General features: G+C 71.5%; 101 protein-coding genes, 3 pseudogenes and 1 riboswitch (2 of these 105 running past the window's edge). Of the genes and pseudogenes, 72 read left to right on the top strand and 32 right to left on the bottom strand.

Annotation, left to right across the window (positions count from 1 at the left end; all coding sequences use genetic code 11):
• Positions 1-808 carry the 5' portion of a TIM barrel protein gene (locus ACIHFB_RS18045; RefSeq protein WP_400127293.1) on the bottom strand. 32 nt of this gene lie to the left of the window's left edge, so the window shows 808 of its 840 coding nt (coding positions 1-808); it begins with the start codon at positions 806-808; the stop codon falls past the left edge of the window.
• 494 nt (positions 809-1,302) lie between these two features.
• Here ACIHFB_RS18045 and ACIHFB_RS18040 point away from each other — a divergent pair, with 494 nt between their 5' ends.
• The 21 genes and pseudogenes from ACIHFB_RS18040 (at position 1,303) to ACIHFB_RS17940 (ending at position 22,229) form a co-directional block, all read left to right on the top strand.
• A complete protein-coding gene (locus ACIHFB_RS18040; RefSeq protein WP_400127292.1) occupies positions 1,303-2,430 on the top strand; it encodes a sugar ABC transporter substrate-binding protein in 1,128 nt (375 codons plus the stop codon).
• Entirely contained in the window at positions 2,427-3,209 is a 783-nt protein-coding gene (locus tag ACIHFB_RS18035) for an ATP-binding cassette domain-containing protein (RefSeq protein WP_365274154.1), read from the top strand. The genes ACIHFB_RS18040 and ACIHFB_RS18035 overlap by 4 nt, the downstream gene beginning before the upstream one ends.
• Positions 3,206-4,456 (top strand): inner-membrane translocator, encoded by a 1,251-nt coding sequence (locus ACIHFB_RS18030; RefSeq protein ID WP_365274151.1) that lies wholly within the window; start codon positions 3,206-3,208, stop codon positions 4,454-4,456. Before ACIHFB_RS18035 ends, ACIHFB_RS18030 begins: the two co-directional genes overlap by 4 nt.
• A gap of 40 nt (positions 4,457-4,496) precedes the next feature.
• Positions 4,497-5,561: pseudogene (locus tag ACIHFB_RS18025) on the top strand (LacI family DNA-binding transcriptional regulator); the annotation flags it as partial.
• Between the two features lie 50 nt (positions 5,562-5,611).
• The gene (locus ACIHFB_RS18020; protein ID WP_365274145.1) at positions 5,612-6,616 is read left to right on the top strand and encodes a sugar phosphate isomerase/epimerase family protein; all 1,005 of its coding nucleotides are present in this window, start codon (positions 5,612-5,614) and stop codon (positions 6,614-6,616) included.
• A gap of 43 nt (positions 6,617-6,659) precedes the next feature.
• Positions 6,660-8,093: an aldehyde dehydrogenase family protein gene (locus ACIHFB_RS18015; protein WP_365274142.1), complete on the top strand. Its 1,434-nt coding sequence runs from the start codon at positions 6,660-6,662 to the stop codon at positions 8,091-8,093.
• Between the two features lie 68 nt (positions 8,094-8,161).
• Positions 8,162-10,129: a 3D-(3,5/4)-trihydroxycyclohexane-1,2-dione acylhydrolase (decyclizing) gene (gene iolD, locus ACIHFB_RS18010; RefSeq protein ID WP_365274139.1), complete on the top strand. Its 1,968-nt coding sequence runs from the start codon at positions 8,162-8,164 to the stop codon at positions 10,127-10,129.
• Positions 10,126-10,290: a hypothetical protein gene (locus tag ACIHFB_RS18005; protein ID WP_365274136.1), complete on the top strand. Its 165-nt coding sequence runs from the start codon at positions 10,126-10,128 to the stop codon at positions 10,288-10,290. The genes iolD and ACIHFB_RS18005 overlap by 4 nt, the downstream gene beginning before the upstream one ends.
• Positions 10,287-11,066: an aldolase/citrate lyase family protein gene (locus ACIHFB_RS18000; protein ID WP_365274133.1), complete on the top strand. Its 780-nt coding sequence runs from the start codon at positions 10,287-10,289 to the stop codon at positions 11,064-11,066. Before ACIHFB_RS18005 ends, ACIHFB_RS18000 begins: the two co-directional genes overlap by 4 nt.
• A gap of 24 nt (positions 11,067-11,090) precedes the next feature.
• Positions 11,091-12,350, top strand: coding sequence for a Gfo/Idh/MocA family oxidoreductase (locus ACIHFB_RS17995; protein WP_365274130.1), 1,260 nt, complete (start codon positions 11,091-11,093; stop codon positions 12,348-12,350).
• Positions 12,343-13,302: an NAD(P)-dependent oxidoreductase gene (locus ACIHFB_RS17990; protein WP_365274127.1), complete on the top strand. Its 960-nt coding sequence runs from the start codon at positions 12,343-12,345 to the stop codon at positions 13,300-13,302. The genes ACIHFB_RS17995 and ACIHFB_RS17990 overlap by 8 nt, the downstream gene beginning before the upstream one ends.
• Positions 13,299-14,075, top strand: a complete 777-nt coding sequence (locus ACIHFB_RS17985; RefSeq protein ID WP_365274124.1) for an SDR family oxidoreductase — start codon at positions 13,299-13,301, stop codon at positions 14,073-14,075. The genes ACIHFB_RS17990 and ACIHFB_RS17985 overlap by 4 nt, the downstream gene beginning before the upstream one ends.
• Before the next feature lie 34 nt (positions 14,076-14,109).
• Entirely contained in the window at positions 14,110-15,111 is a 1,002-nt protein-coding gene (locus tag ACIHFB_RS17980) for a Gfo/Idh/MocA family oxidoreductase (protein ID WP_365274121.1), read from the top strand.
• 128 nt (positions 15,112-15,239) lie between these two features.
• Positions 15,240-16,331 (top strand): substrate-binding domain-containing protein, encoded by a 1,092-nt coding sequence (locus ACIHFB_RS17975; protein WP_365275109.1) that lies wholly within the window; start codon positions 15,240-15,242, stop codon positions 16,329-16,331.
• Between the two features lie 164 nt (positions 16,332-16,495).
• Entirely contained in the window at positions 16,496-16,747 is a 252-nt protein-coding gene (locus tag ACIHFB_RS17970; protein ID WP_365274118.1) for a thiamine-binding protein, read from the top strand.
• A gap of 47 nt (positions 16,748-16,794) precedes the next feature.
• Positions 16,795-17,106, top strand: a complete 312-nt coding sequence (locus ACIHFB_RS17965; RefSeq protein ID WP_365275106.1) for a helix-turn-helix domain-containing protein — start codon at positions 16,795-16,797, stop codon at positions 17,104-17,106.
• Between the two features lie 132 nt (positions 17,107-17,238).
• Complete coding sequence (gene uraD / locus ACIHFB_RS17960; RefSeq protein ID WP_365274115.1) at positions 17,239-17,751, top strand: 2-oxo-4-hydroxy-4-carboxy-5-ureidoimidazoline decarboxylase; 513 nt, start codon at positions 17,239-17,241, stop codon at positions 17,749-17,751.
• Between the two features lie 2 nt (positions 17,752-17,753).
• Positions 17,754-18,164: a hydroxyisourate hydrolase gene (uraH, locus tag ACIHFB_RS17955; RefSeq protein WP_365274112.1), complete on the top strand. Its 411-nt coding sequence runs from the start codon at positions 17,754-17,756 to the stop codon at positions 18,162-18,164.
• A gap of 5 nt (positions 18,165-18,169) precedes the next feature.
• Positions 18,170-19,117: a factor-independent urate hydroxylase gene (gene pucL, locus ACIHFB_RS17950; protein ID WP_365274109.1), complete on the top strand. Its 948-nt coding sequence runs from the start codon at positions 18,170-18,172 to the stop codon at positions 19,115-19,117.
• Between the two features lie 110 nt (positions 19,118-19,227).
• Complete coding sequence (locus ACIHFB_RS17945) at positions 19,228-20,607, top strand: 8-oxoguanine deaminase (protein ID WP_365274106.1); 1,380 nt, start codon at positions 19,228-19,230, stop codon at positions 20,605-20,607.
• Between the two features lie 257 nt (positions 20,608-20,864).
• Positions 20,865-22,229 (top strand): nucleobase:cation symporter-2 family protein, encoded by a 1,365-nt coding sequence (locus ACIHFB_RS17940; protein ID WP_365274103.1) that lies wholly within the window; start codon positions 20,865-20,867, stop codon positions 22,227-22,229.
• Positions 22,230-22,250: 21 nt separating this feature from the next.
• On the opposite strand, the pseudogene ACIHFB_RS17935 reads toward ACIHFB_RS17940, so the two are convergent.
• A pseudogene (locus ACIHFB_RS17935) lies at positions 22,251-23,666 on the bottom strand (MFS transporter); the annotation flags it as partial.
• 121 nt (positions 23,667-23,787) lie between these two features.
• On the opposite strand from ACIHFB_RS17935, the gene ACIHFB_RS17930 reads away from it, so the two are divergent.
• Together ACIHFB_RS17930 and ACIHFB_RS17925 are read left to right on the top strand one after the other, a co-directional pair.
• Positions 23,788-24,177, top strand: a complete 390-nt coding sequence (locus ACIHFB_RS17930; protein ID WP_365274101.1) for a helix-turn-helix domain-containing protein — start codon at positions 23,788-23,790, stop codon at positions 24,175-24,177.
• Positions 24,178-24,332: 155 nt separating this feature from the next.
• The gene (locus tag ACIHFB_RS17925) at positions 24,333-26,042 is read left to right on the top strand and encodes a heme peroxidase family protein (protein ID WP_400127291.1); all 1,710 of its coding nucleotides are present in this window, start codon (positions 24,333-24,335) and stop codon (positions 26,040-26,042) included.
• A gap of 76 nt (positions 26,043-26,118) precedes the next feature.
• Here the strand turns inward: ACIHFB_RS17925 and ACIHFB_RS17920 are convergent, their stop codons facing one another.
• The 5 genes from ACIHFB_RS17920 to ACIHFB_RS17900 all read right to left on the bottom strand — a co-directional run bounded on the left by ACIHFB_RS17920 (position 26,119) and on the right by ACIHFB_RS17900 (position 29,724).
• The gene (locus tag ACIHFB_RS17920; RefSeq protein ID WP_365274095.1) at positions 26,119-26,541 is read right to left on the bottom strand and encodes an acyl-CoA thioesterase; all 423 of its coding nucleotides are present in this window, start codon (positions 26,539-26,541) and stop codon (positions 26,119-26,121) included.
• Positions 26,542-26,605: 64 nt separating this feature from the next.
• Positions 26,606-27,280: a hypothetical protein gene (locus tag ACIHFB_RS17915; RefSeq protein ID WP_400127290.1), complete on the bottom strand. Its 675-nt coding sequence runs from the start codon at positions 27,278-27,280 to the stop codon at positions 26,606-26,608.
• Between the two features lie 68 nt (positions 27,281-27,348).
• Positions 27,349-27,957, bottom strand: coding sequence for a histidine phosphatase family protein (locus ACIHFB_RS17910; protein WP_400127289.1), 609 nt, complete (start codon positions 27,955-27,957; stop codon positions 27,349-27,351).
• A gap of 3 nt (positions 27,958-27,960) precedes the next feature.
• Positions 27,961-28,494, bottom strand: a complete 534-nt coding sequence (locus tag ACIHFB_RS17905; protein ID WP_365274086.1) for an HAD domain-containing protein — start codon at positions 28,492-28,494, stop codon at positions 27,961-27,963.
• A gap of 21 nt (positions 28,495-28,515) precedes the next feature.
• A complete protein-coding gene (locus ACIHFB_RS17900; RefSeq protein ID WP_365274083.1) occupies positions 28,516-29,724 on the bottom strand; it encodes a pyridoxal phosphate-dependent aminotransferase in 1,209 nt (402 codons plus the stop codon).
• Positions 29,725-29,805: 81 nt separating this feature from the next.
• Between ACIHFB_RS17900 and ACIHFB_RS17895 the strand changes: the two genes are divergently transcribed.
• A complete protein-coding gene (locus ACIHFB_RS17895; RefSeq protein WP_400127288.1) occupies positions 29,806-30,432 on the top strand; it encodes a winged helix-turn-helix transcriptional regulator in 627 nt (208 codons plus the stop codon).
• A gap of 69 nt (positions 30,433-30,501) precedes the next feature.
• On the opposite strand, the gene ACIHFB_RS17890 is transcribed toward ACIHFB_RS17895, so the two are convergent.
• The 3 genes from ACIHFB_RS17890 to ACIHFB_RS17880 are packed head-to-tail and all read right to left on the bottom strand — an operon-like array spanning position 30,502 to position 34,089.
• The gene (locus ACIHFB_RS17890) at positions 30,502-31,287 is read right to left on the bottom strand and encodes a hypothetical protein (protein WP_400127287.1); all 786 of its coding nucleotides are present in this window, start codon (positions 31,285-31,287) and stop codon (positions 30,502-30,504) included.
• Positions 31,287-32,555 (bottom strand): VWA domain-containing protein, encoded by a 1,269-nt coding sequence (locus ACIHFB_RS17885; protein WP_400127286.1) that lies wholly within the window; start codon positions 32,553-32,555, stop codon positions 31,287-31,289. The genes ACIHFB_RS17890 and ACIHFB_RS17885 overlap by 1 nt, the downstream gene beginning before the upstream one ends.
• 16 nt (positions 32,556-32,571) lie before the next feature.
• Entirely contained in the window at positions 32,572-34,089 is a 1,518-nt protein-coding gene (locus tag ACIHFB_RS17880; protein WP_400127285.1) for an IucA/IucC family protein, read from the bottom strand.
• Between the two features lie 113 nt (positions 34,090-34,202).
• Here ACIHFB_RS17880 and ACIHFB_RS17875 point away from each other — a divergent pair, with 113 nt between their 5' ends.
• Genes ACIHFB_RS17875 through ACIHFB_RS17855 form a run of 5 tightly spaced genes read left to right on the top strand, consistent with a single transcriptional unit; the run spans position 34,203 to position 39,109 of the window.
• Positions 34,203-35,687 carry an IucA/IucC family protein gene (locus ACIHFB_RS17875; RefSeq protein ID WP_400127556.1) on the top strand — a complete coding sequence of 495 codons (1,485 nt, stop codon included), beginning with the start codon at positions 34,203-34,205 and terminating at the stop codon, positions 35,685-35,687.
• A gap of 52 nt (positions 35,688-35,739) precedes the next feature.
• Positions 35,740-36,192, top strand: coding sequence for a MarR family transcriptional regulator (locus ACIHFB_RS17870; RefSeq protein WP_365274068.1), 453 nt, complete (start codon positions 35,740-35,742; stop codon positions 36,190-36,192).
• Positions 36,189-37,910: an MFS transporter gene (locus tag ACIHFB_RS17865; RefSeq protein ID WP_365274065.1), complete on the top strand. Its 1,722-nt coding sequence runs from the start codon at positions 36,189-36,191 to the stop codon at positions 37,908-37,910. Before ACIHFB_RS17870 ends, ACIHFB_RS17865 begins: the two co-directional genes overlap by 4 nt.
• Before the next feature lie 9 nt (positions 37,911-37,919).
• Positions 37,920-38,834: a HipA family kinase gene (locus tag ACIHFB_RS17860; RefSeq protein ID WP_400127284.1), complete on the top strand. Its 915-nt coding sequence runs from the start codon at positions 37,920-37,922 to the stop codon at positions 38,832-38,834.
• Entirely contained in the window at positions 38,831-39,109 is a 279-nt protein-coding gene (locus ACIHFB_RS17855; RefSeq protein WP_210584727.1) for a SelT/SelW/SelH family protein, read from the top strand. The genes ACIHFB_RS17860 and ACIHFB_RS17855 overlap by 4 nt, the downstream gene beginning before the upstream one ends.
• 1 nt (position 39,110) lies before the next feature.
• Here the strand turns inward: ACIHFB_RS17855 and aceB are convergent, their stop codons facing one another.
• Positions 39,111-40,736 carry a malate synthase A gene (aceB, locus tag ACIHFB_RS17850; protein WP_400127283.1) on the bottom strand — a complete coding sequence of 542 codons (1,626 nt, stop codon included), beginning with the start codon at positions 40,734-40,736 and terminating at the stop codon, positions 39,111-39,113.
• Between the two features lie 196 nt (positions 40,737-40,932).
• Positions 40,933-41,532, bottom strand: coding sequence for an NTP transferase domain-containing protein (locus ACIHFB_RS17845; protein ID WP_400127282.1), 600 nt, complete (start codon positions 41,530-41,532; stop codon positions 40,933-40,935).
• A 218-nt stretch (positions 41,533-41,750) separates the two neighbouring features.
• On the opposite strand from ACIHFB_RS17845, the gene ACIHFB_RS17840 reads away from it, so the two are divergent.
• Positions 41,751-42,044, top strand: a complete 294-nt coding sequence (locus ACIHFB_RS17840; protein WP_365274052.1) for a DUF5955 family protein — start codon at positions 41,751-41,753, stop codon at positions 42,042-42,044.
• Between the two features lie 25 nt (positions 42,045-42,069).
• On the opposite strand, the gene ACIHFB_RS17835 is transcribed toward ACIHFB_RS17840, so the two are convergent.
• Positions 42,070-42,867, bottom strand: coding sequence for an IclR family transcriptional regulator (locus ACIHFB_RS17835; protein WP_365274049.1), 798 nt, complete (start codon positions 42,865-42,867; stop codon positions 42,070-42,072).
• A gap of 273 nt (positions 42,868-43,140) precedes the next feature.
• On the opposite strand from ACIHFB_RS17835, the gene allB reads away from it, so the two are divergent.
• The gene (gene allB / locus ACIHFB_RS17830; RefSeq protein WP_400127281.1) at positions 43,141-44,478 is read left to right on the top strand and encodes an allantoinase AllB; all 1,338 of its coding nucleotides are present in this window, start codon (positions 43,141-43,143) and stop codon (positions 44,476-44,478) included.
• 45 nt (positions 44,479-44,523) lie between these two features.
• Positions 44,524-45,654 (top strand): allantoicase, encoded by a 1,131-nt coding sequence (gene alc, locus ACIHFB_RS17825; protein ID WP_365274043.1) that lies wholly within the window; start codon positions 44,524-44,526, stop codon positions 45,652-45,654.
• Between the two features lie 53 nt (positions 45,655-45,707).
• Here alc and ACIHFB_RS17820 read toward each other — a convergent pair whose 3' ends face one another.
• Entirely contained in the window at positions 45,708-46,451 is a 744-nt protein-coding gene (locus tag ACIHFB_RS17820) for an SDR family oxidoreductase (RefSeq protein ID WP_365274040.1), read from the bottom strand.
• Between the two features lie 112 nt (positions 46,452-46,563).
• Here ACIHFB_RS17820 and ACIHFB_RS17815 point away from each other — a divergent pair, with 112 nt between their 5' ends.
• From ACIHFB_RS17815 to ACIHFB_RS17805, 3 genes are all read left to right on the top strand, one after another.
• Positions 46,564-47,373: an AIM24 family protein gene (locus ACIHFB_RS17815; protein ID WP_365274037.1), complete on the top strand. Its 810-nt coding sequence runs from the start codon at positions 46,564-46,566 to the stop codon at positions 47,371-47,373.
• 74 nt (positions 47,374-47,447) lie between these two features.
• On the top strand, positions 47,448-48,074 hold the full coding sequence (locus ACIHFB_RS17810) for a dihydrofolate reductase family protein (protein ID WP_365274034.1): 627 nt from the start codon (positions 47,448-47,450) through the stop codon (positions 48,072-48,074).
• Positions 48,075-48,205: 131 nt separating this feature from the next.
• Positions 48,206-48,604, top strand: coding sequence for a ribonuclease domain-containing protein (locus tag ACIHFB_RS17805; protein ID WP_365274031.1), 399 nt, complete (start codon positions 48,206-48,208; stop codon positions 48,602-48,604).
• A gap of 60 nt (positions 48,605-48,664) precedes the next feature.
• Here the strand turns inward: ACIHFB_RS17805 and ACIHFB_RS17800 are convergent, their stop codons facing one another.
• Positions 48,665-48,865: a hypothetical protein gene (locus ACIHFB_RS17800; protein ID WP_365274029.1), complete on the bottom strand. Its 201-nt coding sequence runs from the start codon at positions 48,863-48,865 to the stop codon at positions 48,665-48,667.
• A gap of 170 nt (positions 48,866-49,035) precedes the next feature.
• Between ACIHFB_RS17800 and ACIHFB_RS17795 the strand changes: the two genes are divergently transcribed.
• Positions 49,036-50,304 carry a sensor histidine kinase gene (locus ACIHFB_RS17795; protein ID WP_400127280.1) on the top strand — a complete coding sequence of 423 codons (1,269 nt, stop codon included), beginning with the start codon at positions 49,036-49,038 and terminating at the stop codon, positions 50,302-50,304.
• Here the strand turns inward: ACIHFB_RS17795 and ACIHFB_RS17790 are convergent.
• On the bottom strand, positions 50,201-51,514 hold the full coding sequence (locus ACIHFB_RS17790; protein WP_400127555.1) for a hypothetical protein: 1,314 nt from the start codon (positions 51,512-51,514) through the stop codon (positions 50,201-50,203). The genes ACIHFB_RS17795 and ACIHFB_RS17790 overlap by 104 nt on opposite strands.
• A gap of 390 nt (positions 51,515-51,904) precedes the next feature.
• Here ACIHFB_RS17790 and ACIHFB_RS17785 point away from each other — a divergent pair, with 390 nt between their 5' ends.
• Together ACIHFB_RS17785 and ACIHFB_RS17780 are read left to right on the top strand one after the other, a co-directional pair.
• Positions 51,905-52,585: a response regulator transcription factor gene (locus tag ACIHFB_RS17785; protein ID WP_365274018.1), complete on the top strand. Its 681-nt coding sequence runs from the start codon at positions 51,905-51,907 to the stop codon at positions 52,583-52,585.
• A 54-nt stretch (positions 52,586-52,639) separates the two neighbouring features.
• Complete coding sequence (locus tag ACIHFB_RS17780) at positions 52,640-53,818, top strand: cytochrome P450 (protein WP_365274015.1); 1,179 nt, start codon at positions 52,640-52,642, stop codon at positions 53,816-53,818.
• Between the two features lie 79 nt (positions 53,819-53,897).
• On the opposite strand, the gene ACIHFB_RS17775 is transcribed toward ACIHFB_RS17780, so the two are convergent.
• Positions 53,898-54,920 carry a Gfo/Idh/MocA family oxidoreductase gene (locus ACIHFB_RS17775; protein WP_365274012.1) on the bottom strand — a complete coding sequence of 341 codons (1,023 nt, stop codon included), beginning with the start codon at positions 54,918-54,920 and terminating at the stop codon, positions 53,898-53,900.
• Between the two features lie 129 nt (positions 54,921-55,049).
• On the opposite strand from ACIHFB_RS17775, the gene ACIHFB_RS17770 reads away from it, so the two are divergent.
• From ACIHFB_RS17770 to ACIHFB_RS17730, 9 genes are all read left to right on the top strand, one after another.
• Positions 55,050-55,787 carry a GntR family transcriptional regulator gene (locus ACIHFB_RS17770; RefSeq protein WP_365275100.1) on the top strand — a complete coding sequence of 246 codons (738 nt, stop codon included), beginning with the start codon at positions 55,050-55,052 and terminating at the stop codon, positions 55,785-55,787.
• 182 nt (positions 55,788-55,969) lie between these two features.
• Positions 55,970-57,154: an ROK family glucokinase gene (locus ACIHFB_RS17765; RefSeq protein ID WP_365274009.1), complete on the top strand. Its 1,185-nt coding sequence runs from the start codon at positions 55,970-55,972 to the stop codon at positions 57,152-57,154.
• Positions 57,151-57,732 carry a sugar kinase gene (locus ACIHFB_RS17760; protein WP_365274006.1) on the top strand — a complete coding sequence of 194 codons (582 nt, stop codon included), beginning with the start codon at positions 57,151-57,153 and terminating at the stop codon, positions 57,730-57,732. Before ACIHFB_RS17765 ends, ACIHFB_RS17760 begins: the two co-directional genes overlap by 4 nt.
• Positions 57,733-57,835: 103 nt before the next feature.
• On the top strand, positions 57,836-60,670 hold the full coding sequence (locus ACIHFB_RS17755; RefSeq protein WP_365274003.1) for a DEAD/DEAH box helicase: 2,835 nt from the start codon (positions 57,836-57,838) through the stop codon (positions 60,668-60,670).
• Positions 60,667-62,931, top strand: a complete 2,265-nt coding sequence (locus ACIHFB_RS17750; protein ID WP_400127279.1) for an SWIM zinc finger family protein — start codon at positions 60,667-60,669, stop codon at positions 62,929-62,931. The genes ACIHFB_RS17755 and ACIHFB_RS17750 overlap by 4 nt, the downstream gene beginning before the upstream one ends.
• Before the next feature lie 121 nt (positions 62,932-63,052).
• Positions 63,053-64,036 (top strand): hypothetical protein, encoded by a 984-nt coding sequence (locus tag ACIHFB_RS17745; protein ID WP_400127278.1) that lies wholly within the window; start codon positions 63,053-63,055, stop codon positions 64,034-64,036.
• Between the two features lie 137 nt (positions 64,037-64,173).
• Positions 64,174-65,469 carry a 4-carboxymuconolactone decarboxylase gene (gene pcaC, locus ACIHFB_RS17740; protein ID WP_400127277.1) on the top strand — a complete coding sequence of 432 codons (1,296 nt, stop codon included), beginning with the start codon at positions 64,174-64,176 and terminating at the stop codon, positions 65,467-65,469.
• An 82-nt stretch (positions 65,470-65,551) separates the two neighbouring features.
• Positions 65,552-66,187: an MBL fold metallo-hydrolase gene (locus tag ACIHFB_RS17735; RefSeq protein WP_400127276.1), complete on the top strand. Its 636-nt coding sequence runs from the start codon at positions 65,552-65,554 to the stop codon at positions 66,185-66,187.
• 45 nt (positions 66,188-66,232) lie between these two features.
• Entirely contained in the window at positions 66,233-67,012 is a 780-nt protein-coding gene (locus ACIHFB_RS17730) for an exodeoxyribonuclease III (RefSeq protein WP_365273992.1), read from the top strand.
• An 87-nt stretch (positions 67,013-67,099) separates the two neighbouring features.
• Here the strand turns inward: ACIHFB_RS17730 and ACIHFB_RS17725 are convergent, their stop codons facing one another.
• A complete protein-coding gene (locus ACIHFB_RS17725) occupies positions 67,100-68,878 on the bottom strand; it encodes an SGNH/GDSL hydrolase family protein (protein WP_400127275.1) in 1,779 nt (592 codons plus the stop codon).
• Between the two features lie 202 nt (positions 68,879-69,080).
• Between ACIHFB_RS17725 and ACIHFB_RS17720 the strand changes: the two genes are divergently transcribed.
• A complete protein-coding gene (locus ACIHFB_RS17720; RefSeq protein ID WP_365273986.1) occupies positions 69,081-69,488 on the top strand; it encodes a DUF6278 family protein in 408 nt (135 codons plus the stop codon).
• A gap of 124 nt (positions 69,489-69,612) precedes the next feature.
• Complete coding sequence (locus tag ACIHFB_RS17715) at positions 69,613-70,356, top strand: amino acid ABC transporter ATP-binding protein (RefSeq protein ID WP_400127274.1); 744 nt, start codon at positions 69,613-69,615, stop codon at positions 70,354-70,356.
• Positions 70,357-70,552: 196 nt separating this feature from the next.
• Here ACIHFB_RS17715 and ACIHFB_RS17710 read toward each other — a convergent pair whose 3' ends face one another.
• Positions 70,553-71,311: a hypothetical protein gene (locus ACIHFB_RS17710; protein ID WP_365273980.1), complete on the bottom strand. Its 759-nt coding sequence runs from the start codon at positions 71,309-71,311 to the stop codon at positions 70,553-70,555.
• 105 nt (positions 71,312-71,416) lie between these two features.
• Here ACIHFB_RS17710 and ggt point away from each other — a divergent pair, with 105 nt between their 5' ends.
• Entirely contained in the window at positions 71,417-73,219 is a 1,803-nt protein-coding gene (ggt, locus tag ACIHFB_RS17705; protein ID WP_400127273.1) for a gamma-glutamyltransferase, read from the top strand.
• Between the two features lie 30 nt (positions 73,220-73,249).
• On the opposite strand, the gene ACIHFB_RS17700 is transcribed toward ggt, so the two are convergent.
• Positions 73,250-75,784, bottom strand: a complete 2,535-nt coding sequence (locus ACIHFB_RS17700; protein ID WP_365273974.1) for an ATP-dependent Clp protease ATP-binding subunit — start codon at positions 75,782-75,784, stop codon at positions 73,250-73,252.
• 395 nt (positions 75,785-76,179) lie between these two features.
• On the opposite strand from ACIHFB_RS17700, the gene ACIHFB_RS17695 reads away from it, so the two are divergent.
• The 8 genes from ACIHFB_RS17695 to ACIHFB_RS17660 all read left to right on the top strand — a co-directional run bounded on the left by ACIHFB_RS17695 (position 76,180) and on the right by ACIHFB_RS17660 (position 87,456).
• On the top strand, positions 76,180-78,375 hold the full coding sequence (locus ACIHFB_RS17695) for a hypothetical protein (RefSeq protein ID WP_400127272.1): 2,196 nt from the start codon (positions 76,180-76,182) through the stop codon (positions 78,373-78,375).
• Between the two features lie 179 nt (positions 78,376-78,554).
• Positions 78,555-79,397, top strand: coding sequence for a nitrilase-related carbon-nitrogen hydrolase (locus ACIHFB_RS17690; protein ID WP_400127271.1), 843 nt, complete (start codon positions 78,555-78,557; stop codon positions 79,395-79,397).
• Positions 79,394-80,680 carry an aspartate aminotransferase family protein gene (locus ACIHFB_RS17685; protein ID WP_365273965.1) on the top strand — a complete coding sequence of 429 codons (1,287 nt, stop codon included), beginning with the start codon at positions 79,394-79,396 and terminating at the stop codon, positions 80,678-80,680. Before ACIHFB_RS17690 ends, ACIHFB_RS17685 begins: the two co-directional genes overlap by 4 nt.
• Positions 80,681-80,706: 26 nt before the next feature.
• Positions 80,707-82,275 carry a PucR family transcriptional regulator gene (locus tag ACIHFB_RS17680; RefSeq protein WP_400127270.1) on the top strand — a complete coding sequence of 523 codons (1,569 nt, stop codon included), beginning with the start codon at positions 80,707-80,709 and terminating at the stop codon, positions 82,273-82,275.
• A 155-nt stretch (positions 82,276-82,430) separates the two neighbouring features.
• Positions 82,431-83,273, top strand: coding sequence for a nitrilase-related carbon-nitrogen hydrolase (locus ACIHFB_RS17675; protein ID WP_365273959.1), 843 nt, complete (start codon positions 82,431-82,433; stop codon positions 83,271-83,273).
• Positions 83,274-83,361: 88 nt separating this feature from the next.
• Positions 83,362-84,765 carry a dihydropyrimidinase gene (gene hydA, locus ACIHFB_RS17670; protein WP_400127269.1) on the top strand — a complete coding sequence of 468 codons (1,404 nt, stop codon included), beginning with the start codon at positions 83,362-83,364 and terminating at the stop codon, positions 84,763-84,765.
• A gap of 11 nt (positions 84,766-84,776) precedes the next feature.
• Positions 84,777-85,796 carry a TIGR03842 family LLM class F420-dependent oxidoreductase gene (locus tag ACIHFB_RS17665; protein ID WP_400127268.1) on the top strand — a complete coding sequence of 340 codons (1,020 nt, stop codon included), beginning with the start codon at positions 84,777-84,779 and terminating at the stop codon, positions 85,794-85,796.
• A 133-nt stretch (positions 85,797-85,929) separates the two neighbouring features.
• Entirely contained in the window at positions 85,930-87,456 is a 1,527-nt protein-coding gene (locus ACIHFB_RS17660; protein WP_365273950.1) for an NCS1 family nucleobase:cation symporter-1, read from the top strand.
• 17 nt (positions 87,457-87,473) lie between these two features.
• On the opposite strand, the gene ACIHFB_RS17655 is transcribed toward ACIHFB_RS17660, so the two are convergent.
• Positions 87,474-88,136 (bottom strand): hypothetical protein, encoded by a 663-nt coding sequence (locus tag ACIHFB_RS17655; protein ID WP_365273947.1) that lies wholly within the window; start codon positions 88,134-88,136, stop codon positions 87,474-87,476.
• A 142-nt stretch (positions 88,137-88,278) separates the two neighbouring features.
• Here ACIHFB_RS17655 and ACIHFB_RS17650 point away from each other — a divergent pair.
• The 7 genes and pseudogenes from ACIHFB_RS17650 to ACIHFB_RS17620 all read left to right on the top strand — a co-directional run.
• Positions 88,279-88,590 (top strand): annotated as a pseudogene (locus tag ACIHFB_RS17650) (CHAT domain-containing protein); the annotation flags it as partial.
• 92 nt (positions 88,591-88,682) lie between these two features.
• Positions 88,683-88,931: a hypothetical protein gene (locus ACIHFB_RS17645; RefSeq protein WP_365275137.1), complete on the top strand. Its 249-nt coding sequence runs from the start codon at positions 88,683-88,685 to the stop codon at positions 88,929-88,931.
• The gene (locus ACIHFB_RS17640; protein ID WP_365273944.1) at positions 88,931-89,896 is read left to right on the top strand and encodes a hypothetical protein; all 966 of its coding nucleotides are present in this window, start codon (positions 88,931-88,933) and stop codon (positions 89,894-89,896) included. Before ACIHFB_RS17645 ends, ACIHFB_RS17640 begins: the two co-directional genes overlap by 1 nt.
• Before the next feature lie 46 nt (positions 89,897-89,942).
• Positions 89,943-91,769 carry a gamma-glutamyltransferase family protein gene (locus ACIHFB_RS17635; RefSeq protein WP_400127267.1) on the top strand — a complete coding sequence of 609 codons (1,827 nt, stop codon included), beginning with the start codon at positions 89,943-89,945 and terminating at the stop codon, positions 91,767-91,769.
• Between the two features lie 86 nt (positions 91,770-91,855).
• Positions 91,856-92,713, top strand: a complete 858-nt coding sequence (locus ACIHFB_RS17630; protein ID WP_365273938.1) for an inositol monophosphatase family protein — start codon at positions 91,856-91,858, stop codon at positions 92,711-92,713.
• Positions 92,714-92,846: 133 nt separating this feature from the next.
• Positions 92,847-94,256, top strand: coding sequence for an NAD(P)/FAD-dependent oxidoreductase (locus tag ACIHFB_RS17625; RefSeq protein ID WP_365273935.1), 1,410 nt, complete (start codon positions 92,847-92,849; stop codon positions 94,254-94,256).
• Complete coding sequence (locus ACIHFB_RS17620; protein ID WP_365273932.1) at positions 94,253-94,762, top strand: O-acetyl-ADP-ribose deacetylase; 510 nt, start codon at positions 94,253-94,255, stop codon at positions 94,760-94,762. Before ACIHFB_RS17625 ends, ACIHFB_RS17620 begins: the two co-directional genes overlap by 4 nt.
• 15 nt (positions 94,763-94,777) lie before the next feature.
• On the opposite strand, the gene dmpG is transcribed toward ACIHFB_RS17620, so the two are convergent.
• The 3 genes from dmpG to mhpD are packed head-to-tail and all read right to left on the bottom strand — an operon-like array spanning position 94,778 to position 97,523.
• Positions 94,778-95,785 (bottom strand): 4-hydroxy-2-oxovalerate aldolase, encoded by a 1,008-nt coding sequence (gene dmpG / locus ACIHFB_RS17615; RefSeq protein WP_365273929.1) that lies wholly within the window; start codon positions 95,783-95,785, stop codon positions 94,778-94,780.
• On the bottom strand, positions 95,782-96,714 hold the full coding sequence (locus ACIHFB_RS17610; protein ID WP_365273926.1) for an acetaldehyde dehydrogenase (acetylating): 933 nt from the start codon (positions 96,712-96,714) through the stop codon (positions 95,782-95,784). The genes dmpG and ACIHFB_RS17610 overlap by 4 nt, the downstream gene beginning before the upstream one ends.
• Entirely contained in the window at positions 96,711-97,523 is an 813-nt protein-coding gene (mhpD, locus tag ACIHFB_RS17605; RefSeq protein ID WP_365273923.1) for a 2-keto-4-pentenoate hydratase, read from the bottom strand. Before mhpD ends, ACIHFB_RS17610 begins: the two co-directional genes overlap by 4 nt.
• Positions 97,524-97,627: 104 nt before the next feature.
• Between mhpD and ACIHFB_RS17600 the strand changes: the two genes are divergently transcribed.
• Complete coding sequence (locus tag ACIHFB_RS17600) at positions 97,628-98,350, top strand: IclR family transcriptional regulator (protein ID WP_365275094.1); 723 nt, start codon at positions 97,628-97,630, stop codon at positions 98,348-98,350.
• Between the two features lie 183 nt (positions 98,351-98,533).
• On the opposite strand, the gene meaB is transcribed toward ACIHFB_RS17600, so the two are convergent.
• From meaB to ACIHFB_RS17560, 8 genes are all read right to left on the bottom strand, one after another.
• Entirely contained in the window at positions 98,534-99,508 is a 975-nt protein-coding gene (meaB, locus tag ACIHFB_RS17595; protein ID WP_400127266.1) for a methylmalonyl Co-A mutase-associated GTPase MeaB, read from the bottom strand.
• The gene (gene scpA / locus ACIHFB_RS17590) at positions 99,505-101,667 is read right to left on the bottom strand and encodes a methylmalonyl-CoA mutase (RefSeq protein WP_365273917.1); all 2,163 of its coding nucleotides are present in this window, start codon (positions 101,665-101,667) and stop codon (positions 99,505-99,507) included. The genes meaB and scpA overlap by 4 nt, the downstream gene beginning before the upstream one ends.
• Positions 101,667-103,478 carry a methylmalonyl-CoA mutase family protein gene (locus ACIHFB_RS17585; protein ID WP_400127265.1) on the bottom strand — a complete coding sequence of 604 codons (1,812 nt, stop codon included), beginning with the start codon at positions 103,476-103,478 and terminating at the stop codon, positions 101,667-101,669. Before ACIHFB_RS17585 ends, scpA begins: the two co-directional genes overlap by 1 nt.
• An 83-nt stretch (positions 103,479-103,561) precedes the next feature.
• Positions 103,562-104,401: an energy-coupling factor ABC transporter ATP-binding protein gene (locus tag ACIHFB_RS17580; RefSeq protein WP_400127264.1), complete on the bottom strand. Its 840-nt coding sequence runs from the start codon at positions 104,399-104,401 to the stop codon at positions 103,562-103,564.
• On the bottom strand, positions 104,398-105,147 hold the full coding sequence (cbiQ, locus tag ACIHFB_RS17575) for a cobalt ECF transporter T component CbiQ (protein ID WP_365273908.1): 750 nt from the start codon (positions 105,145-105,147) through the stop codon (positions 104,398-104,400). The genes ACIHFB_RS17580 and cbiQ overlap by 4 nt, the downstream gene beginning before the upstream one ends.
• Complete coding sequence (locus ACIHFB_RS17570; protein ID WP_365273905.1) at positions 105,148-105,495, bottom strand: energy-coupling factor ABC transporter substrate-binding protein; 348 nt, start codon at positions 105,493-105,495, stop codon at positions 105,148-105,150.
• Positions 105,492-106,184, bottom strand: a complete 693-nt coding sequence (locus ACIHFB_RS17565; protein WP_400127263.1) for an energy-coupling factor ABC transporter permease — start codon at positions 106,182-106,184, stop codon at positions 105,492-105,494. The genes ACIHFB_RS17570 and ACIHFB_RS17565 overlap by 4 nt, the downstream gene beginning before the upstream one ends.
• 29 nt (positions 106,185-106,213) lie before the next feature.
• Positions 106,214-106,463, bottom strand: a riboswitch (cobalamin riboswitch).
• Between the two features lie 59 nt (positions 106,464-106,522).
• Positions 106,523-108,016, bottom strand: coding sequence for an alpha/beta hydrolase (locus ACIHFB_RS17560; RefSeq protein WP_400127262.1), 1,494 nt, complete (start codon positions 108,014-108,016; stop codon positions 106,523-106,525).
• 146 nt (positions 108,017-108,162) lie between these two features.
• Here ACIHFB_RS17560 and ACIHFB_RS17555 point away from each other — a divergent pair, with 146 nt between their 5' ends.
• The 6 genes in view from ACIHFB_RS17555 to ACIHFB_RS17530 are tightly spaced (each overlapping or abutting the next) and all read left to right on the top strand, a layout consistent with a single transcriptional unit that may run on beyond the window.
• On the top strand, positions 108,163-109,419 hold the full coding sequence (locus tag ACIHFB_RS17555) for an ATP-grasp domain-containing protein (RefSeq protein ID WP_400127261.1): 1,257 nt from the start codon (positions 108,163-108,165) through the stop codon (positions 109,417-109,419).
• Positions 109,416-110,453, top strand: coding sequence for a Rossmann-like domain-containing protein (locus tag ACIHFB_RS17550; RefSeq protein WP_400127260.1), 1,038 nt, complete (start codon positions 109,416-109,418; stop codon positions 110,451-110,453). The genes ACIHFB_RS17555 and ACIHFB_RS17550 overlap by 4 nt, the downstream gene beginning before the upstream one ends.
• Positions 110,450-111,529, top strand: a complete 1,080-nt coding sequence (locus ACIHFB_RS17545) for a PLP-dependent cysteine synthase family protein (protein WP_400127259.1) — start codon at positions 110,450-110,452, stop codon at positions 111,527-111,529. The genes ACIHFB_RS17550 and ACIHFB_RS17545 overlap by 4 nt, the downstream gene beginning before the upstream one ends.
• Positions 111,526-112,566: a mandelate racemase/muconate lactonizing enzyme family protein gene (locus ACIHFB_RS17540; protein WP_400127258.1), complete on the top strand. Its 1,041-nt coding sequence runs from the start codon at positions 111,526-111,528 to the stop codon at positions 112,564-112,566. Before ACIHFB_RS17545 ends, ACIHFB_RS17540 begins: the two co-directional genes overlap by 4 nt.
• Positions 112,550-113,776 carry an MFS transporter gene (locus ACIHFB_RS17535; protein ID WP_365273888.1) on the top strand — a complete coding sequence of 409 codons (1,227 nt, stop codon included), beginning with the start codon at positions 112,550-112,552 and terminating at the stop codon, positions 113,774-113,776. Before ACIHFB_RS17540 ends, ACIHFB_RS17535 begins: the two co-directional genes overlap by 17 nt.
• Positions 113,773-113,819: the start of a class I SAM-dependent methyltransferase gene (locus ACIHFB_RS17530; RefSeq protein WP_365273885.1), read on the top strand. Its footprint extends 751 nt past the window's final position; the window shows 47 of its 798 coding nt (coding positions 1-47); its start codon is at positions 113,773-113,775; the stop codon falls past the right edge of the window. Before ACIHFB_RS17535 ends, ACIHFB_RS17530 begins: the two co-directional genes overlap by 4 nt.

Here is a 113,819-nt window from a genome sequence, read left to right as displayed (position 1 = left end):
TCGGGCGGTCGCCCGGCTTGTATTCCAGGCCGACCCAGCCGTCGTAACCCGCCTTGTTCAGCTGGTCGAGGAGGTCTTCGAGGGGCAGCGAGCCCGTACCCGGCGCTCCGCGGCCCGGGTTGTCGGCGATCTGCACATGGCCGGTCTTCGACGTGTACTGCTCGATCACCGACGGCAGGTCCTCGCCGTTCATGGACAGGTGGTACAGGTCCATGAGGAACTTCGCATTGCCGAGTCCCGTCGCCTCGTTGACCTTGTCGACGATCCCGACGGCGGCGGGCGCGCTCACCAGCGGGTACAGCGGCGACTCGGGCCGGTTCAGCGCCTCGATCAGCAGGATCGCGCCGATCCGCTCGGCCGCCCGCGCCGCGAGGACGAGGTTCTCCAGGGCGAGCGCGTCCTGCTCGGCCGGGTCCACGCCCTCGACGCGGTTGCCGTACAGGGCGTTGAGCGCCGTGCAGCCCAGCGACCGGGCGAAGTCGGCCGCCACGTCGATGTTGGCGCGGAACTTCTCCGACTCCTCGCCGGGGAGCGACAGGGCGCCCCGGTCCGGGCCGGGCAACTGTCCGGCGTAGAAGTTCAGGCCCGTGAGCTGGACGCCCGCGTCCTCGATCGCCTGCTTGAGGGCGTCGAGCTCGGACTGCTCGGGGGTGGGAGAGTCGACCCAGGGCCACCACAGCTCGACCGCGGTGAAGCCGGCCGCGGCGGCGGCCGCGGGGCGCTCCAGGAGCGGGAGTTCCGTGAAGAGGATCGACAGGTTGACGTTGAAGCGCTGGTCTGCGGCTGTGCTCAATTTAAAACCTGGCATCAGGGTCGGCGCTCCCTTCCATGTCGAGTGATTCCGTATTGTGGAAGTTTGTTTCTGCTTAATGGAAGATTGCCGCCCTGGGTCGCCGCTTGTCAAGAGGGGTCGGCGGAAGTCGGTGTCGCGGAGAGCGGCGGGCGCGCCCGGGCCGGTGGTCGCGGGTCATCGATGCCGAAGCGGTGGGTCGTCGAGCGGACCTGCGGTCATGATCGATCTCGGCGCCGAGGGGGCATGGCCCCTGCGCGCCCCCCGTAGGTGTCCGAATCGAAACATCCGCCCCGCGGTCTCCGGGGCGGGAGCGGCCAAAGGCGCTACCGGTCGGTAAGCGCCAGCTGTCGTGCGCTTCTTCTGATACGGGGCCCGCTGCCGCCGTGCGCCGTTGTGCAAACGATATCTCGGGGCCCGCATCTTCTTTGGCTCAAAGTGTTGACCCGGAAGAAACCTGGGTGCAAAGGTTTGCGCACTCTGAGGGCCGGATTCACTAGGGAGTGTCTTCCATGCGCCTTATGCCCTGTTCGCGAAGATTCGCCGTACGCCTGGCCGCCCTGCCCGCGGCGGCCCTCCTGGTCGCCGCCTGCGGCTCCGGCGGGGGCAGTGGCTCGGCCGGTGGAGACGGCAAGACCGTCTACATGCTGTTGCCCAACACCACGACCGTGCGCTTCACCACTCAGGACGGCCCCGACTTCAAGGCCGCGATGCAGAAGGCCATGCCGGACGCCAAGGTCGTCATCCAGAACGCCGAGAACGACCCGCAGAAGCAGGTCCAGCAGGTCGAGACCGCCATCTCCGGCGGAGCGGCCGCGATCGTGCTGATCGCCGCCGACCCCTACATAGCCGGCGGCGCGCTCCAGAAGGCGTCCGTCGCCAAGGTCCCCGTGCTGCTCTACGACCACGACGCGCGTGGTGGCGAAGCGGCAGCACAGGTCGTCTTCGACTCGCTGTCGGTCGGCCAGAACCAGGGCAAGGACGCCGCCAAGCTGCTCGCCGAAGGCACGACCGCCAAGCCCAAGGTCATCGCCCGTATCTACGGCAACCAGGGCGACTTCGGCACCACCCAGTACAAGAAGGGCCAGGACCAGTACATCAAGCCGCTGGTGACGGCCGGGAAGGTCAAGGTCGCCTGCGAGACGTACACGCCCAACTGGGACCCGGCCAAGGCGCAGTCCGAGATGGAGCAGTGCCTGACCAAGACCGGCAACAAGATCGACGCCGTGGTCGTGATGAACGACGGCACCGCCGGCGGCGCCATCGCCGCGCTCAAGGCCCAGTCGCTGACCGGCAAGGTGCCGGTGATCGGCGGCCAGGACGCCGACCTCCAGGCCGTCCAGTACATCCTGCTCGGCTACCAGTACAGCACCGTCTACAAGCCGTTCAAGCTCCAGGCCTCCAAGGCCGCCGAACTGACGGTGCAGCTGCTCAAGACCGGCAAGATCAACAAGAGTGACATCGACATCTATGTGGACAACGGCTTCATGAAGCCCGGCGTCCCGGCGGCCTTCCTCCCCGTACAGGACCTCCACGCCGACACGGTCTCCACGCTCGTCAAGGACGGCGTCTGGACCTGGAAGCAGATCTGCACGGGTCCCACCGCGGCCACGGAGACCTGCAAGAAGGAAATGGGATGAGCAAGGAAACGGCCGCCGTGACCACGGCGGCCCCGCTCCTCGAACTCCGCCAGGTGGTCAAACTCTTCGGCGGAGTGCATGCCCTGGAGGGCATCGACCTCGCCGTCGCCCCGGGCGAGATCGTGGCCGTCGTCGGCGACAACGGAGCGGGCAAGTCGACCCTGATGAAGGTCATCTCCGGGCTTCAGCCCGCCGACGGGGGTGAGATCCTCTTCGACGGCAAGCCCGTCGAGCTGCGCCGCCCGATCGACTCCACGGCGCTCGGCATCGAGACCGTCTACCAGGACCTCGCGCTCTGCGACAACCTCGACACCGTCCAGAACCTCTTCCTCGGCCGGGAGGAGACCGGCCCACTGCTGCGCGGCGCACGTCTGCGCCGGGCGGACATGGAGCACCGGGCGCAGGAGACCATCCGCCGGCTGGGCGCGAAGATCCCCTCCCTGCGCACTCCGGTCGGCCGTCTCTCGGGCGGCCAGCGGCAGTCCATCGCCGTCTGCCGCTCCACCCTCTCCGACCCGCGGCTCGTCCTGATGGACGAACCGACGGCGGCGCTCGGCGTCGAGCAGAGCACCGGCGTGCTCAACCTGATCCGCCAACTGCGCGCCGAACACGGCTGCGCGATCGTGCTGATCTCGCACGCCCTGCGCGACGTCCTGGAAGTCGCCGACCGCATCGTCGTCCTGCGCCTGGGCAACAAGGTCGCCGAGTTCGACAACACCGAACGCACCACCAACTCGGACCAGCTCGTCGCCGCCATCACAGGAATCTCGGCCCCATGACCACATCGAAGCAACCGCCCGCGGCCGTCGCCGCCACGTCCGCCCCGCCGCCCGTCGCGCGGGTGGAAAGCCGCCAGTCCCGCCGCCGGATGGCGCTCGACGCCATCGCCGGACGGTACCGATTCGTCCCCGTCGTCTTCATGCTGGCCGTGATCTGGGCCTTCTTCGCCGCCCAGGACAGCGCCTTCCTGGGCAACCGCAACATCACCAACCTGCTGGTGCAGATCGTTGTCACCGCGACGATCGCGCTGGGCATCGTCTTCGTCCTGCTGCTCGCCGAGATCGACCTCTCGGTCGCCGCCACCAGCGGAGCGGCGGCGGCACTCACCGCGATCCTCGTGGTCAACCACAACTGGCCAGCCTGGCTCGGCCTGTTGGCCGGGATCGCGGCCGGGGCGGCGGTCGGCCTGCTCCTGGGCGCAGTCGTCACCCAGTTCGGGGTGCCGTCGTTCGTCGTCACCCTGGGCGCCCAACTCGTGTTGCTCGGCGTGATCCTGGTACTGCTGCCCGGCGGCACCGGACAGGTCAGCCTCTTCGGCACCGGCATCGCCACGCTGTCGAGCACCTACCTGCCACCCGCCCTGGGGTGGACACTCATGGCCGCAGGCATCACCACGTTCGTCCTGCTGCGTCTGCTGGCTCTGGGGGAGTCCCGACGCCGGGGCATCAACGTGAGCGTGGTGCGTGACGTCGTCGTCCCGGGCGTCCTGGTCGGCGTCGCCAGCGTCACAGCCGTGGCCGTGCTCAACAGCTATCTCGGTGTGCCCCTCCCCGTGGTGATCCTCTTCGCACTGCTCGCCGTGTTCAGCTACATCACCACCCAGACCCGCTTCGGCCTGCATCTCTACGCCGTCGGCGGCAACCCGGACGCCGCCCGTCGGGCGGGCATCCCGGTGGCCCGGGCCAAGATGATCGCCTTCAGCCTGGCGGGTGCGCTGGCCGCGCTCGGCGGCATCCTCGCCGCCTCACGACTGCTCGGGGTCTCGGCCTCCTCCGGCACGGGCACCGTGCTGCTGGAGTCCATCGCCGCGGCCGTGATCGGCGGGACCAGTCTGTTCGGCGGGCGCGGCAGCGTCTGGGACGCCCTGCTCGGCGCTCTGGTCATCGGTTCCATCTCCAACGGCCTCGACCTGATCGGTGCGGAGACCGTGGTCAAGTACGTCGCCGAGGGAGCCATCCTCGTCCTCGCGGCGACTGTGGATTCGATCCTCACCCGTGGCAGTGTCTTTGCCCGAGCGGCCAAATAGCACAGGTCCGCCGCAGAGACCGCCCTTGTAAGGAGCCCCGATGCCTTCCAGCCAGGACCAGACTGTCGGTCCGGTCGATCCGTCCCGTCGACGTCGTCCCACCCTGACCGACGTCGCCGCGATGGCCGGAGTGTCCGTATCCACGGTCAGCCGGGCTCTGGACGGCAACCCCCGCATCCCGGGGGACACTCAGCGGAAGGTCGTCGAGGCGGCGACCGTGCTGGGCTTCAGGCGCAACATCTCGGCGCGGTCCCTGCGTACCCAGTCGTCCATGCTCGTGGGCGTCGTCGTCCCCGACATCGCCATCGCCTTCTACGCCACGGTGCTGAAGTCGGCCCAGAACGTACTGGAAGCCGCCGGCTACCAGGTCGTCGTGATGAACACCGAGCGTGACGCCCAGCACGAGACCGTCGCCCTGCGCACCCTTCAGGACCGCCAGGTCGACGGACTGCTGGTCGCCACCAGTGGCGGCTACGTTCCGGACCGGGGACCGGTCGTCTTCATCGACCACGTCATCCCGGACACCGGACTGGGCTACGTCAGCCCGGACAACGCCGGAGGCATGGCCACCCTCGTGGAACACCTGGCGGTCGTCCACGGCCACACCAAGATCGCCTTTCTGGGTGTGCCGACCGGCCCGACCGACCAGGTCAAGCGCCTGGAGAACGCACCCGCCACCGAACGCCTGGAAGCCTTCCGCAACGTCATGGGCGGACGGCGGCTGCCGGTGCCACCGGAGTACCTGGCCTACGGCGACCACGAGTGGACCGAGGCCAGCGCGCAGCGGGCGGTGGCCGAACTGATGCGGGTGGCCGAGCCGCCGACCGCCATCATCGCGGCGGGCGACACCCTCGCCCTCGGCGCGCTGCGTCAACTCCGTGCCGACCGGTACCGGGTCGGCACGGAGATCGCCCTGGTCTCCTTCGACGACCCGGTCTCCAGCGACCTGCTCGATCCGCCGATGACCGCCCTGCGCCGGCACGACCGCGAACTCGGCGAGATCAGCGCGCGGATGCTGCTGACCGCGCTCGAGGGCCGTAAGTCCGGCGCCGCGGCGAAGACCGAGCACCCCACCGAGACACGGGTGCCCCTCGACCTGATCGTCCGGCGCAGCTGCGGCTGCGCACCGGAAACGCCTGAATCGGAGCCTCCACCATGAGCCGACGCCCGGTCACGCTCTTCACCGGCCAATGGGCCGACATGCCGATCGAGGAACTCGCCCGGAAGGCGGGCGAGTGGGGTTACGACGGCCTCGAACTCGCCTGCTGGGGTGACCACTTCAATGTCCGCCAAGCCGTCACCGACCCCGGGTACGTCAAACGGCAGCGGGCCCTCCTGGAACGCCACGGCCTCAATGTCTGGGCGATCTCCAACCACCTGACCGGCCAGGCCGTCTGCGACGTCCCCCTCGATCACCGGCACCGTGACGTGCTGCCGCCCCATGTGTGGGGCGACGGCGAGCCCGAGGGGGTACGGGCCCGGGCCGCCGCCGAGATGGCCGACACCGCGCGGGCCGCCGCCGCACTCGGCGTCACCCGGGTGAACGGCTTCACCGGCTCCAGCATCTGGTACATGCTGGCCGGCTTCCCGCCCGTCTCCGCGGAGACCATCGACGCGGGCTTCGACGACTTCGTGGAGCGCTGGACCCCGATCCTGGACGTCTTCCAGGCCGAGGGCGTCGTCTTCGGCCTGGAGATCCACCCCGCCGAGATCGCCTACGACTACTGGACCACCGAGCGCACCCTCGCCGCCATGAAGCACCCGGCGTTCGGCATCAACTTCGACCCCAGCCATCTGCACTGGCAGCAGGTCGACCCGGTCGCCTTCCTTGAGGGCCACGGCGACCGCGTGACCCACGTCCACTGCAAGGACGCCACCCGCCGCCTCAACGGCCGCAACGGCATCATCGCCTCCCACCTCCCCTTCGGCGACCCCCGGCGCGGCTGGGACTTCCGCTCCGTCGGCCGCGGTGGCATCGACTGGGAGGAGATCATGCGCGCGCTCAACCGCCTCGGCTACGACGGCCCGCTCTCCGTCGAGTGGGAGGACGTCGGCCTGGACCGGGAGACCGCCGCGCCGGAGGCCCTGCGCTTCGTCCGCTCGGTGGCCGCGGAGGCCTCCGACCGGCAGTTCGACGCCGCGTTCAGCACTTCCGACTGAGCCCTCACCTCTCGTAAGTAACCCCTGTGGATTGGTAGTTGTCATGGTGGACATGCTGATCGGCGGTACCTGGACGCCCGCGCTCTCGTGCGAGGCCGAGGAAGTGACCTCGCCGTTCGACGGCGCGGCCGTGGGGGCCGTACCGGTGGCCGGGTTGAAGGATGTGGAGGCGGCGCTTGCGGCGGCCGAGGCGGGCGCGGCCGTCTGGCGCGCGACACCCGCCCATGAACGGATGCAGATCCTCTTCCGCGCGGCCGTACTGGCCGACCGGAGAGCGGCCGAGACGGCACGGCTGATCAGTGCCGAGACCGGAAAGACCATCACCGAGGCGACCGGCGAGGCGGGCCGCTCCGGCGACATCATCAGGCTGGCCGCCTTCGAGGGCGCTCATCTCTACGGCGACACACTGCCGTTGGACGCCAACCGGGGCACCGGCCACGACAAGATCGGGTTCACCCTCCGCCAGCCCTGCGGGGTGGTCGTCGCCATCACCCCGTTCAACTATCCCGCGCTGCTGGTCCTCCACAAGCTCGCCCCCGCGCTCGCGGCCGGAAATGCCGTCGTCCTCAAGCCCGCCCGTACGACACCGCTGACGGCGCTCGCGCTCGCCGCGTGCTTCGTCGAGGCGGGCCTGCCGGAGGGCGTGCTCTCCGTACTGACCGGGCCGGGCGGCGTACTCGGCGACGCACTGGTCTCGGACCCGCGGGTGCGCAAGATCTCCTTCACCGGCTCGACCAGGACCGGAGAGCACATCACCCGCATGGCAGGCGTGAAGAAACTGTCGCTGGAACTTGGGGCGTCCTGCCCGGTAGTCGTCCTGCCGGACGCCGATCTGGAGGCCGCCGCATCGGCCGTCGCCCTCGGAGGCTACGTCAACGCGGGCCAGGTCTGCATCTCCGTACAACGCGTCATCACCCACCCGGCGATCAACGGTGACTTCCTGGACGCGCTGGTACCCAAGGTCGAGGCCATCCGCATGGGCGATCCCGCGTCGACGGAGACCGGTATCGGCACGCTGATCACCCAGCAGGAGGCGGAACGCGTCCACGCGTCCATCACCGACGCGGTCTCGGGCGGCGCCCGGCTGCTGACCGGCGGTGAGCGGGACGGCGCGGCCGTCACGCCCGCGGTGGTCGCGGACGTGGCACCCGGCTCGCCGTTCAGCCAGGACGAACTGTTCGGCCCCGCCGTCGCCGTCAGCACCGCCGAGGACTGGCAGTCGGCGATCGACCAGGCCAACGGCACCGCCTACGGACTGGGCGCGGGCATCTTCACCAGCGACGTCAGCGGCGCCGTGCGGGCCATCCGGGAGATCGACGCGGGCACCGTGCACATCAACTGGACCCCCCTGTGGCGCGCCGACCTGATGCCCTACGGCGGGCTCAAGGGCAGCGGCATCGGCAAGGAGGGCCCGCGCGCGGCGGTCGAGGAGATGACCGAGGCCAAGACCGTCGTCCTGCACGGCCGCCCCTGGTGAACACCGGGGTCAGCACCCCCAGTTCGTGTCCTCGTACAGCGTCGTACGCAAGGAAGGAAGTTTTCCCCGTGAGCGCCTCCCGCCCCGAGCCCACCACACGGCTGACCGTGGCCCAGGCCGTCGTCTCCTACCTCTCCCACCAGTACAGCGACGCCGACGGTGAACGACGGCGACTCATCCCGGCCACCTGCGGCATCTTCGGCCACGGCAACGTCGCGGGACTCGGCCAGGCGCTCGACCAGTTCTCGGACCGGATGCCGTTCGTCCAGGGCCGCAACGAACAGGCCCTCGTCCATCTGGCCACCGGCTACGCCAAGCACTCCCGCCGCCACGCCACCCTCGCCGTCACCGCCTCGATCGGTCCCGGCGCGCTGAACATGGTCACCGGCGCCGGCCTGGCCACCGTCAACCGGCTGCCGGTGCTGCTCCTCCCCGGCGACAGCTACGCGACCCGCCACCAGGGCCCGGTGCTCCAGCAGTTGCAGCACCCCAGCGAGGCCGATGCCTCCGTCAACGACGCGTTCCGGCCGGTGGCCCGCTTCTTCGACCGCATCACCCGGCCCGAGCAGCTGCTCACCGCCCTTCCGGCGGCGATGCGGGTGCTCACCGACCCCGCCCACACCGGCGCCGTGGTCCTCTCCCTGCCGCAGGACGTGCAGTCGCACGCGTACGACTTCCCGACCGCGCTCTTTGGGGACACGGTCTGGCGGATCCGCCGGCCGGCCGCCGACCCGGACGAGGTGACGCAGGTCGCGCAGCTGCTGGCCGAGGCCCGGCGACCGCTGATCATCGCGGGTGGGGGCGTCAACTACTCCGGTGCCACGCCCGAGTTGGAGCGGCTGGCCGAACTGGCGGGCGTCCCGGTCGTCGAGACCTTCGGCGGCAAGGGCGCGGTGCAGCGGCGCGCGTGGTGGCAGCTCGGCGGCATCGGGCTGGAAGGCACCCCCGCCGTCAACGAGTTGGCGAGGGAAGCCGATCTCGTCCTCACCGTGGGCTCCCGGCTGACCGACTTCGCCACCGCCTCGCACTCGCTCTTCCAGCACCCCGACGTACGCTTCGCCGGCATCAACCTGGACATCCAGGACGCCGGGCGGCTGGGCGCCGTAGGCATCGTCGCCGACGCCAAGCGCGCCCTGGCCGCGCTCGCCGACGAGGTCGAGGCCCGGCGGATCGCCGCCCCCGTCGCCTGGCGGGAGCGCGTCGAAGCCGCGCACGCCCGGTGGGTCCCGGTGCGCGCCCGGGCCATCGACCCGGGCATGCCGTTCGACAAGAGCGCGGTGCCCGCCGACTCCGACGTGGTCACCGACACGGACGCGGTGCTGACCCAGGGCCAGCTGATCGGCGTGCTCCAGGAGCACGCCCGCCCCGGCGACACGATCATCGCCGCCGCCGGCGGACCGCCCGGCGACCTGCAGAAGGTCTGGGACGCCACCGAGGGACGCCACTGCCACCTGGAGTTCGGCTTCTCCTGCATGGGCTACGAGTTGCCCGCCTCGATCGGCGTCCGGCTCGCCGAATCCCGTCCGCAGGCCCGCGTCACCGCCTTCATCGGCGACGGCACCTTCCTGATGGCACCCACCGAACTGGTCACCGCCGCCCAGGAACGCGCCGCCGTCACCGTCGTCATCGCCGAGAACCACGGCTACCAGGTCATCCACCGCCTCCAAATGGGCCGCACCGGCGCCGAGTTCGGCAACGAGTTCCGCTACCGCAACAGCACCCTCGATCTCACCGACGGCAAACCCGCCCGCCTGGAGAGCGACTACCTCGACGTCGACCTCGTCCGCGTCGCGGCCGGGCTCGGCGCACACGCCGTCCGGGCCACCACCGCCGACGAATTCGCCGAGGCCCTCGCCTCCACCCGCGATCACCAGGGCCCGGTGGTCATCGTCGTCCCCGTCATCCCACACGCCGACCTTCCCGGCGCGGGCGTCTGGTGGGACGTAGCTCCGGCCGAGATCGCCGAGCAACCGTCCGTGGCCGCGCTGCGTGGCGAGTACGAGGTCGGGCTGGCGGAACAGAGGTGGTTCGGATGACCGCCTCACCCCTGAACCACGGCCGCCTGCGCCGACGGCTGGCCGCCGAAGATACGACCGTGGGCACTTTCCTCGGCACCGAGGTCGCCGAGCAACCGTCCGTGGCCGCGCTGCGTGGCGAGTACGAGGTCGGGCTGGCGCAACAGAGGTGGTTCGGATGACCGCCTCACCCCTAAACCACGGCCGCCTGCGCCGACGGCTGGCCGCCGGAGACACGACCGTGGGCACCTTCATCGGCACCGCCGCTCCCCTCACCGGCGAGGTCTGCGCCGCCGCCGGGGTCGACTGGCTGCTGCTGGACCTGGAGCACGGTGCGGGCGGCGAGGAACAGGTGCGGGCCCTCGTCCCGGCCGCCGCCTCGTACGGGGTGCCGACCGTCGTCCGTGTCGAGTCCGCGGCACGCATCCGCATCGGGCGGGTGCTCGATCTGGGCGCGGCCGGTGTGATGCTGCCCCGGCTGGACAGCGCGGACCAAGTCGCCGCCGCGCTACGGCACTTGCGCTATCCGCCGGACGGCGACCGGGGCGTGGCCACCTACAACCGGGCCTGCCGCTTCGGTCTTGATCCCGGGGCGCTGGACCGCGAGGCGGACCGCCCCCTCGGCGTGGTGCAGATCGAGTCGGCCGCCGCCCTGGACGACGTGGACAAGATCGCCGCACTGGACGGCGCCGACGTCCTCTTCGTCGGCCCCCGCGACCTCAGTCACGACCTAGGGGTCCCCGGACAGTTCAACGCGCCTGTCTACACGGCCGCGTTGGACAAGGTCCGCGCCACCGCCTCGGCACACGGCAAGGCGTCCGGCCTGCTGGTGAACGACGGGGCCGGGGCGGCGGCCCGGATCGCCGAGGGCTGGACCTTCGTGGCCATCGGCTCCGACTCCACCCTGCTCGCCGCAGCCGTCACGGCCCACCTCGACCAGGCACGCACCGCGTCCTGATCCTGCACACCCTGGAGCGCAACCATGAACAACAGCGACAACTCCGACGGCTCCGAGGACGCGGCAACGCTCGGCATAGGCCTCATCAGCGTCGGCTGGATGGGGCGACTGCACACCCGCGCGTACCAGTCCATCCCCGTCGTCTACCCCGAACTCGGCCTGCGGCCAAGGCTCGTGCACGCTGCCGACACCGCACCCGATCGCGCGGACTACGCCCGTGACGTGCTCGGCTACGCCAGATCCTCCGCCGACTACCGTGCGGTCCTCGCCGACCCCGAGGTCGACGTGGTCTCCATCTGCGGGCCCAACCATGTGCACCGCGAGATCGCGGTCGCCGCCGCCGAGGCGGGCAAGCCGTTCTGGATCGAGAAGCCGGTCGGGCGGGGTGTCGACGAAACAGCCGCGGTCGCCGCCGCCGCGCGGGCGGCCGGCGTCGAGACCTCGGTCGGCTACAACTACCGTGGCGCACCGGCCGTGGAGCGCATCCGCGAACTGGTCGCGGACGGCACGCTCGGCCGGATCACCAACGTCCGCTCCGTCTTCTACTGCGGTTACGCGGCCGAGCCCAAGGGCGCGCTCTCCTGGCGCTTCCGCCGCGAGTTCGCCGGCAGCGGCGCACTCGGCGACCTGCTCAGCCATGTCGTCGACCTCGTCCAGTACGTCGTGGGACCGATCGCCGAGGCCAGCTCGCTGCTCTCCACCGTGTACACCGAGCGGCCCGTCCTGCCCATGGGCTCCGGTACGCACTTCGCGGTCATCGAGGACGGCGAGATGGCGCCGGTCGAGAACGACGACCACGTCGCCGCGCTGGTCCGCTTCGCCGACGGCCCGCACACCACCGGCACGGTCGGCACCCTGGAGGCCTCCCGCGTCATCGTCGGCCCGCAGTGCGGACTCGCCATCGAGGTCTACGGCACCGACGGCTCCGCGTCCTGGAACTTCGAGCAGCTCAACGAGATGCGGCTCTGCCTCGGGCGCGGCGGACCCAACGTCGGCTACACCACCGTCCTCGCCAACGCCTCCATGGGTGACTACGCGCGGTTCCAGCCCGGACCGGCCAACAGCATGGGATTCGACGACCTCAAGGTCATCGAGGCCAAGAAGTTCCTCACCGCGCTGACCCGCGGCGAACAGCGCAACGCGACCATCTACGACGCCCACCAGGACGCCGAGGTCCTCGCCGCCGTCGCCGCCTCGGCCGAGGACGGACGCTGGCACCCCGTCAGCACCGTCCCGGACGCCGCCTACGGGCGTAAGCCGCACGCCGAGGCGAGCCATGCCTGACCCCACCGTCGTCGCCCTCGGCAGGGTCGACCCCGCGCTGGTGGAGGGGCCCCTGCGGGGACGGGCCGTCTTCGTGGCCCACCCGGGTCCGGACGACCTGGCCGCGGCCGTCGGGGCGATCGTCCGTGCCGATGCCGTCGTCGACCGGGACGCACTGGACCGGATGCCCGACTGCCGGGTGCTGGCCCGGACCGGGGTCGGCGTGGACCTGGTGGACGTGGCCGAGGCGACCGAGCGCGGCATCGCGGTGGTCATCACCCCGGACAGCGGTTCGCAGGCGGTCGCCGAGGGCGTCCTGGGCATGGCGCTGCACCTGGTCAAACGCTTCGGACCACTGAACCGGCTGGTGCGGGACGGACAGTGGGCGCGGCGCGCCGAGGTCCCCGTCGGCGACCTGTGCGGCGCGGTCATCGGCATCGTCGGCTTCGGCCGCATCGGGCGTCGGGTCGGCGCGCTCGCGGAGGCCTTCGGGATGCGGGTGCTCGCCCACGACCCGTTCGCCACACCGCCGGACACGGTCAACTGCCCCGATCTGAGCGAACTGGTCGCGCACAGCGACGTCATCACCCTGCATCTGCCGCTCTCGGACACCACCCGGCACCTGGTGGACCGCCGGTTCCTGACGGCGGTCAAGCCGGGGGCGGTGCTGGTGAACTGCGGTCGCGGCGGGCTGGTGGATCTCGACGCCGTACGGGACGCGCTCGTGGCGGGCCGGCTGTCCGGTGTCGGACTGGATGTCTACGACCCCGAACCCCCCGTCCACCACCCGCTGTTCGACCACCCCGACGTGCTGCTCACCCCGCATCTGATGGGAATGAGCATCCGCGCCGAAGCCGCGACCTACGCCGACGCGGCCCGAGGTGTCGCCGATGTGCTGGCCGGGCGCCGTCCGGCCGCGCTTGCCAACCCCGAGTGGATGCCCACTGGCCGTTCCAAGGAGAGATCGAGATGACACTGCTGGACAACAAGGTCGTGCTGGTCAGCGGGGGCAGTCAGGGGGTCGGTGCCGCCATCGCCCGGGCAGCGGCCCGCGAGGGCGCTTCGGTGGTCGTCACCGGTCGCCGTACCGAGCCCGGCGAGGCACTGGTCGCGGAACTCGAAGCGGCCGGGACCCAGGCCGCGTTCGTCAGGACCGACGTCGCCGACGTGGTGCAGGCCAAGGCGTCGGTGGCCGCAACGGTCAGCCGGTTCGGGCGAGTTGACTGCCTGGTCAACTCCGCGGGCCTGACCTCACGCGGTTCGCTCCTCGACACCACGCCGGAGCTGTTCGACGCGCACATCGCCGTCAATCTGCGCGGACCGTTCTTCCTGATGCAGGGCACGGTCGCCGACATGCTCTCCCGGCAGGCCCCCGGGACGATCGTCAACATCATCTCCACCTCGGAACACTGCGGCCAGCCCTTCCTGACGCCGTACTCGACCGCGAAGGCGGGCCTGGCCGGGCTCACCCGCAACGCCGCGCACGCCCACCGCTTCGACCGCATCCGCATCAACGGACTGAACATCGGGTGGACGGACACCGAGGGCGAGGACGCCACCCAGCGCGCCTTCCACGGCGCCGGCGACGACTGGCAGCTCCAGGCGGGGAAGAGCCTGCCGATGGGTCGTCTGGGCCGGGCGGACGAGATCGCCGACTTCGTCGTCTTCCTGCTCTCGGAGCGCAGCGGAGTGGTCACCGGCTCCGTCATCGACTGGGACCAGAACGTCATCGGGGCCCTCGACTGAATCGGCGCCCCCGACTGAAAGGACGTACAGCGCCATGAGAATCGGACTCATCGGGCTGGGACGGATCGGCGCGTTCCACGCCCAGACGCTCAGCAGCCTGCCGTCGGTGGACACCCTCGTGGTCACGGACGCCGTGCCCGGCCGCGCCGCGGACATCGCCGGGAAACTCGACGCGCAGGCCGTCGACTCCGTGGCCGACCTGCTGGGCGCGGGCCTGGACGGCGTCGTCATCGCCGCGGCCACCGACGCCCACCCCGCCCTGCTGGAGGCCGCGGTCGAGGCGGGAATTCCCGTCTTCTGCGAGAAGCCGGTCGCCGCGGACACCGCCGAGGCCGCGCGGATCGCCCGGCAGCTCGCCGACCGGGGTGTCCCCGTCCAGATCGGCTACCCGCGCCGCTTCGACGCCGGGTTCGTCGCCGCCCGCGAGGCCCTGCACAACGGCGCCCTCGGCTGGCTGCACACCGTCCGCTCCACCACCCTCGACCCGGCCCCGCCGCCCCGCGACTACGCGGCCGTCTCCGGCGGCATCTTCCGCGACTGCGGCGTCCACGACTTCGACGCCGTGCGCTGGGTGACCGGCCGCGAGGTCGTCGAGGTCTACGCCACGGGCGGCAACCGGGGCGAGGAGTGGATCCGCGACCTCGGCGACGTCGACTCGGCGGCCACCGTCCTCACCATGGACGACGGCACCCTCGCCGTCGTCTCCAACACCCGCTACAACGCCCGGGGTTACGACGTCCGGCTGGAACTCCACGGCTCCCGCGACAGCGTCGCCGCCGGACTGGAGGACAAGCTGCCGCTCCGCTCCGTCGAGCCCGGCACGACCTTCCCCTCCGGTGTCCCGCACAGCTTCTTCATGGACCGTTTCGCCGACGCCTTCCGCGCCGAACTCGCCGCCTTCACCGAGGTCGTCCGCGGCGATCGTCCTTCCCCCTGCACCCTCACGGACGCGGTCGAGTCCAGCTGGGTCGCCGAAGCCGCCACCGCCTCCCTCCGCGAGCACCGCCCGGTCCGCATCGAGGAAGTGCGCCGGTGACGGTCAGGGACCGGGCAGACACGGCAGACACGGTGAACCGCGCGAAAGTCACCCCGCTCCCACGCACTCGAAAGGCGCCTGACGTGAGCGCTCCTACGCTCTGCAGAACCCCCGCATGCCGGCTCGCGATGGCCCTGACCGCCTCCGCGTCGGCTCTCGCCCTCACGGCGTGCGGGGTCATCGACGGCGTCGGCGGAAGCGACAACTCCGCATCGCCGAAGAAGGGCGACGACATCACCGTGGGGCTGCTCCTGCCCGACACGGACACCGCACGCTTCGAGAACTTCGACCACCCCGTCATCAAGAAGGAGGTCGCCACCCTCACACACGGCAAGGGCAAGGTCGTCTACGCCAACGCCGAGGCGAGCCAGGACAAACAGAACCAGCAGTTCCAGCAGATGGTGGACCAGAAGGTCGACATCATCCTGGTGGACGCGCTGGACGCCAAGGCCATCGCCCCCCAGGTCCAGAAGGCGAAGGACGCCGGCATCCCCGTCATCGCCTACGACCGGCTCGCGCAGGGCCCGATCGACGCGTACGTCGCGCACGACAACGAACTCGTCGGCGAGCTCCAGGGCCGCGCCGTGATCGAGGCGCTCGGCGGCGACGCGGCATCCAGCAAGATCGTCATGATGAACGGCGATCCCGCGGACACGAACTACGCGAAGTACAAGCAGGGCGCTCTCGGCGAGCTCGAGAAGAAGGTCCGGATAGCCAAGGTGTACGACACCGACAAGTGGTCGCCGGCGGTCGCCGAGGCGAACATGAAGAAGGCGATCCAGGCCGTCGGCCTCGACGACATCGCCGCCGTCTACGCGGCCAACGACGGCTTGGCGGGCGCCGTCATCAAGGCGATGAAGGAGGCGGGCGCCACCAGGATCCCGCCGGTGACCGGCCAGGACGCGAACCTGGACGCGATCCAGCGGATCGTCTCGGGCGAGCAGTACATGACCGCGTACAAGCCGTTCCTGGAGGAGGCCACCCGCGCCGCGGAGATGGCGGTGTACAAGCTCCAGGGCCGCGACATCCAGTTCGACGCGCTGACCAGGGACACGGTCGACAGCCCCACCGAGAAGAAGATCCCCACGATGCTGGTCCCGGTGGTCGCCGTCACGAAGGACAACATCAAGGAGACGGTGATCGCGGACGGTGTCTACTCCGTCAAGGACATCTGCACCCCGAAGTACGAGGAGGCATGCGCCGCGATCGGTCTGAAGTAGCGGTCGGCCTCCCGACAGCCGACGAGGGGATGCCCGGTCGGCTAGGGTCGCCTCGTGGCGGACGAAGCGGCTCCGTCGCAGTGAGATCCACCGGCCTGGGGCACATCGCGACTGTGCCGCGGTGGACCGAAAAGTGCAGGTCGGAGAGGCGTTCTGGGGGCGCAATGCGATTGAGAGTGGAGTTCACGACCGAGCCCTTCGACCTGGACGAGGCACCCGCGCACGCGCTGGTGGCCCGTGAGGTCATCGAGGCCGCCGAGCTGGACGCGGTGGACGTCGGCCCGTTCGGCAACACGGCGGAGGGTCCCGCTGATGCCGTGCTCGCCGCCGTGGACGCGCTGCTGCGCAAGACCCTGGACTCGGGCGCCACCCGGGTCTCGCTCCAGGTCAATGTCATCGGGGAGGGCGAGCAGTGAGCGAGGACGAGCCCTTCATCACGGCCGTGAAGCCGCTGGTCGACTCCATGGGCGGGGTGATGCTCCCGCCGGACGAGGCCGGCCCCGACGATGTCGTGCTCTCCTGGGAGGGCGCAGACGTCGTCGCCGTACGGCTGCCGCAGCTGGCCGACTCCCTCGATCACATCCTGGCCGCCATGGAGCGCAAGCAGGGCAGGCCGCTGGCCGACCTGGACCGCAAGGCCAAGCAGGAGGTCGTACGGATACTCGAGGCGCGCGGCGCCTTCTCCGTACGGCATGGGGTCGAGACCGTGGCGGGCGCGCTCGGCGTCAGCCGGTTCACCGTCTACAACTATCTGAACCGCGAGAAGGGCGTCTGAGGGCGGGGCCAGGGGCGCCGGGGGCTTTGTTACCCGGAATTTTCAACAAAGTGTTGACGCGGTGTTTCGGAGGGCGTTAGCTAATCGCAGCCCGTTCAGCACGCTAGGCCGATGACGGCCACGGAGGCCCCCGTGACTTCGACTGCCACGCCCCCGGGTCTGGCCCGGTTCAATGCCCTGGAGGAGCACGCGGCCTTCGTCGCACTTCACGAGGCCTGCGCCGCCACCACCTGGGCCAGGCGACTGCTCGCCGCCCGCCCGTACGCCACCCCCGAGGACCTCTACACCGCCAGCGATGCCGCGATGGCCGAGCTGACCGCCGTGGACCTCGCGGAGGCGATGGCCGGGCACCCGCCGATCGGCCGCCCCAAGCCGGGCGATCCGACCTCGGCCCGGGAGCAGCGCGGCATGGCCGGCGCCTCCGAGGAGCTCAAGGCTCAGATGCTGGAACTGAACCTGTCGTATCAGGAGAAGTTCGGCCATGTCTTCCTGATCTGCGCGACCGGCCGGACCGGCGAGCAGATGCGGGACGCGGTCAAGGAGCGGATCGGGAACTCGCCGGAGCAGGAGCGGGAGACCGTCCGCACCGAGCTGGGGAAGATCAACCGCATCCGGCTCGCCCGCATCGTCGAAGAGGACGCCTGACCATGAGCACGAGCACCACCGCCTCCGTGTCCACGCACATCCTGGACACCAGCGTCGGCCGCCCAGCCGAGGGCGTCGCCGTCCAGCTCTCCGCCCGCGGCGGTCGGGGCGCCCATCACGGGCAGGGAGGGGACTGGCAGACGCTCGGCGGATCCGCGACCGACGCGGACGGCCGGTGCAAGGACCTCCCGGCGCTGCCGGAGGGGACCACACACGTACGGCTCGACTTCGCCGTGGAGCCGTATTTCGAGAAGAAGCAAGCCGATGCGCAGCAGGACGCCCCCGCGAATCGGGACAGCGGTGCCGTGTTCTTCCCCGAAGTGGCGATCACCTTCGCCGTACAGCCCGGGGAGCATTACCACGTGCCGCTGCTGCTCAACCCGTTCGGCTACTCCGTTTACCGAGGGAGCTAGCAGACATGGCAGACAATTCCCGCCCGGCCCGTCCTGTGATCCTGGGACAGAACCAGTACGGCAAGGCCGAGAACCGAGTCGTGAAGATCACGCGGGACGGCGCCACCCACCACATCAAGGACCTCAATGTGTCCGTCGCCCTCTCCGGCGACATGGACGAGGTCCACTACTCCGGCTCGAACGCCAACGTCCTGCCGACGGACACCACCAAGAACACGGTGTACGCGTTCGCCAAGGAGCACGGCATCGAGTCCGCCGAGCAGTTCGGCATCCACCTCGCCCGGCACTTCGTGACGAGTCAGGAGCCGATCCAGACGGCCCGGATCCGCATCGAGGAGTACTCCTGGGAGCGGATCGCGAGCTCGGACGCCAACTCGCAGTTCATCGGCGCCGACGAGGTCAACCACTCCTTCGTCCGCAAGGGCCAGGAGACCCGGGTCACGCAGATCACCTACGACGGCTCGTCGTGGGAGGTCGTCTCCGGCCTCAAGGACCTCGTCGTGATGAACTCGACGAACTCCGAATTCTGGGGCTACGTCAAGGACAAGTACACGACGCTCCCCGAGGCGTACGACCGCATCCTGGCCACCCAGGTCTCCGGCCGCTGGCGGTTCAACTGGACCGACGACGAGCAGAAGATGCCCAACTGGGAGAAGTCCTACGAGCAGGCCAGGAAGCACATGCTCCAGGCCTTCGCCGAGACCTACTCGCTGTCGCTCCAGCAGACCCTGTACCAAATGGGTGCGCGCATCATCAACAACCGCAGTGAGATCGACGAGGTCCGCTTCTCGCTCCCGAACAAGCACCACTTCCTGGTGGACCTGACGCCGTTCGGGCTGAAGAACGACAACGAGGTCTACTTCGCCGCAGACCGGCCGTACGGCCTGATCGAGGCCACCATCCTGCGGGACGGCTGTGAGGCGAGGATCCCGGTCGACCTCACCAACCTCTGACCGTCTCCGCATTCTCGGCACCCGCGGCCGGTGGGCGAAGCTCCCGGCCGCGGTACTCAAACTCCCCGGGTCCTGCCGTGCCCTCTCCACAACAGCGCTAAGGACGAACCATGGCAGCAGCCCAGCGCATCGTCATCGAGAACTGTTCGATCGCGACGGTCGACGCCGCAGACACCGAGTACGCCACGGGGTATCTCGTCGTCGCCGGCAACCGCATCGAAGCGCTCGGCCCGGGGAGGGCCCCCGAGGGCCTGGAGAACGTCGTACGCCGCATCGACGCCACCGGTCACCTGGTGACCCCCGGTCTGGTCAACACCCACCACCACTTCTACCAGTGGATCACCCGGGGCCTGGCCACCGACCACAACCTCTTCGACTGGCTCGTCGCGCTGTACCCGACCTGGGCGCGCATCGACGAGCAGATGACGTACTCCGCCGCGCAGGGCTCGCTGGCGATGATGGCCCGCGGCGGTGTCACCACCGCCATGGACCACCACTACGTCTTCCCGCAGGGTTCCGGCGACCTGTCCGGCTCGATCATCCGCGCCGCCCGCGAGATGGGCGTCCGCTTCACTCTCGCCCGCGGCTCCATGGACCGCAGCGAGAAGGACGGCGGGCTGCCGCCGGACTTCGCCGTCGAGACCCTGGACGGTGCCCTCGCCGCGACCGAGGCGACCGTGCGGGAGCACCACGATCCCGCCTTCGACGCGATGACCCAGGTGGCCGTCGCGCCCTGCTCGCCTTTCTCCGTATCGACCGAACTGCTGAGGCAGGGCGCCGAGTCGGCCCGCCGCCTCGGCGTACGGCTGCACACGCACGGCTCGGAGACGGTCGAGGAGGAGCAGTTCTGCAAGGAGCTGTTCGGCATGGGGCCGACCGACTACTTCGAGTCCACGGGCTGGCTCGGCGAGGACGTGTGGATGGCGCACTGCGTCCATATGAACGACTCCGACATCGCCGCCTTCGCCCGTACGAAGACCGGTGTCGCCCACTGTCCCTCGTCCAACGCCCGTCTCGCGGCCGGCATCGCCCGCGTCCCCGACATGCTCGCCGCCGGCGTCCCGGTCGGCCTCGGCGTCGACGGCACCGCGTCGAACGAGTCCGGCGAACTCCACACCGAGCTGCGCAACGCCCTGCTCATCAACCGGCTCGGCGCGCACCGGGAGGCCGCGCTCAACGCCCGGCAGGCGCTGCGCCTCGGCACGCACGGCGGCGCCCAAGTCCTCGGCCGCGGCGCCGAGATCGGTTCCCTGGAGCCGGGCAAGCTGGCCGACCTGGTGCTGTGGAAGCTGGACACCCTGGCCCACGCCTCGATCGCCGACCCGGTGACCGCACTGGTCTTCGGAGCCGCGGCCCCGGTCACCGCCTCGTTCGTGAATGGCCGTCAGATCGTCGAGGACAACCGCCTGTTGCACGTCGACGAGGACGCGATCGCCCGGTCGACGCGCGAACAGGCGCAGCGGTTGGCCCGGATCGCCGCCGGCGACTAGCCGTACGGCTACTGGATCTCCGGCCGGGAGGGACGGCTCCCGGTCGGCAGCCGTGGACCCCAAGAGGGTTCGCGGCGGCCGTCGCCGGGGCGTGCACCGACGTGTGTGCGCCCCGGAACGGTCTCCGTCCCCCTCCCCAACGGTCCCTCCCCCACTCTCGGCTTCGCTCGAGCGGGAGGTGCCCCCATGCCCTCGCATCACCTCCTTGAAACCCACGTCAGAGCCGACGTGCCGTCAACCGACCGGAGGAGCCGCCCGTGTCCGCCCACCCCGTCGACGAAAAACTCCCCGCCGCCAAGATGGCGACGACAGGCCTGCAACACGTGGCCGCCATGTATGCCGGAGTCGTCGCCCCACCCCTGATCGTCGGTGCGGCCATCGGCCTGACCGGCACCGAACTGACCTTCCTCACCGGCGCCTGTCTGTTCACCGCGGGACTCGCCACCTTCCTCCAGACCATCGGCATCTGGAAGATCGGCGCCCGGCTGCCGTTCGTCAACGGCGTCACCTTCGCCGGTGTCGCCCCCATGACCGCGATCGTCGCCTCGACCGAGGACAAGTCCGACGCACTGCCGATCATCTTCGGAGCGGTGATCGTCGCAGGTGTCCTCGGCTTCATAGCCGCCCCCTTCTTCAGCAAGGCGGTCCGCTTCTTCCCGCCGGTCGTCACCGGCACGGTGATCACCCTCATCGGTGTCTCGCTGCTGCCGGTCGCCTTCGGGTGGGCCCAGGGGCCCGACCCCGCGGCGGACGACTACGGTTCGACGACCTACCTCGGCCTGGCGGCGGCCACCCTCGTGATCGTGCTGATCCTGCGGCGCTTCACCCGCGGCTTCGTCAAGCAGGTCGCCGTACTGCTCGGCCTGGTGGTGGGCACGCTGATCGCGATCCCGTTCGGGGTCACGGACTTCGGCCCGGTCGCGGACGCCGACGTGATCGGCTTCCCGACCCCGTTCCACTTCGGCGCACCGCAGTTCCAGGTCGCGGCGATCGTGTCGATGTGCGTCGTGATGGTGGTCTCGATGACCGAATCCACCGCGGACATGCTGGCGTTGGGCGAGATCGTGGAGCGCCCGGCGGACGAGAGGACCATCGCGGCGGGCCTGCGCGCCGACACGCTCGGCTCGGCGCTCAGCCCGCTCTTCAACGGCTTCATGTGCAGCGCCTTCGCCCAGAACATCGGCCTGGTCGCGATGACGAGGATCCGCAGCCGGTACGTCGTCGCCACCGGCGGCGGATTCCTGGTGCTGATGGGCCTGTGCCCGGTGGCCGCCTCGCTGATCGCGGTCGTACCGCGCCCGGTGCTCGGCGGTGCCGGCGTGGTCCTGTTCGGTTCGGTGGCCGCCAGCGGCATCCAGACGCTCGTCCGGGCGGGCCTGGAGAAGGACAACAACGTCCTGATCGTGGCCGTCTCACTGGCCGTCGGGATCATCCCGATCACCGCGCCGGAGTTCTACCACGCCTTCCCCGAGACGGCGCGGATCGTCCTGGACTCGGGCATCTCGACGGGATGCGTGGCCGCGGTGGTCCTGAACCTCCTCTTCAACCACCTCGGCAGGTCCCGCCGGACCGACGACGACGTCACGGCTCCGATGGAACCGGTCCATCAGCCGATGGCGTAGCCGTCCCCGCACCCCGGCCGGCGGGCGCAGCACCACGGCCGCCAGTGCCAGCGCCCCCACCGCGATCACCGTCGCCACCCGGAAGGCCAGCTGATAGCCCTCCGCGGTGGCCGACACCGGCTCCGCCCCACCGTCGAGCAACCCGTCGGTCCGGCCCGCCGCCAAGGTGGACAGCACCGCCAGACCCAGGGAACCGCCCACCACCTGCGTGGTGTTGAACAACCCGGAGGCCAGGCCCGCGTCCTCCTCGCGGGCACCGGCCATCGCGAGCCCGGTCAGTGCGGGCATCGCGGCGGCGAAGCCGGTGGCGAGCAGGAGGAGGGGCGGGAGTACGTCCGTGACGTACGAGCCGTTCACCGGGGCACGGCTCAGCAGGGCCAGTCCGGCGATGATCAGCACGAGCCCCGCCATCAGCACCCGGTACGCGCCGAACCGGCCGATGGTCCGCGCGGACAGGCCCAGCATCAGCACGCCGATCGCGACCGGGGCCGGCAGAAACGCCGTGCCGGTGGCCAACTCGCCGTAGCCGAGGACGCGTTGGACATAGAGGGCGCCGATGAACTGGAAGCCGTACATCGTCGCGATCATCAGGATCTGGACGGCGTTCGCACCGGTCAGCAGGCGGGAGGTGAACAGGCGCAGTCGGAGCAGCGGGCGGGCGGCACGTGCCTGGCGGAGTGTGAACGCCACGAAGAGGGCGAGGGCGAGCGCGGCCAGGAGCAGGGTGGTGGTCAGGTCGCGGTCGCCGGAGCCGACGATGACGAACACCGTGAGCATCAGCGCGCCGGTGATCAGGGCCGCTCCCGGATAGTCGGCGCCCCGGCCGAGCCCCTCGCCGCGGTCCGGCGCCAGGACACGGAGCGCCGCAAGCCACGCGGCCACGCCGATCGGCAGGTTGATCAGGAAGATCCAGTGCCAGCCCAGGGTTTCGGTCAGCGCCCCGCCGAGGAACGTGCCGAGCGCCCCGCCCGCGGCGCCGACCGCGCTGAACACGGCGATCGCACGGGCCTGTTCACGTGGCTCGGGGAACAGCGCGACCAGCATGCCGAGGACGACGGCCGAGGTCATCGCCCCGCCCACCCCTTGCAGGGCGCGAGCCGTGATCAGCATGCCCTGGCTGCCGGCGATCCCGCACAGCACCGAGGCCGCCGTGAACACCGCGAGTCCGGCGGTGAACATCCGCTTGCGGCCGATCAGGTCCCCGAGCCGGCCGGCCAGCAACAGCAGACCGCCGAACGGGATCAGGTAGGCGTTGACCACCCAGGCCAGACCCGGGCCGCTGAATCCCAGGTCGCTCTGGATCGCCGGCATCGCGACCGTGACGATGTTGCCGTCCAGGATCGTCATCAGCGTCCCCGCGCACAGCACGACTAGGGACGCCCAGCGGGAGTACGTTCGGTGGGGCGCGAGCGTGGAGCGATCGAGCAGGGACGACATGGCGGTCCGGCCTCCGTGTTCTCCGTGGTTTTCCGTGGGTCTCCGTAGGGCCCATAGGTGCACTGCTTGTAACGGGGTACATCGTGGGTGACCATGGGAGTGCGGGTAAGGAGGCAGTTCGATGTCCCAGCGGAACACCGGTGTAACCGTCCAGGTCGTGAACGCGCACGCGTGCCCCGTCCGTGAAGTTCTTGACAGGGTGGCGGGCAAATGGAGCGTCCAGATCCTGGTGGCCGCGGCGCACGGCCCCATCCGTTTCACTGAGTTGGAGCGCAGCATCGAGGGCATCAGCCGGCGCATGCTGACCCTGACGCTGCGCAACCTGGAGCGCGACGGACTCGTCACGCGCACGGTCCATCCGACGGTGCCGCCCAAGGTGGAGTACGAACTCACCCCGGTCGCCCGCGAGTTGCACGAGACACTGCAACGCCTGACGGACTGGGCGGAGCGCAATCGCGTCTACGTCGCCGAGTCGCGTGCGGCCTACGACACCGAGCACCCAATGTCCTGAATCCGACGGTCCGTCAATTTCTTCGCTCCGATGGGAACTTGTCCGTGTACTGGACCGTTGTCGGTTTTGCAGGCATGTATACGCATGACTGACCTCTTCGTGCCCGGTGGGGACCGGCCGCGGAGTTCGGGGGACAGAAAACCGGGGGTAGTTCAGTGCACCGACACCATCGTGAGACCTACTACGTCGTCGACGAGGGCCGGATCCTGGAGTTCGAGCAGGGACAGGCCATCGCGCGCGTGCCGACCGCGACCGAACAGCAGATGGCCTTCCGCTTCTCCAGGTTCGGCAAGAAGAAGGGCCTCCCGCTCAGCGAGGAGCTGCGCGCCAAGCTCGCCGCGGCCATGACCACCGTGGGCCAGGAGGGCGACGACCCGGACTCGGGCGCGCCCGGCACGCCGATCCCGGCGGGCTTCACCTACCTGGGCCAGTTCGTCGACCACGATCTGACGCTCGACCGCACCCAGGTGGGCCTGGGCGACCCGGTCCCGGTCGAGGACCTCGTACAGGGCCGCAGCCCGGCCCTCGACCTCGACTCGCTCTACGGCCTGGGCCCGGACCACGCCGGCAGCGCCCGGTTCTACGAGCCGGACGGCCACCTCAAGACGGGGACGACGCTCGGCGTGCCGTTCCCGCCGGAGCTCCCGCCCGCCAACACCGACCAGAAGGGCTTCGACCTGCCGCGGGCGGGCGAGACCGTCGGCGGCACCCGGGCCGACCAGCGCGCCCCGCTGATCCCGGACGCGCGCAACGACGAGAACCTGGCGGTCGGCCAGCTGCACCTGGCGTTCATCCGTTTCCACAACCGCGTCCTGGACCGCCTCGCCGAGCGGGGTGTGCCCGAGCACCGGGCGTTCCGCATGGCGCGGGAGACGGTCATCAAGCACTACCAGTGGATCCTGCGCACGGACTTCCTGCCGCGCATCGTCGACCCGGAGATCGTCGAGCGTGTCTTCACCCGCGGGCGGCGCCACTTCGAGGTGCCGGGACGGTCCCGGCCCGGCGACCTGCCGACGATGCCCATCGAGTTCTCCGTCGCCGCCTACCGGCTCGGGCACAGCATGGTGCGCACCGCCTACCAGTGGAACAGCGTCTTCCGTGTGGGCGGCCCCGGCGGTATCGGCACGCTCGGTCTGCTGTTCCGCTTCAGCGGCACCGCGGGCAACCTCACACCGCCCGCCCCGAACAGCCCGCCGGGCGACCTGAGCGACCTCGACGACCCGAACGCGGGGGAGAACCTGCGGCTGCCCAGCAACTGGATCGTCGACTTCCGCAGGCTGTTCGACTTCGGTGAGGTGGGCCGCGACGACCTGGTCGTGCCCAAGGGCGAGTTCAATCTCGCCAAGCGGATCGACACGCTGCTCGTCGACCCGCTGGCCGCGCTGCCGACCGGCACCTTCGACGGACGAGGCCGCCCGGCCCCGCCGCCGATCCAGCGCAACCTCGCCTTCCGCAACCTCGCCCGGGCCGGGATGGTCGAGCTGTCCACGGGACCGCAGCTCGCCGCGCAGATGCGTATCAAGCCGCTGACGGCGGACCAGATCCTCAAGGGCAGGGGCGGCGCCGAACTCGACGGGCTGACCCCGGCGGAGCGGGAGTCGCTGGTGGCGCACACCCCGCTGTGGTTCTACATCCTGCGCGAGGCCGAGGTGAACGAACGCCACCCCGGCCGCCTCACCGGCGTGGGCGGCACCCTTGTCGCCGAGGTCTTCCACCGCGCGATGGAGGGCAGCCGCACGTCGATCGTGAAGCACCCGGGCTGGCGCCCCAGCCTGCCGTCCCATCGCAAGGGCGCGTTCACGATGGCGGACATGCTGCTCTTCGCCTTCGAGGACGACGCGGATCTGTTGAACCCGCTGGGATAGACGGGGAGTTGTTCAGCCCGCAGACCGGGCGGCGGCGGAAGTGACCGCCGCCGCCCGGCGCGCGGCCCGGCACAGGTCAGAGACCGAAGCGGCTCGGATCGGACGCCAGCTCCTTGAAGCGCTCCTGAGGTGCGGCGACCAGCTTGCGCGCCTTGAGGTCCAGCAGCCCGCCGACCCCGGTGACCTCGGCGGCCACCGTGCCGTCGGCCTTGCGGATCGTCTGCTCGATACGGAAGGTCTTGCCCTCGCCCCAGAGGAAGGCGCAGGTCACCTCGACCTCGTCGCCCGCGAGCAGTTCGCGCTTGTAGCGGATGGTGGTCTCCAGGGCCACCGGTCCGACACCCTGGGCGATGAGGCCGGACTGGCTGATGCCGGCCGCCCGGAGGAGCGACCAGCGGGCGTGCTCGGCGTAGTTGAGGTACACGGCCTGATTGAGGTGCCCCTGTACATCGGTCTCGTACCCGCGGACGGTCACCGGGACGGAGAACGGCTCGCTCACGGTTTTCCCTTCACGTTTCGGCTCACGCATTCGATGATCTGATCGAGAGATCTTGGCATGCCCGTCACGCCCGGCGCGGGGAGGCCAGCAGGTACCGGATCCTCGTGCGGGGCTCGGTGTACTCGCCGACCTGCCAGCCCGCCTTCTCCAGCGTGGCCGCGCAGGCGCGCAGCGCGTCGACGCCCGGCTCGTGCACGGCGACGGCCTCCGGCTGCGGGGTGGCGATCACGCGGTAGCCGGCGGAGTCCGGTGCGGCGGGGTGCCGGGGCGTTTCCGGCCCGGCGGGGCGATGTCCGGCCGCCTCCAGGGCGAGGGCGGCGGCCTGCACCAGATGGGCGCGTTCCCAGCCGCAGGGCCGGTCGGTCGCGCCGTCCGGATTGGTCATCCGGCGCAGCTCGATCAGCCCCTGCCAGGCGCTGTGCACTTCGCGGACCCGGGAGGGCCCCGGACCCGGCACCCCCGGCCCCTCCTCGCCGCCGACGCGGGCGGCGAAGACACCGGCGGCCCCGGCGGCCCCGTCGGCCCGGGCGGTGGGCTCCGGGGCGGCCTCGGGGACTTCCTCCCGTGTCCGATGTCCCGCCGGGGTCAGAAAGTGATCGTGCGGCGGCCTCGGATGCCGGAAGGCGAGCCCACGCTTCACCAGTGCCTCCAGCTGCGTCTCCGTGCCCCTGAGCCGTCCGGTCACCGGATCGGCGGCGTCGATGACACGCCGCTGGGCGGCGGTCGGCGGTCGTGTCATGACGTGCTCCTCCCCGGTCCCCGGCCTCTCGGTCGATCCATGGGAAGACTACGACCCGGGTCCGACAATCACCCGGACGGCGGCCGGGGCCTGATGTTCCACCCCGCGATCACCGGCCGGCCGTGCTCCGTGCCCAGCCGGCCCAGCGTCCCGGTCGCGAGCTGGAACAGTGCCCCGCCCGACGGGGGCAGGCCCAGCCGGCGGGCGGTGAGGACGCGCAGGAAGTGGCCGTGGGCGACCAGGACGACGACGCCTTCGGTGTTGGCGAGCGCGGCGTCGACCTTGCCGAGCATGCGGTCGGCGCGTTCGCCGACCTGTTCCGGAGTCTCGCCGGGGTGCTCGGGCGGCCCCGGTGCGACCCCGTCCGTGAACAGGAACCAGCCGGGCCGCTCACGCTGGATCTCTACGATGGTGACGCCCTCGTAGCCGCCGTAGTCCCACTCCCGCAGATCCGCATCGATCCGCATCTCGTGCAACCCGATGAGCTCGGCCGTCTCCCGCGCCCGTTGCAGCGGGCTGACGAACGCGGCCCCGACCCGGTGCGAGCGGATCAGCGGGACCAGGCCGCGTGCCTCTTCCCGCCCGCGCTCGGTCAGCGGGACGTCCGTCCGGCCGGTGTGCCGCCCCGACCTGGACCACTCGGTCTCACCGTGTCTGACCAGCAGAAGATCACCCATGCCTCACAGGCTATGGGCCCACCGCTCCAGCCGCGCGAACTCGGCCTCCCGAAGCCCCTGGCGCGGGTCGATCCGCAGCAGCAGCGCCGGCCCCTCGTGGTGCTCGGCGACATGCCGGACGTCCAGGTCGGTGATCATGTCGTCGACCCAGACGAACGGGCGCCCCGCCGCCCACTCCACGACCCGCCGGGTCTTCCAGTACAGCCCGTCCGGGTCCGCTGCGAACAGGTCGGTGAACTCGATGACCGGCAGATCGCCCGGCAGCCCGATCACCGGGGCGATCATCTCGTTGGCCTCGTGCATCCAGGTGGTCGCCCAGGCCAGCTCGTACGGCAGGGCGCGCAGCCGCGCCCCGTGCCCGGGGTGCAGCCGGACCCGGAGCCCCCTGCGGAGCCTTCGCGACCCCGGTGCCTGCCGGTTCGTCCAGCCCGAAGGGTGCATTCGGCGCGTCACATAGCCGCGGTGCCGGGTGAACAGGGCGCGGTACGGGTTGAGGGGGCCGTCCACGTCCAGGAGGAGCAGTGGCAGATTGCTCATGGGGAGCGACCTACCCGCGCGCTACTGCCGGTAGCCGCTCAGGAACCGCCCGATCCTGCTGATCGCCGCGTCCAGGTCGTCCGCGTACGGCAGCGTGAGGATCCGGAAGTGGTCGGGTGTCGGCCAGTTGAAGCCGGTGCCCTGGACCACCTGGATCTTCTCCCGCAGCAGCAGGTCGAGGACGAACTTCTCGTCGTCGTGGATCTTGTGGACCTTGGGGTCGAGGCGCGGGAACGCGTACAGCGAGCCCTTCGGCTTCACACAGGACACGCCGGGGATCTCGTTGAGCTTCTCCCAGGCCACGTTGCGCTGTTCGTGCAGCCGGCCGCCGGGCGCGGTCAGTTCGTGGATGGACTGGCGGCCGCCGAGCGCCGCCTGGATGGCGTACTGGGCGGGCGCGTTGGCGCACAGCCGCATGGAGGCCAGCATGGTCAGGCCCTCCAGATAGTTCTTGGCGTGCTGCTTCGGGCCGGTGACCACCAGCCAGCCCGAGCGGAAACCGGCCACCCGGTACGTCTTCGACAGGCCGCAGAACGTCAGGACGACCAGGTCGGGGGCGAGGGCTGCGACCGAGTGGTGCACGGCGTCGTCGTACAGGATCCGGTCGTAGATCTCGTCGGCGAAGACCATCAGGCCGTGCCGCCGGGCGAGGTCGAGGATGCCCTCGATGATCTCCTTGGGGTAGACGGCGCCGGTGGGGTTGTTGGGGTTGATGATGACCACGGCCTTGGTGCGGTCCGTGATCTTCGCGGCCATGTCGTCCAGGTCCGGGTACCAGTCGGCCTGCTCGTCGCAGAGGTAGTGGACCGCCTTGCCGCCCGCGAGCGTGGTCACGGCCGTCCACAGCGGGAAGTCAGGGGCCGGGATGAGGATTTCGTCGCCGTCCTCGACCAGCGCCTGTACGGCCATCGAGATCAGCTCGGAGATGCCGTTGCCGAGGAAGACGTCGTCGACGCCGACGTCCAGGCCGAGGGTCTGGTAGCGCCCTGCCACGGCCCGGCGGGCGGAGAGGATGCCGCGCGAGTCGGTGTAGCCGTGCGCCTGGGGGAGCATCCGGATCATGTCCTGGAGGATCTCCTCGGGCGCCTCGAAGCCGAAGAGCGCGGGGTTGCCGGTGTTCAGGCGCAGCACGCTGTGGCCCGCCTTCTCCAGTGCGTCGGCGTGCTCGATCACCGGGCCGCGGATCTCGTAACAGACCTCGCTGAGCTTGTTCGACTGCCGGAACTCCATGCGCCCCTCCGGTATCTGGTGTTGCTTGGTTTTACCAAGTTCGAGCTTGGAAAGTCCAATGACATGTCTAGACTGCGTCGCATGTCACCTCGTCGAAGCTACGACCAGTACTGCTCCGCCGCCCGGGCACTCGACCTCGTCGGCGACCGCTGGACCCTGCTGATCGTCCGGGAGCTGCTCGCCGGTCCGCGCCGCTACACCGACCTGCACGCCGACCTGCCGGGCGTCAGCACGGACGTACTCGCGTCGAGGCTCAAGGACATGGAACGCGACGGGCTGACCTCGCGCCGCCGGCTGCCGCCGCCCGGAGCGGCGTTCGTCTACGAACTCACCGGCCGTGGGCGGGAGTTGCTGCCGGTCCTCCAGGCGCTGGGCGCATGGGGTCAGACCGAGCTGGGGGAGCGGCGGCCCACCGACGCCGTACGGGCGCACTGGTTCGCCCTGCCGCTGCTCCGGTCGCTGGAGGGCGAGGGGCTCGTCGAAGTCCGGCTGGAGGAAGGCGAGTTCCATGTGTACGTCGGGGCCGAGGAGGGGCCCGTGTACGGCGACGGGCCCGCGCCCGCGGAGCCCGAGGCCCGGCTGGTCCTGGACGCCGGTACATGGGAGGCGGTCGGGCGGGGGGAGTTGAGCCTGGCGGAGGCGGTACGGGGCGGCCGTGTCACCGTGACCGGCGAGGGGACACTGGCCAAGGCGTTGCGGGAGGCATGAGCCAAGGCGTTGTGGAGGCATGAAAAAGGGCCCGCCGTACGACCGTACGGCGGGCCCCGTTCCGGCCTGTCACGCGCCCCGCGGTCGCCCCGCTCCGCGCGTCAGCGCATACCCGCCGATTCCCGCGAGGGCGGCCAGCACACCGCCCACCGCGGTCCACACCCACCGGTCGGACCACCAGCCGGAGGACCAGCCGTCCTCGGGCTCGATCGCGGACAGCACGGCCGAGGACGACGCACTCTCCTCGGCCTCGTCCGACGTCACCGCGATGCCCGGCACCAGCGGCTGCGCCAGCGAGCCGTCCACGGCCGCCGAACCGCCGATGTCCTTGGAGGACACCTCGACGGCGGCGGACACCGGAAGGCCGAGGTCGGCCGTGGCCAGGTCGAGGACCGTCAGCCGGATGTAGTAGGTGCCCGGCAGCGGGTCGCCCGCCCACGGCTCGGACCAGGAGCGCACCGTACGCAGGGTGCAGGCCACGTCGACCGAAGCCGCGTCCTGGGCGGCGGTGCGGGTCTGCGCGCCGTACTGGCAGGCCTGGCGGCGGCGCAGTCCGTCGTACACGTCGAGCTGCCAGGTCTGGGCGGCGTGCGCGTCCGGGAGGTCGACGGTCGCCTTCACGGTGGGCCGCTGGCCGGCGTCCGCGGGGAACGACCAGTAGAGGTAGTCGCCCGCCGAACCGCTCGCCGTCGCCTTCTGGCCCTGCTCGATCTCGGTCGCCGTACGGAAGGACGTACCCGCCTGGGTGGGCGCGTCGCTCGAAGCGCCGGGTGACGGCGACGAATCCGCCAGCGCCGGAGCGGCGGCCGGTCCGAGCAGCAGCAGCGCCGCGCTCAACACACGTGTGATGCGCATCAGTTGGTCCTCCAGACCGCGACCCGCCAGCGTGACACCCAGCCCCAGAGCACACCGGCGACGAAGCCCGTCAGAATCAACGCGCCGAGCAGCCACCAGCCGCGCCCGAGACCGAAGGACGCCACATCGCCCGACCCCGAGGGGCCGTCCACGACGTCGACGGTGAGTTCGAGCGGCAGACCCGGTGTGCTCTGCACGCCGGAGGCCGTCGAGAAGGAGTTGGTGACCTGGAGACAGACCGTCTCGGCCGGCGCGGCGTCCTCGTCGTCGCTCTCCGCCTTCGGGTACCGCAGCCCCGTCGAGATGACGTCCGTACGGCCGTTGCCCGTCCCCTCGCCGCGCACGATCTCGCGCCCGCGCTCGGTGACGGCCCGCAGCAGCACGCCGTAGTCGGGGTTCACGGCCCGGTCGGCCGCCACGCTCACCGAGGCGCGCAGCTCCTGGCCGGGGTTCACGTCGACCCGGTACCAGCGCTGCTGCCCGAACTCCTCGCGGTCCGTGTACAGACCGGACTCCAGGGTGGGCGCCTTCGCGCACCGGTCGGCGCCCTCCGTGGCCACCGGCGTCACCACCGGATCGGCCGCCCGGTCCACCAACTGGTTGACGCGGTCGGTGAGTTCGTCGGTGTGCTCGATGGAGGTGTACGTGCCGCCGGTCGCCTCCGCGATACAGCTGAGCTGCTGTCGCATCTTGGTGTTGGGCACCAGGCCGAGGGTGTCGATGGTCAGGCCGATGCCCTTGGCCGCGATCTCGCGGGCCACCTCGCACGGGTCGAGCGGGGCGCAGGTGTCCTCGCCGTCGCTGATCAGCACGATGCGCTTGGAGCCGGTGCCGCCGTCGAGGTCGTCGGCCGCCTTGAGCAGGGCGGGGCCGATCGGGGTCCAGCCGGTGGGCACCAGGGTCGCGACCGCCGTCTTGGCCTCGGTGCGGTCCAGCGGGCCGACCGGGTAGAGCTGCGCGGTGTCCTTGCAGCCGGTCTTCTGGTCGTCGCCCGCGTAGTCGGCCCCGAGGGTGCGGATACCGAGCCGGACCTCCTCGGGCGTCGCGTCGAGGACTTCGTTGAACGCCTGCTTCGCCGCGGCCATCCTGGTGCCGCCGTCGATGTCCTTGGCCCGCATGGAACCGCTGACGTCGAGTACGAGGTTCACCTTCGGTGCGTCCTCGCCCGTGGGTTCTCCGGCTGCCGCCGCGGCCGGGAAGGCGAGCCCGGCCGTCAGCGCGGCGAGCAGGGCACACGTACCCGCCGCCAGCCGTTGTCTTGTGATCATCGGCGGATCCTATTGATCAAAGGTGTCCCGCTCCAAAACGGTCCGAAGACCGCAGGGGGTTGGGCAGTTGGGCCCACTGGTCCCCGGGCGTCCCCGGCGAGAGCCGCATCAGCGTCAACGCCTTCGTGGGGAGCGGCTCTTCGAGCAGTGCGACGAGATCCGGTGTGCGCGGCAGATCCCGTACGGCCGTCTCCAGCGCGGCCCGCAACGCCGCACCCGACCCCGCCGTGCCCGCCAGCGCTCCGGCCACCAGTGAGCCGAACACCTTGCGTCGCAGCGTGGTCTCGTCGTCCGTGACGATCCGTCCGGTCAGCTCCGGCAGCGGGATGCCGTGCCGGGCCAGCCGGGCGGGGCTGATCCGGATGTCGGCGAGGTCGCGGTAGACCAGCCGCAGCGGTGCGCCCGTCGGGGAGAGCACCACGAGGAGGTTCTGGCCGTGCGCCTCCAGGGCCACGCCCAGCTCCAGCAGACGCAGGCCCACGGTGAGCGCCAGCCGTGCGAAGTCGGCCAGCCAGGCGGGGGATTCGGGCAGCCCGGTGGTGGGCAGCGCGGCCACCGGCACGACCCGCTCGCCGCGTACCGGGTCGCCGTGGATCTGGGGGGACTCCCGCAACACGGCCGCCAGGTCGGGGGAGTGGGCGGTGATCGCGCCGATGGTACGGGTGAAGTGCAGCAGTCCGTCCGTGTGTTCCGCCAGCTCCTCGGCGAACGCCGACAGGATCGCCGACGTCGAGATCGACCACTGGGAGATGTCCCGCACCGAGGACGTCAGCCGGGCGCTCAGTGCGGTCTTGACGTGCGGGCCGCCGGGCAGGGCGAGGGTGCGCAGGGACATCAGCGGATGCGCGGGGGCCTCCTCGTCGCGGGCCCGCTTGAGGACGTGCTCCGCCTGCCAGGGATGCACCGGGATGAGCAGCCGTTCCCCGTCCCGCATGCGGTCCGGCCACTCACCCGTCACCAGGCACTCCCGCGCCCGGACCGGCATCAGCCCCAGCCGCACCAGCGGCCGGTGCTCCGGTCCGTACGCCAGCTGCTCGGCCACCGAAAAGCCGGGCCGCGAACGGCAGTTGGGGTGGAACGGATGCCCGTCGACCACCCGCTGCTCCCACTCCCAGTCACGGTCGGGCCACTCCTTCGAGCGGCCCACCTGCCCCGCCCGGGACAGCGCCAACGACGCCGCACTGTGCGCGAGTTCGGCGGCGAAGTACGCCCCGTGCGGTACCGCGAGCCCCGTCATCAACCGCGCCGGATCGTCGTACGACACCCCGTCGAGCCGTACGGCGGTGACGTACGCGGCGGTGGCGTACGGGTCCGCGACGGGGCCGTGCAGTCGCCGCCCGTCGGACAGCCGCAGCACACCGGGCCCGCGGTCGGCGATCCACGTCAGCGGTTCATGGGCCAGCGCACGCCACAGCCGGGTCAGTACGGCCGCCCGGGCGCCGGGCAGCTCGGCCGTGTACCGCGACACCAGATCCGGGCGTACGACGGCCAGCTCCTCGGCGACCTGGGCCTCGACGGTGGGGGGATGATGCACAGGCGGGCTCCTAAGGTTGCAGACAGGGCGTCACGACGAAAGCGTGACGACGGACATACTGATCGTCTCCCGCCCGAACGGACCGTAGGGAACAAGTGGAACGCGTGGACCTCATGCCCCCGCCCACCGCCGACGACGCGTCGGCACGCGCAGACGCGTACGCGACGGCCCCGCTGCTGAACTGCCTGCTGCGGGAGGTGGCAGGACCGGAACCCGGCGAGCGGTGGGTGTACCGGCTGCCGGGCGGGGACCGGCTGCTGCGGGTGCGCGGCGGACGACGGCCCGCCGAGCCCGAACTGTACGTCGCGGGCGCCTGGCAGCGGCTCGGCCACAACGACCTCATGAAGCTCGTCGTCGAGGAGCTCACCCGGTACACGGGCCGGTCCAACCACGAACTGCTCGCCGAGATGGCCGACAGCCGCGACGCCGTCGCCGCACTGCTCACCGCGCGGGCCCGCGCCACCGCGCCCGACGACCCCTATCTGCGCTCCGAGCAGTGCCTCATCACCGGCCACCCCTACCACCCCGCCCCCAAGGCGCGCGGCGGCGGCCCGGTCACCGCCTGGCTGCCGTACGCCCCCGAAGCGCACGCCGACTTCCCGCTGGTGCTGCTCGGCGTGCGCGAGGACGCGGTCGTCGAGGAGGGCGACACCTCCGCCCTCGACACCCTGGGCGAGGCGCCGCCCGGCTACCGGCTGCTGCCCGCCCACCCGTGGCAGCTCGACCTCGTCGGCCAGGACCTCGCCCGGGCCTTCGCGGACGGCCGGCTGGTCCGGCTGGGCGCGACCGCGTTCCCGGTCCGGCCCACGGCGGCGATCCGCACGGTGTACGCCCCGGAGCGCGACCTCTTCCTGAAGTTCAGCCTGGATGTGCGCATCACCAACGACGTACGCCGGCTGTGGCGCCACGACCTGGAGAAACTGCGCCGCACCGACTCGGCCGTGACCCAGGCGTTCGCGGCGATCGACGGCCCGGCGGCCTGGCTGGCCGACCGCGGCTACCGCACCGCCGGCTTCGCCTTCGAGGAACTCGCCGTCCTGGTCCGCGACGGACTGCGCCCCCACCTGCTGCCCGGCGCGACCCCGCTGCTCGCCGCCGGCCTCGTCGAGGGCTTCACGGGCAGCCCGCTCGACGGCACGGACGATCCGGCGGGCTGGTGGGAGGCCTATCTGCGCCAGGTGGTCCCACCGGTGCTGGCCGCCTTCGCCGACCACGGCGTCGTACTCGAAGCGCATCTGCAGAACTCGCTGATCGCCGTCGATGCCGACGGCACACCCGTGCAGGCCCTGTTCCGGGACGCCGAGGGCGTGAAGCTGTCGGCGGACGTGGAGCGGGCCGCCGGGTGGGAGCGGCTGGTGTACTGCCTGGTCGTCAACCACCTGATCGAGGTCGCCGGGGCCCTCGCCGAGCGTCACCCGGCCCTGGACCCCTGGCCCGCCGTACGTGCCGAACTGGCCCGGCACGACCTGCCCGAGGTCGCCGGACTGCTCACCGCGCCCACCCTCCCCGGCAAGACGAACCTGCTGCTGCGCTGGACCGGTGCGGACGGGGCCGACGCGCGCTATCTGCCGCTGCCGAATCCACTGGCCGACGCCTGAGGGTCCCGCGGACCATCTTGTTTCATCGTGCATCTACATGCATAATGTGGTTATGCATAAGCAGGTTATGGACCCTGAGGGCGCACCCCCGTCCCCGGAGCGGCTCATCGGGGCCGTGGAGCAGATCACGCGGTACGTGCGCCGCAGCGCCAACGCCGGCGGGCTGAGCACGGCCGCCTCGTCCGCGCTGTCCCGGCTGGGGTGGGAGGGGCCGCACCGGCTGACCGATCTGGCCCGCGCGGAACGCGTCTCCCAGCCGAACATGACGCAGCTCGTCAACCGCATGGAGCGGGACGGCCTGGTGCGCCGCGTCTCCGATCACACCGACGGACGAGGCGTCCTGGTGGAGGTCACCGACCGCGGCAGCGAGGTGCGTCAGCAGCGGCGCGCCGAAGTCGCCCAGGCCTTCATGGAGCTGGTGGAGGAAATGACCGAGGCCGAACGCACGGCGGTGGGGATCGCCCTGCCGGCCCTCGCACGCGTCATCCAGGAGAAGAACACATGAGTACGTCCCACCCGAAGCCCGCCAGCCCCTTCAAGCAGCCCAAGGCCGTCTGGGCCGTCGCGTTCGCCTGTGTCATCTCCTTCATGGGCATCGGCCTCGTCGACCCGATCCTCCCGGCTCTGGCCGACAGCCTGCACGCCACGCCCAGCCAGGTGTCCCTGCTCTTCAGCAGCTATCTGATCGTGACCGCGGTGGCGATGCTGTTCGTGGGCTGGTTCTCCAGCCGCTTCGGCGCCAAACGCACCCTCGTCATAGGCCTGTCGGTCATCGTCGTCTTCTCCGCGCTGGCCGGCACCTCCGACTCCATCGACGGCATCGTCGGCTTCCGCGCCGGCTGGGGACTGGGCAACGCCCTGTTCATCGCCACGTCCCTGGCCGTGATCGTCGCCTCGGCCAGCGGCGGCTTCGGCGGCGCGATCATCCTGTACGAGACCGCGCTCGGCCTCGGCATCGCCGTCGGGCCGCTGCTCGGCGGGGAGTTGGGCGGTATCAGCTGGCGCGGCCCGTTCTTCGGGGTCGCCGTCCTGATGGCGATCGCGCTCGTCGCCACCGCCGTGTTCGTGCCGAACCTGCCCAAGCCGGCCCGCCCCACCTCGCCCCTCGCACCGCTCAAGGCGCTGCGCCACCGCGGGCTGCTGACGATGGGCATCATGGCGCTGCTCTACAACTGGGGCTTCTTCACCATGCTGGGCTACGCCCCGTACCCCATGGAGCTGAACGCCCATCAACTCGGCCTGGTCTTCACCGGATGGGGCCTGCTGGTCGCCCTGTTCAGCGTCTTCTTCGCCCCGCGCCTCCAGGCCCGCTACGGCACCGCGCCCGTGCTCTACGCCAACCTTCTCGGCCTCGGCATCGTGATGGCCGTGATCGCCGCCGGCGTCAGCACACCCACCGTGGTGATCGTCGCGGTCGTCCTCAGCGGCATCTTCATCGGCATCAACAACACGCTCACCACCCAGGCCGTCATGCTCGTCTCGCCGGTGGAACGGCCCGTCGCCTCCTCCGCGTACGGCTTCGTACGCTTCATCGGCGGCGGCCTCGCCCCGTACGCCGCGGGCAAGCTCGCCGACGCCACCGATCTGAGCGTGCCCTTCTACCTCGGCGCCGCCACCTTCCTGCTCGCCATACCGGTCCTCGCCAGCGGTCACCGGCTGCTGAGCCGGGCCGAGCAGCGCGGCGCCGAAGGCGAGCCGGTGACGCCCTCGCTCGCGCCGGTCGGCGACCCGACGCCGGCCGGGGCCACCCCGGTCGTCGTCGCCGTCGGGGCGCACGAGGGGGCGGCCGCCATCGTGGACGCCGCGGCCCGGATGGCCCGGGACACCCACAGCCCGCTGGAGGTAGTCCATGTGCAGCAGATCGCCGTGGTCGAGGAGCAGGCCGAGAGCACCGAGGACGCCGACGCGGGCCGCGCGGCCGTCACCGCCCATCTGGACCGGCTCGCGGCACAGGGCCTGACCGCCACCGGCCAACTGCTCACCAGCGTGGGCGACCACGGCGCCGCCGGCCGCGTCCTCGCCCGGCACGCGGCGGACGTCGGCGCCCGGGTGGTGGCCGTGGGTCACTCCCCGCGCGGCGCGCTCGCCCAGTTCGCCGACGGCAGTTTCACCAGCGCGCTCACCCACGCCGCGAGCTGCACGGTCGTCCTCGTCGACCCCGCGAAGGCCCCCCGTGAGCTCAGCGTGGACACCCTCGCCGAACTGCGCGCCAAGGCCGTATAGCCTGGCGGGATGCTCAGAGAAGTCACCGCGACCCGCTATGTGAACCCGCTGCGCAGCGGGGGATCGGTGCCGGGTGTGGTGGAGGCCGACGACCTGGGCATGTACGTCGTCAAGTTCACCGGCTCCGCACAGGGCAGGAAGGCGCTGGTCGCCGAGGTGATCGTGGGTGAGCTGGCGCGGGCGCTGGGCCTGCGGTTCCCCGAGCTGGTGCTGGTGCACTTCGATCCGGGGATCGCCGACGGGGAGCCGCACCAGGAGGTGCGGGAACTGCACAGCGCCAGCGCCGGGATCAACCTCGGCATGGACTTCCTGCCGGGCGCGAAGGACTTCACGCCCGAGGTCGCCGAGACATTCCGGGTCGACCCGCTGGAGGCCGGCCGGATCGTCTGGCTGGACGCGCTGACCGTCAACGTCGACCGTACGGTCCACAGCTCCAACCTGATGATCTGGCCGACGTTCGGCACCGCGCCCCCGCACCTGTGGCTGATCGACCACGGCGCCGCCCTCGTCTTCCACCACCGCTGGGACGCCACGGAACCGCGGAAGGCGTACGACTTCCGGCACCATGCGCTCGGCCACTACGCACCGGACGTGCGCGCGGCCGACGCCGAACTCGCGCCCCGCGTCACGGAGCAACTGCTGCGCGAGATCGTCGCCGAGGTCCCGGACGCCTGGCTCGCCGAAGAGCCGGGCTTCACGGCGCCCGACGACGTGCGCGAGGCCTACGTCGGCTACCTCCACGCGCGCGTGGAGGCGTCGAAGGCGTGGCTGCCCACGGATTTCCCCACCCGGGAGGAACTCGCCGCCGAGCAGGCCCTGCGCGCGGCGAAGACACAGCGAGGCCGTCCGAAGTGGCTCAAGCAGGTCCCCGACCTGCACGGCAAACCGGCGGCGGAACAGGATTGGTCGGTGCACCTCGAATGACCCAGCGCGTTCAGATCGAGTACTGCACCCAGTGCCGCTGGCTGCCCCGCGCCGCCTGGCTGGCGCAGGAGCTGCTGACGACGTTCGAGACGGAACTGACCGAGCTGTCGCTCAAGCCCGGCACCGGTGGCGTCTTCGTCGTGCGTGTGAACGACGAGGTGGTCTGGGACCGCCGTGAGCAGGGCTTCCCGGAGCCCACGGCGGTCAAGCAGGCGGTACGTGACCGAGTGGCCCCGGGAAGGTCCCTGGGCCACTCGGACAAACCTGCTTCGTGACTCAGCCCTTGAGCTGCTCGTAGGCGGGCAGGGTCAGGAAGTCCGCGTAGTCCTCGTCGAGGGCGACGGTGAGCAGCAGGTCGTGGGCCTGCTGCCAGTGGCCGGCCGCGAAGGCCTCCTCGCCGATCTCCGCGCGGACGTTCGCCAGTTCCTCGTCGGCGACCTTGCGGGCGAGTTCCGGCGTGGCCTTCTCACCATTCTCGAACTCGACGCCCGCGTTGATCCACTGCCAGATCTGCGAGCGGGAGATCTCCGCGGTGGCCGCGTCCTCCATCAGGTTGAAGATGGCGACCGCGCCGAGGCCGCGCAGCCAGGCCTCGATGTAACGGATGCCCACCTGAACGGCGTTGACCAGGCCCGGGTACGTCGGCACGGCCTTCAGCGAGTCGACGGCGATCAGGTCGGCCGCCTTGACGTCCACGTCCTCGCGGAGCCGGTCCTTCTGGTTCGGCTTGTCGCCGAGGACCGCGTCGAAGGAGGCCATGGCGATCGGGACGAGGTCCGGGTGGGCGACCCAGGAGCCGTCGAAGCCGTCGTTCGCCTCACGGTCCTTGTCGGCCTTCACCTTCTCGAAGGCGACCTTGTTGACCTCCTCGTCGCGACGGGACGGGATGAACGCCGCCATGCCGCCGATCGCGTGCGCGCCGCGCTTGTGGCAGGTGCGGACGAGGAGTTCGGTGTACGCGCGCATGAACGGGGCCGTCATGGTGACCGCGTTGCGGTCCGGCAGGACGAACTTGGCGCCGCCGTCACGGAAGTTCTTGACGATGGAGAACAGGTAGTCCCAGCGGCCCGCGTTCAACCCCGAGGCGTGGTCGCGGAGTTCGTAGAGGATCTCCTCCATCTCGTACGCGGCCGTGATCGTCTCGATCAGCACGGTGGCGCGGATGGTGCCCTGCGGGATGCCGAGGTACTCCTGCGCGAAGACGAAGACGTCGTTCCAGAGACGGGCCTCCAGGTGCGACTCCGTCTTGGGGAGGTAGAAGTACGGGCCCTTGCCGAGGTCGAGCAGACGCTGGGCGTTGTGGAAGACGTACAGGCCGAAGTCGACGAAGGCGCCGGGGACCTGCTCGCCGTCCGGGGTGGTGAGGTGACGCTCGTTCAGATGCCAGCCGCGCGGGCGCATGACGACGGTCGCGAGCTCGGCCTCGGCCTTCAGGGCGTAGGACTTGCCGGACTTCGGGTCGGTGAAGTCGATGTTCCGGGTGTAGGCGTCGATCAGGTTGAGCTGGCCGAGGACCACGTTCTCCCAGGTCGGCGCGGAGGCGTCCTCGAAGTCGGCGAGCCAGACCTTGGCGCCCGAGTTGAGGGCGTTGATGGTCATCTTGCGGTCGGTGGGGCCGGTGATCTCGACGCGGCGGTCGTTCAGGGCCGCGGGGGAGGGGGCCACCTTCCAGGAGTCGTCGGCGCGGACGGCGGCGGTCTCCGGGAGGAAGTCGAGCGTGGAGGTGCGGGCGATCTCGGCGCGGCGCTCCGCTCGGTGGGCGAGGAGCTCCGCGCGCCGGGGCGTGAACCTCCGGTGCAGCTCGGCCACGAAGGCGAGGGCCGCTTCGGTGAGGACCTCGTCCTGCCGGGGCAGGGGCTCGGCGTCGACGATGGCCAGCGGGGACGGCGCTGGTGCGGACATGAGCTGTCACTTCCTTCAGCGGGCTGCGTACGTGTGGCACTGGGTGCCGCGGGGCACCGGAGAGGGCCGGACACATCCTCGGGGCGGTCCAGCCTTCTGAGCAGTGGATACTAGTTTCCTCATAGTGGAAGTTCAATGGTTTGTTGATGTCGAGATTCTCTGAGTCGAGGCAAGGTGGCGCTCGGTGCCACCATGCTCACTCAAGGTGGCCCAGGTCGCCTTCCGTGTCGATGTCGTACGCCTCGGCCACGTCCCCGCACTCGACGAGCGTGATCGCCTCCTCATGGGCCTTCAGATAGGCGCGTGCCCCGCGGTCCCCGGTCGCCGTGGCCGCGATGCCGGCCCAGTGGGCGGCGCCGAACAGGACCGGGTGCCCGCGTACCCCGTCGTAGGCGGCCGAGACGAGCGACTCCTCCCCCTTGTGTGCGGCGAGCACTCGGGCCACCGCCTCCGGGCCGATGCCGGGCTGGTCGACGAGCGAGACGAGCGCGGCCCGTGCCGGGGTCCCGGCGAGCGAATCGAGCCCGGCGCGCAGCGAGGAGCCCATGCCCTGCTCCCACTCCGGGTTCTCCACGAGTACGCACCCCTCCAGCCGCGCCCGCTCCCGTACGGCCGCCGCCTGCGCCCCGAGCACCACATGGACGCGGGTGCACCCGGCCGTACGCAGGACGCCGACCGCGTGTTCGACGAGCGGCCGCCCCCGGTGTTCGAGCATGGCCTTGGGCCGTCCGCCCAGCCGCCGTCCGCCGCCCGCCGCGAGGAGCAGCCCGGCAACGGTGTCTTCCTTGTCCGTCATGCGTCCTGCATACCTGAGACACCGGCGCGCGACGGGTTTTCGGGAGACTGAATTTCGGTCCGCGCGGTGGCGCATCCCGCGCGGGGTGGCGTTTACTGGCCCGCGTCCCCGGCGTCCGACCAGCTTCCGGGGGCGCTGGGCGGGATCACGACGTACAGGCGCACAACGGCGTGCGCGGGGGGTGAGCTGTGTTGCGGAGCTTGGGGCAGAGGCGGCCAGTGACCGGCAGCGACGAGGACCCGAGGGTGGCGGAACTGCGGACCGCGGTGTCCCGGCTGCGCCGCGAACTCGCCGCGCATCCCGCCGAGTTCCCCGACCGCGCCATCGCCGAGGACGAACTCGCCGCGCTCGCCGCGATGACGATCAGCGGCCGCCCCGAAATCCCGCGCCTGCGCCGTTCGTTGCTGCTGATCGCCGGGGCGATCGGCTCCGTGAGCGCGCTGTCCCGGGGACTCACACAGGTGCGCGCCGCGGTGGACCTGTTCGGGGAGCCGCCGCGGGGGCGGGGTTAGGGCCTGATCCGCCGGTACGGCAGCGTCACGCGTGGTTCTGGCTGGTCGCCAGCGCCTCGGACAGTTCACCGGCGACCTGCTGGAGCACCGGCACGATCCGCTCAGTCACCGTCTCCGTGACCCGGCCCGCCGGGCCCGAGATCGAAATGGCCGCCGCGGTGGGGGAGTTGGGGACCGAGACCGCCAGGCAGCGCACCCCGATCTCCTGTTCGTTGTCGTCGACCGCGTAGCCGAGCCGGCGTACGTCGTCCAGGGCCGCGAGGAAGCCGTCGGCCGTGGTGATCGTCTTCTCCGTCGCGGCCGGCATGCCGGTGCGGGCGAGCAGCGCGCGCACCTCGTCGTCCGGGGTGTTCGCCAGCAGGGCCTTGCCCACGCCCGTGGAGTGCGGCAGCACACGCCGGCCGACCTCGGTGAACATGCGCATCGAGTGCTTCGACGGCACCTGTGCCACGTACACGATCTCGTCCCCGTCGAGCAGTGCCATGTTCGCCGTCTCGCCGGTCTCCTCGACCAGGCGGGCGAGATAGGGGCGGGCCCAGGTGCCGAGCAGCCGGGAGGCGGACTCGCCGAGCCGGATCAGGCGCGGACCGAGGGCGTAGCGCCGGTTGGGCTGCTGGCGGACGTAACCGCAGGCCACCAGCGTGCGCATCAGGCGGTGGATGGTCGGCAGCGGCAGGCCACTGCTCGCGGACAGCTCGCTCAGCCCGACCTCGCCGCCCGCGTCGGCCATCCGCTCGAGCAGGTCGAAGGCGCGCTCGAGGGACTGGACCCCGCCGGTGGCGGACTTGGCGGAGTCGGTGGTGCTGGCGCTGGACGTCGGCACGGGCGCGTTCCTTTCGGGACAGGCGGGAAGAGCAGAAGCCTACCCGTGGGTCGGTTGACTCCCCGCTTGTGCGTAACTACGTTCTGCTTGGCGGAATTCTAATTCCACTTTGTGGAAACGTCCAGAGTAACCGCATCGGGTGCACTGTGGAGAAGTGTGCCCTTGACGGCGCGCGGACGGGAGTGAAGACTCCTTCAACAGAACGTTGAATTCCGTTACGTGGAAGTAAATCCCGTTTCCCGGAAGTAAACGGCGGCAGAGAGAGGGGTCCGGGTGTCCGACGTCGAACTGGTGTTGCGGTCCACGCGTGTCATCACCCCGGAAGGGACGCGCGCCGCCTCGGTCGCCGTCTCCGCCGGGAAGATCACTGCCGTCCAGCCGTACGACGCAGAGGTGCCCGCGGGCGCCCGGCTGACGGACGTCGGCGACGACGTCCTGCTGCCCGGCCTGGTCGACACCCACGTGCATGTCAACGACCCCGGCCGCACCGAGTGGGAGGGCTTCTGGACGGCCACCCGCGCCGCGGCCGCCGGCGGCATCACCACCCTCGTCGACATGCCGCTCAACTCCCTCCCGCCGACCACGACTGTCGACCACCTCCGTACGAAGCAGAAGGTGGCCGCCGACAAGGCGCACATCGACGTCGGCTTCTGGGGCGGCGCCCTGCCCGACAACGTGCGGGACCTGCGCCCGCTGCACGACGCCGGGGTCTTCGGCTTCAAGGCGTTCCTGTCCCCCTCGGGAGTGGACGAGTTCCCGCACCTCGACCAGGAGCAGCTCGCCCGGTCCCTGGCCGAGATCGCCTCCTTCGACGGCCTGCTGATCGTGCACGCCGAGGATCCGCACCACCTCTCCGCCGCCCCGCAGCACGGCGGCCCGAAGTACGCCGACTTCCTGGCCTCACGCCCGCGTGACGCGGAGGACACGGCGATCGCCCAGCTGATCGCCCAGGCCAAGCGGCTGGACGCGCGTGTGCACGTGCTCCATCTGTCCTCGTCCGACGCGCTGCCGCTGATCGCCCGGGCCAAGGCCGAGGGCGTCCGCCTCACCGTCGAGACCTGCCCGCACTACCTGACCCTGATCGCCGAGGAAGTCCCGGACGGGGCCAGCGAGTTCAAGTGCTGCCCGCCCATCCGCGAGGCCGCCAACCAGGACCTGTTGTGGCAGGCGCTGGCCGACGGCACGATCGACTGCGTGGTCACCGACCACTCGCCGTCCACGGCCGACCTGAAGACCGACGACTTCGCGACGGCGTGGGGCGGCATCTCCGGCCTCCAGCTGAGCCTGGCAGCGGTGTGGACCGAGGCACGGGGGCGCGGCCACGGCCTGGAGGACGTCGTCCGCTGGATGTCCGGGCGGACGGCCCAGCTGGTCGGCCTCGGCCAGAAGGGCGCCATCGAGGCCGGCCGCGACGCCGACTTCGCGGTCCTCGCACCCGACGAGACCTTCACCGTGGACCCGGCGGCCCTCCAGCACCGCAACCGCGTCACGGCGTACGCGGGCAAGACGCTGTACGGGGTCGTCAGGTCCACCTGGCTGCGCGGCGAACGCATCGTGGCGGACGGCGAGTTCACCGAGCCGAAGGGGCACCTCCTCACCCGGACCTCCTGACACCCACCCGCACCCGCCGACTTGCGAAAGGCAGACCTGATCACCGTGACGGCGCAGCATGAATTCTCCGGGGCGAACTTCACCGGCGACGCAAACCCCTACCAGGGCGGCGACCCGTACGCGGACTACCGCACCGCCGACTTCCCCTTCACCCAGTACGCCAACCTCGCCGACCGGCAGCTCGGCGCCGGTGTCATCGCCGCCAACGACGAGTTCTTCGCCCAGCGGGAGAATCTGCTGGTGCCCGGGAGCGCCGAGTTCGACCCGGAGCACTTCGGGCACAAGGGCAAGATCATGGACGGCTGGGAGACCCGCCGCCGCCGCGGTGCCTCGGCCGGCCACCCCTGGCCGACGGCCGAGGACCACGACTGGGCGCTGGTCCGCCTCGGCGCGCCCGGCGTGATCCGCGGGATCGTCGTCGACACGGCCCACTTCCGCGGCAACTACCCGCAGGCGGTGTCCATCGAGGGCACCTCGGTACCGGGCTCGCCGTCGCCGGAGGAGCTGGTCTCGGGCGATGTGAAGTGGACGACGCTGGTGCCGCGCACACCGGTCGGCGGCCACGCGGCGAACGGTTTCGCCGTGGCGGTCGAGCAGCGCTTCACACACCTGCGGGTCAACCAGCATCCCGACGGCGGCATCGCCCGTCTGCGGGTGTACGGCGAGGTCGTCCCGGACCCGGCGTGGCTGGAGGTGCTGAGCACCTTCGATGTGGTCGCCCTGGAGAACGGCGGCCAGGTCGAGGACGCCTCCAACCTCTTCTACTCACCCGCCACCAACACCATCCAGCCGGGCCGCTCGCGCAAGATGGACGACGGCTGGGAGACCCGCCGCCGCCGCGACCAGGGCAACGACTGGATCAGCTACCGGCTGGTGGCCCAGTCCCTGATCCGCGCGATCGAGATCGACACGGCGTATCTGAAGGGCAACAGCGCCGGCTGGGCGTCGGTGTCGGTGAAGGACGGTGCGGACGGCGGCTGGACGGAGGTCCTGCCGCGCACCCGTCTCCAGCCCGACACCAACCACCGCTTCGTCCTCCCGGCCCCGGCAGTCGGTACGCACGCGCGCGTGGACATCTTCCCCGACGGGGGCATCTCGCGGCTGCGCCTGTTCGGCTCGTTGACGGAGGCGGGCGCGACGGGGCTGGCGGCCAGGCACCAGGAACTGGGCGGCTGAGCCCTCGGGGACGGGACGGGCGGGGGCGGCGGGGCGAAGTCGGTTCGACGGGATCACGCCGCATGCCCCCCGTCCACCGCGAACTCCGCGCCCGTGACGTACGCGGCCGCCGCAAGGTGCGCCACCGTCCCCGCCACCTCCTCAGCCGTCCCGAAACGCCCCAGCGCGGTCATGGCCGCCTGCCCCGCCGCGTAAGGCCCGTCACCTGGGTTCATATCGGTGTCGACGGGCCCGGGATGGACGATGTTGGCGGTGATCCCGCGCGCGCCCAGTTCCCGCGCGAGCGCTTTCGTCAGGCCGACCAACGCCGACTTGCTCATCGCATAGAGGGTCCCGCCCGGCCCCGGCACCCGCTGGGTCATGCAGGTGCCGATGGTGATGATCCGGCCGCCCCGGTCCATCCGCGCGGCCGCCGCCTGGGAGGTCAGGAACACCCCGCGCACATTCACGGTGAGCAGCCGGTCGACATCGGTGAGCGAGAGACTCTCCACCGGCCCGAGCAGCCCGACCCCCGCGTTGTTGACCAGCACATCCAGTCCGCCCAGCGCCTGAGCCGCACGGTTCACCGCCCCCGCCGCCTCCTCCGCGTCCGCCGCATCCGCGCGCAGCGCGACCGCCCGCCGCCCGAGCGCCTCGACGGCCCGTACGACGTCCTCGGCCGCCTCCTTGCCGTTCACGTACGTGACGGCCACGTCCGCGCCGTCCCGGGCCAGCCGCAGTGCCGTCGCCGCGCCGATGCCACGGCTGCCGCCGGTCACCAGGGCCACCTTGCCGTCGAGAGTTCCGTAAGAAGTCATGCCCTCATCCCAGCGGCCGCCGCCCCGTAGTGCCGGCGGCGAACGGACGTCGAGGTCGCCCGGTCGGACGCACGGCCGGAACTCTTGACTCCGCCTGAGGCGTTCTCCCGTCGTGACACTTCAGCAAGAGATCGTGGGCACCGCCATGCAGATGGCGGTCGTCAGCCTGCAGCCCGGCCAGACCGTGTACTGCGAGGCCGGAAAGTTCCTCTTCAAGACGGTGAACGTGACGATGGAGACCCGGTTGAGCGGGCCGTCGAGCGGCGGCGCACCACCGTCTCAGGGCGGTGGCATGGGCGGCATGCTGCGCCAGGCCATGGGCACCGCCATGCAGGCCGGACAGCGCGCGCTCGCGGGGGAGTCGCTGGCGTTCCAGTACTTCACCTCGACCGGGGGCGAAGGCACCGTCGGCTTCGCGGGTGTGCTCCCGGGCGAGATGCGCGCCCTCGAACTCGACGGCACGCGCGCGTGGTTCGCCGAGAAGGACGCCTTCGTCGCCGCCGAGTCCACCGTCGACTTCGGCATCGCCTTCCAGGGCGGCAGGACCGGCATGAAGGGCGGTGAGGGCTTCGTCCTGGAGAAGTTCACCGGGCGGGGCACGGTGATCATCGCGGGCGCCGGCAACTTCATCGACCTCAATCCGGCCGACTTCGGCGGCCGCGTCGAGGTCGACACGGGCTGCGTCGTGGCCTTCGAGGAGGGCATCCAGTACGGCGTCCAGCGCGTCGGCGGCCTCAACCGCCAGGGCGTGATGAACGCCGTCTTCGGTGGCGAGGGCCTGTCCCTGGCGACCCTGGAGGGCAACGGCCGCGTCATCCTCCAGTCGCTCACCATCGAGAGCCTCGCGGGCGCCCTGAGGAAGGCCCAGGGCGGCGACAAGCAGGGACCCACGGGCGGGCTCTTCTCGACCCACGCGGGCTGAAGCGATGAGTTGCGGGTGCCGGTGGGGTCTGAGCTGATGACAGCAGACCCCACCACAGAGAGAAGGCACCCGTCATGGGCAAGCTCGTCTCCCAGATCTTCGTCAGCCTCGACGGTGTCTACCAGGCGCCGGGCGGCCCCATGGAGGACACACGGGGCGGCTTCGAGCAGGGCGGCTGGACCGTTCCGTTCAACGACGAGGACTTCGGCCGGTTCGTCACCGAGGTCTTCGGCAGCGTCGACGCGTTCCTCCTCGGCCGCCGTACCTACGACATCTTCGCCGCGTACTGGCCCAAGGTGACCGACCCGGCCGACCCCGTCGCCTCCAAGCTGAACGCCCTGCCGAAGTACGTCGCCTCGTCCACCCTCACCGACCCCCAGTGGTCCGGCACCACCGTGCTCGGCGGCGACCTGGCCAAGGAGGTCACGGCCCTCAAGGAGCGCACCGACGGCGAGATCCAGGTCCACGGCAGCGGCGCGCTTCTCCAGGCCCTGTTCGCCCTCGATCTCGTCGACACCGTCCACCTGCTGACCTTCCCGGTCGTGCTGGGCGCCGGCTTCCGGCTCTTCCCGGAGGGCGCGGTGCCGACCGCCTTCCGGCGCCGCGGCGGACTGATCACCTCGACGGGCGTCTCCATCCAGTCGTACGACCTCGCGGGCCGCCCGGAGTACGGCACGTACGAGCTGCCCGAGAATGCCTGACGACCTGCCGCCCGGCCTGCGTGAAGACGCCGGGCGGCAGGTTAAATCCCCGAAAACTCATCGGACGTGACGGGAAATTCTCCGGGGTTGTCATTGACATGCCACTGTCTACGCGCGTCATCATGTGGGGCATGAGATTCCCCCCACGCGCAACACGCATCGGCGCCGCAGCCGCCCTCCTGTCCGCCCTCCTCGTGGGCGGCACCGTCACCGCCGCCACGTCGGCCAACGCCGCGGTCAGCGCCGTGGGCAGCATCTGCTACGGCGATCTGCCCTCCCAGGCGCACGACACGCTCGACCTGATCGAGCAGGGCGGTCCGTTCCCGTACGACCAGGACGGGACGGTCTTCCAGAACCGCGAAGGCATCCTGCCCTCCCAGTCGACCGGGTACTACCACGAGTACACGGTCATCACGCCGGGCTCGTCTACGCGCGGAGCTCGCCGGATCGTCACCGGTGAGGAGAACCAGGAGGACTACTACACCGCGGACCACTACGAGTCGTTCGACCTGGTCGACTACGGCTGCTGAGTTCCGCTGCCCGTTCGACCCTTGAGGAACGGTGCGACCGGCCGGAAGTCCGGTCCGAGCTCAGCCGGACTTCCGGCTCTCGGCGGCGGCGAACAACGCGAACGCCAGTACCACGAGTGCGACGCTCGCGAAGATCCCGTAGCCGTCGAGAAAGCCGACCTTCTGCACGAGACCGATCTTCCAGTCGGTGAACTCGTGCACCAGGCCCATCGCGCCCTGCACCATGGCGATGAATCCGAGTACCTCCAGCAATTCCTTCATGGTGAGAACTCTCGCCCCGCGGACCCCCCACGGTCATCGGACGCGGGGCGAGATCTCCCCGACGGAAGTCCTTGATCCTTCCGCGGCCCCGCGCCGAAAGTCTGCGGCGTCGCGACTTTGGTCGTCGATCAGGAGCGGGGGGAGGTGCGGCGGGCCCGCACTGCGTAGATTTGTCGACCGTGAGTGGTGACAAGGCGGAACAGTCCGCGCCGGCGTTCGAGGGGCGCCGGTGGTTGTTCCCGTCCGCCGTGGTCCATGAGTTCGACCCCGACACCGAACGGTCCGGGCGACGGCCCCGGCGCACGGTGCGCGACTGGCTCGTCGACTTCTCCTGCTTCCTGCTGGCCGTCCTGATCGGTCTGGCGGGTGCGGACGCCGTGACCGGTGACCCGAACACCCCGCACTCGCTCGCCCTCGTCGACCAGTGGCTCGGAGCCCTCGCCTGCGCCGCGATCTGGCTCCGCCGCCGCTGGCCGGTCGGGCTCGCCGTCGTGATGCTTCCCGTCGGCTTTGTCTCGGGCACCGCCGGCGGCGCCTCCCTGATCGCCTTCTTCACGCTCGCCGTGCACCGGCCCTTCAAGTACGTGGGCTTGATCGGCGGCATCTCGGTCGCGGGCATCCCGCTGTACTTCTGGTGGCGCCCGGAGCCCGGTCTGCCGTATCTGGCGGCGGTCGCGCTCACGTTGCTGCTCACCGTCTCGGCCATCGCCTGCGGCCTGCTCGTACGCTCCAAACGGCAGCTCATGCTGAGCCTGCGCGACCGTGCCCGGCGCGCCGAGACGGAGGCGCAGCTGCGGGCCGAGCAGGCACAGCGGCTCGCCCGCGAGGCCATCGCCCGGGAGATGCACGATGTGCTCGCCCACCGGCTGACGCTGCTGAGCGTGCACGCGGGCGGGCTGGAGTTCCGGCCGGACGCGCCCCGGGAGGAGATCGTGCGGGCGGCGGGCGTCATCCGGGAGAGCGCGCACGAGGCACTCCAGGACCTCAGGGAGATCATCGGCGTGCTGCGGGCCGGCGAGCCCGACGAGTCGGGCCGCCCGCAGCCGACGCTCGGAGCGCTGGACGCCCTGGTCGCCGAGTCCCGCGAGGCCGGCATGAAGGTCACCCTCGACAACCGCGTCACCGACCCCGCCGCCGTCCCGGCCTCCGTCGGCCGCACCGCCTACCGCATCGCCCAGGAGGGCCTGACCAACGCCCGCAAGCACGCCCCCGGCACCGAGGTCACCGTGTCCGTCACGGGCGCCCCGGGCGAGGGCCTGACCGTGTCCGTACGAAACCCCGCTCCCGACGGCGAGGTTCCTCCCGTCCCCGGTTCCGGGCAGGGCCTGATCGGGCTCACGGAGCGGGCGACGCTGGCCGGCGGGCGGCTCGCGTACGGGCCGGAGGGGTACGGGGGATTCGGGGTGCGGGGTTGGCTGCCGTGGGGCGAGCCGGGCTGAGCGGCGGCGTCGCGGACCGTCCCGCCCGCGGCCGGTAGCGTGAACCGGTGTGCCGTACGCCGCTCCTGTGGGTCGGTGGGCGGCGAGTGCCGGCCGGGACGGGACGGGTGACGTGGCGCGGAAGCCGTACGACATGCAAGCCCTGATCTACGAACTGACGATGAGCATGCGTCAGGGCACGAACGACGCCGGGGACATGACCCGGATCACCGGACTGGTCCTGGACCGGCTGGGCTGCGCGACCGGGCGCGAGGCGTACGACATGCTGTACGGGGACTGGCGGGTCCTGCCCCGCGGCACGCTGATGTCCGGACTGCGTGCGGGGCACATCCTCACCCTGCTCCCTCATCTGGCGTTCGACCAGCCGGTCAGCGACGCCCGGCGGGAAGAGGAACTCCGGCGTGAAGCACGGGAGTACGGGCCACAGGAACAGAGGTGGCAGGCCGGCATCGTGGCCACCAGCGCGATGGCCACGATGCTGCACTACGACGACCCCGCCGAGCTGGAAGCGGCCATCTCCCGGATGGACCAGGCGCGGGCCATGGTGCCGGCCGGCAGCCCCGAGCGGGACGCGATCGACGCGAACCACGCCGGCCTTCGCATCGTCCTGGCTCAACTCGTCGGCGGAGAGGACGACTTCGACTCGGCCGTCGAGGACTTGGCCCGGCTGGCCGACTCGCCGGCCTTCGACGAGCGGGCGGCGGGGACGGGCTGCCGTTGCGGGTCGAGGTGGGCGGCGGCCGGGCGTGGGTGTCGGGCGGTGCCGGACACCCGGTGCCAGTTCCGGGTGCTGGACGGGGCTCATGGCGCGGACGCGCTCCTCGGTGAGCGCATGCACCTGGCCGTACGTCGCCGACGGGCCCAGCCGGTCGAGCGTGTGCAGCAGCGCGTTGCTGAACCAGCCCCGCACCCGCCCGTCGAGGTTGCTCTCGTGCGCACGCTCACGCGGGCGACAGGCGGCCAGCAGCACATGGCTCCGCTCCGGACCGCTCCCGCCGCCGTCGGTGCGCCACCAGGGCCGCCACTCCACGCCCCGGGCGGTCGCCCCGGGGACGGCCGTGTCACCGTCGCGCGTGGCTCCGCCCGAGTGGCAGCAGTCGAGGACCGCGACGACATGGGTGTCCCGCGCCGCGATGGCGTCGAGGAGGGCGCCGAGTTCGGAATCGAGCAGCAGGGCCTGACCGTCCTCGTCGAGGCTGTCGTGGCACACCAGGGCCTGCGACCAGCCGGTGGCCTCTCGGGGGTCGTCGGTGGGGCGCTCGCTTCCGTGCCGCTGAACCACAGCAGCGCCGTGTCATCGGGCCCCGCGCTCCCCAGGTGCCCCTCGATCCCGGCGAGTACGGCCGCCCGCCCGGCCAGGTCGTCGTACAGCGACTGGATCACCGGCGGCGGTCCGCTCTGCCGCCGCAGCCAACTCTCCGCCTCCTGCGCGTCGTTGACGCAGCCGCTCAGCGGTTTGACCGGGTAGTCGTCGATGCCCACGAACAGGGCGTACACGGTACGCATGCGGTGATCCTGCCAGGGCGGGAGGGGGGCACGGACCGCCTTGGTGCGGCATCGTGCGCAACTCACCTGGCCCAACCGTGATTACGTAAGGCTCATGACTGCGATCAGACTGCTCCTCGTCGACGACGATCCCCTGGTGCGGGCCGGCCTGTCCTTCATGATGGGCGGGGCCGACGACATCGAGATCGTGGGCGAGGCGGCCGACGGCCGTGAGGTCGAGGCGCTCGTCGACCGCACCCGCCCGGACGTCGTCCTGATGGACATCCGGATGCCGTCGGTGGACGGACTGACGGCCACCGAGCAGCTGCGCGGCCGCAAGGACGCCCCGCAGGTCGTGGTCCTGACCACCTTCCACGCCGACGAGCAGGTGCTGCGGGCGCTCCGCGCCGGCGCCGCCGGATTCGTCCTGAAGGACACCCCGCCCGCCGAGATCGTCGACGCGGTGCGCCGGGTCGCGGCCGGCGACCCCGTCCTGTCGCCCTCCGTCACCCGCAGGCTGATGGAGCAGGCGGCCGGCACCGCCGCCGACACCCGGCGGGCACGCGCGCGTGAGCGCATCGGCACCCTCAACGACCGCGAGCGCGAGGCCGCCGTCGCGGTCGGCCGGGGTCTGTCCAACGCGGAGATCGCCGCCGCCCTCTTCATGAGCGTCGCCACCGTCAAGACCCATGTCTCGCGCATCCTGGCCAAGCTCGACCTCAACAACCGGGTCCAGATCGCCCTGTTGGCCTACGACGCGGGACTGCTGGAGGAATCCGAGGAGGACGGGCACTGATCGCGGGCGCCGGACGTTGTCCGTGTGTCGGGCTGTGGTGCGAGGGGGAGGGCCATGACGGACGTCATCGACATGGGGGAGTTCGGCGAGGGGTTCCGCGTGAACCCGCATCCGGTGTATGCACGCCTGCGCGCCGAGGGGCCCGTCCACCGTGTCCGGTTCCCCGACTGGCAGTCCGAGGTCTGGCTCGTCGTCGGCCATGAGACGGCGCGTGCGGCGCTCGCCGAGCCACGGTTGTTCAAGGACGGCGCCAAGATCGGCCTGAAGGGGCTCGACGAGGAGCTGATCGGGAAGAACCTGCTGATCACCGACCCGCCCCAGCACACCCGGCTGCGCGGTCTGATCTCGCGCGCCTTCACCATGCGCCGGGTGGAGGCGCTCCGCCCGAGGATCCAGCAGATCACGGACGACCTGCTCGACGCGATGCTGCCGCAGGGCAGCGCCGACCTGGTGGAGTCCCTCGCCTACCCGCTGCCGCTCACCGTCATCTGCGAACTGATCGGCGTGCCCGAGCTGGACCGCGCGGAGTTCCGCAAGATGTCCACGGAAGCCGTCGCACCCACCAGCCCGGGCAGCGAGCACGACGCCTATGTCCGCCTCGGCGCCTACTTCACCGACCTCATCGAGGACAAGCGGTGCGCCGGGCCGAGCGGCGACCTGCTGAGCGAACTGATCCGCACCACCGCCGAGGACGGCGACCGGCTCTCCCAGGACGAACTGCGGGGCATGGCCTTCATCCTGCTGATCGCGGGCCACGAGACCACGGTCAACCTCATCACCAGCGGCGTCCACGCCCTGCTCACCCACCCCGCCCAACTCGCCGCGCTGCGCGCCGACATGACCCTGATCGACGACGCGGTCGAGGAGATGCTGCGCCACGAGGGCCCGGTGGAGACGGCGACGTTCCGGTATGCGAGCGAGCCCATGGAGATCGGCGGCATCCACATCGACCAGGGCGAGTCGGTGATGATCGGCCTCACCGCCGCCAACCGCGACGCGAGCCGCTACCCCGCTCCCGACACCTTCGACATCCGGCGCGACTCCCGCAGCCATGTCGCCTTCGGCCACGGCATCCACTTCTGCCTGGGCGCCCCGCTGGCCCGCCTCGAAGCACGTACGGCGATACGGTCGCTGCTCGACCGCGCCCCCGACCTCGCCCTCGACGGCCCGCCCGGCGAGTGGCTGCCGGGCATGCTGATGCGCGGGATGCGCACCCTGCCGGTGCGCTGGTGAGCGACGGCGCGCGGGTGGCCGTAGAGGCAGTGCAGCGCTGAGGGGGTACGGCCCGGCTGCCGTCCCCCACGGCGTCCGGTCAGACCGTCGTGGACGCGGCCCCGCCCACGATCTCTGCCAGCCGGACAGGTCTTCGCTCCCGTCGGGACTGTTCGCAGGCCTCGGCGATCCGCAGCGACTGCAAGGCCTCGCGGCCGTCGCAGGGGTTGGCTCGCTCGCCCCGCACCACCTCGATGAACGCGGCCAGTTCGGCTTCGTAGGCGGGCCCGAAGCGCTCCAGGAAACCGGCCCACGGCTTGTCCGCGGCCGGCGGCCCGGTCGGCTCGGTGGAGGCGACGGGCGTACGGTCGTCCAGCCCGACCACCACCGTGTCCAGCTCCCCTGAGAGCTCCATGCGGACGTCGTACCCGGCACCGTTCAGCCGCGTCGCCGTGGCCGTGGCGAGCGTGCTGTCGTCGAGGGTCAGGACGGCCGCGGCCGTGTCGATGTCACCGGCCTCCCGGAACATCGCGGGACCGGCGTCCGACCCGGAGGCGTACACATCGACCACCTCGTGCCCCGTCACCCAGCGCAGTACGTCGAAGTCGTGGATCAGCGTGTCCCGGTACAGCCCGCCGGACAGCGGCAGATACGCGGCCGGTGGCGGCGCCTGGTCCGAGGTCAGCGCCCGCACGGTGTGCAGCCGCCCCAGTCGGCCGGAGCGCACCGCGTCCCGGGCCCCCGCGTAGCCGGCGTCGAAGCGGCGCTGGAACCCCATCTGGAGAACCGTTCCCGCGGTCTCGACCTCGGCGATCGCCTGAAGCGTGCCCGGCAGGTCGAGTGCGATCGGCTTCTCGCAGAACACCGGAAGACCCGAGCGTGCCGCCCGGCCGATCAGATCGGCATGGGCCGATGTCGCCGCCGTGATCACCACGGCGTCCACACCCCACCGGAAGATCTCGTCCACCCCCGGCGCCGCCGTCTCTCCCAGTCGCTGCGCCAGCTCCTGCGCCCGCGTCGGATCCGCGTCCGTGAGGATCAGGGAACCGACGTCACGATGGCGGCTGAGCGTGTTCGCATGAATCGTGCCGATCCGGCCTGTACCGATGACCCCGATGCGCATGGAAACAAAGTGCGGCCCCGGCCCGTACCCTGTCAATGCGTATGTCCGGACAATCGAACTACACAACTTCCCGTCAACCGCCCACGGAGCTACGCTCGGCCCGTGCCGAAACCAGAAGTGGACCCGACCGTGTCGCTCGAGCTCAGTGTGGACCGAAGCAGCCCGGTGCCGTTGTACTTCCAGTTGTCGCAGCAGCTCGAAGCCGCGATCGAACACGGAGCGCTCACTCCTGGCAGCCTGCTGGGCAATGAGATCGAGCTGGCCGCACGCCTCGGTCTGTCCCGGCCCACCGTCCGCCAGGCCATCCAGTCCCTGGTCGACAAGGGCCTGCTGGTCCGCCGCCGAGGCGTCGGCACACAGGTCGTGCACAGCCAGGTCAAACGCCCGCTGGAGCTCAGCAGCCTCTACGACGACCTGGAGGCGGCCGGTCAGCGCCCCGCGACCCGGGTCCTCGTCAACACGGTCGTCCCCGCGTCCGCCGAGGTCGCGGCCGCCCTCGCTGTCGCCGAGGACAGCGAGGTCCACCGTGTCGAACGGCTGCGGCTGGCGCACGCCGAGCCGATGGCGTACCTCTGCAACTTCCTCCCGCCCGGTCTGCTCGATCTCGACACCGTGCAGCTGGAGGCCACCGGCCTGTACCGTCTGATGCGCTCCGCCGGGATCACCCTGCACAGCGCCCGGCAGTCGATCGGCGCCCGCGCCGCCACCGCCGCCGAGGCCGAACGGCTCGGCGAGGCCGAGGGCGCCCCGCTGCTCACCATGCAGCGCACCACCTTCGACGACACCGGCCGCGCGGTCGAGTTCGGCACCCACACCTACCGGCCGTCCCGCTACTCCTTCGAGTTCCAGCTGCTCGTACGACCGTAGACGCCGTCGGTGACAGCGGCCGCAGACCCGTCGTAAGAGGCCGTATTCGTCTCAATGTCAGGACAATGCGACCGGCTCGCCGTCCCCGGTGTCCGCGGAGGCACGCATCCGGCGTCGGTCGCGCGCTCTCCTTTGCTCCCCCGTTCGGCACCCAGCGTGAGCGTGCGGCAGAATCGGCGGTGATGAGCAACTACCGCGACCTAGCCTTCCCCAGAGCACTGGGCAACGCCCGAGCGACCGGCGCCCCCATCGGCTCCCGGCGTGCCCCCGTGCTCCGCACGGTCGGCACCAGGGAACGCCGCTCCCACCTCACCGCCCCCCGGGTGCCTACCGTCGGCATCGACATCGGCGGCACCAAGGTGATGGCGGGTGTCGTGGACGCCGACGGCAACATCCTGGAGAAGCTCCGCACAGAGACCCCGGACAAGTCCAAGAGCCCGAAGGTCGTCGAGGACACCATCGTCGAGCTGGTCCTGGACCTCTCCGACCGCCACGACGTGCACGCCGTCGGCATCGGGGCGGCCGGCTGGGTCGACGCCGACCGCAACCGCGTCCTGTTCGCGCCGCACCTGTCCTGGCGCAACGAGCCCCTCCGCGACCGCATCTCCAGCAGGCTCTCGGTCCCCGTCCTCGTCGACAACGACGCCAACACCGCCGCGTGGGCCGAGTGGCGCTTCGGCGCCGGCCGTGGCGAGGACCACCTCGTCATGATCACGCTCGGTACCGGCATCGGTGGCGCGATACTGGAGGACGGGCAGGTCAAGCGCGGCAAGTACGGCGTGGCCGGTGAGTTCGGCCATATGCAGGTCGTACCCGGCGGCCACCGCTGCCCCTGCGGCAACCGCGGCTGCTGGGAGCAGTACAGCTCCGGAAACGCGCTGGTCAGAGAGGCGCGTGAACTCGCGGCGGCCGACTCTCCGGTGGCGTACGGGATCATCGAGCACGTCAAGGGCCAGGTCTCCGACATCACGGGCCCGGTCATCACCGAGCTGGCCCGCGAGGGCGACGCCATGTGCATCGAGCTGCTCCAGGACATCGGCCAGTGGCTCGGCGTCGGCATCGCCAACCTGGCGGCGGCGCTGGACCCGTCGTGCTTCGTGATCGGCGGCGGTGTCTCGGCCGCCGACAACCTGCTGATCGGGCCCGCGCGGGACGCCTTCAAACGCCAGCTCACCGGCCGCGGCTACCGCCCCGAGGCCCGCATCGCCCGCGCCCAGCTCGGCCCCGAGGCCGGCATGGTCGGCGCCGCCGACCTCGCCCGCCTGGTCGCCCGCCGCTTCCGCCGCGCCAAGCGCCGCCGCGTCGAGCGGTACGAGCGCTACGAACGGTACGCCGAGGCCCGCCGCGACAGCGGGGAGGCGCTGTGACCGCCCAGCTGCCCCATCAGGCCCCGCCCGCGGACGAGCCGCCCGGTACGCCCGAGGACCGCGGCCATGTGATCCGCCGCCGGGCGCTCACCCTGCTCATCATCGGGCTGCTCATCGGTGTACCGGCCGGCTATCTGGTGATCTCCGCCGCGCAGAGCCGCGACAGCGGCAGGGCCAAGGAGGAGAAGTACTCGGCGCGGGGTCTCACCCCCGGCTGGCCGTCGAAGGTCCAGCGCCGCCTCTACCAGGTGCCGATGCCGCACCCGTCGGGCAAGGTCGCGTACTACGAGACGAACAACTGGAAGACCAGCCGTCTCTACGTCAAGTTCCAGACGCCCAATGCGAACCTGGACGTCTTCCTCAAGGACCTGGGCGTGAGCCGGTCCGACCTGAAGCCGAACAAGATCACCATCGGTGAGCGCGACCAGAAGGTCACCGGCTGGGACTTCACGTCGCCCGGCCCCTGGTACGGCCTGGTCCACGAGCAGCGCGACCCGCGGCCCACGCAGCAGGTCATGGTCAGCCTGGGCGACCCGAACAACCCGTTCATCTACGTCGTCTCACGCGTCATTCCCTGACAGGAAGCCCGCGCCCCCGCCGGGTGCCGGGGCCGATTGTCAGACCCCGCCCGTAGAGTCGAAGACGTCTGATCCGACTCACGGGCGGGAGGTGACAGTACGTATGAGCGAGCCGACTTCTGTGGCCGACCGAGCGGGGGAGTCCGTCCCCCTCCGGCTCGCGGCCGTCTTCCTGCCCGCGCCCGTCCCGCGCGAGGGCCGGATCGCCTTCTGGGATCCCGAGGGCGACACCGGCGTCGACCTCTCCGGCGCCGACGGCATCGGTCGTACGGAACTCACCGTCGTACGACGTCATGGTGCCGGAGTGCGGCGCAGGCCCGCCCCCGCCCTGTCCCTGCCGGTCGACGAGGCACTGCCGCTGCTCGTGCGGGCGCGGCGCGACCCCGCCGCCCACCCGGCCACCGCCTGCTGGGGCGCCGCCGCACTGCACGCGCTGCGGCTCACGGCCCGCGGACGCCTGCTGCCCGGACTGACCCCGTCCGGGCACGACGCCTGGCGGGCGGGCCCCCTGGCGCCGGACGACATCGCGCACCTGCGCGCGGTGGCTGCGGCGCTTCCGCCCGAGGGACATGCGGTGCCGCTGCCCGGTCCCGGCCCGATTCGGCTGCCCGAACCGGAAGCGCTGATGCGGTCCTTCCTCGACGCGGTCGCGGACACCCTGCCCCGCACCCCCGCCGCGCCGTACACCTCGGGCAGGCCCTTCGCGGACCGCCGCCCCCAGCTGCTGCCGGACGCCCATGACTGGGCCGCGGAGGTCGCCGCCGGCATGGACGCGGGCGTGCGGATCTCGCTCCGGCTGGACCTGTCCGCGTACGAGCTGTTCGACGAGGGCGAGGGGGTGCGCAGCGCGGGCGCGGCGATCGTCCAGGTGCACAGCCTCGCCGACCCCACCCTCGTCGTCGACGCGGCCGCCCTGTGGGCGGGGGAGGCGGATGCGGCGTTCGGTCCACGCGCGCGGGTGGACGCGGCCCTCGCCGTGCGCCGCGCGGCCCGTGTCTGGCCGTCGCTCCACCGGCTCGCCGAACAGGACGTGCCCGACGTACTCGCCCTGACCGAGGAGGAGTTGGGCGATCTGCTCGGCGCCACGGCCACCCGGCTCGCCGCGGCCGGAGTCGCCGTGCACTGGCCGCGGGACCTGGCGCAGGACCTCACCGCCGCAGCGGTCGTACGACCCGCGCCGGGCTCGGCGACCGACGGCACCGGCTTTTTCGAGAGCGAGGAACTCCTCCAGTTCCGCTGGCAGTTGGCGCTCGGCGGCGACCCGCTCACCGAGGCCGAGATGGACGCCCTCGCCGAGGCCCACCGGCCCGTGGTGCGGCTGAGGGACCAGTGGGTCCTCGTCGACCCGGCGCTCGTCCGCAAAGCGCGCAAGCGCGAACTGGGCCTGCTCGACCCGGTCGACGCGCTGTCCGTCGCGCTCACCGGCAGCGCGGACGTCGACGGCGAGTCGGTGGAGGCGGTGCCGGTCGGCGCGCTGGCCGCACTGCGCGACCGGCTGACGGCGGGCGTGCGGCCCGTCGAGCCGCCGCCGGGGCTGCGGGCACGGCTGCGCGACTACCAACTCCGCGGCCTGGCCTGGCTCGACCTCATGACCTCGCTCGGCCTCGGCGGCTGCCTCGCCGACGACATGGGCCTCGGCAAGACGATCACGCTGATCGCCCTGCATCTCAAGCGCGCCCGCAGTGAGCCCACCCTGGTGATCTGCCCGGCCTCCCTGCTCGGCAACTGGCAGCGGGAGATCACCCGTTTCGCGCCCGGTGTCCCCGTCCGCCGCTTCCACGGCCCCGACCGCACCCTGGACGACCTGGACGGCGGCTTCGTCCTCACGACGTACGGCACGATGCGCTCGGCGGCGCCGACGCTGGCCCAGCAGGCCTGGGGGATGGTCGTCGCGGACGAGGCGCAGCATGTGAAGAACCCGTACTCGGCCACGGCGAAGGCCCTGCGCACGATCCCGACCCCGGCGCGTGTCGCCCTGACCGGCACGCCGGTGGAGAACAACCTCTCCGAGCTGTGGGCGCTGCTGGACTGGACGACACCGGGACTGCTCGGACCCCTGAAGTCCTTCCGGGCCCGGCACGCGCGCGCCGTGGAGAACGGCGAGGACGAGGAGGCCGTGGAGCGTCTGGCCCGTCTGGTCCGGCCCTTCCTGCTGCGCCGCAAGAAGTCCGACCCCGGCATCGTTCCCGAGCTTCCGCCCAAGACCGAGACGGACCATCCCGTTCCGCTCACCCGGGAGCAGGCCTCGCTGTACGAGGCGGTGGTGCGCGAGTCGATGCTGGCCATCGAGACCGCGCAGGGGATCGCCCGGCGTGGCCTGGTGCTGAAACTGCTGACCTCGCTGAAGCAGATCTGCAACCACCCGGCGCTGTATCTGAAGGAGGACGTCCGGGGCGACGGCCAAGCCGTGCGCTCCGGCAAACTGGCCCTGCTGGACGAGCTGTTGGACACCCTGCTCGCGGAGGACGGCTCGGCGCTGGTCTTCACGCAGTACGTCGGGATGGCCCGTCTGATCACCTCCCATCTGGCCACCCGAGCGGTCCCGGTGGACCTCCTGCACGGCGGCACGCCCGTGCCCGAGCGGGAGCGGATGGTAGACCGCTTCCAGAGCGGCGCGACCCCGGTCCTGATCCTGTCCCTGAAAGCGGCCGGCACCGGTCTGAACCTCACCCGCGCCGGCCATGTCGTCCACTTCGACCGCTGGTGGAACCCTGCCGTCGAGGAACAGGCCACCGACCGCGCCTACCGCATCGGCCAGACCCAGCCCGTCCAGGTCCACCGCCTCATCACCGAGGGCACCATCGAGGACCGCATCGCCGAAATGCTTGAATCCAAGCGGGCGTTGGCCGACGCCATCCTCGGCTCCGGCGAATCGGCCCTCACAGAACTGACGGACCGCCAGCTCTCCGACCTCGTGTCGCTGCGGAGGGAGTCATGACGGGGCCGGTGGCGCGGGGCAGTGCGGGCGAGGCGGAGGGCGACGTGCCCGTACCGGAGCTCGGGGACGAGCGGGGCAACGACCGGGCGCCGGTGCAGGGGGAACCGGCCGGATCCGACGTGGCTCGCCCGGGCCCCGGGGGCCGTCCGGCTGACGTGGCTCGCCCGGTCGTCGAGGCACACCGGTCCGTGGACGCCCGCCCGGCGGTGGAGGGCCGAGCGGGCGACGGGGCGCGGCGGGCTGACGGGGCCCGCCCGTCTGCCGAGGCACACCCGTCTGTGGAGGCACACCCGTCTGTCGAGGCACACCCGTCCGAAGAGGGCCGTCCGGCCGACGAGGCCCGTCCGGCTGGCGAGGCCCGTCCGGCCGACGTGGCTCGCCGGGCGCTGCGAGCCGCGCGGGAACGAGAGAAGGGGGAGGCGGGGGGCTCCGAGGGCTTGCAGGAAGTGTCTGCCGGTGAGGAGCCGGGGCCGGACGTCGGTGGGCGTTCAGGGGCCCGGCCGGGTGACGCTGCCCGTGCGGCGCTGCGCCGTGCGGTCGCCGCCGGCGGCGATCCCGGTGACGGAACGGACCGCCCCGGCACCGCAGATGCGACGCCCGCCTCGAACCCGTCCGCCCCCGCATCCGACCCGCCGCCTGGGCGTCCCGCCGATGCCGCCCGTGAGGTGCTGCGCGCGGCCCTCGGGGAGAAACGGCAGGCCCAGACCCGGGAAGGGAGCGGGGAGCGCGAGCGCAGGCGTCGGACGCGCCGACCGGTCTCGACCGGTACCCAGGCTCGACAGGCCGCAGGGAGCGGCGCAGCCGACCTCCGGGGCCGTGACGTACGGGAGTTGCTCGCCGACGCATTTCGGATGCCGTCCATGGACCCGCCCCTGGACCCATCCATGACTTCAGCGCACGAGCACGCCTCCAGCGCACCCTCCGGCAGTGGCTCAGAATCCGTGCCCGCCGTGCCCGCCGACCTCACCGCCCCCGCCGCCCCTCAGGTACCCCGAACCATGGCCGCCCCCGGACGCGACAGTGAACTCCGGCGTACGTTCGCGGCCTTCGCCCCTCGCTCACCGGACCACGCCGGCTTCGCGGAGACCTGGTGGGGCAATGCCTGGGTGGCTGCGCTGGAAGGGGGTGCGTTGGATCCCAAGCGGCTGGCCCGGGGGCGGGGTTACGCAGGACAGGGGCATGTCGATGCCATCACGGTGACTCCGGGACTGGTGCTCGCATATGTGCGGGGCAGTCGGCCTCGGCCGTACCGGGTGCAGGTGCGGCTGCGGACGCTCGCCGACGAGGACTGGGCGCGCTTCCTGGATGCCGCTGCCGACCGGCCGGGCCACATCGCCGCGTTGCTCGACAAGGAGCTGCCCGAGTCCCTGGCCGACTGCGGTGTCCGTCTGCTGCCCGGACCCGGCGAACTGGACCCGCACTGCAGCTGCCCCGATCGCGGTCACCCCTGCAAGCACGCGGCCGCCCTCTGCTACCAGACCGCCCGCCTGCTCGACGCAGACCCCTTCGTCCTGCTTCTGCTGCGTGGCCGCGGTGAACGCGAGCTGCTCGACGCCCTGTCCCGTCGCAGCGCCGCCCGCGCGGCCCGCACCGCCCAGGAGCGGGAACCGGCACAGCTGCCGGGCGTGCGCGCCACCGACGCCCTCGCCGCCCGCCGACTCCCGCCCCTGCCCGCTCCGTTGCCCACGCCCCCGCATCCCGAGCAGCCCCCGGTCTACGCGGGGGCGCCCGGCGGCCCGGACCCCTTCGCGCTGGACCAACTGGCCACGGACGCCGCCGCCCGGGCCCACGCCCTGCTCAGCAGCGGCCGCGACCCGGTCGCCGAACTGACCCTGTGGCAGGACGCGGTCCGGCTCGCGGCGGCTCGCCCCGGCTCCGGCCTCACCGCCGCCACCCGTGCCCTCTACTCCTCCCTGGCCTCCGCCGCCGGCCGCACCCAGCCCGAACTGGCCCGAGCGGTCGCCGCCTGGCGCCAGGGCGGCCTGGAGGGCCTCGCCGTCCTGGAAGAGCCCTGGGATCCACCCGCCGGACGCTTCGACAGGGCGCGCCCGCTGCTTCTCGCCGCCGACCTCCCGGCCTTCCGGCCCTGGCGCAACCGCCTCACCCACCCCCGCGGCCACGTCCAGCTCCGCCTGGGCCGCGACGGACTCTGGTACCCGTACGAGTCGGAGCCCGACCACGACGACTGGTGGCCACGCGGCACCCCCGACCTCGACCCGGTCGGCGCCCTGACGGGCCTGGGTGCCTCGGCGGAAGGCTGACGCGCTTCAAGTTCGTGTGGGTTGGGAACGACCTTGTGGACGTCGCCCCAACAGCCACTACACTGCCGCGATGTCGCCCTGCGACGACGACAACTGACCGAGAATCAACCGGGGGAGAGGCATGGCAACGGGGGGATGGGGTCCGGCAACGGGCCCGGGACAGTCCGGCGGCAACGGACCGGGCGGCAACCAGGGTTGGGGCCCGCCGCCCGGGCCCCCGAGCAACAACCCCTACGGGCCTCCGCCCGGGGGCGGTCCCTACGGCCCGCCCCCGCCGAACCCGTATCCACAGCCGCATCCGTATCCCTACGGCCCGCCGGCCCCGGCACCCGTTCGCGCGCCCCGCCGCCGCTATCGTCTGTGGTTCCTCTCGCCGGTCTACCTCATCCTCCGCTCCGCGCACCGCGTCGCCACCCGGCTCTTCGTGCAGGACGGCGACGGACGGATCGTGGACCGCACCGTGGACCGCGTCCAGATCGCCCGTACGGTGCTCGGCCTCGCCGCCACCGCGGCCCTGGTCCTCGCCTACGGTGTGGAGGAGGACCGGTGGGAGGACGCGGCGACCAGCGGCCTCGGCAACGCGATCATCGCGCCGTTCCTGCTGATCGTCGCCGGACCGCTGGTCATCCTCGGCTTCATCTTCTACGCGCCCCCGCACCTGCGGCCGCACATGCGCTCCCGGCTCGGTGCCCCGCTCAAGGCGGTGGGCTGGTATCTGCTGAGCCTGGTCGTCCTCGGCGGGGTCATCTACTGGGCGGGCCGGCCCGGATTCCTCGAGAGCCTGCACGGCTGGCAGGTCGGCGTGGTCGGTGGCGTGCTGATCGTGGCGATCTTCTGGGGACTGCCCTACTTCTTCCTGGCGTCGCTGTACTCCGCGCGCAGCGCCTTCAACACCGCCCACGTCCATCCGATGCTGCCGCCGGTGGTCACCGTGGTGCTGGTGTGGGTGCTCGCGATCTTCCAGCTGATCGACAGCGGCACGCCGCAGGGCCCGCCGATCGTCCAGTTCTTCTCCCTGCTCGGCGGGCCGCTGTCCGTGACCGCCGTCTCGCTGTGGGAGCTGCGGCGGATGCGGACCCGGTTCGGGGTCACCATCCGCGGCTGAGCCGGGTCCGGTCCCCGGCGCAGCGACGGGCATCCGGTGAAGGCGGTGTGAGGGTTCCTCGCTGATGTGCGGGAGTCAGGTGTGAGGACTTGGGGTCCAGGGGGTCGACGCTCAGAAAGGGCGGTTAGCGTGGAGCGGTGAGTGAGACGAAGACCCCCGCCCTCCAGTACCGGTTCGACGGCCCGGAAGACGCCCCGGTCCTCATCCTCGGCCCCTCGCTCGGCACCACCTGGCACATGTGGGACAGGCAGGTCCCCGAGCTGACGAAGCAGTGGCGCGTCTTCCGGTTCGATCTGCCGGGCCACGGCGGCGCTCCGGCGTACCCGGCGGGCTCGGTCGCCGAGCTGACCGACCGGCTGCTCGTGACGCTCGACGGACTCGGCGTGCAGCGCTTCGGCTATGCGGGCTGCGCGCTCGGCGGCGCCGTCGGTGTCGAGCTGGCCCTGCGGCACCCGGAGCGTCTCGCCTCGCTCGGGCTGATCGCCGCCTCGCCGCGCTTCGGCACGGCGGACGAGTTCCGGCAGCGGGGGGTGATCGTACGTACGAACGGTCTCGACCCCATCGCCCGTATGGCTCCCGAGCGCTGGTTCACCAGCGGGTTCGCCGCCGCCCAGCCCGCCATAACGGAATGGGCGGTGCAGATGGTGCGCACCACCGACCCCGGCTGCTACATAGCCGCCTGTGAGGCGCTCGCCTCCTTCGACGTCCGGCCGGAACTCGGCCGCGTCGGCGTCCCCACCCTCGTGCTCGTCGGCTCGGACGACCAGGTCACCGGTCCCGCCGAGGCCCGCACCCTGGTCGCCGGCATACCGGACGCGCGACTCGCGGTGGTCCCGGGCGCCTCCCATCTGGTGCCCGTCGAACAGCCCGCCGCCGTCACCGACCTGCTGGTCCGGCACTTCTCCACCGCCTGGCAGCCCGCCTTCGACTCCGCCACCGGCCAGATGGCCATCCAGGCGCCCCCGGTCAAGCCGGTGCTGGCCGCACCGCCGCAGCCCGCGCCCATCGCCGAGATCGCCCCGGCGGTCGTGGGGCCGCAGTCCGCGGGCCGGCCGGATCCGTACGAGGCCGGGCTCAAGGTGCGCCGCGAGGTACTCGGCGACGCGCATGTCGACCGGGCGCTGGCGCAGGCCGACGAGTTCTCCGGGGACTTCCAGGAGTTCATCACCCGGTATGCGTGGGGCGAGATCTGGGACCGGCCCGGCCTCGACAGACGGGCGCGCAGCTGCGTCACGCTGACCGCCCTGGTCGCGGGCGGCCACCTGGACGAACTCGTCTTCCACACCCGGGCCGCCCTGCGCAACGGCCTCACCCCCGTAGAGATCAAGGAAGTGCTGCTGCAGGCGGCCGTCTACTGCGGTGTGCCGGCCGCGAACAGCGCGTTCAAGGTGGCCCAGCAGGTCATCCGTGAGGAGACGACCCCCACGGACTGAGCGGCCCGGTGATCGTCAGACGGGCAGCGACAGCACCAGTCCCAGCCGCCCGGCCTCCGTGCGTGAGGGGCAGGATGGTGTCATGAAGCTCACGAAGAAGTCGCACGCCTGTATCCGCCTGGAGAAGGACGGGCGGACGCTGGTCCTCGATCCGGGGATGTTCAGCGAGGAGGACGCAGCGGCCGGCGCGGACGCGATCCTCGTCACGCACGAGCACCCCGACCACTTCGACGAGGCGCGGTTGCGGTCGGCCATGGACGCCAACCCGGCCGCGGAGATCTGGACCCTCAAGTCGGTCGCGGACAGGATCTCGACCGCGTTCCCGGGCCGGGTGCACACCGTCGGCCACGGCGACGCCTTCACCGCCGCAGGTTTCGACGTCCAGGTCCACGGCGAACTGCACGCCGTGATCCACCCGGACATCCCGCGCATCACCAACGTCGGCTACCTGATCGACGGCGGCCGCGTCTTCCACCCCGGCGACGCGCTCACCGTCCCCGACCACGCCGTGGAGACGCTGATGCTCCCGGTCATGGCCCCGTGGAGCAAGATCTCCGAGGTCATCGACTACGTCCGCGAAGTCGAGCCGCAGCGCGCGTACGACATCCACGACGCCCTGCTCACCGACCTGGCCCGCCCGATCTACGACAACCAGATCGGCGCCCTCGGCGGCTCGGACCACCGGCGGCTCACTCCCGGAGAGTCCGCGGAGGTCTGAGAACCCCGGGCCGCATTGTCAGACCCGCCCGGTAGGTTGTTCGGCATGCGCATCGCGACCTGGAACGTGAACTCGATCACCGCCCGCCTGCCGAGGCTCCTGGCCTGGCTGGAGAGCAGCGGCACCGACGTGCTCTGCCTCCAGGAGGCCAAGGTCGCCGAGGACCAGTTCCCGTCCGACCAGCTGCGCGAGCTCGGCTACGAATCGGCGGTCCACGCGACCGGCCGGTGGAACGGCGTGGCGGTGCTCTCCCGCGTAGGCATCGAGGACGTCGTCAAGGGCCTGCCCGGCGACCCCGGTTTCGACGACGTGGTCGAGCCCCGCGCCCTCTCCGCGACCTGCGGCCCGATCCGCGTCTGGTCGGTGTACGTGCCGAACGGCCGCGAGGTGGACCACCCCCACTACGCCTACAAGCTCCAGTGGTTCGAGGCCCTGAAGGCGGCCGTCGCGGGCGACGCCGCCGGCAGCCGGCCGTTCGCGGTGCTGGGCGACTACAACGTGGCCCCGACCGACGACGACGTCTACGACCGGGCCGCCTTCGAGGGCGCCACCCACGTCACCCCCGCCGAGCGCGCGGCCCTGGCCTCCCTGCGCGAGGCCGGCCTGTCGGACGTGGTCCCGCGCCCCCTGAAGTACGACCACCCGTTCACGTACTGGGACTACCGCCAGCTCGGCTTCCCCAAGAACCGCGGTATGCGCATCGACCTGGTGTACGGCAACGAGCCGTTCTCAAAGGCGGTCAAGGACGCGTACGTGGACCGCGAGGAGCGCAAGGGCAAGGGCGCCTCGGATCATGCGCCGGTGGTAGTGGACCTGGACGTGTAGCGGGTCTGACCAATTCCGCCGGCGTGGGGCGCCCCGAAAGGGGCGCGGGGAACTGCGCGCCCAGCCCCCACCGGCCCGCGGGTTAAATCACCGCGCCCCCAGCGGAGCGCTCAGCAGACGCAAGTCCACCGACTCCGCCAGCGCCGCCAACCCCGCGTCCCCCGGATGCAGATGATCCCCACTGTCGTAGCCGGGAAGCATACGCGCGGGATGGCCCGGGTCACGCAGCACCGCATCGAAGTCGAGCACTCCGTCGAACACCCCGGAATTCCGGATCCACGCGTTGACCGCGGAGCGTTCCGCGTCCGCGGCCGTGCAGAGCGCCTCACCCTCGCAGGGCGCGATCGTGGCCGCCAGCATCCGCAGCCCCCGCTCGTGGCCCCGGTCCGCGATCTCCCGCAGCCCGTCGATCACCTCCGGGGCCGTGGCCCCCCACCGCACGTCGTTCACGCCCTGGAAGACCACCGCCGTACGCGCCGACGTCTGCGCGAGGACATCGCGGTCGAACCGGTGCAGGGCGCTCACCCCGCCGGTGTCCGTGGAGACGCCGTCACCGGGATAGCGGTCGGCGATCACACGGTTGGCCGAGATTCCCTGGTTGAGCACCCCATAGTGCGGGACCACATGCTGGCCCAGCAGACGTGTGGCCAGCACATTGGGCCAGCGCCGGTTCGCGTCCTGCGTCGACTTGTCGCCGTCGGTGATCGAGTCCCCGAGCAGCACCACGGACCCCGGCCCGCCGCCCACATCGACGCCCGTCAGCAGCGGCCAGCCGGTCAGGACCGAGGTGTACGCCGCCGGGGAGCCGTCCGCCGTGTGGTCGCCCGGCTCGCTGACATACGACCGCTGAAGCGCCTGGCGGTGCACGGGCGCCGCAGCGACCGTTGCGGGCAGATGGAAGCTCACCAGCAGATTGGCGTCCACGGGCACGTCGAAGTCGAGCGGATCGCTGAACGCCTGCGCCCCCGCCGGGATCTCGACGCCCTCCGTGCCCCGGAAGGACAGCCGGACCGGCACCTCCCGCGCCCCGGCGCCCGCCGCCTGTACCGCCACTGTGGCGCTCCCGATCCGCACCGGCGCCGCCGCGAAGGTGTTGTCGAAGCGCAGCCGCACCCGCGGCCCGCCCACCGAGGTGTGCACGACCAGCCGCAGCGTCCGGTCCGTCCAGGGCCCCACCGCCGGATAGCCCGACGTCGAGGCCGCCCAACTGCCGGTCCAGCCCCGGGTGTCCGCCCGCACGGACAGCGCGAACACATGCAGCCCGGCCGCGCTGGGCAGCCGTACCGAAGCGACCTCGTGCCCCGCGGCGATCGGGACCGTCACGACGTACAGCCGTGCCTTTTCCGCGAGTTGACCGTCGGGCGTGTTGAGGTGCGGCAGTGCGACGGCCTTGGTCGCGAGCGGGCCGGTGCGCCAGTCGGGGGCGGTCAGCCGGTAGGCGGAGACCTGGCCGTTCGTGTACGACACCGTGCCCGCGCCGCTCACGTCGCCGCCGTCCGTGCCCGCCACGAGGAAGGCGAGCGCGTCGCCCCGGCCGCGGACGCGTACCGACTGGCCGTCGGCCCGTACGTTGTCCGGCTCACCCGCGCGAGTGTGCGGCCAGGTCAGCCGGGCGCCCTGCACGGTGAGGGCGCGGCCGGGCGTCCAGCCCGCGGCGGTGAGGTCCTGCGCGGAGAGGGAGGCGCCGGTGCCGTCGAAGTCGGCCTCGCCCGGCCGGGCGTCGTCGCTGACCGCGGTGTTGTCGAAGAGGCGATCGAGCGGCAGCGACTCGGCCCCGGTCCTGGTGGCGGCCCCCGCCGAGGTGACCCAGACCAGAGAGGCGAACAGCGCCAGGACGACCGTAGAACTCCGGACCCGACGGCGCACGGCCGCTCCTCCCGATCACAGCCAGACCATGGACCACACGAGGAAAACGACATGAAGAGAAGGGACGGAGGACGCACCGTGAAGCTAAGGAGACGACCGTGACACGTCAATGAGGCAGGCGCGAGTCGGCGCGAAATCGGCTGCAATCCGGGGTCCGCGCGCCTGTGGTGCGTACGGCGGTGCGAATGACAGGCTGGGAGGTATGAAGATCCCTTTTCTGGGCGACCGGAGCAAGAAGCCCGGGTTCCCCGACGCCGAGGGCATCGCCGAACTCCTCTCCGAGTGTGAACTGCTGCGTTCCCAGGCGTCCCGGGAGGGCGTCCAACTGGACGACTCGGCCGCCTCGTTGGAGGCGCTCGACCAGCTGGTGCCGCGTTGGCGGGACGACGCGGAGATCCTGCCCTGGCTCGGCAACGACGCCGGACTGTATCTGGGCACCGTCATCGTGCGCACCGTGCCCGGTGCCGCGTGGGAGATCTGGCCCAACGGCCAGCCGGTGATCAGACTCGCCTCGGGCCGTGAGTTCGATGTCGTCGCCTCCGGCCAGGAGTGGGCGTCCAGCGGGGTTCCCGAGCTGTCCCAGCTGTATGCGGAGGTCGCGGAGGCATGAATCACTGGACCAATTCAAGGTAAATACGGCTAATGCCCGAAAAGTGCGTGTCGTGCATTAAGTCCACTCTTGTCTGGATAGTTTGCGGCAACCACGACACAGCTGAGAGTGAGTAGGGCTGCGAATGGCTGTCGATCCGCTGATCGAACTGCGTGACGTCAACAAGTACTACGGGGAGCTGCATGTCCTACAGGACATCAACCTCACCGTCGGCAAGGGGGAGGTGGTCGTGGTCATCGGCCCGTCGGGGTCGGGCAAGTCGACACTGTGCAGGGCGATCAACCGGCTGGAGACCATCGCCTCCGGCACGATCAACCTCGACGGCAGGGCGCTGCCCGAGGAGGGCAGGGATCTTGCAAGGCTCCGTGCCGATGTCGGCATGGTCTTCCAGTCGTTCAATCTCTTCGCCCACAAGACGGTTCTGGAGAACGTCTCGCTGGGCCAGGTCAAGGTCCGCGGGCGCAAGAAGGAGGACGCCGACACACGCTCCCGTCAGCTGCTCGACCGCGTCGGACTCGCCGACCAGGCGGCCAAGTTCCCGGCGCAGCTCTCCGGCGGTCAGCAGCAACGCGTGGCCATCGCCCGCGCCCTCGCCATGGATCCCAAGGCGCTTCTGTTCGACGAGCCGACCTCGGCCCTCGACCCGGAGATGATCAACGAGGTCCTGGAGGTCATGCGTCAACTGGCGAGCGAGGGGATGACCATGGTCGTCGTCACCCATGAGATGGGCTTCGCCCGCTCCGCCGCCAATCGCGTCGTGTTCATGTCCGACGGCCGGATCATCGAGGACCGCGTTCCCGACGAGTTCTTCACCGATCCGCACAGCGACCGCGCCCGGGACTTCCTCTCCAAGATCCTCACGCACTGAGCGGGGGAGCGCTGCCCAGGGGGCAGCAGCCGCAGAACCAAGCCCGCCCGGCGGCAGCCGGAGATCACTGCTCGCGCGGCGGAAACGACACGTACGACGGGTCGTTCGCCGGCGAGGAGAAGGTCAGCTGCGCGCCGGACGGGTTGTTCTCGATGCGGGGCACCTCGACCGCGACCGTGGTCGTGCCCGGTGGGGCTCAGGAGGCACGGTGGGAATTGCGTGCGGCCACCGGTGCCGGCAACGCGGTTTCCGCCGCCCGGGTCACATCGGCGACCAGCTCGACGACGTCCGGCCCGTACGCCTGCGAGTTGACGACCTTCAGCAACAGCACGAAGGAGTTGTTGCCGTGCTTGCGGGCCAGCCGCTCGTGGTTGCGGGCGAGATAGCGGGACGCCGCCTGGTTGGTGATCGCGCGCTGGCCGCAGAACAGGAACACCGGCCGCGCCTCCCGCCGCTGACCGGCGGTGAGCCGGGCCAGGAGCACATACTCGCCCTTGCCCGGATCCAGCCGGTAGCGCTCGCTGCCGATCTGGAAGGCGCCGCGGTCGGGGCCGGGTTCGGCGTCGACATTGACCCGTATGCCCGGCAGCAGGGAGTGCAGATGGGCGGCCATACGGCGATTCGACGCCGGTCCGCCCACACAGAACTCGGTGCGCTCGCCGAAGCCCTGCTGGGCCGCGTCGTGCGCGACGACCTGGGCGTGGGCGTTGCAGTCCTTGATGAGCGCGGCCAGTTCGAGGAGCGCGAACACGTCGTGCCGCATCACGGTGAGTTCCGGCCCGCCCGCCTCGCGGTTCACCACCAGCAGCGACTCGGAGTTGTCGGGCAGCCCGAAGAAGGCCTGCTTCCGGCGGAGTCTGCGCCTCCACAGGTAGGTACGGGCGAGCCAGCCGAGCGCGGCACTGAGGCCGGCCGCGATCACGCCCAGAACGATGTTGCGCACGTCGTCATTCATGGGCGCGCATGCTAGCGGGCGCGGGCAAACCCGTGTTCGACATGGTCCTGACGAGGCCATGGCAATGGATTAAGCTGCGCGAACAGCCCCTGACTGGAGGTGCGGATGCGTCGCCCTGCCGCGCGGAAACTCACGGTCCTGGCGGTCTCGGCCGCCGTCGTCGCCTCGGTGGGGGCCACGGCGCCCCCCGCCCGGCAGAGTGACTCCGTCGAGAAGGTTCCGGTCGCCGTCGGCTACGGCGGCGCCGTAGCGAGCGTCGACGCGGACGCCTCCGCCGCCGGTATCGAGGTCCTGCGCAAGGGCGGCAACGCGGTCGACGCGGCCGTCGCCACCGCCGCCGCGCTCGGCGTCACCGAGCCCTACTCCTCCGGCATCGGCGGAGGCGGCTACTTCGTCTACTACGACGCCAAGTCCCGTACGGTGCACACCATTGACGGCCGTGAGACCGCGCCGCTGACCGCCGACTCCCAGCTCTTCGTCGAGAACGGGAAGCCGCTCGCCTTCGCCGACGCCGTCAGCAGCGGCCTCGCCGTCGGCACCCCGGGCACACCCGCCACCTGGAGCACGGCACTGGACCAGTGGGGCAGCACCAAGCTCGCGACCCTGCTCAAGCCCGCCGAGCGCCTGGCCCGCGACGGCTTCACCGTCGACGACACCTTCCGCGCCCAGACCGCGTCGAACGAGACCCGGTTCCGCTACTTCCCCGACACGGCCGAGCTGTTCCTGCCCGACGGCCGACTCCCGGTCGTCGGCTCCACCTTCAAGAACCCCGACCTCGCCCGGACCTACGAGGAGCTGGGCAGGAAGGGCGTCAAGGCCCTCTACCGCGGCGACCTCGCCGAGGACATCGTCCGCACCGTGAACAACCCGCCCGTGGACCCCGGTTCGGGCTGGAACGCCCGCCCGGGCGAGCTGTCCGCCAAGGACCTCGCGGCCTACCGCGCCAAGCTCCAGGCGCCCACGAAGACCTCGTACCGCGGCCTCGGCGTCTACTCGATCGCGCCCTCCTCCTCCGGCGGCACGACGGTCGGTGAAGCCCTCAACATCCTTGAGGGGACCGACCTTTCGAAGGTCAGCGAGGTGCAGTACCTGCACCGCTACATCGAGGCGAGCCGGATCGCGTTCGCGGACCGCGGGCGCTGGGTCGGCGACCCCGCCTTCGAAGACGTACCGACGAAGGAACTGCTGTCGCAGCGGTACGCCGACTCGCGGGCGTGCCTCATCAAGGACGACGCCGTACTCACCAGCCCGCTCGCGCCCGGCGACCCGAGTGATCCGGCGGAGTGCGGTGCCGGAGGCACGGCGGCCGACACGACGTACGAGGGCGAGAACACCACGCATCTGACGGTGGCCGACAAGTGGGGGAACGTCGTCTCCTACACGCTCACCATCGAGCAGACCGGCGGCAGCGGCATCACGGTGCCCGGGCGCGGGTTCATCCTCAACAACGAGCTGACGGACTTCTCCTTCACCCCGGCCAACCCGGCGGTCCACGACCCGAACCTGCCCGGTCCGGGCAAGCGGCCGCGGTCGTCGATCTCGCCGACGATCGTGCTGGACAAGTACAACAAGCCCGTCGTCGCGCTCGGTTCGCCCGGCGGCGCGACCATCATCACGACCGTCCTCCAGACGCTGACCGGTTTCCTGGACCGGGGGCTGCCGCTCGTCGACGCGATCGCGGCGCCGCGGGCCAGTCAGCGGAACGCCGCGCAGACCGAGCTCGAACCCGGGCTGTACGGCAGTGAGTTGCAGACGCAGCTGGAGGCCATCGGGCACTCGTTCAGACTCAACCCCGAGATCGGGGCGGCCACCGGTGTGCAGCGGTTGCCGGGCGGGAAATGGCTGGCGGCGGCCGAGACCGTGCGGCGGGGCGGGGGGTCGGCGCAAGTGGTGTACCCGGCGCCGTAGCCGTCTGTGGGTGCGTGGACGCGCGGTTCCTCAGGCGCGGTCGGCTGATCGGTTCCGGAACGTCAGGCGGTCGGCCTCCGTGTCGACCGTCAGCCGGTCGCCGTCCTTGAGCCGGCCGTCGAGGAGCAGCCGCGAGAGCTGGTTGTCGACCTCTCGCTGGATGGTGCGGCGCAACGGCCTTGCGCCGTACTCCGGCTGATAGCCCTGACGGGCCAGCCAGTCCACGGCCGCCTCGGTGAACTCGACGGCGACGCCCTGGGCGTGCAGCAGCCGGCGGGTGCGGTCCAGCAGCAGGTTGGTGATCTGGTGCAGCTGCTCCGCGGTGAGCTGGCGGAAGACGACGATCTCGTCGATGCGGTTGAGGAACTCCGGCCGGAAGTGTTCGCGCAGCGGACGCAGGATCTGCTCGCGGCGCGCCTCCTCGTCGGCCTCGGCGCCGCCCGCCCCGAAGCCGATGCCCGCGCCGCGCCGGGTGATCGCCTCGGAGCCCAGGTTGCTGGTCATCACGATGACCGCGTTGGTGAAGTCGACCGTGCGGCCCTGCGAGTCGGTCAGCCGTCCGTCGTCCAGGACCTGGAGAAGGATGTTGAAGACGTCCGGGTGCGCCTTCTCCACCTCGTCGAGGAGGAGGAGCGAGTACGGGTGCCGGCGGACCACTTCGGTGAGCTGGCCGGCCTCGTCGTGGCCGACATAGCCGGGCGGGGCGCCGACCAGGCGGCTGACGGTGTGCCGTTCCTGGTACTCGCTCATGTCCAGCCGGACCATCCGCTCCTCGCTGCCGAACAGGACCTCGGCCAGCGCCCGGGCCAGCTCGGTCTTGCCGACGCCGGTCGGGCCGAGGAAGAGGAAGCTGCCGATCGGCCGGTCCGGGCTGGCGAGTCCGGCCCGGGAGCGCATCACCGCGTCCGAGACCACCCGGACCGCCTCGTCCTGGCCGACGACCCGCTGGTGCAGATGCTGCTCCAGGCCGAGCAGACGGTCCTTCTCCTCCTCGGTGAGACTGCTCACCGGGATGCCGGTCTGCCGGGACACCACCTCGGCGATCGCCTCCGCGGTGACCTCCAGATCCTGTCCCTCGTCGGCCTTGCCGTCCCCGGTCTCGGCGATCCGCTGCTTCAGCTCGCCGATCCGGTCGCGCAGCTGCATGGCCTGCTCGTAGCTCTCGTCCGCGACGGCCTGGTCCTTGTCCCGGGTGAGCTGCTCGGCCTCGCGCTCCAGGGCCCGTACGTCCGTGCCCTTCGTCCGGGCCCGCAGCCGCACCCGGGCGCCCGCCTGGTCGATGAGGTCGATCGCCTTGTCCGGCAGCCTGCGGTCGGTGAGATAGCGGTCGGACAGCTCCACGGCCGCCACCAGGGCCTCGTCGGTGTAGCGGACCTGGTGGTGGGCCTCGTAGCGGTCGCGCAGGCCGCGCAGGATCTCGATCGCGTCCGCGGGGGTCGGCTCCGGCACCAGGATCGGCTGGAAGCGGCGGGAGAGCGCCGCGTCCTTCTCGATCCTGCGGTACTCCTCCAGGGTCGTCGCACCCACGATGTGCAGCTCGCCGCGGGCCAGCGCGGGCTTGAGGATGTTGCCGGCGTCCATCGAGCCGCCGCCCTCGCCGCCTCCTCCGGCACCGACCACGGTGTGCAACTCGTCGATGAAGACGATCAGTTGGTCGGAGTGGGAGCCGATCTCGCCCACGATGTTCTGCATCCGCTCCTCGAAGTCGCCCCGGTAACGGGTGCCCGCGACCACACCGGTCAGGTCCAGTGCCACGACCCGGCGCCCGCCGAGGACGTCCGGCACGTCGCCGTCGGCGATGCGCTGGGCCAGGCCCTCCACGACGGCGGTCTTGCCGACGCCGGCGTCGCCGATCAGCACGGGGTTGTTCTTGCCGCGCCGGGAGAGAACCTCGATGGTCTGCTCGATCTCCTCGTCCCGTCCGATCACCGGGTCGATCCGGCCCTGACGGGCCAGGTCGGTGAGATCGCGGCCGTACTTGTCCAGGGTCGGGGTGCCCGTGCTGCGCGGCCCTTCGGTGCGGGGCTGCGTGGTGTCCGGGGACTCCGGTGGCAGGCCGGTGGGGGCGAAGCGGGCCGCGTTGAGGATATGGCCGGCGGCCGAGTCCGGGTTCGCGGCCAGCGCGCTGAGCACATGCTCCGGGCCGATGTAACCGGTTCCGCCCGCCCGGGCCAGCTCGTGCGCGTCCAGCAGTGCGCGCTTGACGGCCGGGGTGAGGGACAGCGCCGTGGGCGGCGGCGCCTCCTCCGGCGGGTGCTGGACCGGGCCCGAGCGCTCGTCGATCTCCGTCGCGAGCGAGTCGGGATCCGCGCCGGCCCTGGAGAGCAGGCTGCGGGTGGGCTCGCTGGAGAGCGCGGCGCGCAGCAGGTGCTGGGTGTCCAGATCGCGGCTGCCGTGCTCGGCGGCGTACGCCGCCGCTCCGCGGACCAGTTCACGGGCCGGTGGGCTCAGCAGGCGGCCGATGTCGATCTGGCGGGGGGCGGGGCGTGGGCCGCCGAAGAAGCGGGCGAGGAATTCGCTCAGGGGGTCGCCGTTGCCCTCCGGGCCGGGGAAGCCGGTGGTCATCGCAGTTCCGTTCCGCTGGGGCGCGCGTTCCTACCACCTTGGCACGGTCGTTGTGCGGCGGCATTTTGGGCGCGTGCGGTCCGGGGGCGTGGCGTGGTGGGGCGGCCGCGGGTCCGTCGTGTCCACCGCGGGCCCGCGGTGGCGGAGCGGCACTGCCCAGCCGTTCTCTGAGGATGCGGGGGCTGTCTCGAACTCCGGCAGGAGCCCGACGCGGGCCTTCGTCACCGTGGCGAGCCGGTCCCGCGTTCGCAGAGCGGTTTTCGGATTCGGTCACCGGCACAACTCCTGTACAAGGAGGCTCCTGCTCACCCGCGGAAAACTCCCTGTAGCGCTCCCGTAACACGGCTGGTGTTGCCTTACGGACCGGAGTGTTCCGGTCTGGCGGGAGTTGAGCGATGACTGTGGATCAACTCCCGGGTCGGATGCGGGAGTTCGCGAACTACCTGGACGGTCTGCTGGCGCGCCTGGATCAGGGCGCCGGCTGGTGCGCGGTGTTCTGGCAGCGCGACCCCGACGGCATGCAGGCCTGTATCGACGGGCGCGAGATCCCGCCCTGGGACGTGATGGAGGCGCTCCTACAGGATCTCGCCGCCGACTACGGCCCCGAGTTCGCCGCTCCTGAGAAGGAACAGGCCCGCTCCCTGCACGCCGCCGCGCTCAACGCCCACGACGCCCGGCCCGGCGCCCGTGACGCCCTCGGAGACCGGCTGGACGTCATGCTCCGCGAACAGCGGTACGCGGCCGAACGACAGGCCGAACTGGGCCGGTTGCTCGCCTCCGCCCCCACCCGCGAACAGGCCGACGCCCTCCGCCTCGACCTCGCCTGGGCCCGCGACGACCACGAACGGGCAACCGCCCGATGCACCGAACTCCGGTCCCGCATCGCGGAGCTGGACGACAGATCGGTCGGCGCCCCGGCGCAGACGATCCACCGGGGCGGCGGGCAACGGGCTTACGGCGAGGCTGCGGGGGCGGGTGCGCGCGGCGCTCAGAGTGATGGGAGTGATGGCGCGGGGGCCGGCCCTCGGGGTGCTTACGGCACTGGCGCGAGGGCGGGTCAGCAGGGCGTCTACGGCTCTGACGCGGTGGCGGGCGCGCAGGACGCGCACGACCCTGGCGCGGGGGCGCCGACTCGGGGCGCCTATGGCGAGGCTGCGGGGGCAGGCGCGCAGGGCGCCTACGGCGAGGGTGCAGGGGCAGGTCAGCGGGGCGCCTACGGCCGTGACGCGGGGGCGCCTGCGCGCGGCGCTTACGGCGAGGCTACGGGGGCCGGTCGAGGGGACGCTCACGTCGAGGGCGAGGGAGCCGGTACGCGGGGCGCCTACGGCCCTGGCGCGGGGGCCGGCGCCCGGGGCGCGTACGGCGAGGCCGCGGGGGCTGGTACGCGGGGCACCTACGGCTCCGGCGCGGGGGCCGGTGCGCGCGGCGCCCACGGCGAGGTCGCGAGAGACGCTCACGGTGATGCCGCAGGGAGCGGTACGCACAGGGCGTACGGCGAGGCCGCGGAGGCGCGTCGGCGTGGTGCGTACGGCGGCGGAAGCGGTGCCCGCGACGACGTGTTCGCGCAGTACGGCGATTCTCCCGGCGCCTCGGCGCAATCCTCGCCCCGACGCATGCCGCAGCAGCGCACCACACACTCCGCGGACCCCGCGTACGGACCGCAGGACCCCGAGGGTCGGCTCGGCCCCGATCCTGGACTTGGACCGGAGCCGGGACTCCTCCCCGAGCCGGGACCCGTCCCCGAGCCCGAATACGAGTCCGGCCCCGTCCAGCACGTGAACCCGGCGCAAGGCGATGTCCGGCATCCCGGAGGTCCTGCCTCGCAGGAGGTCGACCCCGGCTCGCAACAGCCCGCGCCCAAGCAGCGCAAGCGGCGTCGTGGCGGTGCCCGGTTCGCCGGGATGGTCGAGGAAGAGGCCGTTCCCGTCGTCGTACCGCCGGAGGCCGTCGTACCGGTGCTGCCGGAGCCGCCCGCGGCAGGCGGCCGTACCCCGCGTGGGGCCCGGTTCGCCGGGGCCGCGGAGGCGGTGCCGGAAGCGCAGGCCGAGCAGCCGGTGGACGTGGAGGCGCGGCGGGAGGTCGCCGGGACCGTCGGGATGCTGGCGCGGCTGCGGGGCGAGGGCCGGAGTGGCGAGGCGCATGCGCTGCTGGTGGAGGCCGCGTACTGGCCCGCCGCCCGGATTCCGCTGCTCGCCGCCGAGATGCAGCGGGCCGGGCTCGGCGCCGACTGGGCGACGCTGCTGTGGGAGGCGGCCTCGCTGCCCGCCGACCGGCTGGTCGCCGCGGCCGACGCGCTGGTCGCGGCGGGGCGGACGGCGGACGGGGAGCAGATCCTGCGCCAGGGCGTGGCGCGGCCCGCCGTGGAGATCGGACAGGCCGTGCTCGGGCTGGCCGGCGAGGGGCGGCGGCGCGAGATCCGTGCGCTGCTGGACGCGTACGTCAGGGTCCGCACCCCGGAGGAGGCCGCCCGCAGCGTCGAGCCCGACCCGGGGCACCTCGTGCCGCTGCTGCTGGAGGCCGCTCGCGGGGTGTCCGAGGAGCGCCACTGGGACCTGGTCCACGCCCTCCGCGTGGCCGGTTTTGCCGCCTGACATGCACACCAGTACGGACCGGTCGGCCATCTGACTCACCCGCGGGAGTGTGAAACGTGATCGACTCAGCGGGTTAACGACGATGGTCTTGGCAAGGCTGTTCCCGAGGCTTACTTTCGACCCTCTACGGCAGTATCTACGGGCGTAGAGGCTCTGACGTCCCGTCGAAGGAGCAGCTCATGGCCAACGTCGTTCGTGCCGCCCTGGTCCAGGCCACCTGGACCGGCGACACCGAGTCCATGGTGGCGAAACACGAGGAGTACGCCCGGGAGGCGGCTCGCCGGGGCGCCAAGATCATCGGCTTCCAGGAAGTCTTCAACGCGCCCTACTTCTGCCAGGTCCAGGAGCCCGAGCACTACCGCTGGGCCGAGCCGGTACCCGACGGGCCGACCGTGCGCCGGATGCAGGAGCTCGCGCGCGAGACCGGCATGGTGATCGTCGTCCCGGTCTTCGAGGTCGAGCAGTCCGGTTTCTACTACAACACCGCGGCCGTGATCGACGCCGACGGCACCTTCCTCGGCAAGTACCGCAAGCACCACATCCCGCAGGTCAAGGGCTTCTGGGAGAAGTACTACTTCAAGCCCGGCAACGTCGGCTGGCCGGTCTTCGAGACCGCCGTCGGCAAGATCGGCGTCTATATCTGCTACGACCGCCACTTCCCGGAGGGCTGGCGACAACTCGGCCTGAACGGCGCCCAGTTGGTCTACAACCCGTCCGCCACCTCGCGCGGTCTGTCCGCCTACCTCTGGCAGCTGGAGCAGCCCGCGGCCGCCGTCGCCAACGAGTACTTCATCGCCGCGATCAACCGGGTCGGGCAGGAGGAGTACGGGGACAACGACTTCTACGGGACGTCGTACTTCGTCGACCCGCGCGGCCAGTTCGTGGGGGAGGCGGCAAGCGACAAGGGCGAGGAACTCGTCGTCCGCGACCTCGACTTCGACCTGATCGAAGAGGTGCGGCAACAGTGGGCCTTCTACCGGGACCGTCGGCCCGACGCCTACGAAGGGCTGGTGCAGCCGTGACCAAGGACCTGCTGGGGCGCCACCGTGCCGTCCTGCCCGACTGGCTCGCCCTCTACTACGAGGACCCGCTGGAGATCACGCACGGCGAGGGACGGTACGTCTGGGACGCCGCGGGCAACCGCTACCTCGACTTCTTCGGCGGCATCCTCACCACCATGACCGCGCACGCCCTCCCCGAGATCACCAAGGCGGTGAGCGAACAGGCCGGGCGGATCATCCACTCGTCCACCCTGTACCTCAACCGGCCGATGGTCGAACTGGCCGAGCGGATCGCCCAGTTGTCCGGCATCCCGGACGCCCGCGTCTTCTTCACCACGTCGGGCACGGAGGCCAACGACACCGCGCTGCTGCTGGCGACCACGTACCGCCGCAGCAACACCATCCTGGCCATGCGCAACAGTTACCACGGCCGCTCCTTCAGCTCGGTCGGCATCACCGGCAACCGCGGCTGGTCCCCGACCTCGCTGTCCCCGCTTCAGACGCTGTACGTCCACGGCGGCGTCCGCACCCGAGGTCCCTACGCCTCACTCAGTGACAGCGAGTTCATCGCGGCGTGCGTCGAGGACCTCAAGGACCTCCTCGGCCACACCCGTCCGCCCGCCGCACTGATCGCCGAACCGATCCAGGGCGTCGGCGGCTTCACCTCCCCGCCGGACGGCCTGTACGCCGCCTTCCGCGAGGTGCTCGGCGAGCGCGGCATCCTGTGGATCGCCGACGAGGTGCAGACCGGCTGGGGCCGCACCGGCGATCACTTCTGGGGCTGGCAGGCACACTCCCGGAGCGGTCCGCCCGACATCCTCACCTTCGCCAAGGGCATCGGCAACGGCATGTCCATCGGCGGCGTCGTCGCCCGCGGCGAGATCATGAACTGCCTGGACTCCAACTCCATTTCGACGTTCGGCGGCACTCAGATCACCATGGCCGCGGGGCTCGCGAACCTGACGTATCTGCTGGAGCACGACCTCCAGGGCAACGCCCGGCGGGTCGGCGGACTGCTCATCGAGCGGCTGCGGGCGGTCGCGGCGCAGGTTCCCGGCGTACGGGAGGTGCGTGGCCGCGGGCTGATGCTCGGCATCGAGCTGGTCAAGCCCGGAACGGACCAGGCCGACCCGGAGGCCGCCGGCGCCGTGCTGGAGGCGGCCCGCGCGGGCGGGCTGCTCATCGGCAAGGGCGGCGGCCACAACACCAGCGCCCTGCGCGTCGCCCCGCCACTGTCCCTGACGGTCGCGGAGGCCGAGGAGGGCGCCGCGATCCTCGAACACGCTCTGAGGAGCACCCGGTAGCACGGACCCGAGCAAGGGATCACGCCATGACCACCACCCCGGAGACCTCGGGGACCCTGGAACCCGCCCTGTCGGTCCGCCAGGTCCTCACCCTGGAACGGGTGCTCGCCGGGGAGCCCGAGGTGGTGGCCGGCGCGAGCCAGCTCGACCGGCCCGTGCGCTGGGTGCATGTCGCCGAGGCCGCCGACGTGGGTGTGATGCTCAGCGGCGGCGAGATGGTGCTGACGACGGGCGTGCTGCTGGCCGGGGACGAGGACAAGCAGGTCGAGTACATCAGGTCCCTGCACCGCGCGGAGGCCGCGGCCGTGGTCCTCGGACTCGGCCGCGCCTTCCCGACCCCGCCGGACGTGATGCGCCGGGCGGCCGAGCGGTGCGCCCTGCCGATGGTCGTGCTCCATCGCCCCTTCCCCTTCGCCGAGTTGACCGAGGAGGTCCAGTCCCGGCTCGTACGGCGGAAGTTCGCCGCCGTCAGCCTCTCCGAGGCGGTACGGACCGCGCTCACCGGACTCATCACCGCGGGCGCGCCGCTGCAACGGCTGCTCGACGAGGTCGCCCAGCACAGCGCCTGCCCGGTCGTCGTCACCAACCTCGCGCACCGCGTCCTCGCCACGGCGGGGGAGCGGCCCGCGGTGGACGACGTGCTGCGCGACTGGGAGCGGATCGCCCGGCAGGCGGGCGGGAGCGAGGGCGACGGCTGGATCCGCGCCGAGCTGGGCGGGCGCGGGGAGCGGTGGGGGCAGATCATGCTCTGCGGGTACCGCGGGGACACGGCCGCCGGACGGCTGCTCGCCGACCGCGCCGCCGAGGCCCTCGTGCTGCACCGCATGCTCGGCGGCGGCACCGCGCACTCCTGGGAGGAGGAGTCGGCGCAGGGGCTGCTCACCGACCTGGTCAGCGGTGTCGTACCGGCCAGGCAGTTGCTGCCCCGGGCGCGGGCGGCCGGGCTCCCGGTCAACCGGCGGACGTTCGTGCCGCTCGTCGTGCGGGACGGCGATCCGGCCCAACTCGACCGTATGCTCCGCCTGTTGGGGCTCGCGGGCCTGGTCGCCGAGCTCGCCGACGGCGCCACCGCCGTGCTGCTCAGCCTGGCCAGGGACCAGGACGCGGGCGTGCTGACGGCGCACTTCGCGGCGCGGCTGCGAACCGAGTCGGGCGAGTCCGTGGTCGCCGCGGCCGGTCCGCGGACCGCCTGGGACGACGTACCCGCCGGACTGCGCGAGGCGCAGCACGTCGCGGACGCCGTGGCCGACTCCTCGGCGGTCCTGGACCTCCCGGCCGTCGTACGCCTGAAGGACGTCCATCTGCGGGGCCTGATCCGGCTGTTGCGCGACGACCCGCATGTGCAGTCCTTCGCGGAACGGGAGCTGGACGGGCTGCTGTGCGAACCGGAGGAGGACCTGCTGGCGGTCCTGCGTACCTACCTCGCCTCCGGCCGCAACAAGTCCCGCACCGCACAGCTCCACCATGTCTCACGGCCCGCGCTGTATCGCAGGCTGGAGGCCATACAGGGGCGGCTCGGCGTCGACCTCGACGACTTCGAGCAGGCCGCCTCGGTACACATCGCACTCCTGGCGCATGACGCGCAACAGAGCTGAAACATGGAACGACCTGGGAAAACGGTGGTGAAACATGGGCCCACGCGAGGGTGACACCGTGCCACGCCGGACCCCCGCAGACGTGACACGGTGCAACTCAATCCGGATCTCCGGACTTCCTAGGCTCGCCGCACACCGAGCGACCGGAGGTCCCGATGAGCAGAGTGATTCGTGCCGCCCTCTTCCAGACCGCGTGGACGGGCGACAAGGAGTCGATGATCCAGGTGCACGAGCAGGCGGTGCGCGACGCGGCCGCGCAGGGTGCTCAAGTCCTGTGTTTCCAGGAGCTGTTCTACGGGCCGTACTTCTGCCAGGTCCAGGACAAGGCGTTCTACGAGTACGCGGAGGCGGTCCCGGAAGGGCCGATCGTCAAGCGCTTCCAGGCGCTAGCCGAGGAACACGGCATCGTGCTGATCCTGCCGATGTACGAGGAGGAGCAGCCCGGCGTTCTGTACAACACCGCCGCCGTGATCGACGCGGACGGCTCGTACCTCGGCAAGTACCGCAAGCACCACATCCCGCAGGTGCCGGGATTCTGGGAGAAGTTCTACTTCCGTCCGGGGAACAGCGGCTGGCCGGTCTTCGAGACGGCCGTCGGCAGGATCGGCGTCTACATCTGCTACGACCGGCACTTCCCGGAGGGCTGGCGGGCGCTGGGTCTCGCCGGTGCCGAGATCGTGTTCAACCCGTCGGCCACCTCGCGCGGCCTGTCCGCCTATCTGTGGCAGCTGGAGCAGCCTGCGGCGGCCGTCGCCAACGAGTACTTCGTCGGTGCGATCAACCGGGTGGGCGTCGAGGAGTACGGCGACAACGACTTCTACGGCACGACCTACTTCGTGGACCCGGAGGCCCAGTTCGTCGGCGAGGTGGCCAGCGACAAGGAGAGCGAACTGGTCGTCCGCGACCTGGACATGGCCAAGCTGCGCGAGGTCCGCGACCGCTGGCAGTTCTACCGCGACCGCCGCCCGGACGCGTACGAGCCGCTGACCGCACCGTAGACAGCAGGCCCCCCGCGTCCCCTCGGGGGCGCGGGGCAGCGTCCGGCCACACGACCCGCACCTACCCACCACAACCCAGCGGAGTGTCATGAGCAGCCGTACCGTCATCCGCGGTGGTCTCGTCATCACCGCGTCCGACGAGATCCACGCCGACGTCCTGATCGAGGACGGCCGTATCGCCGCCCTCGCCGCATCCGGCACCCCGGCCGCCGAGGCCTGGACCGCCGAGCGGGTCATCGACGCCACCGGGAAGTACGTGATCCCGGGCGGGGTCGACGCCCACACCCACATGGAGCTGCCGTTCGGCGGCACCTTCGCCTCCGACACCTTCGAGACCGGCACCCGGGCCGCCGCCTGGGGCGGTACGACGACGATCGTCGACTTCGCCGTGCAGAGCGTCGGGCACAGCCTCCGCGAGGGCCTCGACACCTGGCATGCGAAGGCGGAGGGCAACTGCGCCATCGACTACGGCTTCCACATGATCGTCTCCGATGTGAACCAGGAGACGCTGAAGGAGATGGACCTGCTGGTGGAGGAGGGGGTGACCTCCTTCAAGCAGTTCATGGCGTATCCGGGCGTCTTCTACTCCGACGACGGCCAGATCCTGCGGGCCATGCAGCGCTCCGCCGAGAACGGCGGACTGATCATGATGCACGCGGAGAACGGCATCGCGATCGATGTGCTGGTCGAACAGGCGCTGGCGCGCGGGGAGACCGATCCGCGCTATCACGGCGAGGTCCGCAAGGCCCTCCTGGAGGCCGAGGCCACCCACCGCGCCATCAAGCTCGCGCAGGTCGCCGGTGCGCCCCTGTACGTCGTGCACGTCTCGGCGACGGAGGCGGTCGCCGAGCTGGCCCGGGCGCGCGACGAGGGGCTGAACGTCTTCGGGGAGACCTGCCCGCAGTATCTGTTCCTGTCGACCGACAACCTCGCCGAGCCCGGCTTCGAGGGCTCGAAGTACGTGTGCTCCACGCCCCTGCGGCCCAAGGAGCACCAGGCCAAGCTGTGGCAGGGCCTGAGGACGAACGACCTCCAGGTCGTCTCCACCGACCACTGCCCCTTCTGCTTCGTCGGCCAGAAGGAGCTGGGCCGGGGCGACTTCTCCAAGATCCCCAACGGTCTGCCGGGCGTCGAGAACCGTATGGACCTCCTCCACCAGGCCGTCGTCGACGGGCACATCAGCCGCCGGCGCTGGATCGAGATCGCCTGCGCCGCCCCGGCCCGGATGTTCGGCATGTACCCGAAGAAGGGCACCATCGCGCCGGGCGCCGACGCCGACGTCGTCATCTACGACCCGCACGCCGAGCAGGTCATGTCCGCCCGGACGCACCACATGAACGTCGACTACTCGGCGTACGAGGGCAAGCGCACCACCGGCCGGGTCGAGACGGTCCTCTCGCGCGGCGAACTCGTCATCACCGAGCGGGAGTACACCGGACACGCCGGACACGGCGTCTACACCCCGCGCTCCACCTGTCAGTACCTCAACTAGGAGTGGCGCACATGGACTTCGGACTCGTCCTGCAGACCGACCCGCCGGCCTCGAAGGTCATCAGCCTGATGAAGCGGGCCGAACGCAACGGCTTCACGTACGGCTGGACCTTCGACTCCGCCGTGCTCTGGCAGGAGCCGTTCGTGATCTACAGCCAGATCCTCGCCAACACGACGAAACTGACGGTCGGCCCGATGGTCACCAACCCGGGCACCCGCACCTGGGAGGTCACCGCCTCCACCTTCGCCACCCTCAACGACATGTTCGGCAACCGCACCGTGTGCGGCATCGGCCGCGGCGACTCCGCGATGCGCGTCGCGGGCCGCACCCCGAACACCCTCGCCCGGATCAGCGAGGCCATGAAGGTCATCAGGGCGCTCGCCTCGGGCCAGGAGGCGGATCTGGGCGGCACGGTCGTCAAGTTCCCCTGGATCAAGGAGGACGCCGAACTCCCGGTCTGGATGGCCGCGTACGGGCCGAAGGCCCTGAAGATGACCGGCGAGGAGGCCGACGGCTTCATCCTCCAGCTGTCCGACCTCTACCTCACCGAGTACATGGTGAAGGCCGTCAAGGACGCCGCCGTCGCCGCCGGACGCGACCCGTCCGAGGTGAAGATCTGCGTCGCCGCCCCCGCGTACGTCACCGAGGACGACTCCCCGGAGGCGCTCGCCCACGCCCGCGAGCAGTGCCGCTGGTTCGGCGGGATGGTCGGCAACCACGTCGCCGACCTGGTGTCGAAGTACGGCGAGCACTCTGCCGCCGTACCCGACGAACTCACGGAATACATCAAGGCCCGTGAGGGGTACGACTACTCGCACCACGGGCGCAGCGACAACCCCGACACCAAGTTCGTGCCCGACGAGATCGTCGATCGGTTCTGCATCATCGGCCCGGTCGAGAAGCACATCGAGAAGCTCGACGCGCTGCGTGCGCTGGGCGTCGACCAGTTCGCCGTCTACGACATGCACGACGCGCAGGAGGCCACCATCGACGCGTACGGGTCACAGGTGATCCCCGCCGTCAACGGCTGACCCGAGTACGCACGACCACCGCTCGACTCCCCGTCCCCCCCACTCCAGTTCTCCCCTCCCCGGCCGTCCCCGGGGAGGGGGCCGGAACCCCGCACGGCCTTTCCGGACCCACCCCTCATTGATTGGCCTGCCCATGACCGACACCGCTCCCACGGCCATACCGCCGTCCTCTCAAGTCACCCTCGCCGACGGCCGGGTGGAGATCGCTCCGGACGCCCCCGTCCCGAGCGGCCCCTACGCCAACGAGGACCTGCTGCCGGTTCCCGTCGAGAAGCGCACCTGGACCACGTACAACTTCTCCGCGCTGTGGGTCGGCATGGCCCACAACACGGCCTCCTGGACCCTGGCCTCCGGTCTGATCGCGGTGGGCATGGACTGGAAGCAGGCGGTGTTCACCATCGCCCTGGCCAATGTGATCGTGCTGGTGCCGATGCTGCTCACCGGGCACGCGGGCCCGAAGTACGGCATCCCCTTCCCGGTCTTCGCCCGTGCCTCCTTCGGCATCCGCGGCGCCAACCTCCCCGCCGTCGTACGGGCGTTGGTGGCGTGCGGCTGGTTCGGCATCCAGACCTGGATCGGCGGCGAGGCGATCTACTTCCTGGCCGGAAAGCTCATCGGCAACGGCTGGAGCGACGCCGGGAAGATCGGCGGCTACGCCTGGACCATGTGGCTGTCGTTCGCGATCTTCTGGGCGATCCAGGTCGCGATCATCTACCGGGGCATGGAGACGATCCGCCGCTTCGAGAACTGGGCGGCGCCCTTCGTGATCGTCGGCGCGCTGGTGATGCTGATCTGGATGAGCAACAAGGCTGGCGGCTTCGGCCCGCTGCTCGACCAGCCCTCCAAGCTCGGCTGGGGCGGCGACTTCTGGAAGCTGTTCTGGCCCTCCCTGATGGGCATGATCGGCTTCTGGTCCACCCTGTCGCTGAACATCCCGGACTTCACCCGCTACGGCAAGAGCCAGAAGGCCCAGATGTGGGGCCAGGCGCTGGGTCTGCCCACGACCATGACGCTGTTCGCGTTCCTGTCGGTGATGGTGACGTCCGGCTCGCAGGCGGTGTACGGCGAGCCGATCTGGAACCCGGTCGAGCTGGCGGCCAAGACGGACAATGTGGCGGGCCTGCTGTTCGCGCTGGTGACCGTGCTGGTGGCGACGCTGTCCGTGAACGTCGCGGCCAACCTGGTCTCCCCGGCCTTCGACTTCTCCAACATCGCGCCCCGCCGGATCACCTTCCGGGCGGGCGCGCTGGCCACCTGTGTCATCGGTGTGCTGATCTTCCCGTGGAAGCTGTACTCCGACCCGGAGGGCTACATCTTCACCTGGCTCGGTCTGGTCGGCGGGCTGCTCGGCACGGTCGCCGGCATTCTCATCGCCGACTACTGGATCCTGCGCCGCGGCAAGCTCGACCTCGTCGACCTGTACCGCCCCGGCGGGCGCTACTGGTACGAGGGCGGTTGGAACTGGCGGGCCGTCGTCGCCTTCGTGGTCGGCGGTGTCCTGGCCGTCGGCGGCGCCAGCTTCGCCCCGTTGTTCGACGGTCGGCCCATCCCGGCGCTGTCGTCGCTGGCCGACTACGGCTGGGCGGTGGGCCTGGGCACCTCGATGGTGCTGTACCTGGGCCTGATGCTGCTGCGCGGTCGGGAGAAGGCGGCCGGCTGACCGGAGTCGGAGGACGGTCAGCTCTTCTGGCCGTCCTCCAGCGTCGCCACCGCGTCCTTGGCGGCCTTGATGGCGCCCTTGTTGATCTCGTCCGTGCTGGGCGCCTTCTTCGACTCGAAGTCGCTGCCGTTGTACGTGATGACCACCAGCGCGTTGGACGAGCGGACCACCACGACGCCCTCGCGGGTCTGCTGCTTGTCCTCCGTGGTGAGGTTCACCACGGAGTAGCCCGCCTGACCCACTCCGGGGACCTCGCCGCCGCCACTGTCGTCCGATATGCGTTCCTTGTACGACTTCTCCGCCGCCGCCTCCGACTCCATCACCTCGAAGGACACGTCGAGCCAGCGGTAGTCGTATCCCTTGAGGGCGTTCCAGGAGCAGGTGCGGCGCACCTTCGAGTCCGTGGACGCGATCTCCTTGCCGGCCGTCTTGGCGCCGGGGACCAGGGACTTGACCGTCTTCTCGGGCACGCTCTTGCACGGCGCGGGGGCGCCGTCATACGCCTTCGACGCCGCCGAGGTGGCGGGTGCGGTCGGCGACTGGGACCCGTTGTCCTGGCCGGCCTTGTTCTCGGCGGCGGGCGCCGAGGGGCCGGACGACAGGGCCCAGCCCGACACGGCGAGCACGGCGACCGGCGCCAGACGCGCGGACAGGGTGAGCGGCAGAGGTAGCGAACGCACAGCGCACTTCTCGTGGGGGACGGTGCGGACGGGGGTCCGCACTGCGGACGGGACGCCAGTGTCACACGAGTCCCTGTGGGCCGGAAGCGAAACTTCGCTCCGTGCCTGTGCGGTGACTCGGGCCAGGGCAGTTGGGTGCGCTATGCGTGCTTATGAGCGCGCACGCGATCGACGCCGGGTTCGCCGATCTGAGAGTGGCGGCGCCGCCCGCCCCGACGGCGCGCCCGCCCTGGTCAACCGCAGCGGCTGCCGCGCCGGTGCGGAACGCCGCAGCCTCGGCGGCGAGGGCGAGGGGCCGGCCGCCGCCTTCCTCGCAGCCGGTGCGGAGACCGTAGTCGCCCCGCAGTGGCCGGTGCGCGATGACGCGGCCTTGCGCTTCGACGAGCTGCTGTACGGCCAACTCGGTCGCCCGGGAGCGCAGTTGACCGATGCCGTGCGCGGAGCCCAGCTGGGACTCATGGCAGACTCCCGCTTCGGGCATCCGGGACTGTGGGGTGCCTTCGCCATGCTGGGCGGACTCCGACGAACCACCGAGGAGGGGAGCCGATGGGCGCCTCCGGACAGCCCGAGGACCACACGGACACGCCGGACGAGGAGAAGGTCCAGCCGGACGACTTCCGCGCCGTGGACCGCGACGGCTACGCCACACCCGCGGCAACCGGGCTGCCCGGCTGGTCGCTGACCGCCCTGATCTTCGAGTGCCCCGAGCACGGTGAGGAGAAGGCCGTGGACTACTACGACCCCGCCGAGCCGCCGCGCTGCACCCGGGGCGACCTCATGGTCCGGAAGCCGTAGTGAACACGCTGCTCGAAGTCGGCCTGGGCGGCGCCGAACGCCTCCTCGGGTCCCGGTTCCTGCTCGCCGTACTGCTCCCGGTCCTGCTGGCCGCCGGCGCCTCAGGGGCGGTGGGCCTCGCCGCCACCGGTCACACTCCGGCGGACGCGCTCAGGGCCTGGCAGGACTACGGCGCGTCCGGTCAGCTGATGGCGGCGCTGTGGATCGTGCTCGGCCTGGTCGGCGCCGCATATCTGCTCGCCCTGTTCCACCTGCCGGTACTGCGGGCGCTCGAGGGCTACTGGCCGGACCGGCGGGCGCTGCGCGGGATCCGGCGGCGCCGTACCGACCGGCAGCGGGACCTGGCCAGGGCGGGCTGGGCCAGGGTGGCGGAGCTGCGTGCGGCGGGCGAGCACACCTGGGCGTCGGCGCTGTCGGGCCACCTGCTCAGCGTCTACCCGCCGCCGACCCGGCTCGCGGAGGGCTGCCTGCCGACGGCGCTGGGCAACCGGCTGCGCGCCGCCGAGTACTACCCGCTGGAGCGCTACGGCATCGACGCGGTCGTCGTCTGGTCCCGGCTGTACCCGCTGCTCGCGCCGGAGGCGACCGGCCGGGTCGCCGCCGCCCGCACCGCCCTGGACGCCGGTGTGAGCCTGCTCGGGCTGTCCGCCGTCTTCGGCACCGTCTGGCCCCTCGTCCTCCTGGCCCGGGGCGGGCATCTTGCGCCGGCCGGGCTCACCCTGCTGGCCTGGCCGGTCGTATGGGCCGCGCACCGGGCGACCCTCCAGGCCGCCGGCGCCTACGGCGAGGAGGTACGGGTCGTCTTCGACCTGCACCGGCATGCCCTTCTGCGCCATCTGGAACTCGCCGTACCCGCCGACCTCGGGCAGGAACGCCGGCTGTGGGACGAACTGGCCCAGTTCTACCTGCGCAACCTGCCGGTCACGGCGGCTCACCCGGACCCCGGCGGAGCGCAAGTGCGATAGTCGGGGGGACGGTTGATCGTTCCGGCACGGTGAGGTGGCACGCTGCATGTTCACGACCCGACCCACACTCCAGGGCACCTTCGGCATGGTCTCCTCCACGCACTGGCTGGCCTCGCAGTCGGCGATGGCCGTCCTGGAGGACGGCGGCAACGCGTACGACGCCGCCGTGGCGGGCGCCTTCGTGCTGCATGTCGTCGAGCCGCATCTCAACGGGCCGGCCGGTGAGGTGCCGATCCTGCTCGCGCCGGAGGGCGGCGAGGTGCGGGTGCTGTGCGGACAGGGGGTCGCGCCGGCCGGGGCGACGGTCGCGCACTACAAGGGGCTCGGTCTGGATCTCGTACCCGGGACGGGCCCGCTGGCCGCCGCCGTGCCCGGGGCGTTCGACGCGTGGATGGTGCTGCTGCGCGACCACGGCACCAAGTCCCTCGACGACGTCCTGAAGTACGCCATCGGGTACGCCGAACACGGCCACGCGCCCGTGGAGAACGTCGGCGCGACCGTGGAGACCGTACGGGAGCTGTTCGAGACGGAGTGGACCTCGTCGGCGGAGGTGTACCTGCCCGGCGGCCGGGCGCCCCGGCCCGGTGAGCTGCTGCGCAACCCCGCCCTCGCGGCCACCTGGAAGCGGCTGCTCGCCGAGGTCGCCGGGGCCGGGGACCGACACGCGCGGATCGAGGCGGCGCGCGAGGTGTGGCGCTCCGGGTTCATCGCCGAGGCGTTGGTACGGCAGGCCGCGCGGCCCACCATGGACACCAGCGGCGAGCGGCACACCGGCACGCTCACGGCCGCCGACCTCGCCGGGTGGTCCGCGACGTACGAGGCGCCGGCGACGTACGACTGGAACGGCTGGACCCTGTGCAAGGCGGGCCCCTGGAGCCAGGGCCCCGTCCTCCTCCAGCAGTTGGCGCTGCTCCCGCCCGAACTGCCGCCCTACGGCTCCGCCGACTACGTCCATCTGCTCGTCGAGGGCTGCAAGCTCGCCATGGCCGACCGGGAGGCCTGGTACGGCGACGCGGCCGAGGTGCCGCTCGACGAGCTGCTGTCGGCGGACTACAACGCCACCCGGCGAGCGCTCGTCGGTGACAAGGCCTCGTACGAACTGCGGCCCGGCAGCCCGGGCGGGCGCACTCCGCGACTGAGCACGCACGCGCGCGTGGTGGTCACCGACGCCCCCGGGTTCAGCCCGATGGGCGCCGGCGAGCCGACCGTCGCCAAGGGGCCCGCGTCCCCCCTCCCCGGGGAGCCGGAGGTCGGCGCCGACGGCACGACCCGCGGCGACACCTGCCACCTGGATGTCGTCGACCGCTGGGGCAACATGGTCGCCGCCACGCCCAGCGGCGGCTGGCTCCAGTCCAACCCGGTCGTGCCCGAACTGGGCTTCCCGCTCGGCACCCGGCTCCAGATGACCTGGCTCGACGAGGGCCTGCCCAACTCGCTCACCCCGGGCCGCCGTCCGCGCACCACCCTCACACCGTCCATCGCGCTGCGCCACGGGGTGCCGGTCATGGCGTTCGGCACGCCCGGCGGGGACCAGCAGGACCAGTGGCAGCTGCACTTCTTCCTCGCGGTCGCCCTGCGCGCCCGCGTCCGCGGCGGCCTCGACCTCCAGGGCGCGATCGACGCCCCGAACTGGCACAACGACTCCTTCCCCGGCTCCTTCTATCCGCGCGGTATGCGCCCGGGCAGCGTCACCGTGGAGTCCCGGACGGACGGGGAGGTCGTCGAGGGGCTGCGGGAGCGCGGGCACGACGTGACCGTGGGCGACCCGTGGTCGGAGGGGCGGTTGTGCGCGGTCGCACGGGATCCGGAGAGCGGCATTCTGTCGGCGGCGGCGAATCCCCGGGGGATGCAGGGGTACGCGGTGGGGCGCTGACTCCCGAAGAGGGTTGTTCATCCCGATTCCACCCGGGGTACATGGGGCGGGCGGGGATTGTCAGTGACGCATGCTCTCATGGAGGCATGATCGAAGACACCGAAACCATCGACGAGTTTCTCACGCGTCACTCCGCGGACGTGGAAGAAGCGGTCCGCGAGGCGGTCGCCGCCGAGATCATGCCGCGCTTCCGCCAGCTGGCCGCGCACGAGGTCGACCAGAAGAGCGGCCCGCACGACCTGGTGACGGACGCCGACCGCAAGGCCGAGCAGTACCTCACCGAGGCACTCGGCAAGCTACTGCCCGGCTCGGTCGTGGTCGGCGAGGAAGCGGTGCACGCCAACCCCGCGACATACGAGGCGATTCAGGACGACGCCCCGGTCTGGATCGTCGACCCCGTCGACGGAACACGGCAGTTCGTGCACGGCGACGCCGGCTTCTGCACTCTGGTCGCACTGGCCCGGCGCGGAGTGGTGCTCGCCTCCTGGACGTACGCCCCCGTCCGTGACCAACTGGCCACGGCCGTGCGGGGCGGTGGCGCCTTCCTCGACGGCGAGCGGCTGCACGCCGGACCTCCCGCCCCCGGCCGGGACCTGCGCGTGGCCACCTCCCACCCGGACTACACGACGGACGAGCAGAAGCGCTCGCTGCTCGGTCTGTGGACGGACGGCGTCGCACCGCGCGCCTGCGGCTCCGCCGGACTGGAGTATCTCGCCGTCGCCCGCGGCGAGTTGGACGCGACGGCCTTCTCCTGGGAGGCCGCCTGGGATCACGCGGCGGGCCTGCTGCTGGTCGAGGAGGCGGGCGGCGCCCATCGCACGCTCGCGGGGGAGCCGTTCCGCATCACCGGCGGGAACACACTGCCGTTCACCGCGGCACGCGACGAGGCCACGGCTCGCCGGGTCGTGGAGCTGCTGTCCGAGCCGTACCCGTGGATCCAGTGACGACGCCATGACCGGCTCCGTCCCCCGCCGGACGCACGCCCGACCCCACCGCGGCGCGAGGACTGTCAGTGCCCAGGCATATCCTGACCTTTCAGTGGCCATCGGCTGACGAAGGAGTCCGAAGGTGCCGTCGATGCTCGATGCCGTCGTGGTGGGTGCGGGGCCGAACGGACTGACGGCCGCCGTGGAGCTGGCCCGGCGCGGCTTCTCCGTGGCCGTCTTCGAGGCCCGCGACACCGTGGGCGGGGGAGCCCGCACCGAGGAGCTGACCCTCCCCGGCTTCCGTCACGACCCGTGCTCCGCCGCGCACCCCCTCGGCATCAACTCACCGGCGTTCCGGGCGATGCCCCTGGAGCGGCACGGCTTGGAATGGCTGCACCCAGAGCTGCCCATGGCGCACCCCTTCACCGACGGCACCGCCGCCGTGCTGGCCCGGTCGGTCGCCGAGACGGCCGCGTCGTTCGGGCCACGCGACGCAGGCACGTACCGCCGACTGGTCGAGCCCTTCCTGCCCAGGTGGGACACCCTGGCCCGGGACTTCATGTCCCTGCCGCTCACCTCGCTGCCCCGGGACCCGGTGACCCTCGCCCGCTTCGGCCTCGTCGGCATCCCCCCGTCGACCTGGCTGACCCGCCGGTTCCGGGACGAGCGCGCCAGGACGCTGTTCGCCGGACTCGTGGCCCACGTCATGGCCCCGCTGAACGGCATTCTGACCGGCGGCATCGGCCTGGTCTTCGCACTGGCCGCGCACGCCCGCGGCTGGCCGGTGGCCCGCGGCGGCTCCCAGTCGATCTCCGACGCCCTCGCCTCGTATCTGAAGGACCTCGGCGGCACCGTCCACACCGACTACGAGGTCAAGCGCCTCGACGACCTGCCGCCCGCCCGCGCCTACGTCTTCGACACCTCGCCCACCGCACTGGCCCGTATCGCGGGCTTCGGCGGGTACTACGAGGGCTTTCGGTACGGCCCCGCGGTCTTCAAGATCGACTATGCGCTGGACGGCCCGGTGCCGTGGACCGCGCCGGAGGCCCGCGTCGCCGGCACCGTGCAGATCGGGGCGGACAGCGCGGAGATCGGCGCCGCCCTGCGTGCCGCGTCCCGGGAGGGCAGGGCACCGGACAGGCCGTTCATGATCACGGTCCAGCCCGGTGTCGTCGACCCCACCCGGGCCCCGGCCGGGAAGCAGGTCTTCTGGGCCTACGGCCATGTGCCGAGCGGCTGGACCGGCGACCTCACCGACGCCATCGAGCGCCAACTGGAGCGGTTCGCACCGGGATTCCGCGACCGGGTCCTCGCCCGCGCGACCGCGGGCCCGCCCGAGCTCGCCGCCCGCAACGCCAACTATGTCGGCGGCGACATCGCCTCCGGCGCCGTCTCCGGACTCCAGACGCTGCTGCGCCCCAAGCTCTCCCTGTTCCCGTACAGCACCCCGCACCCGGCCGTCTTCATCTGCTCGTCGTCGACCCCGCCGGGACCCGGAGTGCACGGCATGTCGGGGCACAACGCGGCGAAGGCCGTCTGGAGGAGGCTGCGGCAGACATGACCACCATCACGCTCGTCCAGGGCGACATCACCCGGCAGACCGCCGACGCGATCGTCAACGCCGCGAACTCCTCCCTGCTCGGCGGAGGCGGTGTCGACGGTGCCATCCACCGGCGCGGCGGCCCCGCGATCCTGGAGGAGTGCCGGGAGCTGCGCGCCTCGCAGTACGGAAAGGGCCTGCCCACCGGCCGGGCGGTCGCCACGACAGCGGGCGAACTCGACGCACGCTGGGTGATCCACACCGTCGGCCCGGTGCACAGCGGTACCGAGGACCGCTCCGACCTGCTCGCCTCCTGCTACCGGGAATCGCTGCGTGTGGCCGACGAGTTGGGCGCCCGTACCGTCGCGTTCCCGGCCGTCTCCACCGGCGTCTACCACTGGCCGATGGAGGACGCCGCCCGGATCGCGGTGCAGACGGTACGGGCGGCACAGTCGTCGGTCGAGGAGGTCAGGTTCGTCCTCTTCGACGAGCGGGCGTATCAGGCGTTCACAGCTCAGGTCGGATGACGGACGAGCGCGTGCCTAGGACCGGCCGACCAGATCCAGCGCGATATCGGTGATCATGTCCTCCTGGCCGCCGACCATGCCCCGTCGGCCGACCTCTACCAGAATGCTCCGGGTGTCCAGGCCGTACCGGGCGGCGGCCGTCTCGGCGTGCCGCAGGAAGCTGGAGTAGACGCCCGCGTAGCCGAGGCTGAGCGTCTCGCGGTCCACCCGCACCTCACGGTCCTGAAGCGGTCGTACGAGGTCGTCGGCGGCGTCCATGAGCGGGAAGAGGTCGCAGCCGTGCGCCCAGCCCATCAGATCGGCCACGGCGACGAACGCCTCCAGCGGACAGTTCCCCGCGCCCGCACCCTGCCCCGCGAGGGAGGCGTCGACGCGGACGGCGCCGTTCTCGACGGCGACGACGGTGTTGGCGACCCCCAGGGCGAGGTTGTGGTGGGCGTGGATGCCGAGCCCGGTCGCCGGGTCGAGGACGTCCCGGTAGGCGCGGAAGCGGTCGCGGACCCCGTCCATGGTGAGGCGGCCGCCGGAGTCGGTGACGTACACGCACTGTGCGCCGTACGACTCCATCAGCTTGGCCTGCCGGGCGAGTTCGGCCGGTTCGGCCATGTGCGACATCATCAGGAACCCGGCGACGTCCATGCCCAGCTCCCGCGCGGCGGCGATGTGCTGTGCGGAGATGTCCGCCTCGGTGCAGTGGGTGGCGATGCGCACCGAACGGATACCGAGCGAGTGGGCCTGCTTGAGGTCGTGGACCGTGCCGATGCCGGGCAGCAGCAGGGTCGTGGGGATCGCGTGGTGTACGACGCCGGTGACGGCCTCGATCCACTCCCAGTCGGTGTGGGCGCCGACGCCGTAGTTGATGCTGGAGCCGGCCAGACCGTCGCCGTGCGCGATCTCGATGGCCGCCACTCCGGCGGCGTCCAGGGCGGCGGCGATGGAGCGGGCCTGCTCGACGGTGTAGCGGTGGCGGATGGCATGCATGCCGTCCCGCAGGGTGACGTCCTGGACGTACAGCGTGGTCACTTGACGGCCTCCGTGACGTGCGCGGCCATGCGTTCCGCGGTGCGCAGCGCGGCCGAGGTCATGATGTCGAGGTTTCCGGCGTAGGCCGGGAGGTAGTGGGCGGCGCCCTCGACCTCGAGGAAGACGGACACCTTCAGGGGCTCGTCCACCCCGGTGGCGAGGGTGCGCAGGGGATCGTCGGCGGCCACCTTCTCGTACTGCACCTTCTGCTTGAGCCGGTAGCCGGGCACGTACGCCTGGACGCGGGCGACCATGTCCTCGATCGACGCCGTGACCGCCTCGGTGGCGCAGTCGGAGACCAGACAGTGCACGGTGTCCCGCATGATCAGCGGGGGCTCGGCCGGGTTGAGGACGATGATCGCCTTGCCGCGGGCGGCGCCGCCGACCTTCTCGATGGCGGCGGAGGTGGTCTCGGTGAACTCGTCGATGTTCGCCCGGGTGCCGGGACCGGCGGAGCGGGAGGAGATGGAGGCGACGATCTCGCCGTAGTGGACCGGGGTGACCGCCCCCACCGCGGCGACGATCGGGATGGTGGCCTGGCCGCCGCAGGTGACCATGTTGACGTTCGGGGCGTCGAGGTGGGCGTCGCCGTTGACCGGTGGGACCACGTAGGGGCCGAGGGCCGCCGGGGTGAGGTCGACGAGGGTGCGGCCCAGCGGGCGCAGGACGTCCTCGTGGTGGCGGTGGGCGCCGGCCGAGGTCGCGTCGAAGACGAACTCGACGTCGGCGAACTCGTCCAGTCCGACGAGCCCTTCGACGCCCTTGTGCGTGGTGGTGACCTTCAGCCGGCGGGCGCGGGCCAGGCCGTCGGAGTCCGGGTCGATGCCGGCCAGCGCGGCGATTTCGAGGCTCTCCGACAGCCGCAGGACCTTGATCATGAGGTCGGTGCCGATGTTGCCGGAGCCGATGATGGCGATCTTCGTGCTCACTCGGAGTCTCCGTTCGTGGCGAAGGCGACCCGCACGGAGCCCAGCTCCGAGATCCGGGCCTCGAACGCGTCGCCGGGAGCGGCCGGGACCATCGGACCCAGGGCCCCGGTCAGCACGAGGTCACCCGCACGCAGCGGATCGCCCCGCTCGGCGAGGGCCGAGGCCAGCCAGACGGCCGCGTTGAGGGGGCTGCCCAGGCAGTCGGCGCCGGTGCCCTCGGAGACGGTCTCGCCACCGCGGGTCATGGTCATCGTCACGGCGCGGAGGTCGACGCCGGCGAGCGGCACGGGCCGGCCACCCAGGACGTACAGACCGCAGGAGGCGTTGTCGGCGACGGTGTCGACGAGGGAGATGTCCCAGCCGGTGACGCGGCTGTCGACGAGCTCCAGCGCGGGCAGGGCGAAGTCCACCGCGCGCAGCACGTCCACGACCGTGCACGCGCGGTGCGGCAGATCGCGGCCGAGGACGAGCGCGACCTCGGCCTCCACCTTGGGCTGGAGCAGCCGGCCGGCGGGCACCTCGCCGCCGTCGGCCACCGCCATGTCCGCGAACAGTGCCCCGAAGTCCGGCTGGTCCACGCCGAGTTGGCGCTGCACGGCCGGCGAGGTCAGGCCGATCTTGCGGCCGACGACACGGCGCCCGGCGTCCAGGCCGCGGCGTACGTTGAGCTGCTGTACGGCGTAGGCCGACTCCAGATCGTCGACCAGTGTCCGCACCGGCGGGCAGGTGACCCCGGTGCGGGTGGCCTCCGCCAGCGCGTCGGCGGCCTTGACCACGGCCGGGGGAGCGGCGTCGGGCTCGGTCGGCATGGGTTGCCTCCTGGGGAGCGAGCGTGCGTTCCCCACCGGTATAGACAGCGCCCGTGCCGGAGGACAAACTTTGTTCCGTGACACGGAACAGCGCGGGCGGCAACATGCTGGAGAAGGCCGCCGTCATCCTCGACTGCTTCACTCCGAGCGGTGGACCGTTCCGCCTGTCGGAACTCTCCGAGCTCGCGGGCCTGCCCAAGCCGACGGTGCACCGGCTCGCGGCCGACCTGGTCGGGCTCGGCTGGCTGGAGCGCACGGGCCACCAGTACCGGCTCGGCGCGAAGCTGTTCGAGCTCGGCTCACTGGTGCCGCGCCGGCGTGACCTGCGGGAGACGGCCCTGCCGTTCCTCCAGGACCTGTTCGAGGCCACCCGCGAGACCGTCCACCTCGGTGTCCGGGAGGGCATGGAGGTGGTCTACCTGGAGCGCATCCACGGCCACGAAGCCCTGCACCTGCCCTCACGCATCGGTGGCAGCCTGCCCCTGACCTGCACCGGCGTGGGCAAGGCCCTGCTCGCGTTCTCCGGCGCCGAGCTGACCGAGGAGGTCCTGTCCCGGCCGCTGCCGAGCCTCACGCCCCACTCGATCACCGACCCGGCCCGGCTGCGCATGACCCTGGAGAAGACCCAGGTGTCGGGCCTGGCCTACGAGGAGCAGGAGGCAGCACTCGGGGTGAGCTGCATCGCGGCCCCCGTCTTCGCCGGGGACGCCACGGTCGCCGCCCTCTCCGTGGCCGTACCCCGGACCCGGTTCAGCCCCGCCCAGCTGGCCCCCGCGGTGCGGACGGCGGCACTGGGCCTGTCCCGTGTGCTGCGCGGAGGCGGCTGACCGCGCGGGGCCGTATCGATCTGCGGCTCCGCCGCGTGGTCCCGGCGCTTCCCGCGGAGCGCTTACGTGCCGAGCGCCGGGCGCCCCAAAGGGGCGCGGGGAACTGCGCGATCAACCCCCACCGGCCCGCAGAAGACGTACCTCACCGGCCCGCAGAAGACGTACCTCACCGCCGCGGAGCGCCTACGCGCCGAACACCTTCAGAATCCGTTCCGCCGCCAGCGTCGCCGTCAACTCCCCGTCCCGCACCTGCTGTTCGAGGCCGGGCGCAAGCGAGCGTACCGCCGGATCGGCGTGCAGCCGGCCCAGCAGTTCGTCGCGGACCATGCTCCAGGTCCAGCCGACCTGCTGGTCACGTCGCTTGGCGGCCAGACCGCCGGTCGAGTCGAGGAGGGTGCGGTGCTGTTCGAGGCGCTCCCAGACGGTGTCCAGGCCGGTCGTCTCGCGGGCGCTGCAATGCAGGACGGGCGGTGTCCACGCGGCGTCCTTGCCGTGCATCAGCCGCAGGGCGCCGGACAGTTCACGCGCCGCCGCGCGGGCGTCGCGTTCGTGCGGCCCGTCCGCCTTGTTCACGGCGATCACGTCGGCCAGCTCCAGCACACCCTTCTTGATGCCCTGCAACTGGTCGCCGGTGCGGGCCAGCGTGAGCAGCAGGAAGGAGTCGACCATGTCCGCCACCGCGGTCTCCGACTGACCGACGCCCACCGTCTCCACGAGCACCACGTCGTAGCCCGCGGCCTCCATCACCACCATGGACTCGCGCGTCGCCTTGGCGACCCCGCCGAGCGTGCCCGCGCTGGGGGAGGGACGGACGAAGGCCGCGGGATCCACGGCCAGGCGTTCCATCCTGGTCTTGTCGCCGAGGATCGACCCGCCCGTACGGCTGGACGACGGGTCGACGGCCAGCACCGCGACCCGGTGACCCAGAGACGTCAGCATCGTCCCGAACGCGTCGATGAACGTCGACTTCCCCACGCCGGGCACCCCGCTGATGCCGATCCGCCGCGCGTTCCCGCTGTGCGGGAGCAGCTCGGTCAGCAACTCCTGCGCCATAGCGCGGTGCCCGGGGCGGGTGGACTCGACGAGCGTGATGGCGCGCGCGACGAGTGCCCGCTTCCCGTCGAGCACGCCCTTCACATACGTGTCGAGATCGATCACTGCTCGTGCCCGAGGTCGGCCGACAGCCGCTCGACGAGGTCGTAGGCCGCGTCCGGGATCACCGTCCCGGGCGGGAACACGGCCGTCGCCCCCATCTCCAGCAGGGTCGGCACGTCCTGCGGCGGGATCACCCCGCCGACGACGATCATGATGTCCTCCCGGCCCTCCGCCGCCAGCTCCTCGCGCAGCGCCGGTACGAGGGTGAGGTGCCCGGCGGCCAGCGACGAGACGCCCACGATGTGCACGTCCGCCTCCACCGCCTGGCGGGCCACCTCGCCGGGCGTCTGGAACAGCGGGCCGACGTCGACGTCGAAGCCGAGGTCGGCGAAGGCGGTCGCGATCACCTTCTGGCCGCGGTCGTGGCCGTCCTGGCCCATCTTGGCGACCAGGATGCGCGGCCGGCGGCCCTCGGCCTCCTCGAAGGCGTCGACGAGGGTGCGGGTGCGGTCGACGGACGGGGAGGAGCCGGCTTCGTTGCGGTACACGCCGGAGATCGTACGGATCTGGCTCGCGTGCCGTCCGTACACCTTCTCCAGGGCGTCGGAGATCTCCCCGACGGTCGCCTTGGCGCGGGCCGCGTTCACCGCCAGCTCCAGCAGGTTGCCCTCACCGGCCGCCGCCCGGGTCAGCGCGTCCAGCGTGTCCTGGCAGGCGATCTCGTCGCGCTCCGCCCGCAGCCGCCGCAGCTTCTCGATCTGCTGGGTGCGCACGGAGGAATTGTCGACCTTGAGCACGTCGATCTGCTCGTCGGTGTCGACCCGGTACTTGTTCACGCCGATGACCGGCTGGCGCCCGGAGTCGATCCGAGCCTGCGTCCGCGCCGCCGCCTCCTCCACGCGCAGCTTCGGGATGCCCGCGTCGATGGCCTGCGCCATGCCGCCCGCCTGCTCGACCTCCTGGATGTGCTGCCAGGCACGGGCGGCGAGGTCGTACGTCAGCTTCTCCACGTAGGCGCTGCCGCCCCAGGGGTCGATCACCCGCGTCGTGCCCGACTCCTGCTGGATCAACAGCTGCGTGTTGCGGGCGATGCGCGCCGAGAAGTCGGTGGGCAGGGCGAGCGCCTCGTCGAGGGCGTTGGTGTGCAGCGACTGCGTGTGGCCCTGGGTCGCCGCCATCGCCTCCACGCAGGTACGCGTGACGTTGTTGAACACGTCCTGAGCGGTCAGCGACCAGCCCGAGGTCTGCGAATGAGTGCGCAGGGAAAGGGACTTGGAGTTCTTCGGCTCGAACTGGGACACCAGCTTCGCCCACAGCAGCCGCGCCGCGCGCAGCTTGGCGACCTCCATGAAGAAGTTCATGCCGATCGCCCAGAAGAAGGAGAGCCGCGGCGCGAAAGCGTCCACGTCGAGCCCCGCCTCCCGGCCCGCCCGGATGTACTCCACACCGTCGGCGAGGGTGTACGCCAGCTCCAGGTCGGCCGTCGCGCCCGCCTCCTGGATGTGGTAGCCGGAGATGGAGATCGAGTTGTAGCGCGGCATCCGCTGCGAGGTGAAGGCGAAGATGTCGGAGATGATCCGCATCGACGGCTTCGGCGGATAGATATAGGTGTTGCGGACCATGAACTCCTTGAGGATGTCGTTCTGAATGGTCCCCGCCAGCTTCTCCGGCGGCACGCCCTGCTCCTCCGCCGCCACGATGTACAGCGCCAGGACGGGCAGCACGGCGCCGTTCATCGTCATCGACACGGTCATCTTGTCCAGCGGGATGCCGTCGAACAGCTGACGCATGTCGTAGATCGAGTCGATGGCCACGCCCGCCATGCCGACGTCACCGGTCACCCGCGGGTGATCGCTGTCGTAACCGCGATGCGTGGGCAGGTCGAAGGCGACCGAGAGGCCCTTCTGGCCGGCCGCCAGGTTGCGTCGGTAGAAAGCGTTCGACTCCTCCGCGGTGGAGAACCCCGCGTACTGACGGATCGTCCACGGCTGGTTGACGTACATCGTCGGGTACGGGCCGCGCAGATACGGCGCCATGCCCGGGTACGTCGAGAGGAAGTCGAGACCTTCCAGGTCGCGGCCGGTGTAGAGCGGCTTGACCGCGATGCCCTCCGGGGTCTCCCAGAACGCCCCGTCGCTCCCCGCGGCCTTACGCCACTCGTCGGCGCCGACGTCGGTCCTCGGCTCCCCGAGTTCGATCCCGGTGAAGTCGGGGATTCCCATCAGGACACTCCCATGCGGTCGAGGGTGGCGGTCAGCACGGCTACGGCGTCGCAGCCCGCGAAGATGTGGTCGTCGACGTCGGTGTACTGCGCGGGCCTGCCCGCGAGGAACACATGGCGGGCGCCCGCCGTCTTCAGTGCCTGCGCGGTGTCCGCGGCCCGCTCCTCGTACAGCGTGTCGCTGGAGCAGAGGCAGGCCTCGGTGGCGCCGCTCTCTTCGAAGGTGCCCTCCGTGACGGGTTCGATGCCGCCCGCCTGGAAGAGGTTCGCGGCGAAGGTGAGGCGCGCGGTGTGGGCGGCGGCGGGGCCGAGCGCGGCCAGGAAGATCCGCGGCCGGGCGCCGGCCCTGGCGAGGTGGGCGTCGGAGCGGGCGCGCAGGGCCTCGTAGGTCTCGTCGCGGCGGACGCGGGGGAGTCCGCCGGACGGCGGCTGGGGCGCGGGCGCGCGCTCCACCGGCTTCTCGGCGAGGTGCGGGAACTCGCTGACGCCGGTGACGGGTTCACGCCGCTGGGCGAGCTTCGCGGTGCGCGCCTCCCAGGTCTCGGCGAGCCGCTCGCCGAGCCGGCCCGAGCGCAGCGCGGCAGCCTGGCCGCCGATCTGCTCCAGCCACCGGAAGAACTCCCAGCCGGCGTGGGCGAGTTCGTCGGTGAGCCGCTCCACGTACCAGGAGCCGCCCGCCGGGTCGATCACCCGGGCCAGGTGGGACTCCTCGATGAGGATCGTCGAGGTGTTGCGGGCGATGCGCCGGGCGAACCCGTCCGGCAGGCCGATCACATGGTCGAAGGGCAGCACGGTCACGGAGTCGGCGCCGCCCACCCCGGCGGCCAGCGTGGCGATCGTCGTGCGCAGCATGTTCACCCACGGGTCGCGGCGCGACATCATCACCGGCGAGGTCACGACGTGCTGCACCTGGGCGCCCGCGGCGTCGGCAGCGCCGGACACCTCGGCGACCCGCGCCCACAGCCGCCGTGCGGCGCGCAGCTTGGCGATGGTCAGGAACTGGTCGGCGGTGGCCGCGTAGCGGAACTCCAGCTGGGCGCAGGCCTGTTCGACGGTGAGCCCGGCCTCGGTCAGCTCCCGCAGGTAGGCGACCCCGGTCGCGAGCGAGGCGCCCAGCTCCTGCGCGGCCGAGCCGCCGGCCTCGTGGTAGGGCAGCGCGTCCACGGTCAGCGACCGCAGCCCCGGGTACTCCTCGGCGCAGCGCCGGGCCAGTCCCGCCGCGGGCGCGAAGTCGAGCCGCTGCCCGGTCCGGGCCTCGTACCCGAGCGGGTCGGCCCCGAGGTTGCCGCGCGCCGCGTCACGGGCGACGCCCCGCTCCTCGTACAGCCGCAGCAGCTCACCTGCCGCGTTCTCGGTGTCCCGCCCGGCATCCAGGACGATGGGCGCCAGATCGAGGTAAACGCCTTCGAGTGCCTGGCCGAGCGCTGAGACAGGGAAACCGTCTTCACCGACGACCAGCCAGAGGGAGGTGACACCGTTTTCCAGGTCGGCGAGGACGAGGTCGCCCGCGGCCGTCGCGTGCCGCTGGCGTACGTCCCAGCCCCCGGCGGTGTTGCCCTCCGGGCGGCTGCCTCGCACAAAGGGGGAGAAACCGGGGAAACCGGTTTCGGGGGCGGCATCGAGCGCGGTGTACAGGGGCCGGGTGCGCAGCCCGTCCTCCAGCGCGGTGGACAGGGCGTCCTCGGCGGCGGCACCGGAGACCTCCTTGCCCGACTTGCGCAGGACGCCCTCCACGAGGTGCTGCCACTGCTCATGGGTCGCGGCGGGGAACTCGGCGGCCAACGAGAGCCCGTCATTGGGCAGGACTGTCATGCTCGGATGCTAGGCGAGCGCGCTTGAGCAGCAGCAGAGCCGAAGGCTGTGACCTTGCCCTCGCCGCTTCTGTGACCGGCGCCTCACCGCTTGGAGGGTGCCATCGCGGCGAGTTCGCCGGGGGTACGGGGGCCCGCTGCCGTATCGGTCAACAGCCCCTGGGCGAAGAGTACTTGAGCTGCCGCGATGCCCCACGGCAGCCGTAGCCCGGACTGCTGGAGGAGGTCGGTCCGGGCCAGCATCTCGGATGCGGGACCGGTGCGTACTCCGGACGGGGTGAGCAGCGCCGTGTCGTCGGCCCAGCGCAGGGCGAGATCCACGTCGTGCGTCGCCATCACCACCGTCGTGCCGCCGGCGCGAAGGCCGTCGAGGGTGGCGAGCAGCCGCTCCTGTCCGTCGGGGTCGAGCCCGGCGGTCGGCTCGTCCAGGATCAGCACCCGGGGCCGCATCGCCACCGCGCCCGCGATCGCCGTCCGCTTGCGCTGGCCGTAGGAGAGCAGATGTGTGGGCCGGTCGGCCAGATCGGCGATGTCCAGCGCTGCGAGGGCCTCGTCGACGCGCGCCCGCACCTGAGGGTCGGGCAGCCCCAGGTTCAGCGGGCCGAAGGACACGTCCTGCGCGACGGACGCGGCGAACAGCTGATCGTCCGGGTCCTGCACCACCAGCTGGACGGTGGTCCGCAGCCGGGTCAGGCCCTTCCGGTCGTACGACACCCGCTTCCCGTCGAGCGTCAACTCCCCGGCGCGCGGCCGCAGTCCGCCGCTCAGCAGCCGCATCAGCGTGGTCTTGCCGGTGCCGTTGCGACCGAGCAGCGCGAGGGCCCGCCCGTCCCGCACCTCGAAGTCGAGCCCACTGAGCACGGCCGGACCGTCCTCGTAGGCGAAGGACACGCCCCGCAGGGCGACGAGGGCGGCGTCGCTCATGACAGCGGCCTTTCCAGTACGAGGGTGAGGGCGGCCAGCGTCGCGAGGAGGAGCGTGCTGGCGACCGTGAAGCGGACGGAGACCCGGGCTTCGGGGACGAGGACGCGCAGGGTGCCGTCGTAGCCGCGCCCGGCGAGCCCGGCCTGGAGTCGGGTCGCCCGGTCGAATGCCCGTACGAACGCGGTCGCGCCGAGCCCGGCCAGGGACCGCCAGGCGGCGGCTCGCGTGGTGTGCCCGAGCCGCGCGGCCTGTGCCTCCCGGATCCGGCGCATGGAGTCCAGCAGCAGGAAGCTCATGCGGTACGTCACCAGCGCCACGTCGACGACCGGCGCGGGCACGCCGGCCTTCACCAGACGGGGCAGCAGGTCGGACATGGGTGTGGTGAACGCGAAGAGCAGCACGCCGAGCGAGGCGGCCGAGGTGCGCAGCAGCAGTTCCCCGGCGCGCACATGTCCCTCGTCGGCGAGGGACACGAACCCGTCCGGGCCGCCGACCTGCACCAGCAGGGTGGCAGCGCCGGTCACGCAGAAGCCCAGCGGGACGCGGTAGGCACGCCACAGCTTGCGACCGGGCACGCCCGCCGGGCCCAGCAGCACGGCGAGCGCGGTGGCCAGGACCAGGGCCGCGCCCGGCCAGGGCGGCAGCGAGATCGCCAGCACGGTGAGGCCGAGCCCGAGCACGGCCTTGTCCACGGGGTGACGGCGGCGCCAGCGACTGCTGTGCGCCGCCGCGTCGATGGGCAGCACTCAGACCTGCTCGTCGGCCGTGCTCTCGGCCCCCCGCGGCTCCAGTGCCCGCTGCTCGCCCTGCCGCCGCCCGCGCCGCAGGCCGAAGTAGTAGGCGAGGACACCGGCGCCGAGGGCCGCCTGCAAGGCGAACAACGCCGACTCGATCTCGCCGGACGGCGGCTCGTACAGGGGCGAGAACCAGGGCTCGTAGTCCGGCTTGATCTCGGTGATCGCCGTTTCCGCCTCGGCGTCGGCGCCCGTGAACGGCTCCTCCTTGTGGTCGCCGAGGCCGAGGACCAGCGGCAGCACCGCGAGCGCGGCCACGGCGAGCAGCAACAGGGAGTTGATCTTCGCGTTCCGGCTCATCGGGCCACCGCCTCGGCGTCGGCCTTCTTGCTGAGCAGCACGCCGAGCCGGGTCAGCTCACCCTTGCTGGACTGCACGAGCAGCCGCATCACCAGCACCGTGAGCAGTCCCTCGCTCACCGCGAGCGGGATCTGCGTGACCGCGAAGATGGACCCGAACTTGCCGAGCGCACCCAGGAAACCGCTGCTCGGGTCGGGGAAGGCGAGCGCCAGCTGGACGCTGGTGACGCAGTAGGTGGACAGGTCGGCGACGAACGCGCCGAAGAAGACCGCCACCATCAGCGGCACGTCGTAGCGCCGCAGCACCTTGTAGACGGCGTATCCCGCCCAGGGCCCGATGATCGCCATCGAGAACACGTTGGCGCCGAGCGTGGTCAGGCCGCCGTGGGCGAGCAGCAGCGCCTGGAAGAGCAGGGTGATGGTGCCCAGCACCGCCATGATCGGCGGCCGGAACAGGATGGCGCCCAGGCCGGTGCCGGTCGGATGGGAGCAACTCCCGGTCACCGAGGGCAGTTTGAGGGCCGACAGAACGAACGTGAAGGCTCCGGAGGCGCCGAGGAGCAGGGTGCTCTCCGGGTGCTCTTTGACCTCACGGGTGAGTGACCGGACTCCGTGGACGACAAATGGCGCCGACGCGACGCTCCAGGCGACCGCGTGCGCCGGAGGCAGAAAACCCTCGGCTATGTGCATGGCTCAGCAGACCCTCTCCAGCACCTCGTGGATGGTTGACGTGCCCTGGCCGGTCTCCTGGCTGACGGGTACCACCGCCCGTGCTCCGCCTTCCCGGGTCCGAGGACCCAGTGGCTGCCCTTGGGCCCTGCCGTCGAACTCCCGTCCCGCCGTGCAGGCGGACGACGAGCATTTGACGGCAGGGCCCAAGGGCCGGAGCCGGACTTCCCGATTCACAGTGGCGAGGGCCGCACCGGCATCACACCGGATTTCCCGTTCACCAAGGCGTGGTGACAGTAGTGGGCCCCCGGGGGTGGTGACAAGCCGTGCATGGGGGCGCACAGGGGGAGTGAACAGCGCTAACGGCCGTCGCCGCCGGGCTCCGGCAGTCCCGGCCCCGCACACCGTACGTCCGTATCGGGCACCTTCCCGCCCACGAGATACGCGGCCACCGTGCCGTCCACGCAGGTGTTGCCGCGGCTGGCGAACACGCCGTGCGAGTAGTCGTCGGCGAGGGTGATCAGACGCGAGCCGGGCAGCACCTTGCCCAGTTCGCGGGCCCCCTCGATCGGAGTGACCGCGTCGTGCGCGGAGGCGACCAGCAGCACCGGCGGGGCGTCGGGGCCGCCGAGCGGGGTCCGCCGGGCGGGCCGGTACGGCCAGTAGGCGCAGGTGGACGCCTCCATGCCGGTCAGGACCGGCTGGGAGTCGATACGGCGGGTGCGGCGGATGTCCGCCAGGATGCGGTCCGGCGTCGGCGCGGGGCCGTCGGCGCACTTGACGATGCGGTTGGCCGCCTCGTAGTTGCGCGAATCGGCGCTGTCGAACGCCGTGCCGGGCCGAAGCCCGTCCGTGGTCCGGTCGTTGAGGTAGTTCCGCATCCCGTCGGCGAGAGTCGTCCAGCGTTCGGTGCGGCCGAGCGCGCGGTAGACGGCACGGTCGAACTCGGACGCCCCGAAGCCGTCCACGGGTGCGGCGCCGAGCCCTCGGCGCACCCGTAGAGCGGCCCGGCGTATGTCGTCGGCGTCCGAGCCCAGGCCGAAGCGGTCGGCATGGGCCGCGGCCCACTCGAAGAACGTGTCCCGCTGCCGCAGCAGCGCCCGGCTCTGGAGCACGTCGAACGCGTACCAGTCCCACGGCCCGACCACACTGTCCAGCACCATCCGCCCGACCCGCCGCGGGAACAGCGCCGCATAGGCCGCGCCGAGATGGCTGCCGTACGACACCCCGAGGAAGCTCGTCCTCGGCTCGCCGAGCGCGGCGCGGACGGCGTCCATGTCGTACGCCGTCCGCTCGGTGGACAGATACGGCAGGACGTCGCCCGCGCCCGTCGCGCAGTCGTGGGCCATGTCCCGCAGCGAGGCGAGGTAGGCCCGTTCCGCCGTCGGACTCGCCGGCACGGGATCCGCGCCCGGACTGTCGAACAGGCCGCCCATGTCGCCGCAGCCGACCGGTGAGCTCCGGCCGACGCCGCGCGGGTCGAAGCCGATGACGTCGTACGAACGCCGCACGCTCTCCGGGAGTTTGGCGCGCTTGGTCACCGCGTAGGGGAGCCCGGAGCCGCCCGGCCCGCCGGGGTTCACCAGCAGGATGCCGCGTCGCTCGGCCGGCGTGCCGGAGGCGGGGACGCGGGAGACGGCGATGGTCAGACGCGGTCCCTCCGGGTGGTGCCGGTCGAGCGGGACGTCGATCCGACCGCACTCCACGCGGTCGGGTGCGGGCGGGCGTGGGACGGAGTCGGGGCAGTCGCCGAAACGGACGGCCGGTGCCGGGGGTGCGGCCGCGGCGGGAGCGGGTGCGGGGAGCAGCGCGAGGGCGCACAGAATCACCGCGGAGCGGGTGTGAACGGACAAAAGGAACCTCAAGGTGATGTTGTTCTGTCAGATGACAATGAAAATGATTATCGATAACGTGGCCGAGTCAAGTCCGGCCCTCCTCCCGTCCGAGGGGGTTCCGGGCTGCCCTGACGTCTGAAATACCCGTAGGGAAAAGGGGAGTTGTGGCTCATCTGCTGATGGTCGAGAGCTGGGTCGGTGCCATGAGCCGACTGCTGCCGAGAGCGATCCGGGAGAGCGGGCACGAGTTCACGTTCCTCACCCGTGACCTGCATCACTACCTCCGGTCGGCGCCGGAGGGGACCGCGCATCCGCTGCTCGGCGCCCGTCATGTGATCACCGCCGACACGAACGACCTCGGCGCCCTGCTGCCGGAGATCGAGCGGCTGCACACGGCGCTCGGCTTCGACGGGGTGCTGACGTCCTGCGACTACTACCTCCCGGCCGTGGCACGCATCGCCGGACACCTCGGACTGCCCGGTCCCGGCCCCGAGGCGGTGGAGAACGCCTGCCGCAAGGACGCCACCCGCCGCGTTCTCGCCGACGCGGGCCTGCCGCAGCCGCGCTTCGCCGTGCACGAGGAGTGGGCGGACATCGCGCGGGCCGCGGGGGAGATCGGCTACCCGCTGGTGGTCAAGCCCGTCGACCTGTGTGCGGGTATGTATGTCCGGCGGGTCGACGACGAGGCGCAACTGGCCGCCGCCGTACGGGCGTTGGGCGACTTCCCGGTCAATGCGCGCGGGCAGCGCCGGGCGCCCGTCGTCCTGCTCGAAGAGCTGCTGGACGGGCCCGAGGTGAGCGTCGAAACCGTTTCCCACGCGGGTGCGGTCCATGTGGTCGGCGTGACCGACAAGAGCGTCGGCGGCGCCCCCGCCTTCATCGAGACCGGCCATATGTTCCCGGCCGCGCTGACGTCCGCCGACAACGAGGCCGCCGAGCAGACCGCGCTGGGCGCCCTGAAGGCCCTTGACCTGACGGACGGCGTCGTCGCCCACACCGAGATCAAGCTCACCAGTGCCGGCCCGCGCGTCGTCGAGGTCAACCCGCGCCCCGCCGGAAACCGCATCACCGAACTCGTGCGCCACGTCACCGGCATCGACCTCGCCGCCGCCTTCGTCGAAGTCGCCCTGGGCCGCGCACCCGACCTGCGCCGCACCGACACCGGCCTGCGCAGCGCCGCCATCGGCTTCCTGGTCCCGCACACCGCCGGGACGCTCGAAGCGCTGGACGGCTCCGAACTCCCTGATGTACCCGGTGTGTTGGAGGTACAGCTCGCCGAGCCGGGCAAGGCCGTGAAGGCGGCGGGCAGCAACAACGAATACCTCGGACACGTCATGGCAGGCGACACCGACGGGCCCGGCGCCCGCGACCGCGTCGAGGCACTGCTGGCCGACCTGCGGGCGGGACTGGTGATCCGATGACCACGACCGAGACCGCCACCACCGGGTCCGCTGCCGCCGGGACTGCCGCGACTGGGACCGCCACCCTCGGGTCCGCCACGACCGGGTCCGCTGCCGCCGGGACCGCGACCGCTGAGTCCGCCACGACTGGGACCGCCGCCACAGGGTCCGCCGCCGCCGGGACTGCCACGACCGGGACCGCCGCCCCCGAGTCCGCCGCCCCCGAGTCCGCCACCCCCGAGTCCGCCACGCCCCTGCTCGACGACCTCACACTCCGCGTCCGGGCCGGCGCACTCGGCCCGGACCCCGCGTCCCGTCGCATCGCCGTCGCGTTCACCACCTGTCAGGCCGTACGGCACGACGGGCGCGGCAGCGGATACCGCAACGAGGTGCTCAGCCTGCGTCTCGCGGAGGCCGTGGGCTCGTGCGCCGTCGAACCCGGCGCGCTGCCCGACGGCGCGCTCGACGACTGCGTCGGCGCGGACGTGGCCCGACTCCTGGAGCATCCGCTGCTCCCGGTGCGCGTGGCCGCGCTGGACGCCTACCTCATGCACATCGCCCCGCACTCCCCGGACAACGGGGCGTGTCCCGTCCCGCTGCCCGCCGGAACCTCGTTGGAGAAGTCCCGGGCCAGGGCGCGGTCCGTCGTCGAGCTGCTCGATCTGCGGCCGGGCGCGACGGTGCTGGTGGTCGGTGTGGTCAACTCCCTGCTGGAGGCGCTGCGTTCGCGCGGGCTCGGCTATGTGCCGTGCGATCTCAAGGGTGGCGAGACCGAGTTCGGCGAGCCGGTCGTCGGCGATGCGCTCGCCGCGGCCGACCGCTGTGACGCGCTGCTCGTGTCCGGGATGACCCTGGGCAACGGCTCCTTCGAACCGCTCCGGCGGCACGCCGTCCGGCACGGCAAGCAGCTGGTGATGTTCGCGCAGACCGGCAGCGCCGTCCTGCCCCGCTTCCTCGCGCACGGGGTGAGCGCCGTGTGCGCGGAGCCGTACCCCTTCTTCTGGCTGGACGGCGGGCCCGGAGTGATCCACCGGTACCGCGGGGGCGTGCGATGACCGCCACCGCCGTACGGGCCGTCGCCCGCCCGGAGTTGCTCGACCTGCTCGGCCGCACGCCGACCGTCCGCATCACCGCCGACCTGCCCGGACCCCACCCCGGCTTCTGGGCCAAGCTCGAAGGGCTCGCGGCGGGCGGGATGAAGGCACGGGCGGCCGTGTCGATGCTGCTCGGCGCCCGCGAGCGCGGCGAACTACGGCCCGGCACACCGGTCGTGGAGTCCACGTCGGGCACGCTCGGCGTCGGCCTGGCCTTCGCCGGTCAGGCGCTCGGCCACCCGGTGGTGCTGGTCGGCGACAGCGAACTGGAGCCGTCCATGCGGCAGTTGCTGCGCGCCCACGGCGTACGGCTGGAGATCGTGGACCGCCCGGCACCCCGGGGCGGCTGGCAGGCCGCACGTCTCGCCCGGCTGCGGGAGCTGTGCGCGGTCCTGCCCGACGCGTACTGGCCGGACCAGTACAACAACCCCGACAACACCTCCGGCTACGCCACCCTGGCCGCCGAACTCGCCGTCCAGCTGGACCACTTGGACGTCCTGGTGTGCAGCGTCGGCACCGGCGGGCACAGCGCGGGCGTCATCGGCCCGCTGCGCCGCCACTGGCCCGCCCTGCGGCTGATCGGCGTCGACGCGACCGGCTCCACCATCTTCGGCCAGCCCGCCCGACCGAGGCTGATGCGCGGCCTTGGCAGCAGCATCCATCCGCGCAACGTCGCCTACGACGCCTTCGACGAGGTGCACTGGGTCGGCCCCGCCGAGGCCGTGGACAGCTGCCGGCGGCTCGCCCGGGGCAGCTTCGTCAGCGGCGGCTGGAGCACCGGCGCGGTCGCGCTCGTCGCCGCCTGGGCGGCCCGCGTCCACCCCGGGGCGGTCGTCGCCACCGTCTTCCCCGACGGCCCGCACCGCTATCTCGGCACCGTCTACGACGACGACTTCACCACCGCGCACGGCATCGACCCGTCCACCGCCGCCACCCGGCCGGTCGAGATCCCGCATCCGCGCGCCGCCGAGGCGACCGGCTGGGCCCGCTGCACCCGCGTGACCGATCCGCTCGACTCCCCGAAAGAAGCCCTGTGAAGGCCACCCGGCGCACCGTACGTCTCCACCTGACCGAGCCGCTGCGCATCTCCCGCTCCACCATGTCCGCACGCGACGCCGTGTGGCTGACGATCGAACACGAGGGCCTGTACGGCCATGGAGAAGCCGTCACCAGCGTGTACTGCGGGCTCGACGCCCACACCCTCGAACGGCACTTCGCGGCCGTCGACCTCAACCGCTTCAGCGGCCCGGAGAGCGCCCTGGAGGACCTGCGGGAGGGGTGGGACATCCCCCCGGCCGTCGCCGCCGCCGTGGAGGCCGCGCTCCTCGACCTGGTCGGCAAGCGCGCGGGAAGCCCCGTCCATCGTCTCCTCGGCGTCCCCGCCGCGCCGGTCGCCGCCACCGCCCGCACCCTCGGCATCACCTCGCTCGCGCATGCCGCGGCAGAGGCCCGGCGTCTCGCCGCGCGTGGCTTCGAGGTCATCAAGGTCAAGGCGGGTACGCCCGACCCCGAGGACGACGTCGAGCGCGTACGCGTCATCCGCGACGCCGCACCCACCGTACGGCTGCTGCTCGACCCCAACGGCGCCTGGAGCGTGCCCCAGGCCAAGGCGCTCCTGCCGCGCTACGCGGACCTCGGCGTCGAAGCCGTCGAGCAGCCCCTCGCGCCGGGTGACCCCGAGGCGTTGGGCAGGCTGGCCGAACGCTCACCGCTGCCCGTCATCGCCGACGAGGATGCCGTGAGCCTCGAAGACGCCCGCCGTCTCGCCGGACGCGTCCACGGTGTCAACGTCAAGCTCGCCAAGTGCGGCGGCGTCCACGCGGCCCTGCGTATCGCCGAGTCGATCGAGGGCAGCGGCACGGAGTTGATGCTCGGCTGCCTCACCGCCAGCACCCTCGGCCTCGCCCCCGCCGTCCACCTGGCCGACCGCGCCCGCTGGGCCGACCTCGACGGGCATCTGCTGCTCGCCCACGACCCGTGGACCGGGATCGGCGGCGACGACGGCCTCGTACGCGCCCCCGACCTGCCGGGGCTCGGCGTCGAGGAGGTGGCCGCCCGTGCGAACGTGGCATGAGATACGTCAATTCCCGCTCGCCGTCCGCCTGTTGCTGGTGAACCAGCTGGGCGTCAACACCGGCTTCTATCTGCTCATCCCGTACCTGGCCACCCACCTCACCGAGAACCTGGGCATGTCGGCGGCCGTCGTCGGCATCGTCCTCGGCGTCCGCAACCTCAGCCAGCAGGGCCTGTTCATCATCGGCGGCTCCGCCTCCGACCGGCTCGGTGCGCGCGGCGTGATCATCGCCGGGTGCGCGCTGCGGACCGTCGGGTTCGCGCTGTTCGCGCTCGGCGACGGGCTGCCGGTGCTGCTGGCCGCCTCCGTGCTCAGCGGGCTCGCGGGCGCGCTGTTCAACCCGGCCGTGCGCGCCTATCTCGCGCAGGAGGCGGGGGAGCGAAAGGCGGAGGCGTTCGCGCTGTTCAACGTGTTCGCGACCACCGGCGCCCTGATCGGCCCCCTCCTCGGCAGCGCCCTGCTCCTGGTCGACTTCCGTACCTCCGCGCTCACCGCCGCCGGGATCTTCGCGGCCCTCACCGTGGCCCAGGCGCTGGTGCTGCCCGCGCGGAAGGGGGAGCCGAGCAGGGGCGGGGTCCTCGCGGACTGGCGTGAAGTCATGGACAACCGCGCCTTCCTGGCCTTCGCGCTCGCCATGGTCGGCATGTTCACCCTGGAGAACCAGCTCTACCTGCTGCTGCCCGAAGGAGCCCGGCAGGCGACCGGCTGGGACGGCGCGGCGGGGCTCGTCTTCCTCGTCGGTACGGTGTCCAACCTCGCGCTCCAGCTCCGTATCACGCGGTCGCTCAAGTCCCGTGGCGACAGGGCGCGTTGGATCGCGGCCGGGCTCGCCCTGATGGGGCTCGCGTTCCTGCCCCCGGCCTTCGCGACGCAGCACACCGGTCTGCTCGCCGCCCTCCCCGTGCTCCTCGGCACGCTCCTCCTCTACCTCGGCGTCATGATCGCCTCGCCCTTCGTCATGGAGCTGATCCCCGGCTTCGGCCGCCCCGAGCTGACCGGCACCTACTTCGGGATCTTCTACGTCGTCTCGGGCATCGCGGCGGCCGTCGGGAACACCGTCGTCGGCTGGGCCATGGACACGGGGGAGCGACTTCCGTGGCTGTGCTGCGCCCTCTTCGGGCTGGCCTCGGCGGGCGGGGTCGCCTGGCTGCACCGGCGGGGCGCGCTGCCGGCGGTCCCGGCTCCGGTCGCCGAGCGGAGCACCGTATGACCGGCGGCAACCTCCTCACCGACCACCCCGAGCTGTACGAAGC

Source organism: Streptomyces sp. NPDC051963, assembly GCF_044593495.1.
Classification (GTDB): domain Bacteria; phylum Actinomycetota; class Actinomycetes; order Streptomycetales; family Streptomycetaceae; genus Streptomyces.
The sequence above is the reverse complement of the archived record's forward strand: the minus strand, read 5'-3'. Positions and strand labels throughout refer to the sequence as shown.

Coding starts and splice junctions, on each gene's coding strand:
- ACIHFB_RS18040 (WP_400127292.1), top strand. CDS start 1,303: ATGCGCCTTATGCCCTGTTCGCGAAGATTCGCCGTACGCCTGGCCGCC.
- ACIHFB_RS18035 (WP_365274154.1), top strand. CDS start 2,427: ATGAGCAAGGAAACGGCCGCCGTGACCACGGCGGCCCCGCTCCTCGAA.
- ACIHFB_RS18030 (WP_365274151.1), top strand. CDS start 3,206: ATGACCACATCGAAGCAACCGCCCGCGGCCGTCGCCGCCACGTCCGCC.
- ACIHFB_RS18020 (WP_365274145.1), top strand. CDS start 5,612: ATGAGCCGACGCCCGGTCACGCTCTTCACCGGCCAATGGGCCGACATG.
- ACIHFB_RS18015 (WP_365274142.1), top strand. CDS start 6,660: ATGGTGGACATGCTGATCGGCGGTACCTGGACGCCCGCGCTCTCGTGC.
- ACIHFB_RS18005 (WP_365274136.1), top strand. CDS start 10,126: ATGACCGCCTCACCCCTGAACCACGGCCGCCTGCGCCGACGGCTGGCC.
- ACIHFB_RS18000 (WP_365274133.1), top strand. CDS start 10,287: ATGACCGCCTCACCCCTAAACCACGGCCGCCTGCGCCGACGGCTGGCC.
- ACIHFB_RS17995 (WP_365274130.1), top strand. CDS start 11,091: ATGAACAACAGCGACAACTCCGACGGCTCCGAGGACGCGGCAACGCTC.
- ACIHFB_RS17990 (WP_365274127.1), top strand. CDS start 12,343: ATGCCTGACCCCACCGTCGTCGCCCTCGGCAGGGTCGACCCCGCGCTG.
- ACIHFB_RS17985 (WP_365274124.1), top strand. CDS start 13,299: ATGACACTGCTGGACAACAAGGTCGTGCTGGTCAGCGGGGGCAGTCAG.
- ACIHFB_RS17980 (WP_365274121.1), top strand. CDS start 14,110: ATGAGAATCGGACTCATCGGGCTGGGACGGATCGGCGCGTTCCACGCC.
- ACIHFB_RS17975 (WP_365275109.1), top strand. CDS start 15,240: ATGGCCCTGACCGCCTCCGCGTCGGCTCTCGCCCTCACGGCGTGCGGG.
- ACIHFB_RS17970 (WP_365274118.1), top strand. CDS start 16,496: ATGCGATTGAGAGTGGAGTTCACGACCGAGCCCTTCGACCTGGACGAG.
- ACIHFB_RS17965 (WP_365275106.1), top strand. CDS start 16,795: ATGGGCGGGGTGATGCTCCCGCCGGACGAGGCCGGCCCCGACGATGTC.
- uraH (WP_365274112.1), top strand. CDS start 17,754: ATGAGCACGAGCACCACCGCCTCCGTGTCCACGCACATCCTGGACACC.
- pucL (WP_365274109.1), top strand. CDS start 18,170: ATGGCAGACAATTCCCGCCCGGCCCGTCCTGTGATCCTGGGACAGAAC.
- ACIHFB_RS17945 (WP_365274106.1), top strand. CDS start 19,228: ATGGCAGCAGCCCAGCGCATCGTCATCGAGAACTGTTCGATCGCGACG.
- ACIHFB_RS17930 (WP_365274101.1), top strand. CDS start 23,788: ATGTCCCAGCGGAACACCGGTGTAACCGTCCAGGTCGTGAACGCGCAC.
- ACIHFB_RS17915 (WP_400127290.1), bottom strand. CDS start 27,280: ATGACACGACCGCCGACCGCCGCCCAGCGGCGTGTCATCGACGCCGCC.
- ACIHFB_RS17910 (WP_400127289.1), bottom strand. CDS start 27,957: ATGGGTGATCTTCTGCTGGTCAGACACGGTGAGACCGAGTGGTCCAGG.
- ACIHFB_RS17905 (WP_365274086.1), bottom strand. CDS start 28,494: ATGAGCAATCTGCCACTGCTCCTCCTGGACGTGGACGGCCCCCTCAAC.
- ACIHFB_RS17900 (WP_365274083.1), bottom strand. CDS start 29,724: ATGGAGTTCCGGCAGTCGAACAAGCTCAGCGAGGTCTGTTACGAGATC.
- ACIHFB_RS17895 (WP_400127288.1), top strand. CDS start 29,806: ATGTCACCTCGTCGAAGCTACGACCAGTACTGCTCCGCCGCCCGGGCA.
- ACIHFB_RS17890 (WP_400127287.1), bottom strand. CDS start 31,287: ATGCGCATCACACGTGTGTTGAGCGCGGCGCTGCTGCTGCTCGGACCG.
- ACIHFB_RS17885 (WP_400127286.1), bottom strand. CDS start 32,555: ATGATCACAAGACAACGGCTGGCGGCGGGTACGTGTGCCCTGCTCGCC.
- ACIHFB_RS17875 (WP_400127556.1), top strand. CDS start 34,203: ATGCCCCCGCCCACCGCCGACGACGCGTCGGCACGCGCAGACGCGTAC.
- ACIHFB_RS17870 (WP_365274068.1), top strand. CDS start 35,740: ATGCATAAGCAGGTTATGGACCCTGAGGGCGCACCCCCGTCCCCGGAG.
- ACIHFB_RS17865 (WP_365274065.1), top strand. CDS start 36,189: ATGAGTACGTCCCACCCGAAGCCCGCCAGCCCCTTCAAGCAGCCCAAG.
- ACIHFB_RS17860 (WP_400127284.1), top strand. CDS start 37,920: ATGCTCAGAGAAGTCACCGCGACCCGCTATGTGAACCCGCTGCGCAGC.
- ACIHFB_RS17855 (WP_210584727.1), top strand. CDS start 38,831: ATGACCCAGCGCGTTCAGATCGAGTACTGCACCCAGTGCCGCTGGCTG.
- aceB (WP_400127283.1), bottom strand. CDS start 40,736: ATGTCCGCACCAGCGCCGTCCCCGCTGGCCATCGTCGACGCCGAGCCC.
- ACIHFB_RS17845 (WP_400127282.1), bottom strand. CDS start 41,532: ATGACGGACAAGGAAGACACCGTTGCCGGGCTGCTCCTCGCGGCGGGC.
- ACIHFB_RS17820 (WP_365274040.1), bottom strand. CDS start 46,451: ATGACTTCTTACGGAACTCTCGACGGCAAGGTGGCCCTGGTGACCGGC.
- ACIHFB_RS17810 (WP_365274034.1), top strand. CDS start 47,448: ATGGGCAAGCTCGTCTCCCAGATCTTCGTCAGCCTCGACGGTGTCTAC.
- ACIHFB_RS17805 (WP_365274031.1), top strand. CDS start 48,206: ATGAGATTCCCCCCACGCGCAACACGCATCGGCGCCGCAGCCGCCCTC.
- ACIHFB_RS17800 (WP_365274029.1), bottom strand. CDS start 48,865: ATGAAGGAATTGCTGGAGGTACTCGGATTCATCGCCATGGTGCAGGGC.
- ACIHFB_RS17785 (WP_365274018.1), top strand. CDS start 51,905: ATGACTGCGATCAGACTGCTCCTCGTCGACGACGATCCCCTGGTGCGG.
- ACIHFB_RS17780 (WP_365274015.1), top strand. CDS start 52,640: ATGACGGACGTCATCGACATGGGGGAGTTCGGCGAGGGGTTCCGCGTG.
- ACIHFB_RS17775 (WP_365274012.1), bottom strand. CDS start 54,920: ATGCGCATCGGGGTCATCGGTACAGGCCGGATCGGCACGATTCATGCG.
- ACIHFB_RS17765 (WP_365274009.1), top strand. CDS start 55,970: ATGAGCAACTACCGCGACCTAGCCTTCCCCAGAGCACTGGGCAACGCC.
- ACIHFB_RS17755 (WP_365274003.1), top strand. CDS start 57,836: ATGAGCGAGCCGACTTCTGTGGCCGACCGAGCGGGGGAGTCCGTCCCC.
- ACIHFB_RS17750 (WP_400127279.1), top strand. CDS start 60,667: ATGACGGGGCCGGTGGCGCGGGGCAGTGCGGGCGAGGCGGAGGGCGAC.
- ACIHFB_RS17745 (WP_400127278.1), top strand. CDS start 63,053: ATGGCAACGGGGGGATGGGGTCCGGCAACGGGCCCGGGACAGTCCGGC.
- ACIHFB_RS17735 (WP_400127276.1), top strand. CDS start 65,552: ATGAAGCTCACGAAGAAGTCGCACGCCTGTATCCGCCTGGAGAAGGAC.
- ACIHFB_RS17730 (WP_365273992.1), top strand. CDS start 66,233: ATGCGCATCGCGACCTGGAACGTGAACTCGATCACCGCCCGCCTGCCG.
- ACIHFB_RS17720 (WP_365273986.1), top strand. CDS start 69,081: ATGAAGATCCCTTTTCTGGGCGACCGGAGCAAGAAGCCCGGGTTCCCC.
- ACIHFB_RS17715 (WP_400127274.1), top strand. CDS start 69,613: ATGGCTGTCGATCCGCTGATCGAACTGCGTGACGTCAACAAGTACTAC.
- ACIHFB_RS17710 (WP_365273980.1), bottom strand. CDS start 71,311: ATGAATGACGACGTGCGCAACATCGTTCTGGGCGTGATCGCGGCCGGC.
- ggt (WP_400127273.1), top strand. CDS start 71,417: ATGCGTCGCCCTGCCGCGCGGAAACTCACGGTCCTGGCGGTCTCGGCC.
- ACIHFB_RS17700 (WP_365273974.1), bottom strand. CDS start 75,784: ATGACCACCGGCTTCCCCGGCCCGGAGGGCAACGGCGACCCCCTGAGC.
- ACIHFB_RS17695 (WP_400127272.1), top strand. CDS start 76,180: ATGACTGTGGATCAACTCCCGGGTCGGATGCGGGAGTTCGCGAACTAC.
- ACIHFB_RS17690 (WP_400127271.1), top strand. CDS start 78,555: ATGGCCAACGTCGTTCGTGCCGCCCTGGTCCAGGCCACCTGGACCGGC.
- ACIHFB_RS17680 (WP_400127270.1), top strand. CDS start 80,707: ATGACCACCACCCCGGAGACCTCGGGGACCCTGGAACCCGCCCTGTCG.
- ACIHFB_RS17675 (WP_365273959.1), top strand. CDS start 82,431: ATGAGCAGAGTGATTCGTGCCGCCCTCTTCCAGACCGCGTGGACGGGC.
- hydA (WP_400127269.1), top strand. CDS start 83,362: ATGAGCAGCCGTACCGTCATCCGCGGTGGTCTCGTCATCACCGCGTCC.
- ACIHFB_RS17665 (WP_400127268.1), top strand. CDS start 84,777: ATGGACTTCGGACTCGTCCTGCAGACCGACCCGCCGGCCTCGAAGGTC.
- ACIHFB_RS17660 (WP_365273950.1), top strand. CDS start 85,930: ATGACCGACACCGCTCCCACGGCCATACCGCCGTCCTCTCAAGTCACC.
- ACIHFB_RS17645 (WP_365275137.1), top strand. CDS start 88,683: ATGGGCGCCTCCGGACAGCCCGAGGACCACACGGACACGCCGGACGAG.
- ACIHFB_RS17635 (WP_400127267.1), top strand. CDS start 89,943: ATGTTCACGACCCGACCCACACTCCAGGGCACCTTCGGCATGGTCTCC.
- ACIHFB_RS17630 (WP_365273938.1), top strand. CDS start 91,856: ATGATCGAAGACACCGAAACCATCGACGAGTTTCTCACGCGTCACTCC.
- ACIHFB_RS17625 (WP_365273935.1), top strand. CDS start 92,847: ATGCTCGATGCCGTCGTGGTGGGTGCGGGGCCGAACGGACTGACGGCC.
- ACIHFB_RS17620 (WP_365273932.1), top strand. CDS start 94,253: ATGACCACCATCACGCTCGTCCAGGGCGACATCACCCGGCAGACCGCC.
- mhpD (WP_365273923.1), bottom strand. CDS start 97,523: ATGCCGACCGAGCCCGACGCCGCTCCCCCGGCCGTGGTCAAGGCCGCC.
- ACIHFB_RS17600 (WP_365275094.1), top strand. CDS start 97,628: ATGCTGGAGAAGGCCGCCGTCATCCTCGACTGCTTCACTCCGAGCGGT.
- scpA (WP_365273917.1), bottom strand. CDS start 101,667: ATGGGAATCCCCGACTTCACCGGGATCGAACTCGGGGAGCCGAGGACC.
- ACIHFB_RS17585 (WP_400127265.1), bottom strand. CDS start 103,478: ATGACAGTCCTGCCCAATGACGGGCTCTCGTTGGCCGCCGAGTTCCCC.
- ACIHFB_RS17580 (WP_400127264.1), bottom strand. CDS start 104,401: ATGAGCGACGCCGCCCTCGTCGCCCTGCGGGGCGTGTCCTTCGCCTAC.
- ACIHFB_RS17570 (WP_365273905.1), bottom strand. CDS start 105,495: ATGAGCCGGAACGCGAAGATCAACTCCCTGTTGCTGCTCGCCGTGGCC.
- ACIHFB_RS17565 (WP_400127263.1), bottom strand. CDS start 106,184: ATGCACATAGCCGAGGGTTTTCTGCCTCCGGCGCACGCGGTCGCCTGG.
- ACIHFB_RS17550 (WP_400127260.1), top strand. CDS start 109,416: ATGACCACGACCGAGACCGCCACCACCGGGTCCGCTGCCGCCGGGACT.
- ACIHFB_RS17545 (WP_400127259.1), top strand. CDS start 110,450: ATGACCGCCACCGCCGTACGGGCCGTCGCCCGCCCGGAGTTGCTCGAC.